Source organism: Serratia sp. HRI (genome assembly GCF_010119335.3).
In the GTDB taxonomy this organism is placed as follows: domain Bacteria; phylum Pseudomonadota; class Gammaproteobacteria; order Enterobacterales; family Enterobacteriaceae; genus Serratia; species Serratia nevei.
Genome location: NZ_CP083690.1, coordinates 4809821 through 4924329 on the forward strand (window position 1 = coordinate 4809821; position 114509 = coordinate 4924329).

At 59.0% G+C, this 114509-nt stretch carries 111 protein-coding genes (1 of these 111 cut by a window edge); 41 read left to right on the top strand and 70 right to left on the bottom strand.

The features are described from left to right. A protein-coding gene (locus GF111_RS23000) for a hybrid non-ribosomal peptide synthetase/type I polyketide synthase (protein WP_047730428.1) crosses the window boundary here: on the top strand, positions 1 to 5750 show its end. 10297 nt of this gene lie to the left of the window's left edge; only the last 5750 of its 16047 coding nucleotides appear in the window; the start codon falls outside the window, past its left edge; the stop codon is at positions 5748 to 5750. Positions 5751 to 5896: 146 nt separating this feature from the next. Next, positions 5897 to 6631, top strand: coding sequence for a thioesterase II family protein (locus tag GF111_RS23005; RefSeq protein ID WP_038876729.1), 735 nt, complete (start codon positions 5897 to 5899; stop codon positions 6629 to 6631). A 50-nt stretch (positions 6632 to 6681) separates the two neighbouring features. Here the strand turns inward: GF111_RS23005 and GF111_RS23010 are convergent, their stop codons facing one another. The 4 genes from GF111_RS23010 to GF111_RS23025 form a co-directional block, all read right to left on the bottom strand. Further along, positions 6682 to 7098, bottom strand: a complete 417-nt coding sequence (locus GF111_RS23010; RefSeq protein ID WP_019453017.1) for an RbsD/FucU domain-containing protein — start codon at positions 7096 to 7098, stop codon at positions 6682 to 6684. A gap of 49 nt (positions 7099 to 7147) precedes the next feature. Further along, entirely contained in the window at positions 7148 to 7909 is a 762-nt protein-coding gene (locus GF111_RS23015) for an SDR family NAD(P)-dependent oxidoreductase (protein ID WP_038876732.1), read from the bottom strand. A 29-nt stretch (positions 7910 to 7938) separates the two neighbouring features. Further along, on the bottom strand, positions 7939 to 9174 hold the full coding sequence (locus GF111_RS23020) for an MFS transporter (RefSeq protein ID WP_170310536.1): 1236 nt from the start codon (positions 9172 to 9174) through the stop codon (positions 7939 to 7941). A 271-nt stretch (positions 9175 to 9445) separates the two neighbouring features. Next, positions 9446 to 10483 carry a LacI family DNA-binding transcriptional regulator gene (locus GF111_RS23025; protein ID WP_224217764.1) on the bottom strand — a complete coding sequence of 346 codons (1038 nt, stop codon included), beginning with the start codon at positions 10481 to 10483 and terminating at the stop codon, positions 9446 to 9448. A gap of 295 nt (positions 10484 to 10778) precedes the next feature. On the opposite strand from GF111_RS23025, the gene kynA reads away from it, so the two are divergent. Both kynA and sbmC read left to right on the top strand, forming a co-directional pair. Continuing rightward, a complete protein-coding gene (gene kynA / locus GF111_RS23030) occupies positions 10779 to 11621 on the top strand; it encodes a tryptophan 2,3-dioxygenase (protein WP_038876738.1) in 843 nt (280 codons plus the stop codon). 22 nt (positions 11622 to 11643) lie between these two features. After that, entirely contained in the window at positions 11644 to 12111 is a 468-nt protein-coding gene (sbmC, locus tag GF111_RS23035) for a DNA gyrase inhibitor SbmC (RefSeq protein ID WP_060433398.1), read from the top strand. A gap of 166 nt (positions 12112 to 12277) precedes the next feature. Here sbmC and GF111_RS23040 read toward each other — a convergent pair whose 3' ends face one another. The 36 genes from GF111_RS23040 to GF111_RS23215 all read right to left on the bottom strand — a co-directional run bounded on the left by GF111_RS23040 (position 12278) and on the right by GF111_RS23215 (position 53606). Continuing rightward, on the bottom strand, positions 12278 to 13030 hold the full coding sequence (locus GF111_RS23040; protein WP_053056865.1) for a hypothetical protein: 753 nt from the start codon (positions 13028 to 13030) through the stop codon (positions 12278 to 12280). Between the two features lie 3 nt (positions 13031 to 13033). Further along, on the bottom strand, positions 13034 to 15619 hold the full coding sequence (locus GF111_RS23045; protein WP_224217765.1) for a type VI secretion system Vgr family protein: 2586 nt from the start codon (positions 15617 to 15619) through the stop codon (positions 13034 to 13036). Between the two features lie 143 nt (positions 15620 to 15762). Beyond that, positions 15763 to 17208 (bottom strand): serine/threonine protein kinase, encoded by a 1446-nt coding sequence (locus GF111_RS23050; protein WP_147190996.1) that lies wholly within the window; start codon positions 17206 to 17208, stop codon positions 15763 to 15765. A gap of 49 nt (positions 17209 to 17257) precedes the next feature. Continuing rightward, the gene (gene tssH / locus GF111_RS23055; protein WP_060433392.1) at positions 17258 to 19912 is read right to left on the bottom strand and encodes a type VI secretion system ATPase TssH; all 2655 of its coding nucleotides are present in this window, start codon (positions 19910 to 19912) and stop codon (positions 17258 to 17260) included. Positions 19913 to 19968: 56 nt separating this feature from the next. Further along, positions 19969 to 21039, bottom strand: coding sequence for a type VI secretion system baseplate subunit TssG (gene tssG / locus GF111_RS23060; RefSeq protein WP_055313365.1), 1071 nt, complete (start codon positions 21037 to 21039; stop codon positions 19969 to 19971). Continuing rightward, the gene (gene tssF, locus GF111_RS23065; protein ID WP_110593932.1) at positions 21036 to 22922 is read right to left on the bottom strand and encodes a type VI secretion system baseplate subunit TssF; all 1887 of its coding nucleotides are present in this window, start codon (positions 22920 to 22922) and stop codon (positions 21036 to 21038) included. Before tssF ends, tssG begins: the two co-directional genes overlap by 4 nt. Before the next feature lie 4 nt (positions 22923 to 22926). Beyond that, positions 22927 to 23502, bottom strand: a complete 576-nt coding sequence (locus tag GF111_RS23070; protein WP_038876749.1) for a type VI secretion system baseplate subunit TssE — start codon at positions 23500 to 23502, stop codon at positions 22927 to 22929. A gap of 2 nt (positions 23503 to 23504) precedes the next feature. Next, positions 23505 to 24326, bottom strand: coding sequence for a type VI secretion system accessory protein TagJ (locus GF111_RS23075; RefSeq protein WP_048234375.1), 822 nt, complete (start codon positions 24324 to 24326; stop codon positions 23505 to 23507). A 15-nt stretch (positions 24327 to 24341) separates the two neighbouring features. Beyond that, complete coding sequence (locus GF111_RS23080) at positions 24342 to 25310, bottom strand: type VI secretion system-associated protein (protein ID WP_147190998.1); 969 nt, start codon at positions 25308 to 25310, stop codon at positions 24342 to 24344. A 28-nt stretch (positions 25311 to 25338) separates the two neighbouring features. Continuing rightward, complete coding sequence (locus tag GF111_RS23085; RefSeq protein ID WP_038876757.1) at positions 25339 to 26112, bottom strand: PP2C family serine/threonine-protein phosphatase; 774 nt, start codon at positions 26110 to 26112, stop codon at positions 25339 to 25341. Then, the gene (tagH, locus tag GF111_RS23090) at positions 26112 to 27848 is read right to left on the bottom strand and encodes a type VI secretion system-associated FHA domain protein TagH (protein ID WP_147191000.1); all 1737 of its coding nucleotides are present in this window, start codon (positions 27846 to 27848) and stop codon (positions 26112 to 26114) included. Before tagH ends, GF111_RS23085 begins: the two co-directional genes overlap by 1 nt. Before the next feature lie 405 nt (positions 27849 to 28253). Then, positions 28254 to 29015 carry a DUF4225 domain-containing protein gene (locus GF111_RS23095; protein ID WP_047730439.1) on the bottom strand — a complete coding sequence of 254 codons (762 nt, stop codon included), beginning with the start codon at positions 29013 to 29015 and terminating at the stop codon, positions 28254 to 28256. 61 nt (positions 29016 to 29076) lie between these two features. Further along, positions 29077 to 29430 carry a T6SS amidase immunity protein Tai4 family protein gene (locus tag GF111_RS23100; RefSeq protein ID WP_223294933.1) on the bottom strand — a complete coding sequence of 118 codons (354 nt, stop codon included), beginning with the start codon at positions 29428 to 29430 and terminating at the stop codon, positions 29077 to 29079. A gap of 12 nt (positions 29431 to 29442) precedes the next feature. Further along, entirely contained in the window at positions 29443 to 29901 is a 459-nt protein-coding gene (locus tag GF111_RS23105) for a T6SS amidase immunity protein Tai4 family protein (protein WP_038877327.1), read from the bottom strand. A gap of 158 nt (positions 29902 to 30059) precedes the next feature. After that, on the bottom strand, positions 30060 to 30419 hold the full coding sequence (locus GF111_RS23110) for a T6SS amidase immunity protein Tai4 family protein (protein WP_033643555.1): 360 nt from the start codon (positions 30417 to 30419) through the stop codon (positions 30060 to 30062). After that, complete coding sequence (locus tag GF111_RS23115) at positions 30416 to 30901, bottom strand: type VI secretion system amidase effector protein Tae4 (RefSeq protein ID WP_071605364.1); 486 nt, start codon at positions 30899 to 30901, stop codon at positions 30416 to 30418. Before GF111_RS23115 ends, GF111_RS23110 begins: the two co-directional genes overlap by 4 nt. 58 nt (positions 30902 to 30959) lie before the next feature. Next, positions 30960 to 31442, bottom strand: a complete 483-nt coding sequence (locus tag GF111_RS23120; protein ID WP_038876771.1) for a type VI secretion system tube protein Hcp — start codon at positions 31440 to 31442, stop codon at positions 30960 to 30962. Positions 31443 to 31637: 195 nt separating this feature from the next. Further along, positions 31638 to 32078 carry a T6SS amidase immunity protein Tai4 family protein gene (locus GF111_RS23125; protein ID WP_038876774.1) on the bottom strand — a complete coding sequence of 147 codons (441 nt, stop codon included), beginning with the start codon at positions 32076 to 32078 and terminating at the stop codon, positions 31638 to 31640. After that, a complete protein-coding gene (locus GF111_RS23130; protein ID WP_071605363.1) occupies positions 32075 to 32581 on the bottom strand; it encodes a type VI secretion system amidase effector protein Tae4 in 507 nt (168 codons plus the stop codon). The genes GF111_RS23125 and GF111_RS23130 overlap by 4 nt, the downstream gene beginning before the upstream one ends. 57 nt (positions 32582 to 32638) lie before the next feature. Further along, complete coding sequence (gene tssC, locus GF111_RS23135) at positions 32639 to 34144, bottom strand: type VI secretion system contractile sheath large subunit (RefSeq protein ID WP_047730441.1); 1506 nt, start codon at positions 34142 to 34144, stop codon at positions 32639 to 32641. 3 nt (positions 34145 to 34147) lie between these two features. Beyond that, positions 34148 to 34684, bottom strand: a complete 537-nt coding sequence (gene tssB / locus GF111_RS23140) for a type VI secretion system contractile sheath small subunit (RefSeq protein ID WP_047730442.1) — start codon at positions 34682 to 34684, stop codon at positions 34148 to 34150. 121 nt (positions 34685 to 34805) lie between these two features. Next, a complete protein-coding gene (tssA, locus tag GF111_RS23145) occupies positions 34806 to 35837 on the bottom strand; it encodes a type VI secretion system protein TssA (protein ID WP_038876779.1) in 1032 nt (343 codons plus the stop codon). Between the two features lie 23 nt (positions 35838 to 35860). After that, on the bottom strand, positions 35861 to 36580 hold the full coding sequence (gene tagF / locus GF111_RS23150; protein WP_038876781.1) for a type VI secretion system-associated protein TagF: 720 nt from the start codon (positions 36578 to 36580) through the stop codon (positions 35861 to 35863). 18 nt (positions 36581 to 36598) lie between these two features. Continuing rightward, positions 36599 to 40234: a type VI secretion system membrane subunit TssM gene (gene tssM / locus GF111_RS23155; RefSeq protein WP_110593938.1), complete on the bottom strand. Its 3636-nt coding sequence runs from the start codon at positions 40232 to 40234 to the stop codon at positions 36599 to 36601. Beyond that, complete coding sequence (locus GF111_RS23160) at positions 40234 to 41436, bottom strand: DotU family type VI secretion system protein (RefSeq protein ID WP_049272050.1); 1203 nt, start codon at positions 41434 to 41436, stop codon at positions 40234 to 40236. Before GF111_RS23160 ends, tssM begins: the two co-directional genes overlap by 1 nt. Positions 41437 to 41457: 21 nt before the next feature. Further along, positions 41458 to 42804 carry a type VI secretion system baseplate subunit TssK gene (tssK, locus tag GF111_RS23165; RefSeq protein ID WP_147191058.1) on the bottom strand — a complete coding sequence of 449 codons (1347 nt, stop codon included), beginning with the start codon at positions 42802 to 42804 and terminating at the stop codon, positions 41458 to 41460. A gap of 40 nt (positions 42805 to 42844) precedes the next feature. After that, entirely contained in the window at positions 42845 to 43372 is a 528-nt protein-coding gene (tssJ, locus tag GF111_RS23170; protein ID WP_047730446.1) for a type VI secretion system lipoprotein TssJ, read from the bottom strand. A 29-nt stretch (positions 43373 to 43401) separates the two neighbouring features. Then, on the bottom strand, positions 43402 to 43902 hold the full coding sequence (gene tagV, locus GF111_RS23175; protein WP_038876786.1) for a type VI secretion system accessory protein TagV: 501 nt from the start codon (positions 43900 to 43902) through the stop codon (positions 43402 to 43404). Positions 43903 to 43949: 47 nt separating this feature from the next. After that, a complete protein-coding gene (locus GF111_RS23180) occupies positions 43950 to 44342 on the bottom strand; it encodes a DUF4150 domain-containing protein (protein WP_004934933.1) in 393 nt (130 codons plus the stop codon). Between the two features lie 16 nt (positions 44343 to 44358). Beyond that, positions 44359 to 44994 (bottom strand): DUF3540 domain-containing protein, encoded by a 636-nt coding sequence (locus GF111_RS23185; RefSeq protein WP_147191056.1) that lies wholly within the window; start codon positions 44992 to 44994, stop codon positions 44359 to 44361. Positions 44995 to 45024: 30 nt separating this feature from the next. Next, on the bottom strand, positions 45025 to 46092 hold the full coding sequence (locus GF111_RS23190; protein WP_147191054.1) for a pentapeptide repeat-containing protein: 1068 nt from the start codon (positions 46090 to 46092) through the stop codon (positions 45025 to 45027). After that, positions 46089 to 48635 (bottom strand): DUF2169 domain-containing protein, encoded by a 2547-nt coding sequence (locus GF111_RS23195; protein WP_147191053.1) that lies wholly within the window; start codon positions 48633 to 48635, stop codon positions 46089 to 46091. Before GF111_RS23195 ends, GF111_RS23190 begins: the two co-directional genes overlap by 4 nt. A gap of 175 nt (positions 48636 to 48810) precedes the next feature. After that, on the bottom strand, positions 48811 to 49311 hold the full coding sequence (locus tag GF111_RS23200; RefSeq protein ID WP_038876795.1) for a hypothetical protein: 501 nt from the start codon (positions 49309 to 49311) through the stop codon (positions 48811 to 48813). Between the two features lie 102 nt (positions 49312 to 49413). Beyond that, a complete protein-coding gene (locus GF111_RS23205; RefSeq protein WP_038876796.1) occupies positions 49414 to 49803 on the bottom strand; it encodes a DUF3592 domain-containing protein in 390 nt (129 codons plus the stop codon). Between the two features lie 12 nt (positions 49804 to 49815). Beyond that, positions 49816 to 52161 carry a type VI secretion system Vgr family protein gene (locus GF111_RS23210; protein WP_038876797.1) on the bottom strand — a complete coding sequence of 782 codons (2346 nt, stop codon included), beginning with the start codon at positions 52159 to 52161 and terminating at the stop codon, positions 49816 to 49818. Between the two features lie 512 nt (positions 52162 to 52673). Further along, a complete protein-coding gene (locus GF111_RS23215; RefSeq protein ID WP_055316348.1) occupies positions 52674 to 53606 on the bottom strand; it encodes a LysR family transcriptional regulator in 933 nt (310 codons plus the stop codon). A gap of 97 nt (positions 53607 to 53703) precedes the next feature. Between GF111_RS23215 and pcp the strand changes: the two genes are divergently transcribed. Further along, positions 53704 to 54351 (top strand): pyroglutamyl-peptidase I, encoded by a 648-nt coding sequence (pcp, locus tag GF111_RS23220; RefSeq protein ID WP_038876799.1) that lies wholly within the window; start codon positions 53704 to 53706, stop codon positions 54349 to 54351. 34 nt (positions 54352 to 54385) lie between these two features. On the opposite strand, the gene GF111_RS23225 is transcribed toward pcp, so the two are convergent. The 3 genes from GF111_RS23225 to ydgT all read right to left on the bottom strand — a co-directional run bounded on the left by GF111_RS23225 (position 54386) and on the right by ydgT (position 56335). Then, positions 54386 to 55417, bottom strand: coding sequence for an NADP-dependent oxidoreductase (locus GF111_RS23225; RefSeq protein ID WP_055313140.1), 1032 nt, complete (start codon positions 55415 to 55417; stop codon positions 54386 to 54388). Between the two features lie 85 nt (positions 55418 to 55502). Continuing rightward, complete coding sequence (gene uspC / locus GF111_RS23230) at positions 55503 to 55922, bottom strand: universal stress protein UspC (protein ID WP_038876801.1); 420 nt, start codon at positions 55920 to 55922, stop codon at positions 55503 to 55505. A 197-nt stretch (positions 55923 to 56119) separates the two neighbouring features. Continuing rightward, on the bottom strand, positions 56120 to 56335 hold the full coding sequence (gene ydgT, locus GF111_RS23235; protein ID WP_038876804.1) for a transcription modulator YdgT: 216 nt from the start codon (positions 56333 to 56335) through the stop codon (positions 56120 to 56122). Between the two features lie 1348 nt (positions 56336 to 57683). On the opposite strand from ydgT, the gene flhD reads away from it, so the two are divergent. The 18 genes from flhD to GF111_RS23325 all read left to right on the top strand — a co-directional run bounded on the left by flhD (position 57684) and on the right by GF111_RS23325 (position 75600). After that, positions 57684 to 58034, top strand: a complete 351-nt coding sequence (gene flhD, locus GF111_RS23240) for a flagellar transcriptional regulator FlhD (protein WP_033643537.1) — start codon at positions 57684 to 57686, stop codon at positions 58032 to 58034. Next, entirely contained in the window at positions 58034 to 58618 is a 585-nt protein-coding gene (gene flhC / locus GF111_RS23245; protein ID WP_019452971.1) for a flagellar transcriptional regulator FlhC, read from the top strand. The genes flhD and flhC overlap by 1 nt, the downstream gene beginning before the upstream one ends. A gap of 145 nt (positions 58619 to 58763) precedes the next feature. Further along, the gene (motA, locus tag GF111_RS23250) at positions 58764 to 59654 is read left to right on the top strand and encodes a flagellar motor stator protein MotA (protein ID WP_047730452.1); all 891 of its coding nucleotides are present in this window, start codon (positions 58764 to 58766) and stop codon (positions 59652 to 59654) included. Beyond that, a complete protein-coding gene (gene motB, locus GF111_RS23255) occupies positions 59651 to 60730 on the top strand; it encodes a flagellar motor protein MotB (protein ID WP_047730453.1) in 1080 nt (359 codons plus the stop codon). The genes motA and motB overlap by 4 nt, the downstream gene beginning before the upstream one ends. Beyond that, on the top strand, positions 60727 to 62748 hold the full coding sequence (gene cheA / locus GF111_RS23260; protein ID WP_060420780.1) for a chemotaxis protein CheA: 2022 nt from the start codon (positions 60727 to 60729) through the stop codon (positions 62746 to 62748). Before motB ends, cheA begins: the two co-directional genes overlap by 4 nt. Before the next feature lie 32 nt (positions 62749 to 62780). Continuing rightward, positions 62781 to 63281 carry a chemotaxis protein CheW gene (cheW, locus tag GF111_RS23265; RefSeq protein ID WP_025303271.1) on the top strand — a complete coding sequence of 167 codons (501 nt, stop codon included), beginning with the start codon at positions 62781 to 62783 and terminating at the stop codon, positions 63279 to 63281. A 195-nt stretch (positions 63282 to 63476) separates the two neighbouring features. Then, a complete protein-coding gene (locus GF111_RS23270) occupies positions 63477 to 65147 on the top strand; it encodes a methyl-accepting chemotaxis protein (RefSeq protein WP_038876813.1) in 1671 nt (556 codons plus the stop codon). 76 nt (positions 65148 to 65223) lie between these two features. Continuing rightward, positions 65224 to 66840, top strand: a complete 1617-nt coding sequence (locus tag GF111_RS23275) for a methyl-accepting chemotaxis protein (protein WP_047730456.1) — start codon at positions 65224 to 65226, stop codon at positions 66838 to 66840. Positions 66841 to 66877: 37 nt separating this feature from the next. Next, positions 66878 to 67750 carry a protein-glutamate O-methyltransferase CheR gene (gene cheR / locus GF111_RS23280; protein ID WP_025159837.1) on the top strand — a complete coding sequence of 291 codons (873 nt, stop codon included), beginning with the start codon at positions 66878 to 66880 and terminating at the stop codon, positions 67748 to 67750. Then, positions 67750 to 68799, top strand: coding sequence for a chemotaxis response regulator protein-glutamate methylesterase (locus GF111_RS23285; RefSeq protein WP_015378262.1), 1050 nt, complete (start codon positions 67750 to 67752; stop codon positions 68797 to 68799). The genes cheR and GF111_RS23285 overlap by 1 nt, the downstream gene beginning before the upstream one ends. A gap of 102 nt (positions 68800 to 68901) precedes the next feature. Beyond that, positions 68902 to 69291 (top strand): chemotaxis response regulator CheY, encoded by a 390-nt coding sequence (cheY, locus tag GF111_RS23290; RefSeq protein WP_004934862.1) that lies wholly within the window; start codon positions 68902 to 68904, stop codon positions 69289 to 69291. 10 nt (positions 69292 to 69301) lie between these two features. Continuing rightward, positions 69302 to 69946: a protein phosphatase CheZ gene (gene cheZ, locus GF111_RS23295; protein ID WP_004934858.1), complete on the top strand. Its 645-nt coding sequence runs from the start codon at positions 69302 to 69304 to the stop codon at positions 69944 to 69946. A 125-nt stretch (positions 69947 to 70071) separates the two neighbouring features. After that, positions 70072 to 70305 (top strand): type II toxin-antitoxin system VapB family antitoxin, encoded by a 234-nt coding sequence (vapB, locus tag GF111_RS23300; RefSeq protein WP_047730457.1) that lies wholly within the window; start codon positions 70072 to 70074, stop codon positions 70303 to 70305. Further along, complete coding sequence (locus tag GF111_RS23305) at positions 70305 to 70703, top strand: type II toxin-antitoxin system VapC family toxin (protein WP_047730458.1); 399 nt, start codon at positions 70305 to 70307, stop codon at positions 70701 to 70703. The genes vapB and GF111_RS23305 overlap by 1 nt, the downstream gene beginning before the upstream one ends. A gap of 126 nt (positions 70704 to 70829) precedes the next feature. Next, a complete protein-coding gene (gene flhB, locus GF111_RS23310; protein WP_047730459.1) occupies positions 70830 to 71981 on the top strand; it encodes a flagellar biosynthesis protein FlhB in 1152 nt (383 codons plus the stop codon). After that, a complete protein-coding gene (gene flhA / locus GF111_RS23315; RefSeq protein WP_038876828.1) occupies positions 71974 to 74052 on the top strand; it encodes a flagellar biosynthesis protein FlhA in 2079 nt (692 codons plus the stop codon). The genes flhB and flhA overlap by 8 nt, the downstream gene beginning before the upstream one ends. After that, positions 74052 to 74456 carry a flagellar protein FlhE gene (locus tag GF111_RS23320; protein ID WP_047730460.1) on the top strand — a complete coding sequence of 135 codons (405 nt, stop codon included), beginning with the start codon at positions 74052 to 74054 and terminating at the stop codon, positions 74454 to 74456. Before flhA ends, GF111_RS23320 begins: the two co-directional genes overlap by 1 nt. A gap of 328 nt (positions 74457 to 74784) precedes the next feature. Continuing rightward, positions 74785 to 75600 carry a 5'-nucleotidase, lipoprotein e(P4) family gene (locus GF111_RS23325; protein ID WP_047730461.1) on the top strand — a complete coding sequence of 272 codons (816 nt, stop codon included), beginning with the start codon at positions 74785 to 74787 and terminating at the stop codon, positions 75598 to 75600. A gap of 245 nt (positions 75601 to 75845) precedes the next feature. Here GF111_RS23325 and GF111_RS23330 read toward each other — a convergent pair whose 3' ends face one another. The 5 genes from GF111_RS23330 to flgA all read right to left on the bottom strand — a co-directional run bounded on the left by GF111_RS23330 (position 75846) and on the right by flgA (position 78315). Next, on the bottom strand, positions 75846 to 76148 hold the full coding sequence (locus tag GF111_RS23330) for a DNA-binding transcriptional regulator (RefSeq protein ID WP_047571545.1): 303 nt from the start codon (positions 76146 to 76148) through the stop codon (positions 75846 to 75848). Next, a complete protein-coding gene (locus tag GF111_RS23335; RefSeq protein ID WP_147190142.1) occupies positions 76141 to 76515 on the bottom strand; it encodes a type II toxin-antitoxin system RelE/ParE family toxin in 375 nt (124 codons plus the stop codon). The genes GF111_RS23330 and GF111_RS23335 overlap by 8 nt, the downstream gene beginning before the upstream one ends. A gap of 230 nt (positions 76516 to 76745) precedes the next feature. Continuing rightward, on the bottom strand, positions 76746 to 77180 hold the full coding sequence (locus GF111_RS23340; RefSeq protein ID WP_038876835.1) for a flagella synthesis protein FlgN: 435 nt from the start codon (positions 77178 to 77180) through the stop codon (positions 76746 to 76748). Between the two features lie 40 nt (positions 77181 to 77220). Then, the gene (gene flgM, locus GF111_RS23345; protein ID WP_038876837.1) at positions 77221 to 77532 is read right to left on the bottom strand and encodes a flagellar biosynthesis anti-sigma factor FlgM; all 312 of its coding nucleotides are present in this window, start codon (positions 77530 to 77532) and stop codon (positions 77221 to 77223) included. Between the two features lie 129 nt (positions 77533 to 77661). Further along, positions 77662 to 78315 (bottom strand): flagellar basal body P-ring formation chaperone FlgA, encoded by a 654-nt coding sequence (flgA, locus tag GF111_RS23350; protein ID WP_055313118.1) that lies wholly within the window; start codon positions 78313 to 78315, stop codon positions 77662 to 77664. A gap of 160 nt (positions 78316 to 78475) precedes the next feature. Between flgA and flgB the strand changes: the two genes are divergently transcribed. The 9 genes from flgB to flgJ all read left to right on the top strand — a co-directional run bounded on the left by flgB (position 78476) and on the right by flgJ (position 85810). Next, positions 78476 to 78889 carry a flagellar basal body rod protein FlgB gene (flgB, locus tag GF111_RS23355; RefSeq protein ID WP_060433352.1) on the top strand — a complete coding sequence of 138 codons (414 nt, stop codon included), beginning with the start codon at positions 78476 to 78478 and terminating at the stop codon, positions 78887 to 78889. A 5-nt stretch (positions 78890 to 78894) separates the two neighbouring features. Next, positions 78895 to 79299, top strand: a complete 405-nt coding sequence (flgC, locus tag GF111_RS23360; protein ID WP_004934826.1) for a flagellar basal body rod protein FlgC — start codon at positions 78895 to 78897, stop codon at positions 79297 to 79299. A 12-nt stretch (positions 79300 to 79311) separates the two neighbouring features. After that, positions 79312 to 79989, top strand: a complete 678-nt coding sequence (flgD, locus tag GF111_RS23365) for a flagellar hook assembly protein FlgD (RefSeq protein ID WP_016927297.1) — start codon at positions 79312 to 79314, stop codon at positions 79987 to 79989. Positions 79990 to 80043: 54 nt separating this feature from the next. After that, positions 80044 to 81267: a flagellar hook protein FlgE gene (gene flgE, locus GF111_RS23370; RefSeq protein ID WP_055316337.1), complete on the top strand. Its 1224-nt coding sequence runs from the start codon at positions 80044 to 80046 to the stop codon at positions 81265 to 81267. Between the two features lie 12 nt (positions 81268 to 81279). Next, a complete protein-coding gene (locus tag GF111_RS23375; protein ID WP_038876842.1) occupies positions 81280 to 82035 on the top strand; it encodes a flagellar basal body rod protein FlgF in 756 nt (251 codons plus the stop codon). A gap of 18 nt (positions 82036 to 82053) precedes the next feature. After that, entirely contained in the window at positions 82054 to 82836 is a 783-nt protein-coding gene (gene flgG / locus GF111_RS23380) for a flagellar basal-body rod protein FlgG (protein WP_004934819.1), read from the top strand. Between the two features lie 82 nt (positions 82837 to 82918). Further along, a complete protein-coding gene (gene flgH, locus GF111_RS23385; protein WP_038876845.1) occupies positions 82919 to 83620 on the top strand; it encodes a flagellar basal body L-ring protein FlgH in 702 nt (233 codons plus the stop codon). Positions 83621 to 83765: 145 nt separating this feature from the next. Beyond that, on the top strand, positions 83766 to 84866 hold the full coding sequence (locus GF111_RS23390) for a flagellar basal body P-ring protein FlgI (protein ID WP_038876847.1): 1101 nt from the start codon (positions 83766 to 83768) through the stop codon (positions 84864 to 84866). Then, positions 84866 to 85810, top strand: coding sequence for a flagellar assembly peptidoglycan hydrolase FlgJ (gene flgJ, locus GF111_RS23395; RefSeq protein WP_038876850.1), 945 nt, complete (start codon positions 84866 to 84868; stop codon positions 85808 to 85810). Before GF111_RS23390 ends, flgJ begins: the two co-directional genes overlap by 1 nt. A gap of 7 nt (positions 85811 to 85817) precedes the next feature. On the opposite strand, the gene GF111_RS23400 is transcribed toward flgJ, so the two are convergent. Beyond that, positions 85818 to 86102: a hypothetical protein gene (locus GF111_RS23400; protein ID WP_038876852.1), complete on the bottom strand. Its 285-nt coding sequence runs from the start codon at positions 86100 to 86102 to the stop codon at positions 85818 to 85820. Here GF111_RS23400 and flgK point away from each other — a divergent pair. Together flgK and flgL are read left to right on the top strand one after the other, a co-directional pair. Next, on the top strand, positions 86095 to 87744 hold the full coding sequence (flgK, locus tag GF111_RS23405; RefSeq protein WP_055313212.1) for a flagellar hook-associated protein FlgK: 1650 nt from the start codon (positions 86095 to 86097) through the stop codon (positions 87742 to 87744). The genes GF111_RS23400 and flgK overlap by 8 nt on opposite strands. Positions 87745 to 87803: 59 nt before the next feature. Next, entirely contained in the window at positions 87804 to 88763 is a 960-nt protein-coding gene (flgL, locus tag GF111_RS23410) for a flagellar hook-associated protein FlgL (protein WP_038876856.1), read from the top strand. A gap of 187 nt (positions 88764 to 88950) precedes the next feature. Here flgL and GF111_RS23415 read toward each other — a convergent pair whose 3' ends face one another. From GF111_RS23415 to fliF, 16 genes are all read right to left on the bottom strand, one after another. Next, positions 88951 to 89277 (bottom strand): hypothetical protein, encoded by a 327-nt coding sequence (locus tag GF111_RS23415; RefSeq protein ID WP_048234359.1) that lies wholly within the window; start codon positions 89275 to 89277, stop codon positions 88951 to 88953. Between the two features lie 14 nt (positions 89278 to 89291). Further along, complete coding sequence (locus GF111_RS23420; RefSeq protein WP_047730467.1) at positions 89292 to 89558, bottom strand: hypothetical protein; 267 nt, start codon at positions 89556 to 89558, stop codon at positions 89292 to 89294. Between the two features lie 358 nt (positions 89559 to 89916). Continuing rightward, on the bottom strand, positions 89917 to 90051 hold the full coding sequence (sra, locus tag GF111_RS23425; protein ID WP_004934807.1) for a stationary-phase-induced ribosome-associated protein: 135 nt from the start codon (positions 90049 to 90051) through the stop codon (positions 89917 to 89919). 355 nt (positions 90052 to 90406) lie between these two features. Further along, positions 90407 to 91189 (bottom strand): flagellar biosynthetic protein FliR, encoded by a 783-nt coding sequence (fliR, locus tag GF111_RS23430; RefSeq protein WP_033632754.1) that lies wholly within the window; start codon positions 91187 to 91189, stop codon positions 90407 to 90409. A 2-nt stretch (positions 91190 to 91191) separates the two neighbouring features. Beyond that, positions 91192 to 91461: a flagellar biosynthesis protein FliQ gene (gene fliQ, locus GF111_RS23435; protein WP_004934803.1), complete on the bottom strand. Its 270-nt coding sequence runs from the start codon at positions 91459 to 91461 to the stop codon at positions 91192 to 91194. Positions 91462 to 91483: 22 nt separating this feature from the next. Next, positions 91484 to 92245, bottom strand: coding sequence for a flagellar type III secretion system pore protein FliP (gene fliP / locus GF111_RS23440; protein ID WP_047730468.1), 762 nt, complete (start codon positions 92243 to 92245; stop codon positions 91484 to 91486). Next, positions 92242 to 92646, bottom strand: a complete 405-nt coding sequence (gene fliO / locus GF111_RS23445; RefSeq protein ID WP_038876866.1) for a flagellar biosynthetic protein FliO — start codon at positions 92644 to 92646, stop codon at positions 92242 to 92244. The genes fliP and fliO overlap by 4 nt, the downstream gene beginning before the upstream one ends. Beyond that, positions 92646 to 93062, bottom strand: coding sequence for a flagellar motor switch protein FliN (gene fliN, locus GF111_RS23450; RefSeq protein WP_038876868.1), 417 nt, complete (start codon positions 93060 to 93062; stop codon positions 92646 to 92648). The genes fliO and fliN overlap by 1 nt, the downstream gene beginning before the upstream one ends. Beyond that, a complete protein-coding gene (gene fliM / locus GF111_RS23455; RefSeq protein ID WP_025303254.1) occupies positions 93055 to 94059 on the bottom strand; it encodes a flagellar motor switch protein FliM in 1005 nt (334 codons plus the stop codon). The genes fliN and fliM overlap by 8 nt, the downstream gene beginning before the upstream one ends. Positions 94060 to 94064: 5 nt before the next feature. Beyond that, complete coding sequence (gene fliL, locus GF111_RS23460; protein WP_004934797.1) at positions 94065 to 94550, bottom strand: flagellar basal body-associated protein FliL; 486 nt, start codon at positions 94548 to 94550, stop codon at positions 94065 to 94067. A gap of 438 nt (positions 94551 to 94988) precedes the next feature. Further along, a complete protein-coding gene (locus tag GF111_RS23465; protein ID WP_147190145.1) occupies positions 94989 to 96221 on the bottom strand; it encodes a flagellar hook-length control protein FliK in 1233 nt (410 codons plus the stop codon). Next, positions 96218 to 96664 (bottom strand): flagellar export protein FliJ, encoded by a 447-nt coding sequence (gene fliJ / locus GF111_RS23470; RefSeq protein ID WP_033647768.1) that lies wholly within the window; start codon positions 96662 to 96664, stop codon positions 96218 to 96220. Before fliJ ends, GF111_RS23465 begins: the two co-directional genes overlap by 4 nt. Positions 96665 to 96685: 21 nt before the next feature. Beyond that, positions 96686 to 98047, bottom strand: a complete 1362-nt coding sequence (gene fliI, locus GF111_RS23475) for a flagellar protein export ATPase FliI (protein ID WP_004934781.1) — start codon at positions 98045 to 98047, stop codon at positions 96686 to 96688. Next, positions 98047 to 98751 carry a flagellar assembly protein FliH gene (fliH, locus tag GF111_RS23480; protein WP_038876881.1) on the bottom strand — a complete coding sequence of 235 codons (705 nt, stop codon included), beginning with the start codon at positions 98749 to 98751 and terminating at the stop codon, positions 98047 to 98049. The genes fliI and fliH overlap by 1 nt, the downstream gene beginning before the upstream one ends. After that, entirely contained in the window at positions 98744 to 99736 is a 993-nt protein-coding gene (gene fliG, locus GF111_RS23485) for a flagellar motor switch protein FliG (protein ID WP_033634975.1), read from the bottom strand. The genes fliH and fliG overlap by 8 nt, the downstream gene beginning before the upstream one ends. Beyond that, complete coding sequence (fliF, locus tag GF111_RS23490) at positions 99733 to 101439, bottom strand: flagellar basal-body MS-ring/collar protein FliF (protein WP_038876884.1); 1707 nt, start codon at positions 101437 to 101439, stop codon at positions 99733 to 99735. The genes fliG and fliF overlap by 4 nt, the downstream gene beginning before the upstream one ends. Before the next feature lie 314 nt (positions 101440 to 101753). Here fliF and fliE point away from each other — a divergent pair, with 314 nt between their 5' ends. Together fliE and GF111_RS23500 are read left to right on the top strand one after the other, a co-directional pair. Beyond that, positions 101754 to 102068: a flagellar hook-basal body complex protein FliE gene (gene fliE / locus GF111_RS23495; protein WP_025159836.1), complete on the top strand. Its 315-nt coding sequence runs from the start codon at positions 101754 to 101756 to the stop codon at positions 102066 to 102068. A gap of 437 nt (positions 102069 to 102505) precedes the next feature. Then, entirely contained in the window at positions 102506 to 104665 is a 2160-nt protein-coding gene (locus GF111_RS23500) for a phage tailspike protein (RefSeq protein ID WP_055313207.1), read from the top strand. Positions 104666 to 104955: 290 nt separating this feature from the next. On the opposite strand, the gene GF111_RS23505 is transcribed toward GF111_RS23500, so the two are convergent. Next, positions 104956 to 105555 carry an FMN-dependent NADH-azoreductase gene (locus GF111_RS23505; protein WP_047730471.1) on the bottom strand — a complete coding sequence of 200 codons (600 nt, stop codon included), beginning with the start codon at positions 105553 to 105555 and terminating at the stop codon, positions 104956 to 104958. A gap of 129 nt (positions 105556 to 105684) precedes the next feature. Here GF111_RS23505 and GF111_RS23510 point away from each other — a divergent pair, with 129 nt between their 5' ends. Then, on the top strand, positions 105685 to 106614 hold the full coding sequence (locus GF111_RS23510) for a LysR family transcriptional regulator (protein ID WP_047730472.1): 930 nt from the start codon (positions 105685 to 105687) through the stop codon (positions 106612 to 106614). A 478-nt stretch (positions 106615 to 107092) separates the two neighbouring features. Here GF111_RS23510 and GF111_RS23515 read toward each other — a convergent pair whose 3' ends face one another. The 4 genes from GF111_RS23515 to fliD form a co-directional block, all read right to left on the bottom strand. Next, positions 107093 to 107953 (bottom strand): helix-turn-helix transcriptional regulator, encoded by an 861-nt coding sequence (locus GF111_RS23515; protein WP_038882061.1) that lies wholly within the window; start codon positions 107951 to 107953, stop codon positions 107093 to 107095. Between the two features lie 308 nt (positions 107954 to 108261). After that, a complete protein-coding gene (gene fliT, locus GF111_RS23520) occupies positions 108262 to 108630 on the bottom strand; it encodes a flagella biosynthesis regulatory protein FliT (RefSeq protein ID WP_038876898.1) in 369 nt (122 codons plus the stop codon). Further along, complete coding sequence (fliS, locus tag GF111_RS23525) at positions 108630 to 109040, bottom strand: flagellar export chaperone FliS (protein WP_047730474.1); 411 nt, start codon at positions 109038 to 109040, stop codon at positions 108630 to 108632. Before fliS ends, fliT begins: the two co-directional genes overlap by 1 nt. Before the next feature lie 26 nt (positions 109041 to 109066). After that, a complete protein-coding gene (gene fliD, locus GF111_RS23530; protein ID WP_134268268.1) occupies positions 109067 to 110467 on the bottom strand; it encodes a flagellar filament capping protein FliD in 1401 nt (466 codons plus the stop codon). Between the two features lie 281 nt (positions 110468 to 110748). Here fliD and GF111_RS23535 point away from each other — a divergent pair, with 281 nt between their 5' ends. From GF111_RS23535 to GF111_RS23550, 4 genes are all read left to right on the top strand, one after another. After that, a complete protein-coding gene (locus tag GF111_RS23535; protein ID WP_055316326.1) occupies positions 110749 to 111864 on the top strand; it encodes a flagellin FliC in 1116 nt (371 codons plus the stop codon). A gap of 182 nt (positions 111865 to 112046) precedes the next feature. Next, entirely contained in the window at positions 112047 to 112769 is a 723-nt protein-coding gene (locus tag GF111_RS23540) for an RNA polymerase sigma factor FliA (RefSeq protein WP_004934752.1), read from the top strand. A gap of 55 nt (positions 112770 to 112824) precedes the next feature. Continuing rightward, entirely contained in the window at positions 112825 to 113334 is a 510-nt protein-coding gene (fliZ, locus tag GF111_RS23545; RefSeq protein WP_025303240.1) for a flagella biosynthesis regulatory protein FliZ, read from the top strand. 125 nt (positions 113335 to 113459) lie between these two features. Beyond that, entirely contained in the window at positions 113460 to 114452 is a 993-nt protein-coding gene (locus GF111_RS23550; RefSeq protein ID WP_025303239.1) for a D-cysteine desulfhydrase, read from the top strand. Positions 114453 to 114509 lie beyond the last annotated feature (57 nt).

Here is a 114509-nt window from a genome sequence, read left to right on the forward strand (position 1 = left end):
GCCACCGCGAACTGCGTCATCAATTCGTCGGTCGCAATGAGCAGAGGGATTATCCATTGGTCGTCAGCGTGGAGGAGGCGCCGGACGTTCTGCTGATTAAGCTGGAATATGCGGCGGAGTACTTTGATGCGGCGATGATGCGGCAAGCGATGGCACTGTTAAAGGACATCGTCGGCCACATGGCGAAAGACGCGAGTACGGAGACGGTGGCGATAGCTCCGGTTTATTGTGAGCCGGAGCAACCCTTGTTGCTTCCTGCGCCGGGGAATGCCGCCACCTTATCGCAGGTGTTGGCGCACTACGCATGCAGCCGGTCAGACGCTCCGGCGCTGAGTGACGGCGAGCGCAGCTGGAACTACGCCCAGCTTGACGCAGAAGTGACGCAACTCGCCAATCTCATCGCCGGCCGCCTTGAGAAGACGCCGCACGCGCCTATTGCCTTGCGGCTGCACAGCAAAGTCTTGACGGTCATGGCCTTGTTGGCGATAGGGCGACTGGGCGCAGCTTATGTGCCGCTGGACAAAGACTATCCGCAGGAGCGTATCGATTTCATTCTGCGTGACAGCCAGGCTATTGCCGTATTGACGATGTCTGGGGATGAAGGGGCCGAGTACGGTATTCCGTCTATTCCCTTGTTCGGCACCGCGGGAGAAGCGCTGTGGCGCAAACAGGCCACGATGCCGATGTTCACACCTGCGGCGGAGAAGACCGCCTACATACTTTACACGTCCGGCACGACGGGTAAACCCAAAGGGGTTAGCGTGGGGCATGGGGCGCTGCTCGCCACATTGCGAGGTTTCTGGCAGCAGTACTTCCAGGGCAGGGAAGCGCTGAAAACGTACAGCATGACCAACCCCGTTTTCGACATTTTCGGTCTTGAATACGGTTTGCCGTTATTGAGCGGCGGCTGCGTTACCTTGGGAACTCACCATGTCACTGCGCTGGATTGCCGTAAGTTCGATTTCATCCAGTCAACGCCCAGCATGCTGGAAATTGTCCTACCGGTATTGCAGGGGGACAAGGAATGTTTACTTCTGGTCGGCGGTGAAAAACTTGAGCCGCATTTGGCGCAGAAGGCCCTGGCTGTTTTCACGGCGCTTGTCAATGTCTACGGTCCGACGGAAACCTGCATTTGGTCAACCGGTAAACATTATCGGCGTGCTGCGACGGATCGCGTTTTAACGATAGGCCGCCCTCTGCCGGGAGAACGTTGTCTGGTGTTGGATCCGGCCGGCAGACCTTTGCCCGTCGGGGCCATCGGCGAGCTCTATATCGGGGGCAGCGGCGTGGCCGAGGGTTATCACAACCAGCCTGAGCTGACCGCCTCACGCTTTGTCTCACTGTCGTTCGCTGAGGGGATATGGTATCGCAGCGGCGATCGCGCGCGCATTTTGCCAAATCGTGAAATAGCATTCCTTGGGCGGCAGGATCAGCAAGTCAAGTTGCACGGCCATCGTATTGAGAAGGGCGAGATTGAGCAGGTTATATTGCAGCACGAGTCGATCTTGCAGGCCACCGTGCAAATATGCCAAGTGGCGGGGGATGGGAACGTCGGTCAGGCGTTGGTTGCCTATTATGTGGCGCAGGGCGAAATTGACGCCGGGCTGTTGAATGAACACGTCGGTCGACACCTGCCGGGCTACATGGTGCCTGCCTATTGGATTGCGTTATCTGCCTTGCCGCTGAACGCTAACGGCAAGCTGGATGTTCGTGCGTTGCCGTCGGTTGACGCCGGTGAAGCATCACCAGCGGCGCAAAGCGAAATCGCTACGCCGCTGGTGAAGCAGTTGCAGGTTATCTGGCAAGAATTGCTCGGTTGCGAGGCGGTGGGCGTCAATACCTCGTTCTTTGAACTGGGTGGGAACTCCATCATGTTGACCCGGCTCTATGGCATGTTACCCGACCAGGTTCAGCAAAAAATCGGTCTGATAGATCTCTTCCGTCTGCCGACCATTGCCCGCATTGCCGCGCATATCGAAGGTCGCCAACATGAAGCGGCGCCGGCACCGACGACTGGACCGATCAATGCCCGGGACGATATCGCCATTGTGGGGATGGCGGGCCGCTTCCCTGGCGCGCAAACGCTGGCGGCATTCTGGCAACGGTTATGCGATGGCGAGGCGTTTATTACGCATTACTCGCGCGAGGCGCTGGCGGCATCGGTTGACCCCGAACTGCTGGATCATCCGCATTATGTTCGCGCCCAGGGGATACTCGACGATATCGATCGCTTTGACGCCGATTTCTTCGGCTGTACGGCTCAGGAAGCGCGTTTGATGGATCCGCAGCAGCGAATTTTCCTGGAATGCGCCTGGCATGCTTTGGAAGATGCGAACTGCGATCCGCAGCGCTTTGCCGGTGATATCGGCGTCTATGCGGCCATCGGCAACAGCAACTACGAAAGAGACGTTGTTCTACCGAACATGCCGCAGGCTGATTTGATCGATCATTACCAGTTGATGATTCATAACCAATCCCACTTCCTGGCGACAAAAACGGCGTACAAGTTGAATTTGACCGGGCCGGCGATGACGATCCAAACGGCTTGTTCATCCTCGCTGGTCGCTGTTCATCAGGCTTGTCGTGCCTTGCAGGTGGGTGACTGTCAGGTCGCATTGGCAGGCGGCATCTCCATTGGCCAATTAGCGCGCGGTGGTTACCTGTACCAGCCAGGGATGATCTTCTCACCTGATGGTCACTGCCGTCCGTTTGATGCGCAAGCGTCGGGAACCATTGAAGGACAAGGGGTAGGTATTGTCGTGCTGAAACCTTTGGCGCAAGCGCTGGCGGACGGTGATGCTGTGTATGCCGTTGTGAAAGGGTCGGCCGTAAATAATGACGGGCGGGATAAAATGGGATTCACTGCGCCAAGCGAGAGCCGTCAACAGGCGGTGATTGCCAAGGCATTGGCCGATGCCGATGTCACGCCGGCGGACATTTCCTATGTCGAAGCGCACGGCACCGGCACGCCATTGGGCGACCCTATTGAAATTGCCGGGTTGAAAGCGGCCTTCGCCGGACAACAGGCGGAACACGCCTGCGCAATAGGCTCGGTGAAAAGTAACCTGGGGCATTTGGATGTCGCGGCAGGCATCGCCGGCTTGATTAAAACGGCGTTGTGCCTGCAGCATCGCACGTTAGTTCCCACGCTACATATGCAGCGTGAGAATCCGGCATTAAAACTGGCTGAGGGGCCGTTTTATGTGAATGTTGAAACCCGCGACTGGGAAAGCGCCTCAGGGCTCCGCACCGCCGGCGTCAGCGCTTTCGGCATTGGCGGCACCAACGCGCACGTTATCCTTCAGCAGGCGCCGAACACGCCGACAACCGCGCCTCGGTCCGCTCAGCGCAATATGCTGTGCGTTTCTGCGGCGGATGACGCAGCTCTCGAACGGATGAGTGGGGCTTTGGCCGATCATTTGGCAATGCATCCTGAGCATTCGATCGAGGCGGTTGGCTATGCCCTGATGGCGCGGCGACACCGCTATGCATGTCAACGCTGGGTATCCGGAGATTCACGGGAAGCGGTCGTCGCGCAGTTGCGCGAGAAGGGTGAAACGATGGCCCGACCTGCGTTCGAGGCGCAGGTGGCCTTTATGTTCCCGGGCCAGGGCGCACAATTCGTCGGCATGACACAGGCGTTATATGAAGCCGAACCGCAATTCCGAGCGGAGGTCGATCGTTGCCTCGCATTGCTCGAGCCGATGATGGGCGGTGAAATAACGCGGGAAGACGTATTGGCGAACGGGGAGAGCGTACACCACACCGCAGTCACTCAAGTGGCGCTGTTTGTGTATGAATATGCGTTGGCGCAGTGGTATCGCTTCCTCGGTGTTGAGCCGACGGTGATGATTGGTCATAGCCTGGGCGAATATGTTGCCGCATGTATCGCCGGCGTATTTTCACTGGAGGATGCGCTCAAGTTGATGCTCAAACGCGGTGCGCTATTGGCGCACACCGCACCGGGGGCGATGCTGGCTATCAAACAGTCGGCGGAGGGCGTAAGCGAACAGGCTGCCGCGTTGGGCGTCGATATCGCCGTCGTTAATGACTCGGGAAGCTGTGTCATTTCCGGCGCGGCGTCGGCAATCGCCTCTTTGCAGGCGAGCTTGATCGCCCAAGGGGTATCTTGCCATCCGGTTAAGGTTTCACACGCGTTCCATTCGCGTTTATTGGAGCCTGTGTTGGCAGAGTTTAAGACCGCGCTGCAAGAAATTGCCTTCAACGAGCCGCAGTTACCGTTTATCTCCAATTTGACCGGCCAGTGGGCAACGGCGGAACAGGTTTGTCAGCCCGAATATTGGGTGCAGCACCTGCGGCATACGGTGCAATATGACGCCGGCCTGCGCACCTTGCTTGAACGCCGTGCCGATGACAACTGGGTATTGCTGGAAGTAGGGCCGCGTCAAATTCTGAGTACGCTGGCGTCGCGCCATCCGGCATTGGGGAATGCGGCCGTTGTCGTTTCTTCACCGCGCAACGCTACGGATGAGCGGCAGGCTGCGCAGATGCTGTGGCGTTCCGTAGGCGTGCTGCATATGTCAGGTGTGGAAATCAACCAGGAGCGTTTCTGGCGGTGCACGGGGCAAGCGTCTTTGCGTCTACCGGCATATCCTTTCGCGCCTCAGCGGCATTGGTTCGGTGTGATGAATTCACCCGCTCATTCGCGGCCGGCCCCGGTTCCGGCGGAGGCAGCCGTGCACCAAGGGGATATGCAACAACGGGTAGCAATGTTGTTCAACGAGGTTCTGGGGTGTGAGTCGGTCGATCCACAACGCGGGTTCTTCGAACTGGGCGGCGACTCGCTGAGCGCATTGCAACTGATTGGCCGCCTGCAAAAAATGACCGGTATACGTCTTGAGCTTATGGCCATGGAACAGCCGAGCGTCGTGCAAATAGCGCAATCGCTGGAGGCTCATGCGACAGCGAAGCCTCAGGGCGAAAGCGGTTTGGTGAGGCTGCGCGACGGTGAGGATGAGGGGATGATACCACTTGTGTTGATCCACCCCATCGGCGGCGACATCTATTTCTACCGGGAGTTGGCTCAATGCTTGGGGAGCAGCAGAACGATTTATGCCATACGTTCGCCTCTGCTCAATGGCTCGGGCGTCTTCGAGAGCATCGAACAATTGGCGGGGGAGTATCTGGCTTTGCTGGAGCCGCATCTTGAGCGAGGCGAATGTTGCCTGGCCGGTTCTTCGTTCGGCGGTATTATCGCGTTTGAAATGGCGCGGCAGTACCAAGAGGGAAAACATGTGTCTCTGCCGGTAGTGATGATTGATTCCCCAGGACAGGGAAATCTGCCTGCGGCCATGACGGATGAACAGATTTTGGACTACCTGCTTTCATTTGGCCTGGTGTCGCTGGATATTGATTGGGATGCCTGGAAGGCGATGACCCAAATGGCGGATAAAATCCATTATTTATCTGAGATCACCAAAGGAACCGCGGCCGAAACGCTCTTTTCCTCGGCGTTCTTACCTCGTTACTTGAGCACCTGGCAACGGCATAACGTGATGATGCAGCGTTACCACCCGCATGCGTTGATGAGTGATGTGCTGTTTTTCTCTCACCGTGAGGTGATTGCAGATTTTCCTGAAAATCAAAGCAAGTTCTGGCATCCCTGGGTGTTGGGCCGCTTCGAGGTGCAGGTAATTCCGGGGAACCACCTGACGATGAACGCGGGAGAAGGCGCGGCAATGATGGCGGAAAAAATGACTTCGTGGTTAGGGCATTGGACGCTGGCTTGATGCCGCAGTGTGTTCGCTATACCTGAGAGGAAATCAGCGGGATAAACTATTCCGCTGATCCCGCTACGGTATTGATTTTGATTACGCCGCTCCCGTTCTCCGCGGTGGCGGATAGCGTCATATTCTTGCAAAGCAGAGGAAGCCGTATGTGGTTTGAGCAAATAAAAAGGGGTACCGGTGGGGATGATGAGCATATTTTATTTTGTTTCCCTTATGCCGCCGGAAATGCCGAGGTATTCGTGCCATTCTCTCACTACGTCAATAGCAATACGTCCGTGTACGCCATGCAACTGCCCGGCAATGGACGCCGCTTTTCAGAGGCGTTGTGCAATGATGTCTGCAAAATTCTGGATGAGGTTGAACGAGAAGCCACGAGCCTGATGTCGGGAAAACAGTACTCATTTCTTGGTCACAGCAATGGCGGATTATTCGCCTTTGAATTGGCGAGTCGTTTTATCGCTCAGGATAAACCGCCAGCGCGAATTTTTATCGCCGCAGAAGCACCGCCGCACATTACGGATTTTAAGCATGATCCGATGCATTCAGATGATGATGAAATGGCCGAAGTATTGCGTCGTTATGGCGGAACTCAACCTGATATTTTGGATGACGTTGATTTCAGAAGCTTATTTTTTCCTATTATACGCAACGAGCTGTCGATTAATTTTCATATGAAACGGGCGTTGAAGGAGAAGACGATCAATTATCCTTTGGTGTTGATTCACGGCAGCTGCGACAGCACTGTTTCCAAGACGGACATGGCGGCTTGGGCGCGCTATACAAGCGCGCATATCGGTCTGCACACCGTTTCGTCGGATCATTTCTTCATCAATCATCAGCCGAAAGAAGTGGCGGATATCGTGAATCAGCAGCTGGCGTAAAGCGCAGGTATGGCGGTTGGGGCACAACCGCCATTAACGCAATGGCGTCATCACACCACCGGCGCCACCGTCAGCAGCAGGTTGGCGAAGCGGCGCTGTTCGCCGGAGGCGATCACCAGCAGCGTCCGATCCGATTTGACCGCGGCGTAAAACGCCTCGCGCGGCAGGTGTTCTACCGGACAATGCGCCGGCAGCAGCTGTCGGTATTCGGCTTCGATGGTGTTGGTGAAGTCCGGCGGGCAGGCCATCAGCGCCGCGCTTTCCACGTTGATGCAGGCCAGCAGTTTTTCCAGGATCGGCGGGGCGGCGAGCGTGCCGGGCGCCAGGTTCAGATAGACCACGGTGGCGTCTTTCGGCGCATGGGTCACGCAGGCGTAGTTGCCGTCGGCGATCAGCACCTGAGTTTTATGCCCGCATTGCGCCAGCGCGGCGAGCAGCGGCGGGTGGGTGATGGCGGATTTAATCATAAAGCGATACCTGAATAGGGGGGCGGCAGCCGCGCCGCCCGCGGCTGAACTACATGCGGTAGATGCCGCCGTTGATGTCGAGGGTGGCACCCGAAATGAAGCCGTCGTATTCCGCCGCCAGGAAGGCGATGGCGCGCGCCACGTCGTCCGGCGTACCTGCGCGGCCCAGCGGAATGGCGCGAACGGTTTCCTCCGCCGATTCTTGGGTGGTGTGGCGATTATGAAAACGGGTGCCGAGGATCAGGCCGGGCGCCACCGCGTTCACCCGGATGCCGTATTCACCCAGCTCCGCTGCCAGCGAGCGCGTCCAGGTGAGCACCGCACCCTTGGTGGCGGAATAGACCAGCGAGCCGGAGTGCCCGCCGGCTCGGCCGGCCTGCGAGGCCAGGTTGACGATGCTGGCGCCGTTTGCCGCCTTCAGGAACGGCAGTGCGCTCTGGGTCACGTTCAGCATGGTGGTCATGTTCACGTCGATCACGGTTTGCCAGAAGGCGCGGTCGATCTCGCCCAGCCATTTGCGCCCGACGATGCCGCCGACGTTATTGACCAGAATGTCGATGCCGCCGAGAAACTCGGCGCCGGCCGAGATGCAGCGCAGCGTTTCGTCGGTATCGATGAGATCGGCGTAGCCGTAAGCGGCCTTTTGCCCCAATGAATGGGCCAGCGCCACCAGCGCTTTGGGGCCGCTTTCGTCGCTGTGATAGTGAAAATAGATGTCGCAACCGGCCTTGAGCAGCCGCTCTGCGGTGGCGCGGCCGATGCCCTGTTCCGCCCCGGTGATAAAGACCTTTTTGCCCGCAAGATCGCCCATAATTGACTCCTTATTGGTTCATTGGTTCGTTAAGCATTGATGACGCCTTCACGCTGTTTCGCGCAGTAGAAAATGCAGATCAACCCGGTGGCCAGCAGGCACGAGGCCAGGAAAAACAGCCCAGGCGCGCTGCTGCCGGTCAGATCGTTCAACACGCCCACCGCATAAGGCGCGACGAAGCCGCCGATATTGCCGATGCAGCTGACCACCGCCAGCCCGGCGGCCGCGGCCGCACCGGTGGAAATGTTGGCGGGCATGGATAAAAACGGCGGTACGGCGGTGTAGATGCCGATGGCGGCGATGCACAGGAACGACAGCGCGACGAGCGGATCGTATTTAAAAAACGTTACCGCCCCCATCAGGCCGATAGCGGCGACCACCATGCTGAGGCCGGCGAACACGCCAAGCTTTTTGGTTTTGCTGGCCCACAGGCTCCACGGGTACACCAGCAGCGCGGCCAGGCCGTAGGGAATGAGCGCCAGCAGGCTAACGCGGAAGATATCGCTGCCGGAAAGGGCGGTAATGATCGACGGCAGCCAGGTGCCGAAGCCATAAATGCCGCACACCATGCCGAAGTTGAGCAGCGCGTAGAGCAGGTATTTCTTGTTTTTAATCCCTTTCAGGAAGTCGCCCAGCGTGATTTTAGAGCCGGATTTGGAGCGGCCGGCGTTGCTCATCAGCCAGGCCTTTTCCTCCACGTTCAGATAGCCGACGTCCTTGGGCGAGTTCTTGATCAGGAACGGGATCAGCAGGCCGATGACGATCGGCGGCAGCCCTTCGAGGATAAACAGCAGTTGCCAGGGAGCGAACCCGAACCAATCATGCTGAATATTGAGAATAAAGCCGGAAATCGGCGAGCCGACGGCGTTGGACAGCGGCTGGACGATGATGAACATACCGAGAATTTTGGTGCGGTATTTTTCCGGGAAGAACACCGTGAAGTAATACACCACCGAGGGAAAGAATCCGGCTTCGCACACGCCCAGCATAAAACGGCAGATATACAGCTCCAGCGGCGTGCGCACAAAGCCGAGCAGGGTCGCGAAGATGCCCCAGGAAATTAATATTCTGGCGAACCAGATGCGCGGGCCGAATTTAATGGTGCCGGCGTTGCTGGGTATTTCAAACAGAAAATACCCGATAAAGAAAATCCCGGAGGCGAAGCCGAAGGCCGAGGCAGTCAGGCCCAGGTTATCTTCCAGCGCTTTGGCGGCGTAGGCCATGTTATTGCGATCGAGAAACGCCAGGAAATACAATAAAATCATGAGGGGGACAATATGCAGCGTCAATTTCCTGATAGCGCTGCGTTCAATATCATGCGGCTTGCTTATTTTCATTTTGATATTTCCAATGTGGTTAATCGGAATAATAGAGGCCCGGCCCATAACCCTGAGCTGAACGTTAAATAACGGCACGACGCTGATTCATTGAGGCGTGGGCATCCCTTAAGCGCGACGGCCTTTTCCTTTGTTTTTGGCTGACACCGATCCGGACGATGCCGCTGCGCATCGCCTGGGGAAGACGCTGTTATTTCAGTTAGCCGGCGGCTTTGACCGAGCGCCGGCTGATGACCGTCGGCGGGAAGAGAAACTCGCCGGGCGGTTGTGCATCATTGTTGATGCGGCCGATCAGGCGCTCGACCATCAGCTGTGCCATCTCCGCCAGCGGCGGCCTGACGGACGTCAGCCCCGGTTCGGCCAGGCCGGCCAGCGCGATATTATCGATGCCGATCACCGAGATGTCTGCGGGCACCTGGACGCCGGCGGCGCGCAATCCCACCATCAGCCCGATACCCAGCGCATCGTTAATCGCCACGATGCCGTCCGGGCGCGGCGTCAGCGCGAGCACGCGCGGCGCCAGCGTCAGCCCCAATTCAAACATTTCCGTGTCGCCGTAGGCGCTGTTGGCTTTGCCTTCGATCACCCGTTGGCGTTCGCTCAGGCTGTGCCCCAGCGCACTCAGAAAACCGTCGATTTTGTGGCTGCGCCCGACGGTCAGCGTCGCTTCGGTGGCGAACACGATGTGTCGGCAGCCGCGTTCGAGCAGGTGCTGAGCGGCCAGGCGCCCGGCGGCGACATTGTCCATCGAGACGCTGTCGAACAGCGGGGTATCGATGGCCGCCCGCGCGGGAAACGGATTGTCGTAGCTGACGATCTTCATGCCCCGCTCGGCGGCCCGGACAAAATGGGTCTGGCGAATGTCGCTCGCCGCCACGATGATGCCGCGCACGCCATGCAGGAACATATCGTCGATAAACGTGGCCTCTTCCTGTTCCTGGCGGTAGGCGTTGCCGAGCAAGACGCGGTAGCGGTGAGCCCGCGCCGCGCCGTCGACCGCATGCGCCAGCGCTGAAAAGCTCGGGTTGACGATCGACGGCAGCAGCAGGCCGATGATCTTGGCCTGCGGTGCGGGCAGCGCCGCCGCCTGGGCCGGCCGATACCCCAGGGTCGCCATCGCCTGTTCGATGCGTTCACGGGTCTGCGCGCTCATCTGGTGGCTGCGGTTATTCAGCAGGTTCGACACGCTGCTGATGGAGACGCCGGCCAACCGCGCGACATCACGAATATTTGCCATTTGCCGATCCCTTGCTGCCTGCCGTTAGCCTGCAATCTATAAGGGAAGCCGGCCGCAGGCAAGCCGCAACCGGGGCGCAGAGCACTTGGGATCGCGCATTTGTGAGAATCGTCAGGCGCAGGGCCGGGTGTTTACTAAACAACAGTGGGGAGACGGCAATGTGTTGACGCAGATGAGTGAGATCTGCGAAGCACCTCTCGTTTATCGCCCTTCGGGGCGGCGGGTTCTGTACTATTGTTTTCTCTTTGCGGCACGTTCCAGGCCGATGGGGCGCTGGGCGCAACGGAGATCACAGATGAACAAACGGGAATTAGAAAGCGCGATTGTCACCGATTTTTCCAAACGCATGAGCTACGGCGACTACCTGTGCCTGGACTCGCTGCTGGACTGCCAGCACCCGCTCTCCAACCCGCCGCATCATGACGAAATGCTGTTCGTGATACAGCACCAAACCTCCGAACTGTGGATGAAGCTGATGCTGCACGAGCTGCGGGCAGCGGTGCGGTTGGTGCAGCAGGACAAACTCAGCCACTGCTTCAAAATCCTTGCGCGCGTCAAACAGATCCAGCGGCTGCTGTTCGAACAGTGGGCGGTGCTGGAAACGCTGACGCCGTCGGAATACGTCGAGTTTCGCGATGTGCTGGGCAGCTCGTCGGGCTTCCAGTCGCACCAGTACCGGTCGATCGAGTTTCTGCTCGGCAACAAGAACGCCGCCATGTTGGCGGTGTTCAGCAACGACGCGGAAAAACACGCCGCGCTGAAGGCGATCCTCGAAGCGCCGAGCCTGTACGACGAATACTTGCTGTACCTGGCGCGCCACGGTTTGCCGATCCCGCAGGAATGCCTCAAGCGCGACTGGACGCAGCCCTACCAGCGCAACCCGGATCTGTTGCCGGCGTTCAAAGTGATCTACGACAACCCGCAGACCTACTGGGAAGCGTATGAAATGGCGGAGAAGCTGGTGGACATCGAAGAGAGTTTCCATCTGTGGCGCTTCCGCCATATGAAAACGGTGGAGCGGATCATCGGCTTTAAGTCAGGCACCGGCGGTTCCAGCGGCGTCAGCTTCCTGAAAAAGGCGTTGGATCTGACCTTTTTCCCCGAGCTGCTGGACGTGCGTACCGAAATCGGCGCCTGAGACAATGTGAGGGGGAAGGGCGATGAGCGTGAGGATTATCGATAAGGCGGCGGAGAAGGTGGTGGGGGTGAGAGTCGTGGGGCCGTATCCGCAGACGATTCCGCAGGGCTCGCAGCAACTGCTGGCCTGGCGTCAGCGCCACGGCGTGCCGTTCGGCAAATGGCTGGTGTTGTACTGGGACGATCCGGCGGAAGTGGCGCCGGAAAAGCTGCGCGCCGACGTGGTGATGAGCGTGGCGGACGATTTCGCGCTGCCGGCGGGCAGCGAGGGCGTTGCCGTGCAGACGCTGCCCGCCGGGCAGTATGCGGTCTACCGCGTACGCATCAGCGATGGCGATTTCGAACGGGTCTGGGGCGAGTTCTACCAGAAGCTGCTGCCGGCCAGCGGCTATCAGCCGGTTGAGGGGGTGAGCTATGAGCACTATCTCAACGACTGCGAGGCCGACGGCTATTTCGACCTCGAGATTTACCAGACGGTGAGGAAGTGGTGAGAGCAGGGTGATGCGAAGAGAGGCTGAATCGATGGGATGTGCCGATTCAGCCTGTGATTGTCATTCCTGTTCGATAAAGGAGCTGCGGAAAGATGGGGGATAATCCCGATGGCGGCATTTACATATCGGCCAAGGCCCATCTTACTGCTTGGAGATTATTCGGTGACTATTTCACCCACTCCCCTTTCTGATTCATTAATATTCTACCATCCTTTATGACTGTCAGGGTGTTATCAATTTTACTGAGCATATAAGTTGTTGATGCGTTTTTAAATTCATAACCAATGATTGGGCATGGGGCTGTATTGCAATCAGCTCGTGTCGCTTTGCCCTGTAAAGTTAAAGCGGCGCCATCTTTTTTACGTTTTCCATAGTAAGTTGCATCATTACAATCGCCTTTACTGGAGCAAATGGTCGTGAGTTTGATAGAGAATGACTGCGTATCAAAATATTCTTTTGTCGCCCTCATCTTTTTTCTTTCGTTGATTGTGGCGAATTGCATGTTTTTGAAGCGTTCAGCCCAATGCTGAATCTCCTTATTCATGGGGGCATCTTTATCAGAAGATTTGTAATTTATGACATCAGAGTCAGGTACAACCCAGGCAGCATAAATTTTCCCATCGGGATTGATGACCAAAGCAGAGGCACTTTCCAGGTAAAGATCCTTCAGCCAGCCTTCAGCAAATAACCCCCCGCCTGGGACTGAATGAGGTTCACCGAAAACATCAAAATTGCTGATGTATTTTTCATAGTCTTGACCCAGTGTGCTTTTGAGACTGTCAGTGACCGCTTTATCGTTAACAAGCCCGCTTACTGTGCTAATTTTGTTATATGGCAACAAGTTTATCGCTGCTGTGGATTCAATGGAGCAGAGTAAAGAAGCAGTAAATAATGCAGGTAATAAGATCTTTTTGAACATAAATCACTCGCTTGATAACTTTAAAAATTCTTCTGCTTCCCGGGCATACCGCTTTTGCAGACCATTACCATAACGGGCCCACCAGTTGTACTGTTTACCACCCTGCGTCGTGATGGTATTCCCATATATTGCTTTATCGTATTCTACCCTGGCTTTAAGTAAATTATCCTGAAAGTTTTCTGATGACATGCTTTCAATTTTGGATATTGCCTCTGGTGTTAAGGTATCAGCCTTAACTATTCGTCCGGATTCCATGGAGTTCAGGATCGCTTGTGCGCCAGATGAACCACGCATATGCGCCAATGAGGTTATTGCCCCTTGTTTTCCTGGATCGGTAAAATTCAGTGCCCCGGCAGACTTCGCCGATGCACTCATTGCTTTGGATACTTCCTCAAACTCTTCAGCGCTGCCTTGGCCATATTGGTTACGAGCCGCGAGGATCTTGTCATAGGCAGTGCCATTCCCTTGTCTGAATCCGTATAACTCACGCCGTCCACCTTGTTCTCCAGCCCCCCCTTCAGAAGCCATGACCGATTCAACAACCCGATTATCAATTCTGCCGGGTTTTGTTGTCGATTGAGCATTCTGCGTGATAGATGGCGGTACTGTCGCCGCCGCCCGAGGGGCGGCGTTAACCGGCTTTCCCGGCGTACCACTCGCCTCAGCGTTCGGGAACAGCTGATCGACGGCGCTCTGGATTGCCGCCTGATGGCCGCCGCCCGGTGCGGCAGTGCGCGCGGCGCCGCCGGGTTGGTTGAGGTCCAGCTGGCCGCCGGTGTTGATCGCTCCGTCCCCTTTCACCGTGATATTGAAACTGGTGCCGGTGATGTTGATTTGGCCGTTCGCCAGCAGCTCGATCACGCTTTCGCCGCACTCCAGCCGCAGCGATTCGCCGGAGCCGAGGGTAAAGGCGTTAACCACGGCGTCGCTGCGGGTTTTGCCGGTCAGCGCGGAGGCATCGCCTTTGACGCCGGTAGCCTGATTGAGCACCACCCGTTTGATCTGGTTACCGCCCACCAGATGCGTGTGGTCGTTAGCGATGGTGTGGCTTTCATCGTTTTTCACCTGGGTGTCCATGTTGCGCTCCGCCTGGATCCACACCTGCTCGGCGCCGGCCTTGTCTTCGAAACGCAGGGCGTTGGCGTTGTCGGCGGTGCCGTCCTTGGAACGGCTCATAAAGCCCATCTGGGTGGCGGCGGCAGGCAGCGCCCACGGCGGCATGCTGGCTTCGTTATAAACGCGCCCGGTGACGATCGGCCGATCCGGATCGCCGTTGATAAAGTCCACCACCACTTCGTCGTTGACGCGCGGGATCTGCACGCCGCCGTAGCCTTGGCCGGCCCAGGCGCTGGAGACGCGCACCCAGCAGGAGCTGCCGTCGTCCTTCGGCCCGAAGCGGTCCCAGTGGAATTTCACCTTGATGCGGCCGTATTTGTCGGTCCAAATTGATTCGCCAGCCGGGCCGACCACCCGGGCGGTCTGCGGCCCGTGGGTTTTCGGCCAGGTGGCCTGCTGCGGCGGGTGCCAGGGCACGTCCGCCGGCAGCACGATGAAATCGATACGGTGTTCGCTGTTTTGATCGTCGCCGCTGGCATAGCGGTTCTCTTTCAGATGGTAGTTGGCCTGCAGCGTCAGGTACTCGCGATTGTCGTCGGCGTGCGGGGCGTTATACAGCGTAAAGGTGCTGCCGGGGGCGATGCCCAGCGCGGTGGCGGTGCCCCGGATCTGCTGATGCTCGGCCTGCCAGGCTTCCTGGCGCACGCGGGCGTAGAACTCCCCCTGCTGATGCTCGGTGTAGCGGCCCGGCCAGTCGTAGACGTCAATCTGCCCCGGCGTCGGCGAGACCGGGTTTTGCCGCGCCTGGAACAGCCAGGCGTTCGGCTTGCGGAAATCGTAGTCGTCCAGGCTGTAGATGCCCGGCGTGACGCGATCGGACAACGTCCACTGGCTGATGCCTTCCTTGCTGGTGCTGCCGCCGGATGGCGTCAGGTGGTAGGGGATCATCTCGTAGCCGGGATAGGGCTGATGATGGTGGGGCGCATCCCCGAGCACCAGCGTGTGTTTGCCCATCTCGTGTTTGAAATAGTAATAGATGCCCTCCAGCTCCATCAGGCGGCTGATGAAGTTGAAGCTGCTTTCGTTGTACTGCACGCAGTAGCCCCACAGGCGATAGTCGCCGGTCAGCTGATCTTCCAACTGCACGTTGTGCTCCGCCAGCAGAGTCTTGACGATCTGCGGCACCGTCTGTTCCTGGAAGATGCGGAAGTTGCGGTCCTTGGTCATCGGCCACAGATCCGGCTGCACGTGCAGGCTATACACCGCGTAACGGGTGCCGCCGATCTCTTCGCTGCTGACGGCGATGGCGGTGATCTTGCCGTTCAGGTAGCGTGGGGCGCTGAGAAAGCCCTGAGTCGGGATCTCCAGCGTCAGCGGTTGGCCGAGCAGCGCTTTGCGATCGAGCCGCGCGTCGGTGCTCAGCAATTCAATAGAGAAGTCGAAAGGGGTGGAAAGCGCTTCGATGCCGTCCAGTGAGCGGAACAACAGTTGCTCCTGGCCCAGCGGCGTGTGCGCAATAATGCGATCCAACATGAGAACATCCTCTGTGATTGACGTCGTGTTCTGCTTACCCCAGCGTTGCAGCGGCCTTGCCGCGCGGCCAATGAGGGTGGGCAGCGGTGCGTCAGTCTCATGAAATAGGGGAAACCCCGCAGCGGCGGGGATTCAGAACGGAATTAACCGGCGGTGGCCGGATTGACCAGCCAGGTGCCGGCGGTGTCGATGCTGAGTTGCTGCCGGCGGAGCCGATCGTTGTGGCGGATCTCCAGCTGATAACGGCCCGGCGCCAGATTCAGGCTGGCGAAGCCGTTTTCGCCCGGCGTTACCTGCTGCGGCTTGCCGTCGAGGCTGACCTGTTCGCCCGGCTGCAGTTTGAAGTACACCAGCGCCACCGGCTGCGGTGGCGGCGCCGCCTTTTCTGGTTCCACCGGCGCAGATGGCGCGGTTTGCGGCGCGCTCGGCTGCTCCGTCAGGGTTTTCTGCGCCGGTGACGCCTCGGTATTTTGCGCTACGGCCCGGGCATCGTCCTTGCCGCCGCTCAGCCAGGCGACGGCGCCAATCACCAGCAGCGCCGCGACGCCGGCGCCGGCTATCATCGGCCGCGAGAATTGGGTGCTGCGCGCGGTAACGGCGCCGGCGGCCGCGGCCGCGGCTGCCGGGTTGGCGGCCACCAGCAGGTTCTCCGGCGCGGCGGCCGGGGTGCTGACGATTTCGTTTTCATCGGCGATCGGCAGATGCAACAGCTCGGCCATTTCATCGATGGTCTGCGGGCGGTCTTCCGGCTTCAGCGCCAGCGCGCGGTCGACGGTGCGCAGCAGCTCCGGCGAGTAGCCGGCGGGGCGGCGCTCGGCCAGCGGTTGATAGCTGTCTTCGATGCTGCGCACCACGCTCACCGGCGGCGGCGAACCGACGATCAGCGTATGCAGCACGGCGCCCAGCGCGTAGATATCGGTCCAGGGTCCCTGCTCGCCGTCGCTGTTCTCGGTGTACTGCTCGATCGGCGCGAAGCCTGGCTTCAGCATGATCTCCGTTTCGTCAGACAGGTTACCGATCTCTTTGCGCGCCGACCCGAAGTCCAGCAGCACCGGCAGCTGGCTCTCCTGGATCTGGATGTTATCCAGCGAGATGTCGCGGTGCAGGTAGCCTTCCTGATGGATGGTGTTGATGGCGCTGAACAGCGGCGGCAGCAGCCGACGGATCCACGCCTCGTCGATCATCTCCGGCTGCTGCGCCTGCAGGTTCTTCAGCGTGGTGCCGCTGTAAAACTGGGTGCCCATGTAGGCGGTGCCGTTCTCTTCCCAGAAGCGCAGCACGTGCAGCAGGCCGGGGTGCGAGAAGCGGGCCAGCAGGCGCGCCTCCTGAATAAAGCTGTTCAGCCCGGCCTGGAAGGTTTTGCCGAAACGCTCGCCGCGCAGCCCGATGCTGAGATCGTCGTTGCGTTTCGCCAGCGAGGTCGGCATGTATTCTTTGATGGCGATGGTGCGTTCCAGTTGGTGATCGTAGGCGCGATAGACGATGCCGAAGCCGCCTTCGCCGATCGCTTCCTGGATCTCGAATTCGTTGAACCGATAGCCGCTCGGCAGGCTGTTCGAATTCGGTTTGGTTATCCCGGTTCCCGACATAGTGATGACTCTCTGTGTTCAAAGGGCCGCCGTCTCGGCGGCCGCGGCGTTATGCCTGAAATTGACAAATGAATTCGTGGTTCTGCAGCGCGATATGCAGCTGGCGATAGCGCTGGTCGTTGGCGCTGCCGGTCAGCAGGGTGTGGCTGATCTGCGGCAGCAGGGTGTTGGTCAGGATGGCGTCGACCATGCGGCCGCCGGACTCTACCTCGGTGCAGCGGCTGACGATCTGCTCGATGACCGCGTCGTCGAAGGTGCAGACGATCTCGTGATTCTCCGCCAGGCGACGCTGGATGCGGCCCAGCTGCAGGCGCACGATGTTGCCCAGCGTGGCATCGGTCAGCGGGTAATACGGCACCACCAGCAGGCGGCCGAGCAAGGCGGCCGGGAACACCGACAGCAGCGGCTGGCGCAGCGCGCCGCTCAGCGCTGCCGGCTCCGGCAGCAGCTCCGGATCGCTGCACAGCCCGGCGATCAGATCGGTGCCGACGTTGGAGGTCAGAATGATGATGGTGTTGCGGAAATCGATATGGCGGCCTTCGCCGTCCTCCATCCAGCCCTTGTCGAACACCTGGAAGAAGATTTCATGCACGTCCGGGTGCGCCTTCTCGATTTCGTCCAGCAGCACCACGCTGTATGGGCGGCGGCGCACCGCCTCGGTTAGCACGCCGCCTTCGCCGTAGCCGACATAGCCGGGGGGCGCGCCTTTCAGCGTCGAAACGGTGTGCGACTCCTGGAATTCGCTCATGTTGATGGTGATGACGTTCTGCTCGCCGCCGTACAGAGTTTCCGCCAGCGCCAGCGCGGTTTCGGTCTTGCCGACGCCGGATGGCCCGGCCAGCAGGAACACCCCGACCGGCTTGTTCGGATCGTCCAGCCGCGCCCGTGAGGTGCGCACCCGGCGGGCGATCAGATCCAGCGCATGGCGTTGGCCGATCACGCGCTGGTTCAGGGTGTCGGAGAGTTGCAGCACCGCTTCAATCTCGTTTTTCACCATGCGGCCCAGCGGGATGCCGGTCCAGTCGGCCACTACCGCCGCCACGATGTTGGCGTCGACAGCGGCGAAGATCAGCGGCGCTTCGCCCTGCAGCGCGCTCAGCTGCTGCTGCAGTTCGCCCAACTGGGCGCGCAGCGCGTCCGCGTCAGGGCCCGCCTGCGTCTCTTCTTCAGTAGACTCTTCTTCCTGCCGGTGCAGCTGGGCGCGCAGTGTGATGATCTCTTGGATCAGCGCCAGCTCCTGCTGCCAGCGGTCGGTCAACTGTTCCAACTCCTGGTGCAGCGCGGTCAGCTGGGCTTCAATCTCCTGCGGGCGCAGGGGATCGCCGATGCCCACTTTGGTCTCGCGGCGGGCGATATCTAACTCTATCTGCAGCGCATCGATGCGATGGCGGCAGTCTTCGACCTGGGCAGGCTCGGCGTGTTGGCTGACCGCCACGCGCGCGCAGGCGGTATCCAGCAGCGCCACCGCCTTGTCCGGCAGCTGGCGGGCTGGAATATAGCGATGCGACAGCCGCACCGCGGCGTCTACCGCTTCATCCAGCAGCAGCACGCGGTGGTGTTGCTCCAGCGGGCTGACGGTGCTGCGCAGCATCAGCAGCGCCTTGTCTTCGCTCGGCTCGTGTACCTGCACCACCTGGAAACGGCGGGTGAGCGCCGGATCCTTCTCGATGTATTTCTTGTATTCCGACCAGGTGGTGGCGCCGAGGGTGCGCAGCTGGCCGCGCGCCAGCGCCGGTTTCAGCAGGTTGGCGGCATCGCCGGTGCCCTGGGCGCCGCCGGCGCCGATGAGCGTGTGAATCTCGTCGATAAACAGGATGATCGGCGTCGGGCTGGACTGCACTTCGTCGATCACCGCCTGCAGCCGTTTTTCAAACTCGCCTTTAACGCCGGCGCCGGCCTGCAGCATGCCGATGTCCAGCAGGCACAGCTTCACGTCGCGCAGCTGCGGCGGCACGTCGCCGGCCACGATGCGCAGCGCCAGGCCTTCCACCACCGCGGTTTTCCCGACGCCGGCCTCGCCGGTCAGCAGCGGGTTGTTCTGGCGGCGGCGCATCAGGATATCGATGATTTGCCGGATCTCTTCGTCGCGGCCGGCCACCGGATCTATCTCGCCGTTGCGCGCTTTGGCGGTCAGGTCCTGGGCATACTGCGCCAGCACGCTTTCACCGCTGCGCGGCGCGCCGGATATGTTCTCGGCGCTGCTTTCCGCCGGCGCATCCTGGGCGTTTTCCGCCGAGTGAGCGGTGATGGCGGCGAACTGCTCCATCAACAGATCGGCGTTGATGCGCTCGAACTGCGGGGAAATGGCCTTCAGCAGATGGCGCAGACTGTAGGTTTTCAGGATGCCGAGCAGCAGGTGGCCGCCGCGGATGCGCGCCGCGCCGAATTTCAATGAGCCATAGACCCAGGCGCGTTCTACCGCGCTGTCGATGTGCTCGGACAGATCGGAGATGGCGCTGGCGCCGCGCGGCAGGCGATCGAGCGCCTCGACGATGTCGCGCGCCAGCTGCCCCTCGTCCAGCGCGAAGTGGCGGACGATCTGCTGCAGATCGCCGTCCGGCGATTGCATCAGCTGATGTAGCCAGTGCGCCAGTTCGACGTAGGGGTTACCGCGCAGCTTGCAAAACGCCGTCGCACTTTCCAGAGAGGTGAATAACAGGCTATCCAGTTTGCCAAATAATACCGAGCGGCTGATTTCAGACATGGTTTTCCTCAGGTCTCAGAGTGGCCTGGCGCCGCAGGGCGCCGGCCGAAATAGGGTCAGAACGGATTTTCCAGCGGTTCAGGGCTGAAGATCAGGTCGTCGAGATCGCGTTGCCGCCGATCGTCGGCCAACCAGCTGCTCAGGCCCAATCGTTGCGCGCCGCCGAGCTGGAGGCCGTGCGCCTGTTCCTTCGCCAGGATCAGACGGACTTCCCAGACGAACTCGATGCCCAGGTATTGGCGCACCCAGTCGCGCAGCTGCCGGCACAGGTCGGCGCCGGGCAGGAAGCGGTCATAGTCCCGCTGCGGCATCGGCCCCAGCTCGATGCGGAATTTGTGCTGAATATCGCGCACCGCGATGCCGAGAAAGGCCGACTCGCCGAGCCGTGGCGCACCGCGCCCGGCCTTGAGCCGAGCTTGCTCGCGCGGCTCCACCCGCAGCCAGTGCGGCACGTTTTCGACGATGCGCACCGGCACCTTGAAATACTGCTGCAAAATCTTGCTCAGGCCTTCCGGATCGCGGCTGTGGCGAATCAGATGACCGGCCATAAAATGTTTGGCGTGGGCGTTGATGCTGTCGCGTTCCTGCTGCGCCGGCTGGCCGATGCCGATCAGGCTCGACAGGTATTCGTCGAAGCGCCGGTTGTCCGGGCGATCCAGCGACACCGTCGGCTGCGCGTCGGCCCAGGCGCGGTAAAACAGCAGCGTCAGCCGGTGATGGAACAGGTTGGTGAACGCCAGCAGGGTGGTGTCCTGATGGTGGTACACCCGTTCGCGCACGTATTCGGTCAGGTGCAGCGGCAGCGGTCCGTTGGGGCCGAACAGGCCGAAGCTGAAGATCGAGACGTCGTGCAGCGGGCTGTTGGCGCGCGGCGCCACCTGCGCCAGCGTGGAGGGCGCGAATGACAGCGACGGCTCCTGGCCCAGGCGCAGCATCTCGTGACGCGGCAGCGGCGCGCGCCCCAGCAGGTAGGGTTGGCCGCCCTGGGCGTCGATACGGCGCAGCAGCTGAAACAGATCGTGCTTGTAAGGCGCGCCGCGCAGCCGCGGCCAGAAGTCGTCCGGCAGGCGATACAGCGCGTTGATCTGCGGCGGCGCCAGTTCGGTGGCAATCATCTCCGCGTTCATATCAGCGTCCTTTTGCCCATGCGCGCCTGCCAGTGGGCGATTTCGCCGCGCTGCTGGCTGGAGAGCGTCATCTCGGTGAAGGTGTTCATCGCCACCAGGCGCGAGAACAGGCGCTCCAGCACGCTGCCGAGCAGATAGGGGCTGTTGCCGGAGAACGCCTGCTCATCGACCGTCAGATCGATGGCGATGCCGCGTGCGAACACGATGGGGCCCGGCTCCGGCACTCGCCGATAGACCGGCCGCAGGTTGCAGTGGCGCACGCCCTGAATTTGTTTGGCGATCGCCGGTTCGCTCAGGTTGCCGTACAGCCCCATCAGCTGGCGCAGGCTGGCGGCGCCCTGTTCCGGATCGCCGTCCATCATGCTGAGGTAGTTCAGCTGTAGCTGGCTGATCAGCCGCCAGGTGATCATGCCTTCGGCCAGCGCCGGGCGCGGCGGGGTGGGGCCTTTGCGCAGCGAGACCTGCTTGATCGGGATCGAGTCGGGCATCACGAAGTTGCCCTGATCCTGTTGCAGCAGCATCAACGGCAGGTCGCGGCTGGTGCACAGCACGTCGGCGGTGAGGTATTTCAGATCGCTGTGCCACGGCGATTGCCGCTCGTCCACCAGCGACACGAACACTTCCGAACCGGCATAGCCGGTGCGGGTGCCGTAGCGGCGGGCGTGCTCCGACAGCGTACGCTGTTCGCGCCGCAGCGAGAAGTAGGCGCCATAGTTGCCGTCGTCCGCGCTCAGGGTGCTGTAAAACGGCCGAAACTCTTGCTCGTAGCGTTTTTCGCTGGCGCTGCCGCCGAGCCGCTGCACCGAGAACACTTCGTAATCCAGCGGCCGGATATTGTCGACCACCAGATGGTATTCGTGGTTTTTTTCGTTGATCGCGATGCGTTCGGCGATCTTCGGAAACAGGTTGATCACTGGCGTGCAGTGCAGCGCCAAATGGGCGGCGTCGACCACCCGTTCCAGCGCGGCGTCGTGCCGATCCAGCAGCACCACGATCTCGAACTGGCGCAGCGCCTTTTTCCCTTCGCGCACGCTCTGCAGCAGCGGGCGCAGGCCGTTGACGCTGAAGAACTGGAAGCGCGCCGGGAAGGCGAAGTACTCCTGCAGCAGCCGGTAGCCTTCGAAGTTGCGCAGGTCGTTGGGCAGCAGCGCCTGATCGGCGGCGAAGCCCTCCTGCCGCAGCCCATCCAGCGCCAGCGCGCGCCGCTGCGGCTGCGGCTCCACCGTTTGGCAGACAAGCCCGACGCTGTGCTGCATCAGCAGTTCCAGCAGCTGCTGCGCCTGCATGTCCGGCCCGGCCAGGTAAAACATCAGCTGATCCAGCTGCAGGTTGTTGAGCGTCACGCTTTCGTAGCACTCGAGACGAATGCGCAGCGCGCTGACACAGCCGCTGTGCTGCAGCCCCAGCGAGGCCAGCGGAATATCGGCCGGAATGCCGCCCAGCTCGACGCCGGCGATGCGCACCGGCTGCAGCGTGACGTCATGGGCGGTGGTGTAGCTGCAGGTGATGCCGCTTTTCTTCAGCGTCTGGCTGTCCATCATGGTGCCGCGCGGCACCACGAAGCCGTTGCTGATGTCGCCTTTGCTGCTGTCCGGCTGCAGCTCGGCGATCGCCATCGACGGCGTCGGCGACAGGTAATTGGGGTAGATGATCTCCAACAAGCGCTGAGAAAAGCGCGGGAACTCGGCGTCCATTTTCAGCTGCACGCGCGAGGTGAGGAAGGCGAAGCCCTCCATCAGGCGCTCGATATAGGGATCCGCCACGTCGATGCCGCGCATGCCGAGACGGCCCGCGACCTTCGGGTATTGTTCGGCGAACTCGGCGCCCATCTCACGCAGATAGGCCAGCTCGCGGTTGTAATAGTCTAAAAGTTTACTGTCCATCGCCTTACCCTATGTCTTTCAGATCGAAGTGGCCGTTTTCCAGATCCACGTCGGTACGGAACAGAAACTCCAGCGGATAGGGCACGCACCACAGGCGGCCCTTGATTTCGATCGACAGCACGTTGTGCAGCTCCAGCGAGCCGGTGTCCGAGATGCAGCGCACCTGCAGCCCCTCGGGCAAAATGCGCGGTTCGAAATGGAGAATGGACTCGGTCAGCGCGCGCTGAATGTCGAGCCATTCGATGTCCGACATGCGCTTGCCCGCCAGCGAGGCGATGCCGTAATTAAGGGTGGAGCGCCGCACCTGCGGAAAGTCGCCGAGATCCAGATTGGATTCGCTGTTGACGCAGTTGAACAGCCACTGCAGATCGCGCAGCACCCGGCGGCGCAGCTCGCTGTGCGACACCAGGTTGCGCACCTGTGCTTCCTGCTTTTTCTGCGGTTCGTCGTCGGTCAGCATGTCGAGCAGCACCGGCTGCATTTTGTCGCGCGACGTCAGGCGCTCGCTGTCCTGACGATAGCGATAGCCCTGGCGGCGCAGATCGCCGCCGTCGTAGTGGGGGGGGCGCTTATCGTTCATGTTCAGGCGCTCGCGTCGAAGCTCAGCTGCCGCAGGCTGTGCAGCGGGAATTCGTCGCTTTCGCTGAGCCAGGTCTTCAGGCCCAGCCCCGCATAGTGGGTGCCGTCGCCCAGCGGTTGCCATTCGGTGCGTTTGCCGAGCAGCAGCGCGTCGTCGCTGCCTTCGGCCAGCGGATAACGGGCGGGCAGTTGGCACACCTGTTCGCGGCCGTCGGTGAGGCGCACCAGCGCGTGGCTCCACACCAGATCGATGGCGCTCTGCGGCGCCTGGAACTGGATCGTGGCGATGTCGGCAAACGGCAGCCAGTAGTAAACGCCGTTCAGCGCCAGCTCGCACACCGGCCCGAGGCGGCCGTCACCGTCGGTCAGCCAGTCGAAACTCAGCTGCCGTTCTTGGTCGCCTTCGGCCAGCGTTAACCGCCCGGCGCCGGCCGGGGCGGCCTCCAGCGCTTCGTCACGCAGCGCCTGGGCCTGTTCGGCCGCGCCTTGCGCATCCTGATGCAGCGCCTGCACCATCAGTTTCAGCCAGGGCTGATCCTGCCGCAGCAGCGCCGGCGCGGCCGTGCCGGCGAACACCGCCTGGCGTTGCAGCTCGGCGTTGACCGACTGCATCAGCAGCAGCGTGGTCGGTTGGGCGATCGGTTTCAGCGCCTGCCAGGATTTCAGCTGCGCGTTGGCGCGCGTCCAGTTGCCGCTCAGGCACAGCAGTTGCACCAGCGCGGCGCGCAGGTCGGCATCCGCCGGTTTTCCCTTGATCTCGTTTTCGACGGCGGTGATGGCCGCGGCGATCGAGTGGCCTTGCAGCATGCTTGCTAATGATTTCACAGGCTTTCCTTATAATCAGTGAGTGGCGCCGTTAACCGACAGGTAGCTGCCGCTGGCGGGATCGACCCGGTCTGCGGCCAGCTTTTCCACCAGCTTGAAGGTCAGCGGAGCGGGGGCGCTCAGCAGCGGTTGCCAGGCGGTTTGCGCCTGCTGCAGGCGCTGTTCGACCTTGTTCTCGTCGGCGGCATCGACGCGCGGCATTTCAACGATCGCTTCGCCGTTGAATGCCCAGGCGTGCAACTGCGGTTCGAAGCTCAGCAGCAGGAAGCTGCCCGGCGCCTGCGGGTTACCGCCCAGAACCAGCCGTTGGGCGTTGGCGCTGACGACGGTCAGTGCGCGATCGCCGCCGTTGATCTGCGCCAGCGGATAGCCCTGCAGGAACCACAATGTCGGCGAGAGGGTTTGGCCACCCTGTTGCAGCGTGACCGCGCCGCTGCCCTGCAGCCAGCCGTCCTCGCCGCAGCGCAGCGCGTCGCCGGCGGGAATGAACAGCGCGCCGCCGTTGGCGTCGTCATGCCAGAAGGTGCGGAAGTGGCAGCCCTGCGGCAGGTTGAAACGCTGAGGCGGCGCGGTGTCCGCCTGCGGAGAGATCACGGCTACCGCAGCAGGGATCGCCGGCTGCTCGACGGCCTCCTGTTTGACCACCGGTTTCCAGCCGTGCGCTTTGGCGGCTTCGCCGCTGGCCAGCTTTTCACCGCGCTTGTCGGTCAGCGTCCAGGGCAGGTGGCCGGCTTTCGGGCACTGTTTTTCCAACAGATTGCCGACGCGCGGCAGAAAGTCGTTCAGCACCGCCGGATCTTGGCTTTGCGCCGCGACGATGCGCAGCGGGATGCTCTTGCCGCACCAGCTTTCGGGATTGCTGTTTTTGACGTCATCGATAAACACTTCCAGCTTCTGGCTGGGGGAGTAAACCAGGCGATAGTTCATCGCCTGCGCGGTCGGTACCGCCATCAGGGCGACGAGCCCCGGCATCCAATATTTCATAGTGAACCTTGCTGTGAATGTGCGCTGCTCAGTCGCGGCTCAGAAACCGTTCCGCATCCGCCAGCGAATGCAGCAGGGTGGTTTCCTGCGGTGAGCCAATCCAGACGGCGATAGCGCTGTAGTTATCGCTGTTATTGTTTTTCTTCCATGCCTGCTGCATCAGGGCGATCCACTCGCTGGGGGAGTTGACCATGTGCAGCGACTGTTCCAGTTCGGCCTGGCTGAAGCTGTGCCAGAAGCCGTCGGTGCACAGCAGGAAAACGTCGCCGTCTTCCAGCTGCAGCACGTCGCTGTAGGTGGCGTCGCGCTCTTCGTTCAGCCCCAGCGCGAAATACAGCAGGTTGCTGTTGATGCCGTTGGTCTGATAGCCGGCGTCCTGCATCTGCTGGATCAGGCTGTGGTCGGTGGTGACGGCATGCAGGTAGCCGCGGCGGAACAGGTACAGGCGGCTGTCACCGGCGTGCGCCCAGTAGGCCAGCTGGTAATCGCGATCGATAAACAGGCTGACCAGCGTGGTGCCCATCTTGCTGTATTCGTCCGATTGCCGCTGTTGCTGGTGGATGGCGGCGTTGGCGCGCGTAATGTGCTGGCGAATGCTTTGGGCGTTCAGGTGCTTTTCGCCGTCGAAGTTATGCAAAATGGTGTCGCGCGCCAGTTTGGCGGCGATATCGCCGCCCGGAAAGCCGGCGATGCCGTCGCACACCACGAAGCAGGCGGCGCGGTTGCCGAGCACCTCGCCGGTCTGATCCTGGTTGGAGGCGCGGCCGCCCTGGTTGGAGGTAGAGGCTATGGTGATATTCATTACGCGTCCGGTTTGGTCTGTGAGTCTTTGTATTGATTCACTTCAACGTCATAGGCGTGCAGGAAGGCTTCGCCGAACAGGGTGTGGAAATCGTCCTCGATCTCGCCGGAGGTTTGCTGATAGTTCTTCACGAAGTAGTCCCACAGCGCAGCCTTGCGGTTGGCGGGCAGCGACAGACGCGGCGCCACGCCTTCCTTGCGCGCTTCCTCTTCGAGGCGCTCCGGGTTGAACGACTGCAGCATGGCGGCGATGATGGCGCGGATGCCGGCGATCATCCCCAGCTGGTGCGCCTGCAGGTCGATCAGCGCGTCACGCACCGCCTGCTCCGGCGGCATAAAGCCCGGCATCTGGCTGCCGAACATCTGCATCAGCACCGTTTTGCCCGAAGGCAGCAGTTTGAACGGATTGTTGGCCTCGTCGAGGATCATGGTCATCTCGGCTTTCACGCCGCGCTTGAGGATCGAGCGGGATGAAAGCAGGGCGACGGTGCCCTGCGAGAACAGGCTCAGCAGGCGGCCGGCCTGGCGGATTTGCCGTTCGTCGAAGTGCGGCTGCGGCTGCAGATCGTCGAGGCCGATACCTTGCAACAGCGCCGTCAGCAGCGGCCCCTCTAAGGTGTCGCCATTCGGCGCGGCGGCGTGCTGCCGTTGAGCGGACTGGTAGGCGACCGGATCGATGCCCAGGCGGTTGCCCTGGCGCGGGCGCGGCGGCTGTGCAGGCGGTTCCTGCTGGCAGAACTGCGGCGCAGGTTGGGGTTGCGGCTCAGGCGTCTGCACGGGTGGCGGCGTCGGCTGTGGGCGGGGCGCTTGCGGTTGTGCGGCGATCGGTGGCGGAGACGGCGGTGCGAGCGGCTGTACCGGCTCGTCCGGCTGAGCCAGCGGCACGGCGCCGCCCATCAGCAGCCCCAGCGGATCGTTGCTGTTTAACGCTTCGGGCGACGCGGGAGCGGATGAACCGCCGAACAGCGCCAGCGGATCCAGCTCTTGCTCCGGTTGCTGCGCATTCTGAGCCGGGGTTGCCGGCCGCGCTGGCGCAGCCTGTTCCGCCAGCAGCGCGCTGGGAGTGGTATCGGCCAGGATGTGTTCGCGCTCAAAGGTGGTGTCGGTGTTGAACAGCGCCGCCGGATCGGTTTGCTGCTGCTGCAGCTGGCGCAGATCGACATCGCCCGCCAGCTGCGCCAGCGGATCGACCGGGTTCAGCTCGCGAGCGGGGGTGTCCAGCAGCGGGTGGTTGCCTGGATTGGCGACCGGCGGCGGCGTGACGGCGGCCGGCGCATTCGGCGTAAATTCTTCCACCAGGCTGTCCCAGATTTCGTTGGGGATGGGCGCGGCGGATTTTTCTTTGGCGGCGGCTGCAGGGGCCGCAGCAGCGGCAACGGCGGCGGCCTTGGCCACCGGTTGAGCCTGTGGCGCGGCGTGCTGCTGCAGCGCGCTGACTTCAATCTGGTAATCGTCGATGCCGAGCACGTCGCCGTCCTGCAGTTCAACCTGGCGGCCACGTTCCAGCGGAATGTCGTTCAGCAGCACGCGGGTGACGTTGCCGCGGTTGGTGATGCGGCATTCGCCGTCAGCGGAAATATGCACGATCGCCTGCAGGCGGGAAATGGCGCGCTCTTCGTCCGGCAGCACCAGGTTGTTGTCCACGCTGCGGCCGATGGTGCCGCCCGGCGGCAGAAAATCGCAACTGCTCTGCGGCGGAACCTGGCCGCTTTTATTTTTTACAATGGAAAATCGCATAAGGCATTCCTGCTGATGGGGATTGTAGACTGCTTTGGGCGTATGTTGATTTAGTCATCTAATCTGATGGCTAACTTCTATTCTTTTCTTTTTTGTAATAGGTGTTTTTTGGTAGTTGAGTTAAGTAGATAAAGGTGAATATCAAACTGCCGTAGTGTATAGAGTCATAGTTATCGTTGCCTAGTGGGTAGAAGAGATTAAGAAAATCATTCCCGTATGCAAAGGTTGAGAGCTGTATGACACCCATGAAAACCACAATGAGACAGTTGAAAACAAAGAATGGATAATTGTGTTTGCGAGCCGATAATTTTTTTAAGTAATATAAAGCCACTAAAGTGATGAGTGACAATGAGAAATAGGAAAGTAAGAATCCATATGAGTAAGTTGATAGCGTGACGTCTGGAGTCATTTTCTTTGGTTGTCCTTTATGAGTTCGTACATCCCGCTTCCGGTTGTTAAATCTGATATAACCTCAATCGTCAAACCTGTTCGGCCCATCTCTTGCCAACCACGAATGAAGTCGCTATTGATATACCTATATAATCTCCAGGCATCTGGTTTTAATGTTTTCCTGATTATTCCATATCCAGATAGGCTAAGGTCTACAGTGCCATAAATTGTATCCGCAGTATCCTGACTATATCCTAGTGCTTTTGCAGTATATCGATAGGCATTTCTTACACTGCCTGATTTATCTTTTCGGAAAAGTAAATAGTAACCGTTCTCATAAATATTGTTCGTGCCTTGAGCAATCAGCGGTAAGCCAAAACTGCCACACGCCATACCGAGAGTCGCTGCACAAGTACCGACTCCGGCGAATATTTGTGTTCCGCCACCGACAAAACCTATCTGCTTCAAAATAAGGTTGGTGGTGTTGTTACTCTTCTTTTTTTCTATTGATATATAGAGCGTGTTTCTTCCTGCGTCGATAGCAAAGGCTTGGCGTTTAAGATGATTGGTCTCGTCTTCAATGTCCCTGATTGCCCCAGCGTAGGATGTGCAGTGTATACTGATATCCCTTTTTGCAAACTGAATAAGTTGGTCTATTTCCAGTGAGAAATTAGCTCTGGATTCGTTAGTGTATAGATACTGTCGTGAAAACGTTCTTGATAGTTTTTTGAGTTCATCGATAGATCTATCCAGATCTGCTTTTGTTTTGTATTGCATAAGGATTCCTTTCCTATTCTTTATACCAACATTTACCCTGTGAAGGGATACGGATTTACTCTCAGTTATCGCCTTTCCCTTGGTATTTCTTGATGATGGCTTGCAGCTCTTGGCTGTGTACAAGATCGATGCACTTGGCCATCGTCATCGGCTCCCCAGACATGCTGTCATAGGGCTTTGCCAGAAATTCTTTTGCCAGCGCCCTGACGGCGGTATGCGCTTCCAGAGAATAATCGCCGAACTCCATGTAACCCCGAGCGGCGGCCGCGGCATCGTTTTTGACTTCTTTTGCGGAGTACCCCTCGGCGATACAAACGCTAAGCGCGTAGTTTCTGAGGTACTCGGCAGGGGAATAGTCAATTTTTGTCACTGCATTAGCGTTCAACGTTGCGGCGATGGCCACAGTGAGTGAGATTTTTTGCACTGATTATTTCCGAGGATGATTTTCATTTACTCTATCCAGATTGTCTTTCACCCAATTATCATTAGGATGCTGTACATAGTCTTTCGCAAGTTTGTCAAGATCTTCACTATGGTACATATCCATGCACTTCATTAAGTCTAAGCGGCTTTTTCCGTCCTGAGCAATGTAATTCTTTTGCAAGTACTGTTTTGTCAGCGCAATGATAGGGGATTCTTCATCACGAATTGCATAGTATGACCAAGCATCGATTCCATTCGATGAGGCAATTGCATCTTTGCTGGCTTCAGGTGATGTCTTATAAGCGACTGAAATGCAGTAGGTTAGAGCGATATCTTTATAGTTTTGCAAATAGTTTCTGTATGCTGCCTGCGGTGGCCACTTTTCAATCGGTTCTTCTTGATTTTTCTGTGCTATAGCACAAGTGGCATATAGACAAAAAAAGGAGATAAGGATTTTTTTCATCTCAACACTCCAAATCCGTATGGTTTGTGCAGAGTAATACATAACCAGCGCATGAGTATCTCAATGCTTGATGGCTAATACCCAGTGAAAATAATTAATAAAACTCTAATTTGCTTAAATTGATGGTTTTATAAAATTGCAACTTACAATATTAATTATTAATTAGAGTAACGTTCGAAGATGGCTTTAGCCTCACTGGAACTCTGCAGCGAAAGGCAATCTAAAGTATGATAACTTCCTTTAACTGAGCCTTGACTATTTTTATTTGCGTACTGTTCAGCCAGTTTTTCGCCTTGTTCGAATGCATCCATGGGGAGTTTACTGAATTCTAAATAGGCGGAAGCGGAACGGAAGGCATCTTGCTTGGTTTTTTCTGAGTCAGTAGACTTCCCAATACAGCGGCTAATCAGCCAATTTTCATAAATTTCGCTTTGAGGTAAGTTTTCTATTTTTATATCTTCCGCCAGCAACATAGGAGAAACGAGAAGAAGAGCAAGGGCGATGTGGGTAGTCTTCATTTTAATATCCAAAGTGATGCGACTTCAGGAACAAAAGATCCATTCTCAGGATCCCCCATGAAATGACAAGAGTCAGAGCAAATGTCACCGTTCCATAATGTGACATGTCCTCTGGCATTTCGCCAGCCATTTCCTTGTATAACCATTATCCCTTTTTTACCTGAAAATTTAGCTGGGGTAGGGGATTTCACCGTGATATCAGGCTTGCCGAAGTTCTTTTCTAAAAAGAGAATCATATCGTTAACACGATAAAGATACCATTTTTTATCTTTACCAGACACAGTCGCATAACCGGAGTTAGAGGGAATTGGTATGCCTGTATAGTTGAGTACATAACTCATTCGTATAGGACAAGCATTTTCAAAAATACCGTTTTCAATATTGCTTTCTACTTTTCCACCAATCAATGCACCCACTTTTTTTACATTGACATTGACTTCAGAAAAACGAATCCATGCGGGCCCAAATAGAGGTTTTTTCATCCTGACTCTCCATTGTATCCATGTTATGAACCCCCGGCCGTAGCCGGGGGCATGCAGATTAAGCTTCGCGGTTTTCCTTGATGTTCCAACCTGCGCTGCTTTCGGCGCCTTTGCCGCCTTTGTCGCTCTGCTCCCAGTATTGCTGTTTCACTTTCGCCGCCTGGAAGGAATAGGTGACGCCCACGGTGTCTTCGCCGCCTGCGCCTGTGTACTGCACGGCGGTGACCAGCACGTCTTCCAGGGTGATTTTTGCGTATTCAACCTGGCTACCGCCCGCCTTACAAACCGACAGCTCAATCTTGGTCAGGTGTTTGCCGCTTGAGCAGTGTTTCAGCAAGGCCGGGGTTGACTTGTCGATCAGCGCGTTGACGTGCAGATCGTTGAAGCACACTTTGCCGGCGCCACCGCCGCCGCCAACGCCCATATTGCCCGGTTGAGAAGCGCCCCAGGAGAAAGAAGTAATGTCGGTCCAGCCTTTGTGATTCGAATCTTTGGATTCGCCGCTGGCACCTTCAACTTTCAGGAACATATCAATAGCCATAGTTTCTTCACTCTTTATTAAGGGTTAACAGTAGTATTAACGTTACGTTGAAAAACTCAGGTAATAGCAGCAGGAATTGCAAGTGTGGTAATGCATTACCAATTTATATCCTTGTGCCATGCACCTTCTTAAATACCGAAAACTATCGGTACGGGTTACCGAGCCACTATTAAGTGCTAATGGCTCAATGCTTAATTATTTCGCGTTATCTTGATTCCACGTGCGATCTGGATTGCCTGCAATGAGCTGTCGGGAAAGCTTGTCCAATTCCGGACTATGGTACAACCGCAGGCAGTTTAAGGTGACACCTTGACTCTTGCCTTTGGTTTCACTGTGAAACTCATTGACTCTGGATTTATATTTGCCGATGAGAGCATTGATTTTCTCATCACCTGATTCGATATCGAATGGCATCCATTCTCTCATCGCATTCGCCGTTCTGGCTGCATCAAGAGAGAACGCTTTATCCGAATCGGAGACCTGTGCCAGGCAGCGTGACAATGCCAGTTCTTTTACGACCTGGTGATAAGGCATCTGTTTGATAAATGCCACCGGATCTTGAATGTCCTTGGCGAGCGATGACTGCGAGAGCCCCAACAAGGTAGTTGCCAATCCGATTGTGATTAACTTGTTCATGGCAACTCCCAAAAATTGGCTCGCGGAGTAGAGTAATTGGTTCCGGGCTCATTGAAATAGCAATGATCTGAACAACTGTTTCCGTTCCAGAAAGTGGCGTGCCCGCCCGCATTTCCCCAACCTGATACTTCAAAAAGTATTAATCCTTTTTTGTTGGCCAGTTGCGTAACAGGTAATTGAGGGTAATTAACAATCATGTCAGGTTTTCCCCACGTTTTAGTCAGGTAGGGAATCAAATCCCGCACGCGGAAAAAGTACCATTTTTTATCTGCGCCTGAGACGGTTAACTGACCTATTCTGGGAACTGGATGGCCTGTGTAATTGAGCACGTAACTCATCCTTACAGCACAGCTGTTTTCCCAGCCACCTGATTCGGCGGGTATCTCAAAGTTTCGTTTTACGGCACCGCCAATCGTATTTTTAACTTTTCCCAGAGGATCGTTTGGGTCATAAATATTTTTAGCCGCAGTCCAGGCAGCCAGAAAACGGGGTCTTGTTCCCATGATTTACCTCCATGTTTTATTTATCAGGCCGCGCGATCGCGGCCTGACTCCAGTCCATCAGGACGCGTCGTTTTGCTTCAGCGAAGGCAGCTTCGACACCAGGCGCAGGGAGACGGTCAGGCCTTCCAGCTGGTAGTGCGGGCGCAGGAAGAACTTGGCGCTGTAGTAGCCCGGGTTGTCTTCGATCTCTTCCACCTGCACTTCCGCCGCGGCCAGCGGTTTGCGCGACTTGGTTTCCTGCGATGAGTTGGCCGGATCGCCGTCCACGTAGTTCATGATCCAGTCGTTCAGCCAGCGCTCCATATCGTCGCGCTCGCGGAAGGAGCCAATTTTGTCGCGCACGATGCACTTCAGGTAGTGCGCGAAGCGGCAGCAGGCGAACAGGTATGGCAGGCGCGCGGACAGCTGGGCGTTGGCGGAGGCGTCGGCGTCGTAGTATTCCGCCGGCTTCTGCAGCGATTGCGCGCCGATAAAGGCGGCGAAGTCGGAGTTTTTGCGGTGCACCAGCGGCATAAAGCCGTTTTTGGCCAGCTCGGCTTCGCGGCGATCGCTGATGGCGATCTCGGTCGGGCACTTCATGTCCACGCCGCCGTCGTCGCTCGGGAAGGTGTGGCACGGCAGGTTTTCCACCGCGCCGCCTGATTCCACCCCGCGAATGGCGGTGCACCAGCCGAACTCTTTGAACGAACGGTTGATGTTGGCGGCCATGGCGTAGGCGGCGTTGGTCCAGGTGTAGTTGCCATGGGTCGCGCCGTCGGTTTCTTCTTCGAAGTCAAACTCGTCCACCGGGTTGGTGCGGATGCCGTACGGCAGGCGCGCCAGGAAGCGCGGCATCACCAGGCCCAGGTAGCGTGCGTCTTCCGACTCGCGCAGGCTGCGCCAGGCGGCGTACTCGGTGTTCTGGAAAATCTTGGTCAGATCGCGTGGGTTGGACAGCTCCTGCCAGGACTCCATCTGCATCACGCTCGGCGCGGTGCCGGCGATGAACGGGCAGTGCGAGGCGGCGCCGATCTTGGCCATTTCGCCCAGCAGCTCCACGTCCTGCGGGCTGTGATCGAAGTAGTAGTCGCCCACCAGGCAGCCGAACGGCTCGCCGCCGAACTGGCCATACTCTTCTTCGTAGATTTTCTTGAAGATCGGGCTCTGGTCCCAGCCGACGCCTTTATAGCGCTTCAGCGTGCGGCCCAGCTCCTGTTTGGAAATGCTCATAAAGCGGATCTTCAGCATCTCGTCGGTTTCGGAGTTGTTGACCAGATAATGCAGGCCGTGCCAGGCGCCTTCCAGCTTCTGGAAGTCGTCGTGGTGAATGATCTGGTTGATCTGCTGCGACAGCTTTTCGTCGATTTCCGCGATCAGCGCCTGGATAGTGCGGTAGGCGTCGGAAGAGACGGTGACGGTGTTTTCCAGCGCCTGTTGCGCCAGGGTTTTCACCGCGTTCTCGACCGCTTCTTTGGCCTGATCGGTCTTCGGCCGGAACTCTTTGTTCAACAGCGCGCTGAATTCATCGCTGGAAAAAGTCTCGGTAGTCTGCAACGCATTTTGTTGCTGAGGCGAGTTGCTCATCGATTAATCCTCACGCTCGTTGTTGTCGTCGTTAACCGCCGGCTTCGGCGCGTCGGTCAGGGATTGCAGCAGCGCCGGGTTTTGCAGGATCTTGGAGATCAGCTCTTCGGCGCCGTTCTTGCCGTCCATATAAGACAGCAGGTTGGAAAGCTGGGTGCGGGCGTCCAGCAGATTGCCCAGCGAGTCGACCTTGCGGGCGATAGCGGCAGGGGAGAAGTCTTCCATGCTTTCGAAGGTCAGATCGATGTTCAGCTTGCCTTCGCCGGTCAGGGTGTTATCGACCTGATAAGCGACGCGCGGCTTCAGCGATTTCATGCGCTCGTCGAAGTTGTCGACATCGATCTCCATGAACTTGCGTTCTTCCACGCTGGCTTGCGGATCGACCGCTTTCCCCACCAGATCTGCCATCACGCCCATCACGAACGGCAGCTGGATTTTGCGCTCTGCGCCATAAATTTCGACATCGTATTCAATCTGTACGCGCGGCGCGCGGTTGCGGGCGATGAATTTCTGCCCGCTGCGGGATTTCGAGTTTGACATGATTTACTCCATCTAATGGCGATTGGGAACGCGCCTCGTCCGGCTGGGAGAGTCAGGTTCTGATTCGGGTCTGCGCCGGGGCAGACGGTATCGGATGCGTCAAGAGAACAAAGGTCGGCGGCTAGCTGTTCTCCTCGTGGTCGGGGCGACCGAGAATGGTCTCCAGTTGGTTAAGCCCATCGGGCGCCAAATCGCGGACGATTTGCATAAAGTCCAGCGTAATCAGCCGCTGGACCCGATCGATCATCAGCGGCGCCGGGTGGCTCGGCTCATGAAGACGAAAATAGTTTTTCACCTTGTCCAGCATCAGCTGGGCGTCGTCGCGCGACTGGATCTGCGCGCTGCGCCAGTTGAGCGGTGCCGTGGCGTTTTGCATCGCAGCCGGTTGTTGCAGGGCGGCGGTTTCCGGCGGGGCGTCGGGTTCGGCGGCGGCCGGGGCATCGCTCTGGCCGGCGAGCGCCACCAGGGAAAATACCTTGGTCAGCGCGCCCATTTCCGGCAGGGCGCTTTCCCCCAGATGGCGGGTCACTTCACTGCGAATGGCGCCCAGGGTATTGGCAATGTGCGTCACCAGTGCGCCTTCGGGGCGGCCCTGCTGCGCCAGCTCATCCTGCAGCCGTGCGCGGCCGCCGGGAAAGTTGGGGCACTCTTGCTTGCTGCCGTCGAGCAGGGCGCCGGCATCGCGCAGCGAGATTTCACCGGCGGCGCTTTTCAGCAGCGGCGCGGTGCGCACGCTGGCGGCCAGCGCGGCTTTGTCGCCAAGGTCGGCCAGCGCATTGATGCGAAACAGCGGGTCGGCTTCGCCGTCGAACTCCAATGCCGGTTGCAGAGCATCCCAGTAACGGAGTATCGACTGGTGGATCAGCGTCAGCCCGTCGGCGTAGCCCGGCAACCCGCGCAGCTGGGTCCAGGCGCGGGTGAGATACAGCATGACGCGCAGGTCTTTGGTGCGCGCCAGCAGCGAGGTCGCGAGGCGTTCGACCTGAACCCAATCCGGCGCTTCTTCCGGAATGATGGTGCTGCCGAACTGCTGTTCGGCTTTGCCGGTGGCGGCGCGCGCCATGGCCAGAAAGTCGGCGTCGTATTCCAGGTTGTCGCCGCAGGGATTGTCCGCGTCAACCGGGGCCAGCAGGGTATCGGTGTCGATAGCCATAGAATTTCCTTCAACGAACGATGTTAATCAAACATTTGCGGGTACTGGCCGCCGCGGCCGGGGCGTGCCCAGCCGTTGGGCTCGAACAGCAGTGAAAACAGCTGCACGGTGAGGTTGCCGCTGTGTACGTGAGTGTAGAGCGGGTGTCCGTCGGCCTGATTGGTCCACCAGAAGCTGGTGTACTGCGCCGGGTCGAAACAGTCGGCGGCCTGTTGCCAGCCGAGACCCGGCACGTCCGGATGCTGAAAACCGATAATCGACAATATCTCGGAATCCGCTTCCGCCGGCGGGCTGGGCAGCGCCGGGATTGCCTGCAGCGTGCGGTCGATCTGTTCGGCGGAGAAGCCGTTGCGCACGCCGTTCAGCAGGGTATGGCCGAGCTGCTGGTACCAGCTCGCCGCCATGTTCAGCTGTTGCGGGCGCCATTCTTGCAGGCTGAACAGGCGCAGCGCGCAGATCGGGTAGCGCCGCCCGACGCGATCGCGCGCCGGCAACAGGCAGCCCATCTGCACGTACGGGCTGCCGAGCGTGGCGGGGATCACGAAGTTCCACACCGGTGCGTTGCTGAACGGGTGGCCGTTTGGCCCCTGCGCATCGCGCTGCAAATTCACCAGCCCGTTATGGAACCAGTGGGCCCAGTTGTTGACCACCGGATCGGGCAGGCGGCGCTGCAGAAAATCGCCGGCGGAAGGAAGTTTGCCGTACCAGCCGAGGCTCGTCGGGGCGCTTGAATCAGTGCTCATGATCATGTCCTTTCGGGGCTACGGGCACGAGAAGGCCGGCAGTTGGAACGGATTGCGGATGCTGTTGGGCGTGAACTCCAGCGTGACGCGATGGCCGTCGAGGTTGAACGTCGCCTGGCGGCCGAGGCCGCCGGTGCCCGAGGATTGCGCCATGTCCACCAGGCGGTTCAGCGCCCATGGCCCGCTGGTCACCAGGCTGGCGGTGGTGCCGTTGGCCAGCGCCAGCTGCAAATGCACCTGGTTGGTATTGCGGGTGCCCGGCCAGCTGACCACCAGCGGCACCTGTGGACCATGGCTGTATTTGAACAGTTGGCCGTCGATATCCAGCGTCAGGTTGAGGATATCGTTATCCATCCGTACCGGCCGCACGGTCACGCGGTACGAGGGCGTCGCGGTACCGTTGGCGAAGAAGGCGTCGCGGATGCGCTGCGCCTGCTGGAACGAACGCAGGATGCCTTCGCCGCCGGGCAGCGTCTTGCCGTCCACGCCGGGGGTAAAGCGCCAGTTGGCGCGGGTGGTGTCGACCTTGCCCTGCAGATTGTCGCGGAAGAAGCTGTCCATCAGCCCGCTGTTCGGCGCGAACATGCGTGCCAGATCGTCCGGCGTCACGTCCTGGCGCGCCCGGGCCACCAGCGGATAACGGCCGGCGATCGCCTGGCGGCAGAAGCTGCCGACCTCGAAGCTGATACGCTTTTTCACGTTCTCCATCTCTTTACGTTGGGTGTCGCTGCTGGCGCCGATCGCCAGCGACAGCAGCATCTGTTTGAACGGCACCGGCAAACGGCCGGATTCGGCCTGCAGACGCGGGATGATGTCGCTCGGCGGCGCCGACATGCCGCTGTTGGCCGCGCCCTGTACCGCCGTCAGATAGCTGTACAGCTCATCGACCTGCTTCAGCACGCTGTCGAAAGGGATCGCCTTATTGCCTTCGCCCTGGCTTTGCGCCAGCTCCAGCAGCGGCGCGAAGTGCGCCATCACCAGCTGTTCCGGCTGGGCCGACACGTCGCCGTCGGCGCTGGCCGGCCGGTTGGTGAACAACGCCTCCAGCGTGCGGTTGGCGTTTTGGTTCAGCCTGTCTTCGGTTTTGGCCAGCAGCGAGCGGGAATCGGCGTCGCTTTTCTCGTCGCGCAGGGTGACGTTTTTGCTGACGTTGACCAGCAGATTGCGCATCGGCGACGGGTTGCCGGACAGCAGGCGCGCGCTGCTGATGCGCTGGGTCAGGTTGCCGATGTTGGCCAGTTGGATATCGCCCAGCAGCTCATCCCAGGCGCTGATAAAGTCCTGCATGTACAGCTGGCGGATGGTTTTGGTCAGATCGGCGCTTTTCTGCTCCGGCGTCGGGCTGTTCAACACCCAGACGTCTTCTTTGCGCAGCGTGTCGGTCACCGGGTCGATGTTGTCACTGAACGCTTTCCAGTACCCTTGTGAGGTGAACAGGCCCGGCACACCGTCGGTGACCGGTTTGCCGCTTTTGCGGCTGAACGCCAGCTCGGTTTGCGGGCCGGCCAAATCGACCAGGCTGACCGGCTTGATGTCGGTCTGTTTCAGCAGCAGACGTTTGAGGCGGCCATAGACGCGCTGCGACAGCGGCGCCCGATTGATGGCGGCCTGCGCCTGCGCCACCCACTGTTCGTCTTTGGCGTAAGGCGAGGCCTGGATCTGCGTATCCAGCAGCTGGCTCAGGTGCCATTCGATCTGCTGCAGCTGTTTCTGCGTGCTGCCCTGCGGCAGGTTGCGCTGCAGGTTGAGCATCACCCAGGCGCGCAGGAATTTGCCGTCGTACTGCTTTGGCAGATACAGCATCTGATAGGCCTTCAGCGCTTCGTAGCTGAAGTCCGCATCGCCGTGGTTGTCGTTGCGCAGCGTGGTGGCGATCTGTTGCGCCACCTGCGGCAGCAGCAGCTCTTTCAGCGCTTTTTGGTACAGCGCATTGCCGGCGTCGCCCACCTGATCGCCGCGGAACAGCCCCATGCGGTAGGTGAACGGCGGATCGTCCGGCGAAAAGTTCTGGCTGTCCGGCAGGTGCAGCAGGCTATTGAGGAACGGCAGCAGCGAGAACATGTCGCCGTTACCCAACTGCGTCAGGTTTTGCCCCTGGCGCTCGACGCCGGGCACCTTGGCGGCCACTTCCGCCAGATAGGCCTTGTTGTTGCCGTAGCTGGTGAACCAGAGCATCGCCAGCACTGCCAGGATCACCGCCAGCGCGATGTAACCCGCCCAGTGCAGGGCGCGATTGCGGTATTCCCACCAGCGGTTGCTGCCCGCCAGCCCGGACTCCTGGAAGACCACCGATTCCAGCGTCTCTTTCAGGAAGAAGCTTTGGCCTTTGGCCGCCGGGATCGGCGCTTCCTGGCCCACGCTGTCCCAGGCCGCGTTGGCCTGCGCCCCTGAGTTTGCCGTTGGCAGCTGCAGGTAGCGGTTCAGCTCGCCCATCACCCGGTCGAACGGCAGACCTTCCTGCGTGCCGCTGGTGAAATAGATACCGCGCGGGGTAAAGCGGGTTTCAAAACTGGAGGTGGCGAACACCTGTTCCAGGTATTGGCCCAGCAGCGGGCGCAGCGCGGCGAACTCCTGCGGGAACAGGTAACTTTCGGCGCGCTGGCGCGCGTCGTGTTCCATCAGCAGCGTATCCGGCAGCGCCGCGTCCAGGCGCTGTTGCAGCAGGGCGTATTGTTGTTCGAAAGCGGCGTTCAGATTGAAGTCCGGCTGCCGCGAGCGTTCGTAAGGGAAGGTGAATCCCCAGATCTGGTCGCGCTGCGCTTTGTCGAAGCTGCCGAAATAGGCCATAAAGCCGTTGAGCAGGTCGGTTTTGGTCACCAGCACATAGACCGGGAAGTGAATGCCCAGCTGTTCGTGCAGTTCGATCAGGCGTTTGCGCAGCGCGCTGGCCTGGGCGGCGCGCGCTTCGGCGCTGTCGCTCAACAGATCGGCGACGCTGATGGTGACCATCACGCCGTTGATCGGCTGGCGGGTGCGGTATTTTTTCAGCAGCGCGACGAAGCTTTGCCATTCGCCGGCATCTTCTTCGCGCTGGCTTTCCTGGGTGGTATAGCGGCCGGCGGTGTCGAGCAGCACGGCGTCGTTGGTAAACCACCAGTCGCAGTTGCGGGTGCCGCCCACGCCGCGCAGCGCGGTTTTGCCGAAGCGATCCGCCAGCGGGAAGTGCAGGCCGGAATTGACCAGCGCGGTGGTCTTGCCGGCGCCGGGCGCGCCGATGATCACATACCACGGCAGCTGGTACAGGTATTGGCGGCTAAAGCGGGTCATCCAGCGGTGCTTGCCGCCCTCCTGGCCCGGTGCGAAGCGCGCCTTCTTCAGCAGCTGCGCCGCTTCGTCGAAGCGCTGCGCCAGCTGTTCGTCTTGTTTAATCTCGGGCTTGCCGTCTTCCGCCGGTACTGCTTCGGCGGCGCGCAGGTTGCTTAGCAAACGGCTGTTGAACCAGGCGCTGTAAAGGCGCGGGATCAGGCGGCACAGGAACCAGATCAGGTAGATAACGCCGATGGCGATCTGGCGGTTGAGTTCCGGCTCCAGCGGGCGATAGTCGCCGATGGCCACCAGCGGGCCGATCATCCAGATGATGAACGCCAGCGCGGTGATGCCGACAAAGCCCCACAGCAGGCGGCTGGTGATGATGGAGAATAACGTACTGAGCATTACTTTCCGGTTCCTTGCGGCAAGCCGTTGATTTCCGCCTGGGTATTTTCCGGGGCGACCAACAGCGTAATTTCTACCCGGCGGTTCAACGCGCGGTTCACTTTGTTATCGTTCGGCGCGACGGGGTTGCTTTCGCCGCGGCCCTCGGCCTTGACCCGCTGCGGGTTGGCGAGGTGCTTTTGCAAGCGGGCGCTGACCGCTTCGGCGCGCGCCAGCGACAGCTCCCAGTTGGAGGCGAAACGGGCGCTGCGGATCGGCACGTTGTCGCTGTAGCCGGTGACCAGGATCTTGCCGCTGACGCCGTTCATGGCGGCGGCGATGCGGTCGATGACCGGAATATAGTTGGCGCGCACCGTGGTGGCGGCGGAGTCGAACAGCCCGTCGCCTTTGAGGATCACCACGCTTTGCTGCGCTTCGTCGCGCACCACCACCAGCCCTTCGGCGATCTCTTTGCGCAGGAAGCTTTTCAGGCTCAGCGTCGGCGGCGCGGCCGGTGCCGGGTTACCGATCGCCACCTGCGGCAGATTGGTTTGGTAAATTGCCGCCAGCACCGGGCTGGTGTTGTCGCCCAGCCGCCAGTTGAGGGCGATGAACAGCAGCGAAGCCAGGAAGCCGGTCAACGCCACGCAGGCCCACAGCGGCACCAGCGGGCGCCACAGCTTCTGCTGCACCGGCAGATCCAGCGCATGAGGCGACAGCGGCGGGGCATAGCCGCCGCGCACCGACCGGATCAGCTGCAGCAGGCGCTGCTTCATGGTTTCCAGCTGCGATCGGCCGTTTTCCATCACTCGGTAGCGGCCTTCAAAGCCCAGCAACAGGCAATAATTGATCAGCTCCAGCAGGTTGATGTGCTCGCGCGGGCTTTGCGACAGCTTGGCCAGCAGCTGGAAAAACTTCTCGCCGCCCCAGGTTTCGTTATGGAAAGTCACCAGCAGCCCGCTGCCGGACCACACGCTGTTGCTGCCCCACGGGGTTAGCGCCGCCGCTTCATCCAGCGCGGTGCACAGGCAATAACGCGCGCCGATGATCACTTCGTACGGCAGGTTGGCGCGTTGGCCGCGGATCTCGAAGCGGCGCATTTCGTCGATCAGCTGTTGGCGCAGCTGCGCCGGGTTGGCGTGCGTGGCCGACTGGCGGATCTGCGAAATGGCGTTCAGCAGCGGGTTGGCGGCGTCCACCAGCGGATTGGCCGCCGGCGCCATGCTATTTTCCTGAGTCATAGGTTACCGGTCCGTATGGCTGCGAATCGCCCAAAATTCCATGTCCAGCCCCGGGAATTCGCCGGCCAGGTGCAGGGCGAAGGCGCTGGATTTTTCCATCTGTTTCCACAGGTCGCCGCCTTTTTCCAGCTCGAAGTAGGTGTAGCCGGCGTGATAGGGGATCTGGCGCGGCGCGGCGGGCATGGTGCGCAAACCGATGCCCGGCAGCTGCAGCTGCACCAAATCGCGGATGCGCGTGACCGGTGCGATCTTCATCTGCGCCGGGAAATGGGTCAGCAACACCTCGGCGGCCACGTCGGCGCGCACCGCCAGCACGAAGCCGAAATCGCGCATCATTTTGGCGTCCTGTACGGTGGCGACGTTCAGCCCGTGGGAGCGTTCGACCAGCGTCAGCTGAATGGCGTTGTCTTCCAGCACCACCGACAGCCCCTGACGCAGCAACAGCATCAGCTTGCCGAAGCACAGCGCCAGGTTGTCGTGGTCATACACCGGCAGGCGGCCTTCCGGGGTGCGCTGCGCCGAGAAGCTGGCGAGCTCGGTGGCGAACTGCAGCCAATCGGCGAACAGGCGCTCCGGGTGCAGATGGTCGAGGTGGTAGGCGTGGCTCACCTGGCCAAGATGGCGGTTGATCAGCTGCAGCAGCATGAAATCGACCATTTCGGAACTGCCGCCGCGGCCCGGCTGCAGCAGGCGCTGGCTCATCTGCTGGCTGCGCTGTTGCAGCAGGCCCTGCAGATCGTTGATGAAGGTTTTCAGTACCGGGTTGCCCTGGCAGTTCAGCATCGGCGGGATCTGTGCGGTATCGAGGCGCAGGCTGTTGTCGCCGCGTTTTTCCAGCACGCGGGTCACGCTGAGCGCGGTCCATTCGGCGTTGAGTTCGCTCTCCAGCATCAGCCGTAGGCGCAGGCGGCCGAACTGCAGCGCCGCGCTGCCCACCGAGACGGCGTTGAGATCGTCGACTTCGTTCTCGTAAGCCAGATAGCGCGCCAGCGCCTCCGGACTTTCCTGAAAGATCACGTCTTCACGCCCCGCACGATAGGTCGGCAGGGCCAGCACCACGTTTTCACCGGTCTTGTTTTCGGCGATGGTCAGCGGTGCGGGTGCCTGCCGGGCGCCGGCGAAGCGAAACGGCGTGCCGTCCGGCATGATGCCGCTGGCGGCGTTGAGCGCAATCTTGCCCTGGCGCAGCAGCGTTTGGTCCAGATCCAGGGTGAGGAACCCCCAGAAACAGCCGCTGTGGGCCTGGCCCCAGTTGCGTATATAGCCTTCGAGATAGTTTTCCGCCTGCTGGAAATGGTGAGGGCGCAAAAACATTCCCTCAGTCCAGACAACCTTATGAGCATCTTTCATCATCACACCTATAGTTACTTCGCTTCAGCGCAGCGGTAGGTCAGTCGACCTTTTTTACGGGGCGCAGGCCATTCACGCCCGCGACGATATGCGCTTCCAGCTCATCCGGCGAGAATTGCCATACCTTGTAGAAATTGGTTTCGGTGGGTTCCGGCAGCGGCAGTGAAATGCGCCAGGTCTTGCCGTCCAGATTTTGATACTCGGCGATCACGCCGATGTAGCGCGCATCCAACGCGCTTTGCCCGCCGAGCTTTTTGCCGGTCTGGCCTGGCGTCAGGAAGAACTGATCGCTGTCCAGCAGGCTGTTGCCGAGCACGCTTTTGGCGTCGTTTTGCAGACTGAAGAAGTCGGCATCCATAAATTCCGCATCCGAACGCAGCAGCAGCACGCGGATTTTGATCGGCGCCGGTTGCGCGCCGGCGGCGTTGACCTGGCGATCGGCATCGAACACCAGGCTGTAACGCGACGGCACGTTTTTGGCGGAAGACATGCAGCCGCCGAGCGCCAACGCGCCCAGCAGCAGAAACAGCATCCCGCACCAGCGGGAAGTGATAGGGGTCGTCATCATGGGAATCTCGTCGCCCGCAGGCGTGCTGACTACTGGAGGATCCAGGTAGCTGAACCGGCGTTTTTACACGCCTTGCTGTCGCCGCCGACTTTGACGCAGTCCTGTTTGGCGGCGCGTGCGCGGCGCGGCAGATCTTTGCGCAGCGTCGATTTGTAGCGCGTTTCCGGTACGCCGGCGTTGGCCTGGATATACCCCACCAGATCGCCGCCGCGGATAGCGGAGATCGCCAGCCAGCTGTTTTCCACTTCGCCCAGCGCGTAGAACGCGGCGGCGTTGTCCAGGCTGCCGACGGCGGTGCCGGTATAATTCGGGCTGCTCATGATGCTGGCGGCGTACAGGCTGCGGTACTCCTCACCGATCGGCTTGAACTGCTTCGGCGCGCTCACCGCGGCGCGGTGCTGCAGCGTGACGCCGTTGACTTCACTGCTGACGATAGCGTCGTTATTGAGCGCCGGCGGCGGTGGCGGCGGGGTGGAACAACCGGCAAGCGTCAGGGCGGTCAACAGCGTCAGGGTAATCCGTGTTTTCACAATGTCCTCTTTTCTTGATTGAATGGCTGTGTAATAAGGCGCCGTCATCAGGGCGCAAGCAGCAACACTTTTAATTGGCTCGGCACAATGCGCATGCCGAGCGCGTTGGTGGAATTCTGCAGGCTGAGGCTGGTCAGCCGGGTGGCCGGGGTGCCTTTGAGCAATACGGTAAAGGCGCCGGTCAGGTGGCGGGACGGCCCCATCACCGTCCCGGAGGCGACGCCGGTGGCCACGCCGGGGTTGTCGCCGTTGGTCAGCGGCGTCACCGTTGCCATGTTGTGCGCCGGGGTGCCGACGAACAGAATGTTGAACGCGTTCGGGATGGCGGTCGGCGCCAGGGCGATATCCGGGTAGGGCACGGGCACCGGCGCCGGGCTTGGCGTCAGACAGACGTCGGGAAACGCCAGGTCCACGCCGATCATTTGGCTGTTGGCAAACATAAAAGGCCTCCGCAGGTTATCCGACGTGGATTTGTTCCGAATCCAGCTTGGTGATGTCTTTTGAGGTAATGAGCGTGTTACGGGCATGAATGCGGGCGTAATCTTCCGCCTGATAATCCAGCTGCCCGGCGCGCACGTGCTCGGTTTGGCGCACTTTGCGGAACAGCGAATGGCTGATCTGGCTGACCGAATGCCACAGCGACTCGCAGCGCTTGCCGACCAGGCGACTGATGCTGACAAAGGCCGACAGCTCCTCGCCGCTGTATTTCATCTTGTCGACGTGGCAGTCGCCGCTGTTGGCCTGCAGCGTCATGGCGTCGCCGCTCAGCTTTAGCGCCTGCGCGCTGTGCAGCGACAGCGAACCGCTCGGCGTTTCAATTTGCAGATCGCCTGTGACGCAGAGCCGCGCCGCGCTTTGCGGTTCCGCACGTTCGAGAACGGCGATCGCCCACAGCTGGTGGCCGCAGCCGGCGACCAGCACGCTATCGCCGAGGGCCGGCGTCAGCAGGCAGCTCGCCGCCCGGCGGCAGTGCCAGCCGCGGCCATCGCACTCCACCACCAGGCTGCCGTCCGGCAACAGGTTGACGACCTGGCCGGCGGCCTGCTGGGGCGGTGTGATGTTGACGGCGCGAGTTGTGTTGGCAACGCTCATGGTGATCCCCTCGTGAAGTGGTCAATGCATTCAGATTCGGCTCTGGCGCTGTGCGCTCCAGGTTTCGGCGGCGTACAGCTCTTCGTCGCGCTCGAGAATCCCGCTGCGATCGCCCCAGCGCGTTTGCTGCTGGTGGGCACGATGCATGCGGGTGCGCATAAAGCGCGCGCGCCGGAAATCGGCGGTGCTGAGATCGGCATAACAGAAATCGGCGTAGGTCAGGTCGCTGTCGCTGAAATCACAGCGTGCCGCGCGGCTGCGTTGGAACACGCATTGATACAGGCGCGCCTGGCTGAAGTTGGCGGCATCCAGCGTCGCTTCGCTGAAGATCGCCTGATCGAACTGCCCGCTGCGGCACTGCGCGTGGGTCAGATTGGCCTCCAGCCACAGCGACTGCTGCGCTTGCACGCCCGTCAGGTTGGCGCGCCGCAGCGAAGCGCCCTTGAAGTTGCTTTGACGCAGCGTCGCCTGGCTGAAATCGACGTCGTCCAGTTGGTTATCGGTAAACTGGCAGGCGACGAGGCGCTGCCCGGCGTAACTTTTGCCGCGATGGTCACATTCGAAAAACGTGACGCGGTCGAAATCTACCCCTTCAACCCCTGTTTCACAGAGGTTTAATCGAAAGAACGTGACAAGGGATAACCGCGCATGATTCAACGTGGCGCCGTCGAGCGGGCTTTCGTAAAAGGTGGTGCGATCGTGCTGAGTGGCGGAAAAGTTCGCGCCGGCCAATTGGCATGACATCCAGTGGCTTTGATTGAGCGACAGCCGGCTGAAGTCGCTCTGTTCAAGCCGGCAGTTGTTGAACATCGTCAATTCGATATGGCTCTCGCAGAAGCGGCCGCCCGACATGGCGCACTGATGGAAGGCCGTTTGCTTCAGGTTCGCTCGTGCAAATTGCGCGTGGTCGAGCCGGCAATCGCTGAAGACGCTGTCGCGCAGATCGCAATCGGAGAAGTTCACGCCGCTCAGGTTCAACTCGTTGAACATGCCGCCGGCCAAATCCATACCGGCGAATGACAGGCCGTGCAAATCCTCACCGGCAATCAGCTCGCCGCGTTTCACGCGCTGGCGTATCTGCTCAGGTTTTGAGGTCATACTTCCTTCCCGTTATGGCGAGGCAATGTTTTCACCCTGGCGGTATAGGCACCGTCGAGCCGGGTCGCCCGATCCACCTGCGACTGCGACAAATCGGCCCGGAACAGATTGGTGCCCTGCAGGTCGGCGCCTGACAGCACGCATTTTTGCAGGATCGCCGCGATGAAATTGGCGTCGCGCAGGTTGGCCTGGGACAAATCGCTGCGAATGAACAGGCTGCCGCTGCCGTTGGCCTGACGGAAATCGGCCTCGTTCAGCTGGGTTTCCGACAGGTCACAATTATCGAGGCGCGCACGGCTGAAATTAGCCCGCTGCAACGGCATTTGGCGCAAATTGCACTGGTTCAGCGTCGCGTCGCTGAAATCCGCCTGCGGCAACAGCGTCTTCGCTGCGAAGGCGCAGGCGGTGAGGCGTGCGGCGCGGAAGCTGAGGCTTTGCGTCTCGGTATCAACCCAGGCGCAGCTCTCCAGCCGCGCCCGATCGAAGTTCACCGCCAGCAGCCGGCATTTGATGAAGCTGACTTTGTCGAGCCGGGCGTGGCTGAATATCAGCTGCTCCAGCTGCAGTTCCATCAACGTAATGTTGGCCAGCGTGGCGCGGTTGAAGTCACACTGCCCGAGCAAGGTTTCGTATCCCAGCAAATCGCGTAATGACGCCATCGTGAAATCGCAGCGTTGAAACAAGGTTTGTTGAATGTTGGTTTCGTGCAGCTGCGCGCCGCCGAAATCCGTCGCTTCGCATTTCGCCAGGGCCAAAGAGGCGTGGCTCAGATCCGCCTGCTGCAAGACGGCGCCGCTGAGATCGGCGCGCGCCAACATCGCCTCGCGAAGGTCACAGCCCACCAACCGGGTTTGGCGCAGATTGGCGTTTTCCAGCAACGTGCCGCGCAAGATGGCATGGCTGAGGTCCATGCCGGACAGATCGGCGCCGGTGAGGTCCAGGCCGCTGAGATCTTTATCGCGCTGCATCGCAGCGGTGACGCGTTGGCGAATGATCTGCGCCAGATCGCCGCTTAAACGCAACGCCGGGTTTTGCGCCTGTGCCGACATTAAATACATCTGGTGCAGCGCGCGCTCGCTTTCCCCCAGCTGCTTGTCGCTAAACGCATCGGGGCGTTGACGCGCCTGTTGAAACAGCTGGTCGCGCTGCTGTTGGTAGCTTTCCGCGCCGGAAAGGTCGGCGGGGCCTGGGCCGTCAATATCAATGCCGTTTGCCTGCGCGCCATCAAGGATTTCACGGTAATGCGCTTCAGCGCGCTGTTCCATGCCGTCGACAAACTCGGCCAGCTGATCCAAAGAGGGCATCGGTTCCGCTGGCGGTGCGGGAAACATGTCGTCGATGTCTCGGCCTTCGCGCTGCAGACGTTGGCGGTGTTGTTCGCGTTGGTGATGTTCGTAGGCGGCGATGTTTTCCACCATCGGGCTTTGCAGCGTCGGCGTTTCCGTATCCAGCCAGGGGCCGATACAGCACTCCGGCAGCAAATCTTTTTCACGAAAAGCGTGCAGAGCGCCATGCTCTTTATCAAGCCGCTGATCGAGCACCTGCCGATAATGAGCGACGCTGCGGCTTTTACCCTCAATTTCCAGCGCCGGTATGAGCTGCATGACGTCTGCGGCATCGTCTTCATTGATGGGAAGGCTGCCTTGGTAGATCAACAGCATTTGTTCTCGATGGGGAAAGAACCACACGGTGGTGTGGCGCATCGTGATTTCCCCGAAATGCGCTTCGCCGCCGCGCAGCCGGTTGATGAAGCAGCGTGCGCGCCACGGCGGTAAATGCCCTTGCTGCATCGGCTCCGACGGATGCATGTTCCATATCCGGTAGGCGGCCTGGGGCGGCAGAGTGTCGCGCTGGGGAAACTGCTGATCGCTGTCTGCCATGTTGAACAGGCGCCAGTCGATGTCGTTGGCGAAGCCGGGAAAGCCGTTTTTCAACCAGTCGGCGTCGTAGTTTTTACCGATGCGGGAGAAGCGACGCGGCCAGGTGATATCCAACGCGTCAAAACTTGCCGGTTGCGCGCTATGCCGAGGCGACGTAAGGCGCTCCTGCAGCGGTTCGACATTGGGTAGGCGATGGATACGGCCTTGCGGAAATGTTTCCGGAGTGGCGCCGATGCCGTGTGGATTATCGGCGAACTGGGTGCCGCCGTAAGCCCGGCGCCAGTCCAGACGCATTTCTGCAAAAGGAAGGGGAGTGGAAGGACGATCGTTGATCCAATGGCGATCGCCGAAAACCACCAGCGTTTTCTCCAGCGAATCCAGCTGGATCTTCACGGCGCAGGCGGTTTTGTCTTGCTGATGGTGGGTGTAGGCGTTGCCGGTGGCGAGAAACTCCGCACAGGCTTTCGGGATAGCCAGGTCGAGCACGCCGCCGCTCAACGTGAGCTCTTCGGCAGCCAGCTGCCACAGCTCCGGTTCGGGGCGCAGGCGCGGGGAAGCCCCCATATCGGCCAAGGCCAAAACGGAAACGCCCAGATGATTTTGCCCTTGCCAAGAGAAGGGGCGATGAAGCGCGCTGAGGCGCAGAGGTTTTACGACTTTCATTGTGTGTGTGTAAAGCTTCCTGTGGATATCAGCCGGCAGCCAGGCTGCTTGCTCAAAAACAATCCGTTTTTCGGTTTAATAGATATCAGGCTATGTCACAACAGATGAAGAAAACGATGCGGCGTTCAGTGCCGAACGTTAATGCGGGGAGCGAGCCCCGCTTCGAAATGGATGATCAAGAGGACAGCGCGCTGTCTTTCCCGTTTATTCCGCGAACCAGCAGCACGGTAGCCACGGACAACGCCGCGGCGATCGTCTTGGCGATAAATTGGCCGGCGCTTTCCAGGTGATAGGGCGCAAAAAAGCCGATGTCGGCGGTGCCCAGAATCAACAGCGCGGCCAGCGCTGCAAAACAGCCCAGCTCTATCGCCAGTGCCAGTCTGCCGGGTGCCGCCGCACCCAGGTAACTCATCAAAAAACCGGGCAAGACCAGGAACCCGATCAGTTCTGCGGGCGCATTCACCGCAGACATCACTTGTTGGTTGTATTTCAGGAGCGCCAGCATCAGCGCGACAAAGATCAGCAGCCGCACAGGTAACGCCTCTGCCCGGCTTGCCGACAAAAAGATTTTGCCGATCGCGGCGAGCAAGACGCAGCCAACCAGGATGCCAAAGAAGGTAAACAGGATTTGTCCCCAAAGGCTGTCCTGCGTCGAAAAGGCAATAAACGCACCCATCGTGACACTTCCTTATACAAGGTGATTTAGCGAACTGATGGACGACAAGTCGCTTTCAGCACGTAGAAACCGGAACGCGTCGATTGAAAGGTATATTTTCGCTCAAAGCCGGGAAAGCTCTTCGATCACCGCTTTCTTGGGGTTCTTCGGGTCGTACTTTATCGCGGTGAAATGACCCGGCTGATATCGCGGCAGATCCACGACGCTGATCGGGCCTTTCGCCACCGCCGTATGGTTCTTTCCGTCTTGGGCGATGTACTTGATCTCGACTTCACAGACCGGTCGGTTGCCGTCCCAGAGATTGGTCTGGCGAATGCTGACGATTTGCCCGGAGGCGGAAACGCCGTTTTCCATCACGCTGAGAGAAGAACCGATATGTTTGAAATAGCCCCAGATATCGACCGTGATGAATTTGAAAAAACCCACCAGGCTGAGGATAGGGGCCAATAAAATCAAACCGATGACGGTGAAGATATTTTTGGCTTTTGACATGGGCATCCCTACTTATAAAAAGATCGCCAGCGCCTTGCTGCTCAATCGCAAAGAACCGTTGGTTATTAAGGCCCCAAGCTGCGTGAACGTCATGGGATCGTTGCTTAGCTTGAAATTGGTTTTGCTGATCGAAAGCGGGTTATGGGAAACATCGAACATCGTATGCTTGACGCTCAGCCCCGTTAAGGCAAGGTTGGCGCCTATCGCGGTCCACTTATAGCCATGGCAGTTGTCTTTCCAGGTGGGCGCCGAAATAGACACGCCGTCCTCGCTGGTAATGTTGATGGTTTTTGCCGTGATGGTGAGCGAACCGCTAATGGTCGTTTGCTGATCGTTTTTGTAGGTTTCTTTGACATTCCCCGTGATGTCGGTGGTCTGGCCGCCAGCCTCCACCGTCAGCGTTTGACCGCCTGCGGTGACCGTAGTGGTTTGCCCGCCGGCGGTGATGGTGGTGTGCTGGCCGCCGGCGGTGATGTTGACCGTCTGCCCCTTGTTGATGGTGCTGGTCTGTTGCCCCTCGGTAATGTCGAGGGTCTGATTGCCTTTCACCGTCACATGTTGCGTCTGCGTGATGTCTTGCGTCTGCGCGCCGTCAAGCTTGAAGGACTGATTGCCGGTGATGTCGATCTTATCACCGCCGTCGATAATCGTCAGGTCGCGGCCGCCTTTGATGTTCACCGTCTGGTGAGCGTTCAGGTTGGCGGTTTCGAGCCCATTGACGGTGGTGGTGCGTTTTGCTTTGTACAGGAATGTGGCGTCGCCGGTGACGGTGTCGTCTTGCAGGCGGCCGATGGTGGTGGTGCGACTGCCGTCAATATTGACGTTCTTGTCGTTTTCCACCGTCATGTTCATGTTGCGTTCGGCGTGCATGTCGAAAGATTCGTTGCCGGGCGCGTCTTCCAGGAACAGGAAGCTGGCGTTGTCGGTGCCGCCGCCTTTGCTGCGGCTCATAAAGCCCATTTTGGTGGCGTCGCCGGGCAGATCCCACGGTGGCATGCTGTCTTCGTTGTAAACGCGGCCGGTGATGATCGGGCGATCCGGATCGCCGTTGATAAAGTCGACCACCACTTCCTCACCCACGCGCGGGATCTGGATCCCGCCGTATTTCCAGCCGGCCCAGGCGCTGGAGACGCGCACCCAGCACGAGCTGGTTTCATTGCCGTTGCCGTGGCGATCCCAACGGAACTTGAGTTTCACCCGGCCATATTTATCGGTCCAGATGCTTTCGCCTTCCGGGCCAACCACTTCGGCGGTTTGCGGGCCATGGGTTTTCGGCCAGGGCGTGGTGCGCGCGGGGCGCCAGTTGATGCCCGCCGGAACGACCTGAAATTCGGTACGTTGCTCGCCGGCGTCGTTATCATTGCTGGCGTAGCTGTTTTCCTGCATGAAGTAATGCGCGCTGACGACCAGGTAGGCCTGGTTGTCTTCCGTGCGCGGCGCCTGAGTCAGTTGGAAACGGTAGCCGGGGGCAATGCCCTGCGAACTGCCTTCGCCGCTCATCTGTTCATGCTGCGCTTCGAACTCCTGCTGGCGAACCTTGACGTAAAACTGGCCGTGGGCGTGATCGGTATAACGCCCGGGCCAGTCGAACACCTCGGCTTTGTCCTGCGCGAACGAGGCGGGATTCTGCCGGGCCTCCAGCAACCGCGCGCGCGGTTTGCGAAAATCGTAGTCGTCCAGACTATACAGGCTGGGCGTAATGGCGTCCGAGACGCTCCAGCTGTTGATGCTGTCTTTATTTTCCACCAGGCCGCCTTCTGCGAGCTGATAGGGAATGCTGGCGTAGCCGGCGAGTTCCTGATGTGCCGACGGCGCGTCAGCCAGCACCAACGTATGGCCGTCTTGCTGGTGCGTGAAATAGTAATAGATGCCTTCGTGTTCCATCAGGCGGCTGATGAAGTCGAAATCGCTCTCCTGGTACTGCACGCAGTATCCCCAGATGCGGTAGTCGTAGCTCAGGCGATTATCGATTTTCACCTGATACTGCCCCAGCACCTGAGTCAGGATGTCGGGAACGGTCTTTTCCTGGTAGATGCGAAAGTCGCGGTTTTGCGTCAGATACCACAGCGTGGGGCGCAGCACGGCGCGGTAGATATAGTAACGGTTGCCGCCGGCTTCTCGTCCGGAGAGCGTCATGCGCGTGATATTGCCGTTGAGATAACGCGGCGCCAACGGATTGCCCCGCAGCTCCAGCGTGATTTTTTGTCCCAGCAGTGCTTTCAGATCGAGCCGATTGTCGGGGCTGAGCAGCTCGACGTCGAATTCGAACAGCCCGGCCAGTTTTTCCTCACCGGAAAGGCTTCGGAACAACAGCTGATGGGAGGGCAAAGGCGTGTGCGCAATGATAAGGCGATCCATACTATTCCCCGGTTTAGGCATAGCTACCGCACGAGAATTGGCGCGCGATCCCGATGGCGTATCTGTCACGAATTGAGACAGGAACTGACGAAATATTTAACAAAGTTTACACAAAGGCACGATTTGTGCAGTCTACAATAGAGCTCTGCATTTGCAAAATAGCCTTTTGGATCAATGCTCAATTCGTTAACTTGCTCACGATCTTGTTTTTTATTATCTAAAACATATAGATGCGAGCAGATTGTTTTTTATATCAAATTATTGGGAAATTGGTAATACCAAAAAGTAAATGTGTAACACTTAAACCAAAGTGTTTATAAAACAACTCTTTTTTTTCGTAAAAAAAGTCACTGACTGTTTTTTATCCTTACCATTTGCCAGTTAAAGATGATCAAATATATAAATTTGTTGAATGTGAATTCGGATGATTCCTATTTGGTGGGCGAAAAAAGGCCCAGCGACGGGGCCTGAGGTGCGGGTTTGAACGGTTGAAAATGCAGCGAGTGCCGGCGTTAAGCCGGGCAGAAATCGAGGGGAATTTGGCCGATCAGTTCGCAGAGCCAGATTAAGGCCGGGTCGCGTTGCGCCTGCCGGCCGGCGATCAGTTCAATGGGAAAAGGGGCGATGGCCAACTCGTCGGGCAGCGGGAGAAAACGTACGCGTTGCGGATCGGAAAAGCGCCGAGCCACGCTGGCGGCCAGGGTGGCGATCAGATCGCTGTCGGCGACCACGGCCGGCAGAGCGACAATATGCGAAAAGGTTACGGCGACGCGCCGCCGGCCGCCGATTTCCGCCAGGCGACGGTCGACCAATCCTCTGGCAGAGCCGTCGTCGGCCGGTGCGTACAGCCCATGCGGCAGGCTGAGATAGCGCGCCAGATCCCAGCGGTCATCCGCCAGCTGTGGGTGCGAACGGCTGGCGATGCACACCAGGTGCTCTTCAAACAACGTGCGCACATAGTGGCTTTCCGTACCTGAAAGATGCCCTCCCAGCGCGATGTCCACCTCGCCACGATCCAGCTGCCGGTAAATATTGTGACGGTCCAGACGCGAAACGCGAATATCGATGCCGGGCGCTGTCTGACGCAACCGACTGATGATGGCGGGCAGCAGCAAGATATCGGCATAGTCGCCGGCCGCCAGCGTAAAGCGCCGTTGCCCGGCGGTGGCCGGATCGAAACGGGCAGGGGGTGCCAACGCCAGGTGGATCTGTTCAAGTACCTGCCGTATCTGCGGCATAAGCTGATGGGCACGCGGCGTGGGCGCCATGCCGCCGCCGCTGCGAACAAACAGCGGATCGTTCAGCAGCGTGCGCAGCCGCGCCAAGGCATTGCTGACGGAGGGCTGGGCGCGGTTGAGACGCCGGCCTGCGGCGGTCACGTTGCGCGTCTGATACAACGCCTCGAACACCACCAGCAGGTTGAGATCGACGTTGGCTAAATTCATTTTATGAATACTCTATATACAGATAATCCATTTCCAGAATCATACTGCGTTCTCTAGGCTGGTAGCACACGAATTTGGCCTTCAGTCAGGAGAAATGATGAACAAAGTCTTGGTTACCGGCATTGAGCCGTTCGATGGTGACGCGGTGAACCCTTCCTGGCAGGTTGCGCAGGCATTGGCCGGTGAGCAGATCGCCGGCGCGGAGATCGCGGTGCTCGAGCTGCCCTGCGTATTGGGCCAGGCCAACCTGCAGTTGATCGCTGCGATCGAGGCATTGCAGCCGCTGGCGGTGATTTGTCTGGGGCTGGCCGGGGGCCGCGCCGAGATATCGCTGGAACGGGTGGCCATCAATCTGATCGATGCCCGCATTCCCGACAATGCCGGTAAGCAGCCGATCGACGTACCGGTAGTCGCCGGCGGGCCGGCGGGCTATTTCAGTACGCTGCCCGTCAAGGCCGCGGTGCAGCAGCTGCGCCGGCAGGGGATCCCGGCGGGGGTGTCCTATACGGCAGGCACTTATAACTGCAACCATATCTTTTACGGTCTGCGGCACTATCTGGAGACGCAGCACGCGAGGGTCAGGGGGGGATTCGTGCATATTCCGTACAGCCACACGCTGGCGGCGGCGCATCCGGGTAAGCCGAGTATGGCGCTGGCGACGATGGTGGAAGCGGTACGCACTATCGTGCAGGTGACGCTGACGGTAGAGGAGGATGCGCGATTCGGCGACGGTGCCGTGCATTAAAAGCAGGGCGTGGTGTACCACGCCCTGTTACCGGTTACTCGTCGGCGACGCGGATCACCAGCTTGCCGAAGTTCTTGCCCTGCAGCAGACCGATAAACGCCTGCGGCGCCTGTTCCAGCCCGTCGACGATGTCCTCGCGGAACTTGATTTTCCCCTGCTCGACCCAACTGCTCATCTGTTGCAGGAACTCATCAAAGCGAGAGCCGTAGTCGTCGAAGATGATAAAGCCTTGCATACGAATGCGTTTACGCAGGATCAGCCCCTCCAGCAGCGGCAAACGGTCCGGCCCGGCGGGTAATCCGGTGGCATTGTAATGGGCGATGATGCCGCAGACCGGAATGCGGGCTTTGGCGTTCAACAGCGGCAACACGGCGTCGAACACCGCACCGCCGACGTTTTCATAATAGATGTCGATGCCCTGCGGGCAGGCAGCGGCCAATTGCTCGGCAAAGTCGGGCGCGCGGTGATCGATGCAGGCGTCGAAACCCAATTCTTCCACCACATAGCGGCACTTTTCCGCTCCGCCGGCAACGCCGACAACGCGGCAGCCTTTCAGCTTCCCGATTTGGCCGACCACCGAACCGACTGCCCCGCTGGCGGCGGCCACCACCAGCGTTTCACCCGCCTGCGGTTGGCCGATATCGAGCAATCCCATGTAAGCGGTAAACCCCGGCATGCCCAGCACGCCCAGCAGGCGGGAAGGGCGCGGCAGGTGTGGGCCGAGGTTGCGCAGGCCGCTGCCGTCGGACAGGGCATAATCCTGCCAGCCGTCATAGCCCAGCACCCAATCGCCGACGTTGAAGTCGGGATGCTGTGAGACCGCCACGCGCGAGACCGTGCCGCCCACCATCACCTGACCGATCTCAACCGGCGGTGCATAAGAAGGGGCATCGCTCATGCGCCCGCGCATATAAGGATCCAGCGACAGATAGACGGTACGCAACAACAGCTGTCCCGCGCCGGGCTGCGGCACGGGGACAGTGTCGAGACGGAAGTTCGCCGCCGTCGGTTCGCCGTGGGGGCGCGAGGCCAGCAGGAAGCGGCGGTTCTGTTTAGAAGGGGACATCGAAAGCTCCTTTGCATTGCGACAAACAAGGTTCGTTAAGCCTAGTTCAGGGGCGGCAAGGCAACGTTACCGAATGTGCTTAGCCTTAGAGCGGGACGATCAGTACGTCAATATGGCTGATATTGATGAAGCGGGCGGCGGAACAGGAGACTTTGTTCATCATACCGTCGCGATGATTGCCGCACAGCAGCAGGTCGAACGGCCTGCTGCGGCTGGCGTATTCCAGGCTGTCACCCAGTTCGCCGTGCACGATCAGCATATCGGCAATTGGGTAACCGGCACGTTGACGCAGCTCTTCCATAAACAGCCGGGTTTCCTCCTCCATCAGCGTGCGTAAATCGCCCAGCATCGGCCCTGCGAAATTGTTGTACATTTCCGGGTTGGCGAGGGTGCTTAACAGGGTGATGTTGCCGGCGTGGGGGCGGACGATAGAGACGGCCTTTTCCACCAGGCGGTGGCTGTCAGGCGCGACGGCGACGGTGACCAGAACGTTTTGATACCCCATATCCCACTCCTTGTTGTCTACGCCGTGTTTCAGGCTGCCGCGTCGGTGGCCTTAGAGAACATGCTGCGCTCGGATAAAGGGTAGAACCTGATGGGCGTAATAAATGTGTTTCGCATCACGCGCGGCAATAAAAGCTGCGTTTGCCCGGTTATATAGCAATAAAAGATAAAACCGTTGCCGCACGTAATTTCGCTGAATTAAAGCACCTGCGCCCACAGCGTTTTCGGCACTTTGCCCAGATCGAACAATTTACCGGCAACCAGCTCGGCGCGACGGTGGTCGGCGGCGCGATACATGTTGCTAATTTCTGTATCATTTTCAATGGAGTAGTTCAGTTTGTCGTACACCTTTTCCAGGCTGTCCAAAGAGGAGCATTTACGGAATGTCAGCAAATATTCGAGCGTATCGGTCATGATTAAAATATAGCCTGTTAATAGTTAAAGCCGGGTGAATAACACATCAGCGGCTCACGGCGACGCCGCCGAGGCAGTGATGTACGACCTGACAAAAATCATTTCAAGTAGATAAATTGCACTGGGTAATAATGAGGCGTCGCCTGCGGCGGCGCTTCGATAAATCATAATATGCAAGTGCGCCATCAGCAATCTCATCCTGCTGATAAATGAAGAAATAGGGAAAGTCTCAGGGCGAGGCTGCGCGGATGACGGCAGAAGCGCCGCTGTTCCTGCTGCGCGCCAGTTCGCGCTGTCGCTTTCGCGGCGTTTTTTTCACCCGCCCTAAGAGGCGCAACGGCATTACGCGGTGTTTGTCATTGCCGCCTGCGTTGAGGCTTTGCCTCTCTGACGCTGAAGATTGGGGAGAGTAAAACAAAACTGCGTTTTATTTTATCGCAATGAAAGGATGGAAACGGGGGCGGGTTAATAATCTATTCACCTGCGGAATAATTATAACGGTGACAGAAAAGAAATAAAAAAGCATTAAAGTTTTAGGGTGTGCTGCCGATATGCCGTTTTAGGGGTGATTTAACGTAAAAAGACCATTCTTTCGCCGTGCTGATACGGAAACATATCGTTACGTCTGTTTGCTTGTTCACTACGCTAGCGAATCATTGATAAGGCTTAATCACCTGATGTTGAAAATTAGAACAGCCTCAAGCAGGGGGCTTAAGTCAAATCTGATAGCTAATAACCTTATAGTTTACAGAGGTTATTTTTCAGCTTGGATATTTTTTAGCGGTTTAACTGGTTATTTATGCTGAGTTTGTCGGCTACATGCAGATTTTTGTTCTGTTATTTTGGTTTGGTGATGCTTTTGTTCGAATTGATCTAAAAAAGATAATTTTTTGGCTGATAAACATTGTTTTTAAGACGTTTTTTTACCTGTGTCTGTTTTGTGAGCAAAATAGTGGTCAATAAATGGGCGTATTTGAGGGTATTTAGCTTAAATATTTTTTATTTTTGTGATCTATGTCACATTGTATTTAAAATTGCCTCTCACTTACATTGTGTGTGCTAATGGTTCGGGGGTAGAGTTGCGCTGCTTTAGGAATAATCTTATTAAATTTGTAAAAATAGTTTCATGGTGACTAAACACTATCGAAGCAGAATGCTGTACATCCATACACGTTGGTTTACGCTCGTAGCAAATACTGAACAGTGGTCGAATTTAGCGATTGGCGAAAATTATAGCAGTCGTTTTTGAGAGATTAATTTGCCAACTTTGGGAAACAACCCAGGTCACGGGCGATAAAATTTATCACCCAGCGTATGTTTTTAAACATAGTCTGTCGGGATGGGGAATATGGGTACGTCTGAATTACTTAAGCATATTTATGACATCAATTTGTCATATTTACTTTTAGCACAGCGTTTGATCAACGATGAAAAAGCGTCCGCAATGTTCCGCCTTGGTATCGATGAAACCATGGCCGACGCGTTGGCGCAGCTGACTTTACCGCAAATGGTCAAACTGGCCGAGACCAACCAGCTGGTTTGCCACTTCCGCTTTAACGATCACCAGACCATCGAACGCCTGACCAAAGAGTCGCGCGTCGACGATCTGCAACAAATCCATACCGGCATTTTGCTATCAAGCCATTTACTGCAAGAGCTATCGAGTAAAGACGCTAGCCCGACGAAGAAAAGAGCCTGATGATGGTTGAGAAAAGTATTGTTCAAGAAGCCAAGGACATTCAGCTCGCCATGGAGCTGATTTCACTGGGAGCCCGTTTGCAGATGCTGGAGAGCGAAACCCAGCTCAGCCGCGGGCGCTTGATTAAACTTTATAAGGAGTTGCGCGGTAGCCCGCCGCCAAAAGGGATGTTGCCGTTCTCAACCGACTGGTTTATGACCTGGGAACAGAATATTCACTCGTCGATGTTTTACAACGCCTACCTGTTTCTGATGAAAAGCGGGCAGTGCAGCGGGGTGGAAGCGGTGATTAAAGCCTATCGCCTCTATCTGGAGCAGTGCCCCCAGCAGGCCGGCGATGCGCCGCTGCTGGCGCTGACCCGTGCCTGGACGCTGGTGCGTTTCGTCGATAGCGGCATGCTGCAGCTTTCCGCCTGCAGCTGCTGTGGCGGCGCATTTATCACCCACGCGCACCAGCCGCTGAACGGTTTCATCTGCAGTTTATGCCAACCCCCATCCCGCGCCGTAAAAAGACGTAAACTTTCGCCGCAACTGGCCGATATTATTCCTCAACTGCTGGACGAGCAGGTCAAACGCGCCATTTGAGCCGCCACATTGCCGGCTCTCGGCAATGAATACCGACGTGTGATACGCAGGGGCGGCATGCCGCCCCCAGACACGCAGCCTGGTCTGTCGCGCCAGGGCGCGTTTGCCCCACCTTCCATCCACATTGTTAATTTAAGGAATGCGTGTGCTAGTTATTTTGGGTTATCTCGTGGTATTGGGTGCGGTGTTTGGCGGCTACCTGATCGTGGGCGGTCATCTCGGTGCGTTATATCAACCTGCGGAGTTTCTGATTATCGGCGGGGCGGGGGTCGGCGCTTTCATCGTCGGCAACAACGGCAAGGCGATCAAGGCTACGCTGCGCGCGCTGCCGCGGCTGATGCGTCGTTCCAAATACAACAAAGATCTGTACATGGATCTGATGGCGCTGTTGTTCCGCCTGCTGGCCAAATCGCGTCAGCAAGGCATGCTGTCGCTCGAGTTCGACATCGATAATCCGCAAGAAAGTGAAATTTTCTCTAATTATCCGCGCATCCTTGCCGATAACACCCTGGTGGAGTTCATTACCGACTATTTACGGCTGATGGTGAGCGGCAATATGAATGCGTTCGAGATCGAAGCGCTGATGGACGAAGAGATCGAAACCTACGAGCAGGAAAGTGAAGTGCCCGCCGGCAGCCTGGCGATGGTGGGCGACTCCTTGCCGGCGTTCGGTATCGTCGCGGCGGTGATGGGGGTGGTGCACGCCCTGGCTTCGGCCGATCGGCCGGCTGCGGAACTGGGCGCGCTGATCGCTAACGCCATGGTCGGTACTTTCCTCGGCATTTTGCTGGCCTACGGCTTTATCTCGCCGCTGGCCACGTTGCTGCGCCAGAAGAGCGCCGAAAACGTCAAGATGATGCAGTGCATCAAGGTCACGCTGCTGTCGAGCCTGAACGGTTACGCGCCGCAGATCGCCGTCGAGTTTGGCCGCAAAACGCTGTATACCACCGAACGTCCTTCTTTCGTTGAGCTGGAAGAACACGTGCGCCGCGTGAAAGCGCCGGTGCAGCAGGCGACGGAAGAAGAAGAAGCATGAAACAGAATCATCCGGTCGTTCTGGTCAGAAAGCGCAAGTCGCATCATGCCGCCCATCATGGCGGCTCCTGGAAGATCGCGTATGCCGACTTTATGACGGCGATGATGGCGTTCTTCCTGGTGATGTGGCTGCTGGCGATCGCCAGCCCGCAGGAGCTGACGCAAATCGCCGAATATTTCCGCACGCCGCTCAAGGTCGCCCTGACCAGCGGCGACAAGAGCAGTTCCGAAAGCAGCCCGATCCCGGGCGGCGGCGACGATCCTACCCAGCAGCACGGCCTGGTGAGAAAGCAGGTCGACTCGCCGGACTCGCGCGCCGAAGAGCTGCGCCTGAACAAGCTGCGCGAAAAGCTGGACGAATTGATTGAGTCCGACCCGCGCCTGAAGGCGCTGCGTCCGCATCTGTTGATCAACATGATGGACGAAGGGCTGCGCATCCAGATTATCGATAGTCAGAACCGGCCGATGTTCAAAACCGGCAGCGCGCAGGTCGAGAGCTACATGCGCGATATTCTGCGGGCGATAGCGCCGATCCTTAACGACCTGCCGAACAAGATCAGCCTGTCCGGCCACACCGATGATATCCCTTACGCCACCGGCGAGCGCGGCTACAGCAACTGGGAACTGTCGGCCGATCGCGCCAACGCCTCCCGGCGCGAGCTGATCGCCGGCGGCCTGGCGGAAGGCAAGGTGCTGCGGGTGGTAGGCATGGCGGCCACCATGAGCCTGAAACAGCACGGTGCCGATGACGCGATTAACCGTCGCATCACCGTGCTGGTGCTGAATAAGCAAACGCAAGAAGGCATCGAACACGAAAATGCCGAAAGCAACGCGATGGATATCGCCCAGCCGGATAGCCTGAAGCAGCTGGCGCCGTCGGCGACTGCGCCGGCCAGCCAAACGCCGGAACCCCAGGCGGTAACGCCGACCGATCAAGCGACGCCGCCGGCGGCGGCGGACCCTGTTGCTCAATCGCAGGCATCCCCGGCGATAGCCCCGGCCGGCCAAGCGCCGGAACAACCGGCGGCCGCACCCGCACCGACTAACCGCGACTCACAGCCAGAGGTGACCCCGTGAGCATGGACATTAGCGATTTTTATCAGACCTTCTTTGATGAAGCGGACGAGTTGCTGGCCGACATGGAGCAACACCTGCTGGAGCTGGATCCGCTGGCCCCCGATATCGAGCCGTTAAACGCCATCTTCCGCGCGGCGCACTCGATCAAGGGGGGTGCGGCGACCTTTGGCTTTTCGGTGCTGCAGGAAACGACCCACCTGCTGGAGAACCTGCTGGACGGTGCAAGACGCCAGGAAATGAGCCTGAGCACCGAGATTATCAACCTGTTTCTGGAAACCAAAGACATTATGCAGGAGCAACTGGACGCCTATAAAACCTCGCAACAGCCTGATGCCGAAAGCTTTGAATACATTTGCCAGGCGCTGCGCCAGCTGGCGTTGGAGGCGCAACAGCAGCAGGAGGCGCCTGCGGCTCAACCGGCCGTTCAGCAGCCTGTCGTGAAGCCGGCGGCTGCGCCGGCGGCGATCGAAGGCGGCATGCGCATCAGCCTGAACGGGCTGAAAGCCAGTGAAATCCCCTTGATGTTGGAAGAGCTGGGCAACCTCGGCGAGGTTAAAGACCCTCATCAGACGGAACACAGTCTGGACGTGACGTTGCTCACCTCCGCCAGCGAAGACGACATCAGCGCCGTGCTGTGCTTCGTGCTGGAGCCGGAACAAATCAGCTTCTCGACGCCGACGCAGAGCGAACCGGCCGTTGCAGAAGCGAGCTTACCGGCAGCGGTCGCCGCGCCGGAACCTGCGCCTGCGCCGGTCGCGAACGCCGCGCCGCCTGCCGCCAAACCGGCCGCCGCTCCGGCGGAAGCGCCGAAAGCGCGCGCCAAGGCGAGCGAGTCCACCAGCATTCGCGTGGCGGTGGAAAAGGTGGATCAGCTGATCAACCTGGTGGGCGAGCTGGTGATCACCCAGTCGATGCTGGCGCAGCGCTCCGGCACGCTCGATCCGGTGAACCACGGCGACCTGCTGAACAGCATGAGTCAGCTGGAGCGTAACGCGCGCGATCTGCAGGAGTCGGTGATGTCGATCCGCATGATGCCGATGGAATATGTCTTCAGCCGCTATCCGCGCCTGGTGCGCGATCTGGCCGGCAAGCTGAACAAGCAGGTGGAGCTGACGCTGCAGGGCAGTTCCACCGAACTGGACAAGAGCCTGATCGAACGCATTATCGATCCGTTGACGCACCTGGTGCGCAACAGCCTCGATCACGGTATCGAAGAGCCGGCCACCCGCATCGCCGCCGGCAAGTCGGCGGTCGGCAATCTGGTGCTGTCGGCCGAACACCAGGGCGGCAACATCTGTATTGAGGTTATCGACGACGGCGCGGGCCTGAACCGCGAAAAAATTCTCGCCAAGGCCGCGTCGCAAGGGCTGGCGGTGAGCGACAGCATGAGCGATGAAGAGGTCGGCATGCTGATCTTTGCACCGGGCTTCTCCACCGCCGAGCAGGTGACCGACGTTTCCGGCCGCGGCGTCGGCATGGACGTGGTGAAACGGAATATTCAGGAAATGGGCGGCCACGTCGAGATCCGTTCGCAGGCCGGTAAAGGCACCACCATCCGCATCCTGCTGCCGCTGACGCTGGCGATCCTCGACGGCATGTCGGTTAAGGTGAACGACGAAGTCTTTATCCTGCCGCTGAACGCGGTGATGGAATCGCTGCAGCCGCAGGCGGAAGATCTGCATCCGCTGGCCGGGGGCGAACGCGTGCTGCAGGTGCGCGGCGAATATCTGCCGCTGGTGGAGCTGTATCGGGTATTTGAAGTGGAAGGCGCCAAAACCGATGCCACGCAGGGCATCGTCGTTATCCTGCAAAGCGCCGGTCGCCGCTATGCGTTGCTGGTGGATCAACTGATTGGCCAACATCAGGTGGTGGTGAAGAATCTGGAAAGCAACTACCGCAAAGTGCCGGGCATCTCCGCCGCGACCATTTTGGGCGACGGCAGCGTAGCATTGATCGTCGATGTCTCGGCGTTGCAAACCTTGAACCGTGAAAAGCGTCTGACGGACGCCGCCGCATAATAATGAGTTTATTGATTTAAAAGGTGAATGATATGGCAGGATTGGCAGCCGTCAGCAAATTGGCTGGCGAAACGGTAGGGCAAGAGTTTCTGATTTTTACCCTGGGCAACGAGGAGTACGGCATCGATATCCTCAAGGTGCAGGAAATTCGCGGCTACGATCAGGTGACCCGTATCGCCAACACGCCGGCGTTCATCAAGGGCGTCACTAACCTGCGCGGCGTGATCGTCCCGATCATCGATCTGCGGGTGAAATTCTCGCAGCAAAGCGTGTCTTACGATGAAAACACCGTGGTGATCGTGCTGAACTTTGGCCAGCGCGTGGTGGGCATCGTGGTCGACGGCGTTTCCGACGTGCTGTCGCTGACCGCCGAGCAGATCCGCCCGGCGCCGGAGTTCGCGGTAACGCTGGCGACCGAATATCTCACCGGTCTCGGTTCGCTGGGCGAGCGCATGCTGATCCTGGTGGATATCGAAAAGCTGCTGAGCAGCGAAGAGATGTCGCTGGTCGACAGCGTGGCAAAAAGCGTCTGATTCATGACCCCAGGGGGCAGGGCGCTGCCCCCTTCATCCATCACTCTTCCTGACCTGTCGCGACGCCGCCGACCGAGCCCGGAACCCCCACTAAAAATAGTTACTTTCCCGCATAAAGTTTTGCCGCACGGCGCCGATAACTCTCACATTCAACGTCATCAGAGCCTGTCTGCGCGGGCTTCAACAAGGGAAATCATGTTAAATCGTATGAAGGTGGTCACCAGCCTGTTGCTGGTGTTGGTGCTGTTTGGCGCCTTGCAGTTGATTTCGGGCGGACTCTTTTTCTCCTCGCTGAAAAGCGATAAGGAAAACTTTACCGTCCTGCAAACTATCCGCCAGCAGCAGCTGCAGCTGAGTGAAAGCCGCGTTGACCTGCTGCAGGCGCGCAACTCCCTGAACCGTGCCGGTATTCGCTACATGATGGATACCAATAAGATCGGCAGCGGCGCCACCATTGATGAACTGCTGGGCAAAGCGAAAGAAGAGCTGGCCGAGGCGGAAAGACACTATGCCGCTTACGAAAAAATCCCTCAGGATCCGCGTCAGGATCCCCAGTCGGCAGAGCGCGTTAAGCAACAGTACGACATTCTGTACGGTGCGCTCTCCGAACTGATCCAACTGCTGGGCGAAGGCAAGATTAACGCCTTCTTCGATCAGCCTACGCAGAGCTACCAGGACAACTTTGAGCAGAGCTACAACGTTTATCTGGAGCAAAACGGCAAGCTGTATCAAATCGCGGTTGACGGCAGCAACAGCTCCTACAACTCGGCCATTTGGACGCTGATCGTGGTTCTGGTGGTGGTGCTGGCGGTGATCGTACTGGCCTGGACCGGCATCCATCATATCCTGGTGCGCCCGCTGAACCGCATGATTGACCACATCAAACAGATCGCCGCCGGCGACCTGACTCAGCAGATCGTCGTGACCAGCCGCAACGAAATGGGCGTGCTGGCGGCCAGCCTGAAACACATGCAAAGCGAGCTGATCGAAACCGTCAGCGGCGTGCGTCAGGGCGCGGACGCCATCTACAGCGGCGCGTCGGAAATTGCCGCGGGCAACAACGATCTCTCCTCCCGCACCGAGCAGCAGGCCGCTTCGCTGGAAGAGACCGCCGCCAGCATGGAACAGCTGACCGCGACGGTGAAACAGAACGCCGAAAACGCCCGTCAGGCTTCACAGCTGGCGCTGAGTGCCTCCGAAACCGCGCAGAAAGGCGGCAAGGTCGTGGCCAACGTGGTGCAGACCATGCACGACATCGCCGGCAGCTCGCAGAAAATCGCCGATATCACCGGCGTGATCGACGGCATCGCCTTCCAGACCAACATCCTGGCGTTGAACGCCGCGGTGGAAGCCGCGCGCGCCGGCGAGCAGGGCCGCGGCTTCGCGGTGGTGGCCGGTGAAGTGCGCAACCTGGCGCAGCGCAGCGCGCAGGCGGCGAAAGAGATCAAAGGCCTGATTGAAGACTCGGTCAGCCGCGTCGATATGGGCTCCGTGCTGGTGGAAAGCGCCGGTGAAACCATGGGCGACATCGTCAACGCCGTCACCCGCGTGACCGACATCATGGGCGAAATCGCGTCGGCTTCTGACGAACAGAGCCGCGGTATCGATCAGGTTGGCCAGGCGGTAGCGGAAATGGACCGCGTGACCCAGCAGAACGCCTCGTTGGTGGAAGAATCCGCCTCGGCGGCGGCGGCGCTGGAAGAACAGGCCAGCATGCTGACCCAGTCGGTGGCGGTATTCCGGCTGAGGTCGGAAGGCCAGGAAGAGTTTAAAGCGCCTGTCACCAGCAAGGCGACGGTAACACCGGTAATCAATCATAAGAAAATGAACGCCAGCGATCTGCAGGATAACTGGGAAACGTTCTGACCGGTATCGGGCCTCTCTCGCAGAGGCCCTTTTCCCTACGTAGGCCGGTCGCCGGCCGGCTGCAAGGAGGTTCACAGTGTTTAACCGAATCCGTATCTCTACCAGCTTGTTCCTGTTGTTGATGACCTTCTGCGTTCTGCAGTTGGCCAGCAGCGGCCTGTCGTATTCCGCGTTTCGCTCCGATAACCACAACCTCGACATCATCACCCTCGGCAGCCAGCAGCGCGATTCGCTCAGCCTGAGCTGGGTGTCGCTGTTGCAGGCGCGCAATACGCTGAACCGCGCCGGCACCCGCGCGGCGCTGAAGCTGCCGCAGGAGCAGGTGAACGAATTGATGAGCAGCGCCCGCAGTTCGCTGCAGAAGGCCGATCTCTATTTCAATCAGTTTATGGCGGTTGAGCGCAGCAGTGAGCAACAGAGTCAGCAGACGGCAACGACCAAGGCCAGCTACGAGCGGCTGCGCGGCGCGCTGCGCGAACTGATCGGCTTCCTGGAGAAGGGGGAGCTGCAGGCATTTATGGATCAGCCGACGCAGAAAACCCAGGACCTGTTCGAAGCCGACTTCGTGCAGTACCTGCAGTTGGTCAACGGCGACATCAGCGAAGCCAGAGACGCCAACCAGTTCTCCTTCACGCTGGCGGGCCTGATGCTGGCGGGGGCGGTCTTGATGCTGATCGTGGTGACCGGCAGCGCCATGTGGTGGTTGCGTACCATGCTGGTGCAGCCGCTGAACCAAATCCGCAGCCACTTTGAACGCATCGCCGCCGGCGATTTGGCGACGCCGATTCAGGTGTATGGCCGCAATGAAATCAGCATGCTGTTCGCCAGCCTGCAACGCACGCAGCAGTCGCTGATCGGCACCGTCGGCGCCGTGCGCGACGGGGCGGAGTCGATTCTGATCGGCCTGCAGGAGATATCTGAAGGCAATAACGATCTCTCTTCCCGCACCGAGCAGCAGGCCGCTTCGCTGGAAGAGACCGCCGCCAGCATGGAACAGCTGACCGCCACGGTGAAACAGAACGCCGACAATGCGCGGCAGGCCTCTCAGCTGGCGCGCGACGCCTCGGCCACCGCGGCCAAGGGCGGCGAACTGGCCGGCGACGTGGTGACCACCATGCACGATATCGCCAACAGTTCGCAGAAAATCGGCGCCATCACCAGCGTGATTGACGGCATCGCTTTCCAGACCAACATTCTGGCGCTCAATGCGGCGGTGGAAGCGGCGCGCGCCGGTGAACAGGGGCGCGGTTTCGCCGTGGTCGCCGGCGAAGTGCGCAACCTGGCGAGCCGCAGCGCGCAGGCGGCGAAAGAGATCAAGGTGCTGATCGACGAATCGGTCAGCCGCGTCAAACACGGCTCGGTGCTGGTGGAAAACTCCGGCGCCACCATGCAGGACATCGTGCGTTCGGTGACCCGCGTGACCGACATCATGGGCGAGATCGCGTCGGCTTCGGATGAACAGAGCCGCGGCATCGAGCAGGTGACGCAGGCGGTGACCCAGATGGACCAGGTCACCCAGCAGAACGCCGCGCTGGTGGAAGAGTCCGCTTCAGCCGCCACCGCGTTGGAAGAGCAGGCCATTACCCTGGCCGACGCGGTCGCGGTATTCCGTCTGGCGGACGATAACTTCGTCGCGCCAGGTAACAGCAACAACGCAGTTTCACCCGTGGTAAAGGAAGCCCAAGATTGTTAAACCGCATAAGCAGCACGTTTTTCCCCGGTGAGGTGGCATGAAACAGGCGCCGTCAACTTCTAACCGGGATACTGCGTCGATGTTGACGCAAATGGTGCAGCGCCTGCCGCTGTCGGACGTGCATTTTCGCCGTATCAGCCAGTTGATTTATCAACGCGCCGGCATTGTGCTGGCGGAGCATAAGCGCGAGATGGTTTACAACCGCCTGGTGCGCCGTTTGCGGCTGTTGGGATTGCACGATTTCGGCGACTACCTGGCGCTGCTGGAAAGCGACCCGAACAGCGCGGAGTGGCAGGCGTTTATCAACGCGCTGACCACCAACCTGACGGCCTTTTTCCGCGAGGCGCATCACTTCCCGATCCTGGCGGAGCACGCGCGCTCGCGGCCGAACGGCTACAGCGTCTGGAGCACCGCAGCCTCGACCGGCGAAGAACCGTATTCGATCGCCATCACGCTGAGCGATGCATTGGGCCAGCGGGCCGGCAGTTGCCAGGTCTGGGCCAGCGACATCGATACGCAGGTGCTGGAAAAAGCGGAGGCGGGCGTTTACCGCCAGGAAGATCTGCGCACCCTGACGCCGACCCAAATGCAGCGCTATTTTCTGCGCGGCACCGGGCCGCATCAGGGGCTGGTGCGCGTGCGGCCGGAGCTGGCGGCGCGGGTGAACTTTCAGCCGCTGAACCTGCTGGCGCCGGAGTGGGCGCTGCCGGGGCAATTCGACGCCATTTTTTGCCGCAACGTCATGATCTATTTCGATAAGGCGACGCAGGAGCGCATCCTGCGCCGCTTCGTTCCCTTGCTTAAGCCGGGGGGGCTGATGTTTGCCGGCCACTCCGAGAATTTCAGCCAGATCAGCCGGGATTTCTACTTGCGTGGGCAGACCGTGTATGGGCTGACCAAGGAGAGGTAATGAGTAAAATCAGAGTGTTATGCGTAGACGATTCGGCATTGATGCGCCAGCTGATGACGGAAATCGTGAACGGCCACGCCGACATGGAGATGGTGGCGACCGCGCCGGATCCGTTGGTGGCGCGCGATCTGATCAAAAAATTTAATCCCCAGGTGCTGACGCTGGACGTCGAGATGCCGCGCATGGACGGGCTGGATTTCCTCGAGAAGCTGATGCGCCTGCGGCCGATGCCGGTGGTGATGGTCTCTTCGCTGACCGGCAAAGGCTCGGAAATCACGCTGCGCGCGCTGGAGCTGGGCGCGGTGGACTTCGTGACCAAACCGCAGCTCGGCATTCGCGAGGGCATGTTGGCCTACAGCGAGCTGATTGCCGAGAAGATTCGCACCGCCGCCAGAGCGCGCCTGCCGCAGCGTTCCAGCAGCCCGGCGCCGGCGATCCTCAGCCATGCGCCGCTGCTGAGCAGTGAAAAACTGATCGCCATCGGCGCTTCCACCGGCGGCACCGAAGCGATCCGCCAGGTGCTGCAGCCGTTGCCGGCAACCAGCCCGGCGCTGCTGATCACCCAGCACATGCCGCCGGGTTTCACCCGTTCGTTCGCCGAGCGGCTGAATAAGCTGTGCCAGATCACGGTGAAAGAAGCGGAGGACGGCGAGCGCGTACTGCCGGGCCACGCCTACATCGCACCGGGGGATCGTCACCTGGAGCTGACGCGCAGCGGCGCCAACTATCAGGTAAAGCTGCATGACGGCCCGGCGGTCAACCGCCATCGCCCCTCGGTCGACGTGCTGTTCCGCTCGGTGGCGCAATATGCCGGCCGCAATGCGGTGGGCGTGATCCTCACCGGGATGGGCAACGACGGAGCGGCGGGGATGCTGGAGATGCACCGCGCCGGGGCCTATACCCTGGCGCAGAACGAGGCGAGCTGCGTGGTGTTCGGCATGCCGCGCGAGGCGATCGCCAGCGGCGGCGTCAGCGAAGTGGTTGAGCTGGACAGGATGAGCCAGCGCATGCTGGCGCAGATCGCCGGCGGCCAGGCATTGCGCATTTGATTTTAGTCCGCAGGGTCTTCCCGGCGGCGATATGACCCAGGTTCGCCGCGCGGCGGCCTGCGGTTTTGCATCATTAAACGGTTAACTTTTTCAGGAGTAACAATGGCAGACAAGAACCTCAGATTTCTGGTTGTGGACGATTTTTCCACCATGCGTCGCATCGTCAGAAATTTGCTCAAAGAGCTGGGCTTCAACAACGTCGAAGAAGCTGAAGACGGCGCGGATGCGCTGAACAAGCTGCGCGCCGGCGGTTTCGACTTCGTGGTGTCCGACTGGAACATGCCGAACATGGACGGGCTGGAGCTGCTGCAAACCATCCGCGCCGATAGCGCGCTGGCCGCGATGCCGGTACTGATGGTGACGGCGGAAGCCAAGAAAGAAAATATCATCGCGGCGGCGCAGGCCGGCGCCAGCGGTTATGTAGTGAAACCTTTTACGGCGGCGACGCTGGAAGAAAAGCTCAACAAGATTTTTGAAAAATTGGGCATGTAAGGAGAGGGCGATGAGAGACATTCCAATGCCTGCCAGCGATGCAGCGACCGCGGGAGAGATCATCTCCCGCATCGGCCAACTGACCCGAATGCTGCGCGACAGCATGCGCGAACTGGGGCTCGATCAGGCGATCGCCCAGGCGGCAGAGGCGATCCCGGATGCGCGCGACCGTCTTGACTATGTCGTAACCATGACGGCGCAGGCGGCGGAACGGGCGTTGAACTGCGTGGAGGCGGCGCAACCGCGCCAGGCGGAGCTGGAATCCGGGGCGAACGCGTTGAAAGGGCGCTGGGACGAGTGGTTCGCCAACCCCATCGAACTGGACGACGCGCGTTCTCTGGTTAACGACACGCGCCAGTATCTGGATCAGGTACCGGGCCATACGGCCTTCACCAATGCCCAGCTGCTGGAAATCATGATGGCGCAGGATTTCCAGGATCTGACCGGTCAGGTGATCAAGCGCATGATGGACGTGGTGCAGGAGATCGAAAAGCAGCTGCTGATGGTGCTGATGGAAAACATGCCGGAGCAGCCGGTGAAGGAAAAGCGGCCGAACGACAGCCTGCTGAACGGCCCGCAGCTCGACCAGAACGGCGTCGGCGTGATCGCCAACCAGGCACAGGTCGACGATCTGCTCGACAGTCTCGGTTTCTGAGGCTTTTCGGGGCGCGCGACGGCGCGCCCCGAAAGTTGCGCGGTGTCCCGCAAAGATTAATGTATATGGCATTGCTATATACATCATGGCGGTTATAATTTGTACTCCAGTTAAAGGAGGTCGCCATGGCGTTAGGTTCTGTCTTTACCAATAATCGGACACAGGCTGTACGCCTGCCTGCAGAGGTGCGTTTCCCTGATACCGTTTCTAAAGTGACCGTCCGCGTAGTGGGCAAAGAGCGCATTCTTGCCCCCCTGGAGAATACCTGGGACAGCTTCTTCTGTGCGGAAAATGAGGTGAGCGATGATTTCCTCAATGAACGTGCCGGACAGCACCAACGCGAGCGGGAAGATTTTTGATGTTCAGCCATATGCTGGACACCAACATTGTTATCTATGTCATTAAGCGCCGGCCGCTGGAAGTGCTGGAGGTATTCAATCGCTATGCAGGTAAAATGGTCATTTCGTCGATTACCTATGGCGAATTGGTTCACGGGGTGGAGAACAGCGCTCGCCCAGCGGTGAACGCCAGAGTCGTTGAGGATTTTGTCTCCCGATTGGACATTCTCGATTACAGCGCCAAAGCGGCATCGCACTACGGCAACATCCGGGCTGTGCTGGAACGCCAGGGAACGCCTATTGGCGTAAACGATCTACATATCGCCGGGCATGCGCGCAGCGAAGGATTGATCCTGGTGACCAATAATCGACGCGAATTTGAGCGCGTTGAGGGTTTGCGGCTGGAAAATTGGTTGTAACGTCTCCCTGATGGTCTCATCCCCTAAATAACCCGCCTTTTCCCCCGTTGTTCCGTCAATGACATCGCCAATTTTTTGGCATGCTGACCGCCATTCTTTACCCTCTCGACACAGGAACGGCGTTTCGTGGCTGAAGACAGCGATCTGGAAAAAAGCGAGGCCCCCACGCCCCACAGGCTGGAGAAGGCGCGTGAAGACGGCCAGATTCCGCGTTCCCGCGAACTGACCTCGGTACTGATGCTGCTCTCGGGCCTCGCGATCATCCTGATGTCCGGCAGCAACATGGCGCAACAGCTGGCGGCGATGCTCACGCAGGGGTTGAACTTCGACCATGGCATGGTCAGCAACGATAAACAGATGCTGCGCCAGCTGGGCATGTTGCTGCGCCAGGCCGTGCTGGCGCTGTTGCCAATCATGGCGGGGCTGGTGCTGGTGGCGCTCGCCGCGCCGATGTTGTTGGGGGGCATTCTGTTCAGCGGCAAGTCGATCAAATTCGATTTGAAGCGGCTGAACCCGTTGTCCGGGTTGAAGCGCATCTTTTCCAGCCAGGTGCTGGCCGAACTGCTGAAAGGGATCCTGAAAGCGACGCTGGTCGGCTGGGTGACCGGCCTCTATCTGTGGCACAACTGGGCGGCAATGCTGCATCTGATGACCCAGCAGCCGCTCGACGCGTTGGGCAATGCGCTGCAGATGATTCTGTTCTGCGGTTTTCTGGTGGTACTGGGGTTGACGCCGATGGTGGCGTTCGACGTGTTCTACCAGCTGTGGAGCCACTTCAAAAAGCTGAAGATGACCAAGCAGGATATTCGCGACGAATTCAAAGACCAGGAAGGGGACCCGCACGTTAAGGGACGTATTCGTCAGCAGCAGCGGGCGATCGCCCGGCGCCGCATGATGGCCGATGTGCCCAAGGCGGACGTGATCGTCACCAACCCGACGCACTACGCCGTCGCGTTGCAATACAACGACAAAAAAATGAGTGCGCCGAAAGTGCTGGCCAAGGGGGCGGGCGAAATCGCCTTGCGCATTCGCGAACTCGGTGCGGAGCACCGCATCCCGATGCTGGAAGCGCCGCCGCTGGCGCGTGCGCTGTATCGACACAGCGAGATTGGACAACATATTCCGGCCACCCTGTATGCCGCGGTCGCCGAAGTGCTGGCCTGGGTGTACCAACTGCGCCGCTGGCGGCGCGAGGGCGGCCTGATCCCGAAAAAACCTGAACGTTTACCGGTGCCGGAAGCACTGGATTTTGCAAGAGAGAGTGACTCTGATGGCTAATTTGGCCTCCCTGCTTCGTTTGCCGGGCAATTTTAAAGATACGCAGTGGCAGGTGTTGGCCGGCCCGGTGTTGATCCTGCTGATCCTGTCGATGATGGTGCTGCCGTTGCCGGCGTTTATCCTCGACCTGCTGTTTACCTTCAACATCGCGCTGTCGATCATGGTGCTGCTGGTGGCGATGTTCACCCAGCGCACGCTCGAATTCGCCGCCTTCCCGACCATTCTGCTGTTCTCCACGCTGCTGCGTTTGTCGCTCAACGTCGCGTCCACGCGCATCATCCTGCTGGAAGGGCACACCGGTTCCGCCGCGGCCGGCCGCGTGGTGGAGGCCTTCGGGCACTTCCTGGTGGGGGGCAACTTCGCCATCGGTATCGTGGTGTTCATCATCCTGGTATTGATCAACTTCATGGTCATCACCAAGGGGGCCGGGCGTATCGCCGAAGTGGGCGCGCGTTTCGTCCTGGACGGCATGCCGGGTAAACAGATGGCGATCGACGCCGATCTGAACGCCGGGTTGATCGGCGAGGACGAAGCGAAGAAACGCCGCGCCGAAGTCACCCAGGAGGCCGATTTCTACGGCTCAATGGACGGTGCCAGTAAATTCGTGCGCGGCGACGCCATCGCCGGCCTGATGATCATGGTGCTGAACGTGGTCGGCGGCCTGTTGGTCGGCGTGGTGCAACACGGCATGGAGCTGGGGGCGGCAGCGGAAAGCTATACGCTGCTGACCATCGGCGACGGCCTGGTGGCGCAGATCCCGGCGTTGGTGATCTCTACCGCCGCCGGCGTTATCGTCACTCGCGTCGCGACCGATCAGGACGTCGGCGAGCAGATGGTGGGCCAGCTGTTCAACAATCCGCGCGTGATGCTGCTGAGCGCCGGGGTACTGGGGCTGTTGGGCCTGGTGCCGGGCATGCCGAACCTGGTGTTCCTGCTGTTTACCGCCGCTTTGCTGGGCCTGGCCTGGTGGCTGCGCGGCCGTGAACAACAGGCACCGAAAGCGGTGGAGGCGCCGGTGATGCCGGACAACCCGCAGGCCGCCGAAGCCAGCTGGGCCGACGTGCAGTTGGAGGATCCGCTGGGGATGGAGGTGGGTTACCGGCTGATTCCGATGGTCGATTTTCAACAAAACGGTGAGCTGCTGGGGCGTATCCGCGGTATTCGCAAGAAATTCGCGCAGGACATGGGGTATTTGCCGCCGGTGGTACACATTCGCGACAACCTGGAACTGCCGCCTGCCAGCTACCGCATCCTGATGAAAGGCGTCGAGATCGGCAGCGGTGAAGCGCAGCCGGGCCGCTGGCTGGCGATCAACCCCGGCAATGCCGTGGGCGAGCTGGCGGGAGACAAAACCGTCGATCCGGCTTTTGGGCTCGAGGCGGTGTGGATCGACAGCGCATTGCGCGAGCAGGCGCAGATCCAGGGCTTTACCGTGGTGGAAGCCAGCACCGTGGTGGCGACACACCTCAATCACCTGATCGGCCAGTTCGCCAGCGAGCTGTTTGGCCGCCAGGAAACCCAACAGTTGCTGGATCGCGTGTCGCAGGAGATGCCGAAACTGACCGAAGACTTCGTGCCGGGCGTGGTATCACTGACCACGCTGCACAAGGTGCTGCAAAACCTGCTGGCCGAGCGTGTTTCTATCCGCGATATGCGCACCATCGTCGAAACGCTGGCGGAGCATGCTCCGGCGCAAAGCGATCCTTATGAGCTGACCACCGTGGTGCGGGTAGCGCTGGGCAGGGCGATCACGCAGCAGTGGTTCCCGGGCAACGGCGAGATTCAGGTCATCGGTTTGGATACCCAACTGGAGCGCCTGTTGTTGCAGGCGTTGCAGGGCGGTGGCGGTCTGGAGCCGGGGCTGGCCGATCGCCTGCTGGATCAGGCGCGCCAGGCGCTGCAGCGGCAAGAGATGCTCAGCGCGCCGCCGGTGCTGCTGGTCAACCATGCGCTGCGGGCCTTGCTGGCGCGTTTCCTGCGCCGCAGTCTGCCGCAGATCGTGGTGTTGTCCAACCTCGAAATCAACGACGATCGCCAGATTCGCATGACGTCGACCATTGGAGCCGCCTGATGAAACGCTGTCTGTTCGTGTTGTGTTTGCTGGCGCCGTTAACCGCCGGTGCGGTGTCCGGCTCTTGGGTGGCCGAAGGGGGGGGCGTGACGTTGGAACAGGGCGGCATGCGCGATGAGTCCGCCGGTTTGCGGCCGCCGAACGCGTTGCCGGATGCCAATGCGCGCATCACCCGCGTCAGTTGGCGCTACCGTTTGCTGGGGCCGGAGCCGGTGGGGCTGCAGGCCCAGCTCTGCACGGTAAACCGCTGCATTCCGCTCGGCGGTGGCAGCGGCAGCAGCAACGGTCTGCAGGGCGAACCGGCCAATGCGGAATTGCGCTTTGTCTATTACGTGCAGTCGCAAGGCGGGTTGAATCCGCCGCTGCGCGTGATTGGCAATCAGGTGATCGTCAATTACGAATAGATCGCCGCCCGGTTCGGCGGGGTAGTTTGGCGCCGGCCGGCGTTATGCTTAAGCGATAAAATGAGCCTGGAAATTCAAGACTCACGGCCGCCTTTGTCGCGCGGCACAATCTGGAGCCTGTTTGTGTGACAACAGTCATAATCCTATTTTTATACGTTGTTTCTCTCTTTGTTTTATTGTAATTTACGCTTAATCTTCAAATTTATGAAGATTAGATGTGCGTGAAGCGCGTTAATTTACCCGTCCCTCAGTAAATTATGCGCAATGTATCAACTATATAAATAACCCTCGCCGTACTCTCATAAAATTAAACTTATATGGAGTATCTATGAAAATTTTAAAATCATATATGCCATTATTACTTTTATGCGTGGCTTTCACCGCTTCGTCAAATAATCACTGCGATCCTTCCCGGACTGAACTGCCCGCGAGTTGCCTCACGGAACAATTCGCCATGTCGGTATTGTGGTATCAGAATGCGGCAGAGGCACGGGCGGCTTTTTATCAAGGGTATCAGTTGGGCAAGCTCCGACTTGAGCAGGAATTAAAGAACAAATCGGAGAAGCCGCGTGCCGTCGTGCTGGATCTTGATGAGACCGTGCTGGATGACAGCCCGCACCAGGCCTGGTTGATAAAGAACCAGTCGTTTTTGCTTGACGGTTGGGATGAATGGGTCGACATGGCAGCGGCGGAAGCTGTGCCCGGCGCTATCGATTTCCTGAGGTTTGCCGATGAAAACGGCGTTACCATTTTCTACCTGAGTGACAGAAAGCAGTCGCAGATTGACGTGACGCTAAAAAATTTACGCCGCATTAATTTGCCTCAGGCGAAAAAAGAAAATCTGTTGTTAAAAACACCGGAGATGCAGGGTAAACAGAGTCGTCGCGACGCGTTGGAAAGCCAGTATGACGTCGTGCTGTATTTTGGCGACAATCTGGCTGACTTTATTGATTCAAAAGGTAAAAGCCAGGCTGAAAGGAATAAAATGATGGAGGATGTGCAGCAAGAATTTGGCAAGCGTTTTATTATCTTCCCGAATCCGATGTATGGCGATTGGTATGGCGGCATTATCGATGGGCAGTTTAAAGCGAAAAACAAAGAGCTTTATAAGCTGCGAGCGTCTAAATTGACGCCGTTTAAGTAACAAAAACAGGTAAGGTAAATATAAGCTACGGGCATTTATGGTATGAATATTAAATACCCTGAAGCGTTTTATTCAATAGGCCGATTCGCTGGCTCTCGATATGAAGCAATTAATAGAATCGATAATATACATCGGATAGTTCCTTGTTGTATCGAGGGCTGTTTAATGTGTTCTGATTTCAACATCGATTGTCTGGCCGACGGCTGCCGACCTCATCCGATGAGCGAAGTGGCGGGAGGGGCGGCTCAGGCCAGGATCGCCAGGCCGTTGCGTTCCACCAACGTCAATAGCTTCATCGCGGCGGAGTTCGGTTGCGCTTCGCCGCGCTCCCATTTCTGTACCGCCTTTTTGCTGACGTTGAGATATAGCGCAAACACCGGCTGACTGACGTTTTCGCGTTCGCGCAATGCGCGGATCTCGGCCGGCCCGAACTGTTTCACCGGCCGCAGGCACAGCATGTCGAAGGTGCGCATGGTCACGTCGTCGACGAAACCGGCGCGGTGCAGGCCCTGAACTTCCTGGTGGATCTCGGCAAGAATTTTACTCATCGCTTAGCCTCCGTAATTCCTTGTTGTTGGCCAGCTGGTAAAGTCTGAATGGCGAATAATCCAGATACAGCGCAGCCAGATGTTTCAATCCTTGTAACTCGTCCGTACTGATGTTTTCTCTCTCGCTTTTGGCAAAGCCGCGCATAAAAAACAGGCGTTCTTCATCGCGAAAAACGATCGGTACCCGATAGCCGCCCCGTTTGCCCGCACCAGTCCGAGCGATGCGCTTTTTGTATATGCAACCGCCAAGACTGGCGTCGTACAACTGATTTTGCATCTCTCGCGCCACTTTCACTATCGTGGCGTCGCTGATGCGTTCGCGCGCGGCAAAACCCAGAAAGGTTTTGGTGAGATAAATATCGGCCATTCGCTCTTCCTGCGAATCTATACCCGTTAAGGGTATATTTCAAGTGGTTTAAAAATAACCACAGGGTGACAAGCGGCCAAAGGGAAAGAAACAGCCAAATTCACGGCATGCGCAGCCTGGCGCATAGCGTTAAGGGAATTCAGAAAGCGGTAAGAAGAAAATGCGAGAGGTTGCGCATAACCGGGGAAACCCGCGCCCGGCGGTGCGTTCACCGGGCGAAATGAGTCAGGTCAGACGCCGATTTTTCTGCCGAGCAGGCTGCCGGCGTGCGACTGGCCGTCCGGGCCATACAGCGATTTGTTGTTCTTACTGAGGATCGCCAGCGCCTGAGCGTTATGGTCGATCTGCTGATTGAGCAGCAGGCCATTGTGCTGATTCTTTTCGCGTAGCGTTTGGCTCAGCAGTTGAACGCGCTGCCAGCGATCGGCCAAGGGCGCATGGTTGGCGTAGGGGGCGCGTTGCCCGCAGGCTTTTTCCTCCCCCAGGCGTTGTTGCTCGAGGTAGGCGACCGTCGCCAGCAGTTGGCTTTTGGCATCGGTTACACGCTGCAACGCCACGCCGGGCAACTGGCCAGAACACAGCAAGTCGTGCTCTTCCTCCAGCACGCCATTGAGCGCCTGCAGCGTTTCCAACAGTTTATCCAGCAGTTGTGCCAGGTTTTCCATAGTGATGACTTATCCTTTACCGCTACTCGCCGCCGCGCCGTCAGTCGCGCCCGGCGTTCCATTGAATGTCGCTCTGCGCGTCTTGCAGCAGCGCGTCGGCGATTTTGCCGGCGTCCATCTTCAGTTCGCCGTTGCGGATCGCCTGCTTGATGGCCTCGACCCGGCCCATATCGATATCCTGGGTGCCCGGCTGCATCAGGCGCGCCTGCGCCTCGCTCAGTTTGACCTGCGTGCCGCTGACGGCCGTTTCGGCCACGGCGGCCTTACGCGGTTGAAGCGGGTTGTCGGCCGGGGTTTCACGCGGTTGCACAGTGGAAACCGGCTGTAACCGCTGGGTGCGATCGATACTCATGGTCCATCTCCGTTTACGCCGTGACCGCTCGGGGGCGACGACGCTGCAATGAAAGTTTTGCGGCCCTGGTGGCCAATAAAATGCTGCTTGATTTGTCTTATCGGCAAGGTTTGCGGAACCTTTACTTTTTTATAACGTAATGCGAATCGCGCCGTCGTCTCCGACCACGCCGCTGACGATCTGCCCGGACGCCATGCGCACGCGCACGCTGTCTTCGGCGGCGGCGTTGTTCATCGCCTTGCCCGCACCGCTGATGTTGAACCCTTCGCCCTGCGCGGTGACCTGTACCGGTTGCCCGGCTTTGATAATCCAGGCGCGGCGCAGCATGGCGAGGGTCAGCGGTTGGCCGGGGCTGATGTTGCGCAGGCTGACGGCGCCTAACGCTTTGCTCGCCTCGGTCAGCGCGCGCGGCGGCAGGGTATCGAGCCGGCCTTCCTTCAGCGTCAGATCCGCTGCGGTCAATCGGCTGCCGGCGCTGATGCCGCGCGCCGAAACCAGATAGCGGCCGAACACCTGCACCTGCGTCTGGATAAAACGCCGCTCCTGGCCACAGCGTGCCGAAATGCTGACGTTGCCGCCGATCCGCGCGTTGGGCGGCAGCGACAGCTGGGGCAGTTCGCAGGCGGGCCATTGGGCCGGCGGCGTGCGCACCCGCACTTTCACCTGTACCGGCTCGCCGGTGAACTTGCCTTTGATGAAGCTATCGATTTGCGTCGCCAGATCGTCGGCGCGCGCGTTCAGACTGCACAGCAGGCCGATAAGCAGCAGCATTTTACCTTTCATCGTCATCTTCTCAAGCTTCATCGGGATACGCGTAAGTGTACCCGCAGCGCGCGCAGGCTAAGCAGATAAATAGCGCCCCATTTTGCGTCTATTCCCGCGATAGGGTGGTGCTGGGGGCGTTTATCCTGTCGACTCCAAATTCTAACCTCGCGGAGGGAGCATGCTCGACAAACTGGACGCGGCTCTGCGCTTTGGCCAAGAGGCGCTGAACTTGCGCGCCCAGCGGCAGGAAATTCTGGCCGCCAACATCGCCAACGCAGACACACCGGGTTATCAGGCGCGGGATATCGATTTCGCCAGCCAATTGAACAAAGTGCTGGAACAAGGGCGCGTCAACGGCAACGGCATGTCGCTGAACCTGACGGCGGCGCGCCACATCCCGGCGCAAACCCTGCAGCCGTCGCAGCTCGACCTGTTGTACCGGGTACCGGACCAGCCGTCGATGGACGGCAACACGGTGGACATGGATCGCGAACGCACCAACTTTGCCGATAACAGCCTGAAATATCAGACCGACCTGACGCTGCTCAACGGGCAGATCAAAGGGATGATGTCCGTGCTGCAACAAGGATAAGGCGCATGTCTTTACTGAATATTTTTGATATCTCCGGCTCGGCGTTATCGGCGCAATCCCAGCGCATGAACGTCAGCGCCAGCAACATGGCCAACGCCGACAGCGTGACCGGCCCGGACGGCGAGCCTTACCGCGCCAAGCAGGTGGTGTTCCAGGTCGCGGCGGCGCCCGGGCAGCCGACCGGCGGCGTGCGCGTTGCCCAGGTGGTGGACGATCCGGCGCCCGAGCGTCTGGTGTACCAGCCGGGCAACCCGCTGGCGGACGCCAAGGGCTACGTGCGCATGCCGAACGTCGACGTAGTGGGGGAAATGGTCAATACCATCTCCGCTTCCCGCAGCTACCAGGCCAACGTCGAGGTGCTCAACACCACCAAGTCGATGATGATGAAAACCCTGACGCTGGGTCAGTAACCGGAGGTTCCCATGGCTATTGCCGCAACCACTAACGAGTCGTTGGACAACACCGTCATCGGTAACAACAGCAAAAATACCAACAGCCAGGATCTGCACAACAGCTTCCTGACGCTGCTGGTGGCGCAGTTGAAAAACCAGGATCCGACCAATCCGATGCAGAACAACGAGCTGACCTCGCAGCTGGCGCAGATCAACACCGTTCAGGGCATCGAAAAACTCAACACCACGCTGGGCTCGATCTCCGGCCAGATCAACAGCAACCAGTCGCTGCAGGCGACGGCGCTGATCGGTCACGGCGTGATGGTGCCGGGCAACAACATTCTGGTCGGCAGCAAGGATGGCAAGGTCAGCACCACGCCGTTTGGCGTGGAACTGGAGCGCGCCGCCGATCAGGTGACCGCCACCATCACCAACGCCAGCGGGCAGGTGGTGCGCACCATCGAAATCGGCGGCCTGACCGCCGGCGTACACGCCTTCACCTGGGACGGTTCGCTGGATGACGGCTCCACCGCGCCAGACGGCGCCTACAAAGTGGCGATTAATGCCAAAGGCAACGGTGAACAGTTGGTGGCGCGTAGCCTGCACTTCGGGCTGGTGAACGGCGTGATCCGCGACGGCAACGGCGCCAAGCTGGATCTCGGCCTGGCGGGCAACGCCACCCTGGAAGACGTGCGACAGATCTTATAACCCTAAGCATCAGGCTCAATCGGACGATAGCCTGACCACTATTCGGAGAATAACATGGCCTTTTCTCAGGCAGTCAGCGGCTTGAACGCGGCAGCAACCAACCTGGACGTGATCGGTAACAACATCGCCAACTCCGCGACCGCGGGCTTCAAATCCGGCAGCGTGTCCTTCGCCGACATGTTCGCCGGTTCGCAGGTTGGGCTGGGCGTTAAAGTGTCCGGCATCACCCAGAACTTTAAGGGCGGCACCACCACCGGCACCAGCCGTGCGCTGGATGTGGCCATCAACGGCAACGGCTTCTTCCGCATGCAGGATAAAGACGGCGGCATCTTCTATACCCGTAACGGCCAGTTCAAGCTGGACGAGAACCGCAACCTGACCAACATGCAGGGCCTGCAGCTGACCGGTTATCCGGCGGCCGGTTCCCCGCCGACCATCCAGCAGGGTGCCAACCCGGTGCCGCTGAGCATTCCTGAAGGCATGATGAACGCCAAGGCGTCTACCTCCGGTGAGATGGTCGCCAACCTGAAGTCCACCCATAAAGTGCCGGAGAACAAGACGTTCGATCCGACCAAACAGGACAGCTACAACTACGTCAACACCATCACCGCCTACGACTCGCTGGGTAATGCGCACAACATCAACGCCTACTTCGTGAAGACGGAAGACAACAAGTGGCAGGTCTATACCCAGGACGGCAGCGCAGCGCCAGTGAACGCCGGCACCATGGAGTTCAGCACCAGCGGCAACCTGGTGAAAACCACCAGCACCAACGGCGCGCCGGGCGAGTTCAACATGGTGATCCCGATGACCGCCAAAGACGGTGCACCGGCGCAAAACTTCACCCTGAGCTTCGCCGGCAGCATGCAGCAGAACGTGGGCAGCGACTCGGTGAGCAAAGTGGCGCAGGACGGCTATGCCGCCGGTGAATACACCAACTTCCAAATCAACAACGACGGTACCGTCGTGGGCATCTACTCCAACCAGCAGACCCAGGTGCTGGGCCAGATCGTCATGGCCAACTTCTCCAACCCGGAAGGGCTGGCGTCGCAGGGCGATAACGTGTGGCAGGAAACCGGTGCGTCCGGCCAGCCGCGCGTTGGTCTGTCGGGTGGCGGCGGCTTCGGTAAGCTGACCAGCGGCGCGCTGGAGTCTTCCAACGTCGATCTGAGCCAGGAGCTGGTGAACATGATCGTCGCACAGCGTAACTACCAGTCCAACGCCCAGACCATCAAGACGCAGGACTCCATCCTGCAGACGCTGGTTAGCCTGCGCTAATAGGGCCGAGTCATGGATCACGCGATTTATACCGCGATGGGCGCGGCGCGCCAAACGCTGGAACAGCAGTCCATCACCGCCAACAACCTGGCCAATGCGTCGACGCCGGGCTTTCGCGCCCAGCTCGCCGCGTTGCGCGCGGTACCGGTCGACGGGCCGAGTATGGCGACGCGCACCTTGGTGACCGCGTCGACGCCGGGCGCCGACATGAGCCAGGGGGCGCTGAACTACACGTCGCGTCCGCTGGACGTGGCGCTGCAGCAGGACGGTTTTCTGGCGGTGAGCCTGCCGGGTGGGGGGGAAGCCTATACCCGCAACGGCAACATTCAGATCTCCTCCACCGGGCAGTTGACGGTGCAGGGGCTGCCGGTGATGGGCGACGGCGGCCCGATCGAGGTGCCGCCGTCGGCGGAGATCACCATCGCGGCCGACGGCACCATTTCGGCGCTGAACGCCGGCGATCCGCCGAACACCATCGCGCAGATCGGCCGCCTGAAGCTGGTGAAAGCCGATGCGCGCGAAGTGATGCGCGGTGACGACGGGCTGTTCCGCCTGACGCCGGAAACCCAACAGCAGCGCGGCAATCAGTTGCAAAACGATCCGCAGGTGCGGGTGATGCCGGGCGTGCTGGAAGGCAGCAACGTCAAGCCGGTGGAAACCATGGTCGACATGATCGCCAACGCCCGCCGCTTTGAAATGCAAATGAAGGTCATCCACAGCGTGGATGAAAACGAACAGCGTGCCAACTCACTGCTCTCAATGAGTTAAGCAGCAAGGAAATAACCGATGATTCCATCCTTATGGATTGCCAAAACCGGTCTGGACGCGCAGCAGACCAACATGGACGTGATCGCCAACAACCTGGCGAACGTCAGCACCAACGGCTTCAAACGCCAGCGGGCGGTATTTGAAGACCTGCTGTATCAGACCATGCGTCAGCCGGGGGCGCAGTCCTCCGAGCAGACCACGCTGCCCTCCGGCCTGCAGATCGGGACCGGCGTGCGTCCGGTGGCGACCGAGCGTCTGCATAGCCAGGGCAACCTGTCGCAGACCAACAACAGTAAAGACGTCGCCATCAAGGGGCAGGGTTTCTTCCAGGTGATGCTGCCGGACGGCACTCAGGCCTATACCCGCGACGGGTCGTTCCAGATCGATCAGAACGGCCAGCTGGTGACCTCCAGCGGTTTCCAGGTGCAGCCGGCGATCACCATTCCGGCTAACGCGCTGTCCATCACCGTCGGCCGCGACGGCATCGTCAGCGTCACCCAGCAGGGCCAAACCGCCGCCCAGCAGGTAGGCCAACTGACGCTGACCACGTTCGTCAACGACAGCGGTCTGGAGAGCGTGGGCGAGAACCTGTATCAGGAAACCGAAAGCTCGGGCGCGCCGAACGAGAGCACCCCGGGGCTGAACGGTGCCGGTTTGCTGTATCAGGGTTACGTGGAAACCTCCAACGTCAACGTGGCGGAAGAGCTGGTCAACATGATTCAGACTCAGCGCGCTTACGAGATCAACAGCAAAGCGGTCTCGACTTCCGATCAGATGCTGCAAAAGCTGACGCAACTGTAATCTGTCATTGACGGGCCGGCTTGCCGCGCCCGTCATTCTCTTTCGTGAAACAAAGGCGATACCCGTGGTAACCACATATTCGATGGCAATCCTGCCGCGGCAGGGACAACGCTGGCTGGCGGGAATGGTGATGCTGACGCTGAGCGGCTGCGCCTACATCCCGCACAAACCGCTGGTGGACGGCGCGACCACGGCGCAGCCCGCGCCGGCCAGCGCGCCGATGCCGAACGGCTCGATCTTCCAGACGGTGCAGCCGATGAACTACGGCTACCAGCCGTTGTTCGAGGACCGCCGTCCGCGCAACGTCGGCGACACCCTGACCATCGTGCTGCAGGAAAACGTCAGCGCCAGCAAAAGCTCCTCCGCCAACGCCAGCCGCAAAGGCGCCAGCAAGTTCGGCGTCGCCACCTCGCCGCGTTACCTCGACGGCCTGTTGGGCAATGCGCGCGCCGATATGGACATTTCCGGCGACAGCACCTTCGGCGGCAAGGGCGGCGCCAACGCCAACAACACCTTCAACGGCACCATTACGGTGACGGTCAACCAGGTGCTGGCCAACGGCAACCTGCACGTGGTAGGGGAAAAACAGATCGCCATCAACCAAGGCACGGAATTCATCCGCTTCTCCGGCGTCGTCAATCCGCGCACCATCAGCGGCAACAACTCGGTGACTTCGACGCAGGTGGCGGACGCACGTATCGAATACGTCGGCAATGGCTATATCAACGAAGCGCAGACCATGGGCTGGCTGCAGCGCTTCTTCTTAAATGTTTCACCGTTTTGAGTACAGGCTATTTTACTTGCCATTTTGAGGTTGGGCAGTGCTCGGAAACGTCACGTACTGCGTGTACGCTCCGTTTCCTGCGCGCTGTCCGCCCTCAAACTGCCTGCGACAATAACGCCTTTTGGCTAAGGCGAATGAGGTTCTAATGACAAAAAAAATCCTGATGGCTTTGCTGATCGGAACGATGAGTCTGCCGGCGGCGGCGGAGCGCATCCGCGATCTGGTGACGGTGCAGGGCGTGCGAGACAACGCCCTGATCGGCTACGGCCTGGTGGTGGGGCTGGACGGCTCCGGCGACCAGACCATGCAGACGCCGTTTACCACCCAAAGCCTGAGCAACATGCTGTCGCAGCTGGGCATCACCGTGCCGCCGGGCACCAACATGCAGCTGAAAAACGTGGCGGCGGTGATGGTGACCGCCAAACTGCCGCCGTTCTCGCGCGCCGGGCAGAACATCGACGTGGTGGTTTCTTCGATGGGCAACGCCAAGAGCCTGCGTGGCGGCACCCTGCTGATGACGCCGCTCAAAGGCGTGGATAACCAGGTTTATGCGCTGGCGCAGGGTAACGTGCTGGTCGGCGGCGCGGGCGCGGCGGCCGGCGGCAGCAGCGTGCAGGTCAACCAGCTGGCGGGCGGGCGCATCAGCAACGGCGCCACCATCGAGCGCGAGCTGCCGACCACCTTCGGCAGCGGCGGCGTTCTCAACCTGCAGCTGAACGACGAAGATTTCACGCTGGCGCAGCAGATCAGCGACGCCATCAACCGCCAACGCGGCGGCGGCACCGCGACGCCGCTCGACGCCCGCACGATCCAGGTGCTGGTGCCGCAGGGCAACAGCTCTCAGGTGCGCTTCCTGGCGGAGATTCAAAACATCACCGTCAACGTCGGGGCGATGGATGCCAAAGTGATCATCAACTCGCGCACGGGGTCGGTGGTGATGAACCGCGATGTGATCCTCGACTCTTGCGCCGTCGCCCAGGGCAACCTGTCGGTGGTGGTCGATCGGCAGAACACCGTCAGCCAACCGACGACGCCGTTCGGTGGCGGCCAGACGGTGGTGACGCCAAACACCCAGATCTCGGTGCAACAGCAGGGCGGATCGCTGCAGAAGGTGAACGCCAGCGCCAACCTGAACAACGTGATCCGCGCGCTGAACGCGCTGGGCGCCACGCCGATCGATCTGATGTCGATCCTGCAGGCGATGCAGAGCGCCGGCTGCCTGCGCGCCAAGCTGGAAATCATCTGATGGCCGGCGATCTGATGGCGATGTCGGGCGCGGCCTATGACGCCCAGGCGCTGAATGGCCTGAAGCGCGATGCGGCGGCCGACCCGCAGGGCAACCTCAAGCAGGTGGCCCAGCAGGTGGAAGGCATGTTCGTGCAGATGATGCTGAAAAGCATGCGTTCCGCCTTGCCGCAGGACGGGGTATTGAGCAGCGATCAAACGCGGCTCTATACCTCGATGTACGACCAGCAAATCGCCCAGCAGATGTCGCAAAAAGGGCTGGGGCTGGCCGACATGATGGTCAAGCAGATGAGCAACGCCAACACGGTGCCGAGCGAAACGGCGGGCCTGTCGCCGATGGCGCTGGACAACGAGGTGCTGCAAACGCTGCCGAACCAGGCGCTGGAGCAGATGGTGCGCCGCGCGATGCCGAAAGCCCCGCCGGCCGCCGCGCCGCTGTCGCTCAACAACGGCAACTTCGTCGCTCGCCTGTCGATACCGGCGAAGGTCGCCAGCCAGCAGAGCGGCATTCCGCATCAGCTGATCGTCGCGCAGGCGGCGCTGGAGTCCGGCTGGGGGCAGCGCGAGATCCCGACCTCGGACGGCACGCCGAGCTACAACCTGTTCGGCATCAAGGCCGGCGGCAGCTGGAACGGGCCGGTGACGGAGATCACCACCACCGAGTTCGAACAGGGTGCGGCGAAGAAGGTGAAGGCGAAGTTCCGCGTCTACGGCTCGTACGTCGAGGCGATCGCCGATTACGTCAAGCTGCTGACCAACAACCCGCGCTATGCCGACGTGGCCGCCGCGCGCAGCCCGGAGCAGGCGGCACATGCGCTGCAGCGCGCCGGCTACGCCACCGATCCGCAGTACGCCAGCAAACTGGTCAGCGTGATTCAGCAGATGAAGAGCGCGGGGGAACAGGCGGTCAAAGCTTACACCCACGATCTGAAAGATTTGTTCTAAATCCCCGTCAGGCTTGACGCCGCAGCGGCGTTGACTGCACAAGCTCGCCCCGGTCACTTGGCTTAACCAGGCTCCCGGGGACGCCCTTGCTTGTCGCCTTGCTGCGACGCCAATTATTGAGGGGATAGGCGGTAATGAAGGCTGGCTGGATGCTGACCGCATTGCCGCTTTTTTTCCTCAAGTTCTTCTCATTTTTGCCGATAACCGAGACAGGCTGAGCGAACAGGCTCAGCAGCTCAATTAGAACCCTGTGGGCCACCGGCGCCGCAGCATAAGGAATCCCGATGTCCAATAGCTTAATCAATACCGCGATGAGCGGGCTGAATGCGGCTCAGGTGGCGCTCAGTACCGTCAGCAACAACATCTCCAACTACAACGTGGCGGGCTATAACCGCCAGACCGCGATCCTGGCGCAGAACGGCGGCATGGCCACCATGAGCGGTTTTATCGGCAACGGCGTGACCGTCACCAGCGTCAACCGCGAGTACAACCAGTTCATCACCAACCAGCTGCGCGGCGCGCAAAGCGCCTTCGGGGCGCAAAACGCCTATTACGAGAAGATTTCGCAGATAGACAACCTGCTGGCGAGCAAAACCAACCCGCTGTCGACCAACATGCAGGATTTCTTCACCAACCTGCAGAACCTGGTGAGCAACGCCGGTGACGACGCCGCGCGCCAGACGGTGTTGGGCAAGGCCAACGGCCTGGTGAACCAGTTCAATAACACCGACAAATTCCTGCGCGACATGGACAACGGCGTCAATCAGCAGATCAGCGATACGGCGCAGCAGATCAACAGCTACGGCCAACAGATCGCCAAGCTGAACGACGAGATCACCCGTTTGCGCGGCAGCGCCGGCGGCGAGCCGAATGCGTTGCTGGATCAGCGCGATCAGCTGGTTACCGAGTTGAATCAGCTGGTGGGCGTGCAGGTCACGCAACAGGACGGCGACGCCTATACCGTTTCCTTCGCCAACGGTTTGACCCTGGTGCAGGGCAGCAATACGTATCAGGTGGAAGCCGTGCCTTCCAGCAGCGATCCTTCCCGCCTGACCATTGGTTATAACCGCGGCAATGGCGCCAGCGAAGTGCCGGAAGGCCAGATCACCAGCGGCACGCTGAGCGGTGTGCTGAAATTCCGCAGCGAGACGCTGGACGGCGTGCGCAATCAGCTGGGCCAGTTGGCGCTGGCGATGGCGGACAGCTTTAACCAGCAGCATCGCGCCGGTTTCGACCTGAACGGCGATGCAGGCGGCGACTTCTTCAGCTTTAGCGGTGGCCGGGTGGTGGATAACACCCGCAACACCGGCGACGCGTCGCTGTCGGTCGCCTACACCGACACCGGCAAGGTGAAGGCCAACGATTATCGCGTCGAGTTCGACGGCAGCAACTGGCAGGTCAGCCGCCTGCCGGACAACGTGAAAGTCAACGCCACGCCGGGCACCAGCGCGGACGGCAAACCGACGCTGAACTTCGATGGGCTGGAAGTGAGCATCGACGGCAATGCGCAGGCTAAAGACAGCTTCACCGTGAAGCCGGTCAGCGACGTGGCGGGCAACCTGAAAGTGGCCATCACCGATTCGTCCAAGATCGCCGCCGCCGGTAAAGACGACAGCGGCCGCGGCGATAACGAAAACGCCAAGAAGCTGCTGGATCTGCAGACCAAAAACCTGGTGGACGGCAAGGCGACCCTGAGCGGCGCTTACGCCGGCATCGTCAGCGGCGTCGGTAACCAGACCGCTGCCGCCAAGGCGATCGCCACTTCGCAGGCCAAGATCGTCACGCAGCTGGGCGAGCAACAGCAGTCGATGTCCGGCGTTAACCTTGACGAAGAGTACGGCGAGCTGCTGCGTTTCCAGCAGTACTACATGGCCAACGCGCAGGTGATTCAGACCGCCAGCTCGCTGTTCGATGCGCTGCTGAAAATTCGTTGATTTCATTGTTAACCGGCGCCGATAACGGCGCCGGTCGCTCAGAGTAAGGAACCCACAGCATGCGCATGAGTACCGGCATGATGTACCAACAAAACATGAACGGCATCACGGGCAACCAGTCGCTGTTCATGAAGGCCGCCGAGCAGCTTTCCTCCGGCAAGCGAGTGATCAACCCGTCCGACGATCCGTTGGCGGCGTCGCGCGCGGTGATGTTGTCGCAGTCGCAGGCGGAAAACAGCCAATACACGCTGGCGCGTACTTTCGCTCGCCAAAGCGTCTCGATGGAAGAAACGGTATTGGCCGGCGCGACGTCCACCATCGCGGACATGAAAGCGCTGATCGTCAACGCCGGCGGCACGGAAAGCGATAACGACCGCCAGTCGTTGGCCACCCAACTGCAGGGGCTGAAAGATCAGCTGCTGAACCAGGCCAACAGCACCGACGGCAACGGCCGCTATATGTTCGGCGGATACGTGAACGACAAGGCGCCGTTTGTCGACAACGGCGGCACCGTCAGCTATCAGGGCGGCGACAAGACGGTTCAGCAGAAGGTGGACGCCAACCGCACCATGACCATCGGCCATACCGGCAACGCGGTGTTCATGTCGTTGACCAGCAACCCGAAGCCTGAGCCTGACGGCAGCGCGCCGGTCAGCAACGTGTTCGAGAGTATCGATATCGCGCTGAACGCGCTGAAAACACCGCTGCAGGGCGCCGATGAGGCCACCAAGCAGCAGGTGAACGATGCGCTGGCGAAAGCCAACCGCGGCCTGGACAACTCCTACAACAACGTGCTGAGCGTGCGCGCCGAGCTGGGCAGCCAGCTGCAGGAAATGGATCAGTTGGACAGCATCGGTAAAGAGCGCGACATGACCAATCAGGTCCAGATGAGCGCGTTGACGGACGCCGATCTGGCTGAGTCTATCTCGTCTTACTTTATGCAGCAGGCGGCGCTGCAGGCGTCGTATAAAACCTTCAGCGATATGCAGGGCATGTCGCTGTTCCAGATGAATCGTTAAGAGCAAGACCCCGTTGCCTGACCGCGACGGGTTTCCCTTTAGTGCGCTTAGAAAACGCCTTCTCCGCCCCGCGGGGAGGGAGGCTTCTTGAAACCGGGCGCACTCGTTTGGCGCGTCGCTCGTTCTCCCACTACTGACTGAGTGACGCGCCTTTTTTTGTCTGCGTGTTCCCCATTCACCTTAAGCCTTAGCGGAAAGGCACGCCGCGATCGTTGCCGGACCCTTTAGTGCATTGACTGCCTATGTTGACGAAGGCTGAGGCCGCCGCAGTGCCAATCGCACTGCCGTTACGGCTGGCCAGGGCGCCGGCCATGGCAATGGCACCGGTAACCACCGAGCCGGTACAAGGATCCTGAAATAGCCCATAGCCTTTAGCCGCCCAATTAGGCTGGAAGCCGTTCGCCTGCGCGCCGTAGGAGCTTCGGCCATAGTCGCGATCTCGGTCGCCGCCGTTATTGCCGTCGCCGGCACCGCCCATCCGTTGCATTTCTTCTCTGGCCAGTTCTCTCAACATAGGTCGATCTCCTGTTAACGCGACTTGGCGTTATTTTTAGGGTTGTTGTTTTCGATTTGAGGCTTGCGGCTCTCATTGAACAGCCACCGTATTGGCGTATAGAGGCACTCGGCCAACTTCAATGAGCCAAATAAAGTAAACGGGATGATGACGAAACTATCGACGCCAGGCGGAAGAATAAATAACCCCCAGGAAAAGCCCAGCGTATTTAAAATAGTGCTCATGATCAAAAGGGCGATGCCGCTGATGAATAAATCACTCAGCTGGAATTTTATCTTCATATTTACACCGGTTATATTTGGGCGAGACTTGCAGTGTGCTGTCTGCAAGGTTTCTTCCAATATAACGCTGGGGGAATAAGGTGGGAAATCGATTTTTCTTGTCAGTGAATAAATAAGAGATGTGAGTAAAGCAAATTATTAATGCATTATCTTTAAATTTAGCGTGTCAGCGAGGGCGACGTGCTGCATTATTTCATTCCTGACAATGAAATGCACAGGATGTCGACATGACTTGCCGACGGGTGATCAATGCCGGTTACGGCAGGAGCCGGGTTGCCGTCCCGGTGCTGCGTCGAATGGCGCAGCAGAGGCCGGATACGGGCGCAACCCGGAATGTTTTGCTAAAAACCGTACGGGATTATTTCTTTTTCTTCACCACTTTCCATTTTTCACCAGCGGCCGTTTCGCTGATGGCAACTTTAAATTTGTTGCTCTTCCAGTGGGCCATGCCGAATAACCGGCGTGCTTTGCGGTTGCTTTTCGCTTTAATCATGATCTCGCTCCTGTGGTTAGCAAAGGTCGATGCTGCGCCCTGCAGCCGGCAGGCTGCCGGACGCATTTATTCAGGGTGTAAGTTATCTGCCGCGCATTTAACAATGCGTGGCTGTGTTATTCTTATTTTTTACTCGAGATAAACGTACTTTATCGCTGCAAAAAATAAGGGGTGAAAGGCGATATTTTTTGTTGCCGGGTCTATTCTAGGTCAGGGTTTTATTTATTCAAGCCACCGGAGACATTTGAACCTTAATCCGGATAAAAGACGTTTCTCAGGCTTTTGTCCCAAGAAAGCGTTTTTATTGCCATTTTGTCTCAGGCGAAAACGGGGGAGGAAGGGGGTGAGCAGGGGCTTAGAAGGTCATGCCGCCGATCACCGCTGCCAGCCGATCGAAGATTTCACCGAACAGATGCTCGCAGAACGGGGCCAACATCGGCATCATCATGCCCAGCGTCATGATGCCGAAGGTCATGGTGACCGGGAAGCCGATCACGAAGACCGACAGCTGCGGCGTCATGCGGTTGAGCAAGCCGAGCGCCATGTTCAGCGTCAACAGCAGGCAGATCAGCGGCAGCGCCAGCATCATGCCGTTGATGAAGATCAGCGAGCCGACTTGGGTCAGCACCAGGAAGCCGTTGCCGTTCAGCGGCTGCGTCTGGATAGGCAGGGTGTGGAAGCTGTCCGCCAGCAGCGAAATCAGCCACAGATGGCCGTCGAAGCTGAGGAACAGCAGCATCGCCAGCAGGTTGAGCAGGCGCGCCAGCACCGGCATGTTCGGGCCGCCGCTGGGATCGAAGAAGGTGGCGAACGACAGGCCCATCTGCATGCCGATCACTTCCCCCGCCAGGCGCACCGCCGCGAAGGCGAACTGCATGGTCAATCCCAGCGCCACGCCGATCAGAATCTGTTGAATCGCCAGCCACAGGCCGGCGGCGGAGAAGATCGGGATATTGCTGGCGGGCAGCGTCGGCGCGATCAGGATGACGATCAGCCCGCCAAGGCCGATTTTGACCTTTTTGCTGATTTGCTTTTCGCTGAATATCGGCGCGGTGCTTATCAGTGCCAGAATGCGCAGCAGCGGCCAAAAATAGTGGCTGAGCCAGACGGTGAGCTGGGCGCTGTCGAAGGTGAGCACGGTTAGCCGATCAGGGTGGGCAGGTTGCTGAACAGGGTGCGCATGTAGTCCAGCAGCAGGTTCAACATCCAGGGGCCGGCGATGATGATGGTGGCCACCACCGCCAGAATTTTGGGGATGAACGACAGCGTCATTTCGTTGATCTGGGTGGCGGCCTGCAGCAGGCTGACCACCAGGCCGCTGATCAGCGCCGCCAGCAGCAGCGGCGCGGCCAGCGCCAGCGCCACTTTCATCGCCTCGGTGCCGAGCGCCATAACCGATTCAGGTGTCATCTCGCGTTCTCCGATCGGGGGGTTACGAATAGAAACTCTGCGCCAGCGAGCCGAGCAGCAGCTGCCAGCCATCGACCAGCACGAACAGCATCAGCTTGAACGGCAGCGAGATGGTGGCCGGCGGTACCATCATCATCCCCAGCGCCATCAGCACGCTGGCGACCACCAGGTCGATAATCAGGAACGGAATGAACACCGTAAAGCCGATCTGGAAGGCGGTTTTCAGTTCGCTGGTGACGTAGGCGGGCAGCAGGATGCGCATCGGCACCGCCTCCGGGCCGGCCAGCGGCGGCTGATTGGCCAGCCTGGCGTACAGCGCGAGATCGGTTTCGCGCGTTTGGCGCAGCATGAATTCGCGCAGCGGCTGTGCGCCTTTATCCAGCGCGACCTCCAGCCCGATCTTGTCCTGGCTGAACGGCAGGTAGGCGTCCTGATAGACCTTGTCGAACACCGGCGACATGATGAAGAAGGTCAGGAACAATGCCAGCCCCAGCATCACCTGATTCGGCGGCGCCGACGGGGTGCCCAGCGCGTTGCGCAGCAGCCCGAGCACGATGATGATGCGGGTAAAGCTGGTCATCATCAGCAGCATGGCGGGCAGGAAGGTCAGCGAGGTCAACAGCACCAGCGTCTGCACCGGCAGCGACCAGCTTTGGCCGCCGTTGGCCAGCGGCTGACTGATCAGCCCCGGCAGTTGCGCCAAAGCCGCCGGGCTGATGAACAGCAGGGCGGCAGGGAACCAAACCGCCGGACGGCGGACGAGGGTATGAAGAGTCGAGGTCATGCCGATTTTTCCGGGCGTTTCAGAACTTTTTGCATCAGTTGGCGGAAGTCCGCCGGCGTCGCCGCATCGGCCGCACCCTCGTCTTTCGGCGGGGCGGGCAGGGTGTGCAGCGGGGTGATCTGCTGGGCGGTGACGCCCAATACCAGCAAGGTATCGTCGACTTCCACCACCACCACGCGCTCGCGCTGCCCGACCTGGCAACTGGCGCGCAGGTTGAGCAGCTTGTTGTTGCGCGCCTGCGGGGCGAAGCCCAGCCGGCGGAACAGCCAACCGGCCAGCAGGATCAGCAGCAGAATGCCGCCGAGCGCGCTGCTGACCTGCATCAACACCGAACCGGCCGGCAAGGCCGGCGCGGCGGGTGGTTGAGTACTTTGGACGGTAACGGGCGCCGCGACGGTCATCAGCGGCTCAGTCGACGCATGCGTTCGGACGGGGTGATGATGTCGGTGATGCGCACGCCGAACTTGTCGGCCACCACCACCACTTCACCTTGTGCGATCAGGTAACCGTTGATCAGGATGTCCAGCGGCTCGCCGGCCAGGCCGTCCAGCGCCACCACCGAGCCTTGCGACAGGCGCAGCAGCTCTTTGATGGTCATCTTGGTGCGCCCCAGTTCCACGGTCAGCTTGACCGGAATATCCAGGATCAGGTCGATATCCTGCAGGCTGCCGAGCGCATCCTGAGCTTCCAGCGACTTGAACACCCCTTCGGTGCTTGCGCCGGATTTCTCTGTCGACTGTTGCTCGTTAAACGCATCAGCCCACAGATCGTCTACGGATTCCTTTCCTTCGCCAGACGGTTGCTTAGGATCACTCATTGGGCTGTTCCTCACTCAGAGCATTCAAAATAGGGTTAATCAAATGTTCAACACGCAGGGCATATTGCCCGTTCAACGTGCCGTATTGGCTGGTCAGAACCGGTACGCCGTCCACATGGGCGATCAGGCGTTCCGGCTTGTCTATCGGTAATACATCGCCCGGCTGCAGCTTCAGGACTTTCGACAGCCGCATCGGGATATCGACGAAGTTGGCGATCAGCTCCAGTTCGGAGTGTTGCACCTGCTTCACCAGGGTTTCGCGCCAGTGGCTGTCTTCCTGCCGCGAATTTTCCAGCGGCGGGTTGGTCAACAGCTCGCGCAGCGGTTCGATCATCGCGAACGGAATGCAGATGTTGAACTCGCCGGTCAGCGCGCCGATCTCCACCTGGAACGGCGTGGTGACCACGATGTCGTTCGGCGAGGTGGTGATGTTGGTGAACTTCACCTGCATTTCGGCGCGCACGTACTCTACGTCGATCTTGTAGATGGCGCTCCAGGCGTCGCCGTAGGCGTCCAGCGCCAGGCGCAGCATGCGCTTGATCACCCGCTGTTCGGTCGGGGTGAACTCGCGGCCTTCGACCTTGGTCGGGAAGCGGCCGTCGCCGCCGAACAGGTTATCGACGGCGATGAACACCAGGCTCGGCGCGAACACGAACAGGGCGGTGCCGCGCAGCGGGTTCAGATGCACCAGGTTCAGGTTGGTCGGCACCGGCAGGTTGCGGGCGAACTCGTGATACGGCTGGATTTTGATCGGGCCGACGGTAATGTCCGGGCTGCGGCGCAGCAGGTTGAACAACCCCATGCGGAACTGCCGGGCAAAACGTTCGTTGATGATTTCCAGCGCGTGCAGACGCTCGCGCACCACGCGGCGCTGGGTGTTCGGATCGTAAGGCTTGACCTCGCTCTCTTTGCCGACTATCGCTTCGGGTTCATCACCCGCGCTGTCGCCGTTGAGCAAGGCGTCGATCTCTGCCTGTGAAAGAATGCTATCGCCCATAGTGATTACCGCAGTATGAAGGCGGTGAACAGCACGTCGCTGACCACCTGCTTCGGTTGTCCCTTAACCAGCGGCGGGCTGAGCACGTCCTTAATCTGCGCCACCAACTGTTGCTTCCCTTGTTCATTGGCCAGCTGGCTCGCTTCCTGACGGGAGAGCAGCATCAGCAGACGGCTGCGCACTTCCGGCAGAAAATCGTTCAGCTGGCGGCGGGTACTTTCGTCCGGCAGACGCAGCGTGAGGCCGATGTACAGCACGCGATCCGGGTTGTTGTCCGGCGTCACCAGGTTGACGGTAAAGGTGTCGAGCGGCATGAACACCGGCGCGGCCGGCGGTTGCTGTTTGGCGGCGGCCGGTTCGGCACCGTTTTTATGCTGTTGCAGCAGCCACCAGCTGTAGCCCGCGGCGCCACAGGCGACGACGCTGATCAAGACCAGCAGGATGACCAGAAGGGGGCGTTTCGGTGCTGCCGGAAGGGAGTTCTGAGACATAGCGAAATCTAATTCCTGTTGTTATACCCGTCGTCTTTCAAGCCGCAGCGTTGTTGGCTGCACGCACTTACCCCAGTCACTTACTTGAGTAAGCTCCTGGGGACTCATGCGCTGGCCGCCTAGCTGCAGCTTGAAATCCATAGGGCATATATACTTGATATTTCAAGCTGCAACCGAGTATCTCGCGGATATCGGGTACATAGCGCGTATAAAAGCCGCACGCACGACATAATTTACCCAAAATAATTGGGGCTGCATCGCGGCGGCAAATTTGTAAGTCCCCAGGAGCATAGGTAACTATGTGACTGGGGCGCGCAAATGCAGCCAACAAAGATGCAGCTTCAAGTATGACGGGTAAAGGTATTATCGCGTCTATTGCGGCGTGCAATAGCCTGAATAGACGCGCAAATGGGTGCCAGCTTGGGCGTTTGCGGCGGCTTAGGCGAAAATATCGACGCCGTTGACCGCGCTGGCCATACGCTGCAGCGCCGCCGGTGCGCTGACGCCCTCGGCGGCTGCACCGTCACCGCCATGATGTTCAGCATAGCTGGAACGCCCCTGGCCGTTGGAAGCCTGCTGTTGCGCCTGCTGCTGCCATTGCGGGGTGGACTCGCCGCCCACGCTGCTCTGCCCCAGGTTGATACCGCTCTCCGCCAGCGCGTGCCGCAGCTGCGGCATCGCCGCTTCCACCGCCGCACGCACCTGGCCGTGAGCGGAGGCGATGTGCAGCTGCGCCTGCTGATCGTCCAGTTTCAGCGTGATCTGCAGGGCGCCCAGTTCCTGCGGGTGCAGGCGCAGCTCGGCGCTTTGCTGGCCGTTGCGGTGGAACATCAGCACCTGTTGGTTCAACGCCTGCTGCCACTCCGGGCTGCCCAGCTGCGCGTTGAGCTGCGGCGCAGGCGGTGCGGTCACCAGTGCGCTGGCAGGAGCGGCCGTTTGCGTTGGGCTGGCGGCGGCCAGGGCGACGGCGTGGTTGAGCGTCGGTGGCTGCTGCGCATCGCTCGCCGGCAGCGGTTGTGCGGTGCTTGCACGTTCGCCGTTGGTCGGTTGCGGGAGCGCCGCCTTGGCATTATCGCCGTCGGTAGCCGACGTTTTCGCCCCTGTCAGCGACGGAGCGGGGGATGCCGATGAACGCGCGGCGGTTTTATCACCGGCCGCCGCGATGTTCAGCAGGCCATTGCCGGGCTGCAGCGCAGTCGCTTCGTCAGCGCTATCCACCGGCAGCGAGCGTTGGCCTTCGGCCGGTTGCGCCTGGGCGACGATCGCGGCCGGCAGCATGGCGTACAGCGCCTGCAGCGTTGCGGCATCCAGCTCTTTGGCGGCGGCGATCGGCGGCTGCGCCGGTTTGTCGCCGGCGGTGGGCGCTTCGCCCTCGGCGCCCTCAGCTGAAAGCGCGTCGGCTGAGACGGTCTGGCCCGGCAGCAGGCCGCCGCGCTCGCCGAAGGTGGCCAGCAGTTGATTGAGCTGGTTGCGGCTCAGGGCCGGGGCGCGTTCTTCGTCCGCGCTCAGCGCGACCGGCGGCTGTTTGCCGTCGGCGGCGGGCGCGAAACGAGCGCCGAGCAGCTGGGCGAAAGCGGACGACAGCTGGCTCTCATCCAGCGCCGACGTCAGTTCGGCCAGGCCGCCGGCGTCGCCGGGTAAGGCCAGGCCGGGCAGGGCGTTCAGATTCATGGGTTGATATTCCTTTGTGCACTGCGTTGAGCGAACTCATCCATCAGTTTTTGATCCCGTTTGTTCTCCTGCTGCTGCTCCGCCGTCAGAGCGCGGGTATGCAGGGTCTCGAAAGCGTTCAGCCGCTGTTGTTTGTCTTGCCATTGCTTCACCGCATGATCCACTTTCTGCCCCCACTGCAGCAGCTGCTGGCGGTGTTGGTCGATGGCCTGTTCCAGCGTGCCGATAAACTGCTGGTAGTTTTGCCAGCGTGAGCTGTCCATGCCGTCGCAGAGCGTATGATTCAGCTTCTGGCGGTATTCGTCCTGATAGTTGAGCAGCATCGACAGCTGCTGCTCTGCCGCCTGCTGCGCCTGCCGTACCTGACCCAGCTGTTGTGCGGCCTGTTCCACCGCATCCTGCGCCAGATCTCGCAGGGTAATCAGGGGAGATTGTGATTTCATCGCTGTGCGCCTCTGGTGACGTTAAACAATCAACTGCTGCAGCTGTTGACAGGCTTCATCATAGCCGCTGCGTTCAAAGATGCCCTGTTGCAGGTAAGCTTCCATCTGCGGATACAGCGTCATCGCCTTGTCCAGCAACGGATCGCTGCCCGCCGCGTAGGCGCCGACGCTGATCAGATCGCGGTTGCGCTGATAGCTGGCCAGCATCTGTTTGAAGGTGCGCACCCGGCGGTAATGCTCTTCGTCGATCAGCGACGTCATGGCGCGGCTGATTGACGCTTCGATGTCGATCGCCGGGTAGTGACCGGCTTCCGCCAGGCGCCGGGACAGCACCACGTGGCCATCGAGAATTGCGCGCGCCGAGTCGGCGATCGGGTCTTGCTGATCGTCCCCTTCGGTCAACACGGTGTAGAAGGCGGTGATGGAACCGCCGCCGCTGATGCCGTTGCCCGCGCGTTCCACCAGCGCAGGCAGCTTGGCGAAGACCGAAGGCGGATAGCCTTTGGTCGCCGGCGGCTCGCCGATGGCCAGGGCGATCTCACGCTGCGCCATGGCGTAGCGGGTGAGGGAATCCATGATCAGCAACACATGCTGCCCGCGATCGCGGAAATCTTCGGCGATGCGGGTGGCGTAGGCCGCCCCCTGCATGCGCAGCAGCGGCGACACGTCCGCCGGCGCGGCGATCACCACCGAGCGCGCCCGGCCTTCGGCGCCGAGAATGTTCTCGATAAAGTCTTTGACCTCGCGGCCACGCTCGCCGATCAGGCCAACGACGATCACATCCGCCTGGGTATAACGGGCCATCATGCCGAGCAGCACGCTCTTGCCGACGCCGGAGCCGGCGAACAGGCCCATACGCTGGCCGCGGCCGACGGTCAGCAGTCCGTTGATGGTGCGCACCCCCACGTCCAGCACCTGCTCGATCGGCGTGCGCTGCAAGGGGTTGAACGGCGCAGTGATCAGCGGCGCGCGGTAACCGGTTTCCGGTGAAGGCAGGCCGTCGAGCGGTTTGGCGCTGCCGTCCAGCACCCGCCCCAACAGCGCCGGGCCGAGCGGCAGCTGTTTGCCGGCGCTTTGGCCTTCCGGCGCGATGCGGGCGTAAACCCGCGCGCCCGGCACGATGCCTTCCACTTCTTCCAGCGGCATCAGGAATAGCCGCTGGCCGTTGAAGCCGACCACTTCGCTTTCCACTTCCTGCACCTCACCGGCGTCGTGCCGTTCGATGAGGCAGGTCGCGCCGAGCGGCAGCTGCAGGCCGGTGGCCTCCAGCACCAGCCCGGTAGCGCGGGTCAGGCGACCGTAGCGGCGCACCGTCGGCGCGCGCGCGATGCGTTTTTCCAGCGTATCCAGAGAGCTCAGCCAGCGGCCGAGACGCGCGGTCATCAGACTTCTCCCGGTGCCGCCAGGCGGCACAGTTCATGCCAGCGCGTCGCCAGGCTGGCGTCGAGATCGCCTTCCTCGGCGCTGACCTTGCAGCCGCCCGGGTGCAGCTCGCCGTCCGCCAGCAGGCGCCAGCCGTGCAGGCTGAGGGTGACCCCCAGCTGCTGCTCGACGCGCGGGTAGTCGTCCGGGTGCACCCGCAGCTGCGGCTTGCCGTTGAACATCGGTTCCTGTTGGATCAGCTGTTGGATCTGCGCCAGCAGGGCAGTGCCGTCGCACACCGGCGGCTGGCCCAGCACCTGTTTGGCGGCGGTCAGTGCCAGCTGCATCAGCCGCGAAGCGATCACGCTGTCGAGCGCGTCCAGCGTGTGCTGGAATTCGGTGACCAGCTGCTGCCAGTGGGCGGTCAGCGGCTGCTGCTGCTGTTGCGCTTCCAGCAGCCCTTGCTGGCGGCCTTCCTCCAGTCCGGACTGAAAACCGGCCTCATAGCCTTTTTGCTGGCCGTCGGCATAGCCCAACTGCTGGCCCTGTTGCTCCGCCTGCAGGCGCAGCGTCGCCAACTGCTGCTGCAATTCGGCCTGTGCGTCCGGCGACGGATCGTCAAGCTCGAGATCCGGCAACTGCGGCAGTTCGACAGCCGGTTTCTGTTCGCCCAGGTCGTTGAGCGACCAGGGCTGCCAGGGCAGGGTGTTAATGCGATCAGACATAGGTGTCCTCGCCGCCGCCGATGATCATTTCGCCGCTTTCCGCCAGGCGTCTTACCACCAGCAGGATGGCTTTCTGCTCGTTCTCCACCTGCGACATGCGCACCGGCCCACGGTTGGCCAGATCGTCGCGCAGGATGTCGGCAGCGCGTTGCGACATGTTCTTGAGGAACTTCTCGCGCAGCGGCTGCTCGGCGCCTTTCAACGCAATCAGCAGCGACTCGCCTTCCACTTCCTGCAGCAGGCGTTGGATACTGCGATCGTCGACCTCCACCAGGTTTTCGAACAGGAACATCTCGTCGATGATCTTCTGCGCCAGCTCGCCGTCGTATTCGCGCATCGCGTCGATGACCGCTTCTTCCTGCTGGGTTTTCATCAGGTTGATGATCTCGGCGGCGGTGCGCACCCCGCCCATTTTGCTGCGCTTGAGGTTCTGGCCGTCGAGCAGATTGTTCAGCACTTCGGTCAACTCCGCCAACGCCGCCGGCTGTACGCCGCCGAAGGTGGCGATACGCAGCATCACGTCGTTGCGCAGGCGTTCGTCGAACAGGGCCAGGATATCTGCCGCCTGGCCGCGTTTGAGGTGCACCAGAATGGTGGCGATGATCTGCGGGTGTTCGTCGCGGATCAGATCGGCAGCGCTCTGCGGCTCCATAAAGTTGAGCGTTTCCATGCCGGTGGTGGTCTCGCGCGATTCGAGAATGTCTTCCAGCAGGCTGGCGGCGCGCTCTTCGCCCAGCGCTTTGACCAGCACCGAACGCAGGTAGTCGCTGGCGTTGACGCTCAGCGCCGCGTATTGCTCGGCGTCGTCTTCAAACTCGGTCAGTATTTCGCCGAGCTGTTTGTGCGAAACCTGGCTCATGCCGGCCATGGTGCCGCTCAGCAGCTGTACTTCGCGCGAGGAGAGGTGTTTGAACACCTCCGCCGCGCGATCTTCACCCAGCGTCATCAGCAGGATGGCGCTTTTGTCGGTTCCGGTCAGGCTCATATCTCGTTACTCATCCATTGGCGGATTACCAGAGCGACCACGCGTGGGTCTTTGTCAGCCAGATCGCGGATCCGCTGGCTCTGGACTTCTGCGCTGACGCGCTGCTGCGATTTACGACGCTGCGCCAGCTCCTCGTTGCTCGGTTTGCTGCTGTCGACCGGTTTGGCGGCAGGGGCGTTGGCGGCGGCGGCGGCGGCCTGTTGCGCCGCCTGGCGCTGTTGCAGCTGCGGCCGCACCAGTTTGCGCCACAGCAGCCAGGCCACCAGCAGCACCAGCAGATAGCGGCCCGCGTCGAGCAGACGATCGATAAACGACTGGCTTTGCCAGAACGGCAGTTCGCCACCGGTCACCTGACTGTCGGTAAACGGCGTGTTGACCACGTTCAGGGTATCGCCACGGCTGCTGGAGTAACCCATCGCTTCACGCACCAGCGCTTCGATCTGCGCCAGCTGCTCTTTGCTCATCGGCTGCGGTTTGCCGTCTTTATCGGTGCCCAGATAGTTGACGACCACGGCGACCGACAAACGCTGCACGGTGCCGGCTTTTTGCTGGGTATGGCGAATGGTGCGGTCGAGCTCGTAGTTGGTGGTCGCGTCGCGACGGGTATTTTGCGGTACGCCGCTGGCCGCCGCGCTGCGGGTGGTCGCGGCGTTTTGCGCGGTGGCGTTGGCGTTGGCATTGTTGCCTGGCGCGATGGCCGGCTTGGCGGTTTCAATCGGCGCCGTGGCCGGCGCGCTCGGCTGATTGGACAGTGCGCCCGGCACGCCGCCTACCTGTGGCCCGCCGATCTGCTCGCTCAGGCTGGTTTGCTGAGAGCGGATAGCGGCTTTGTCAGGCTGTTGGTTAGGTTGGTACTGTTCATCGGTTTGTTCGCGAGTGGCGAAGTCGATCTGCGCCGTGACCTGCGCACGCACGTTGGCGCTGCCGACCACCGGGGCGAGGATCGCTTCGATGCGGCGCTGGAAGCCGTTTTCCACTTCGTTGGCGTATTTCAGCTGCGAGGCGTTGAGATCGCGCCCGGTGCCGTCGGACTGCGTCAGCAGACGGCCAGCCTGATCGACCACGGTCACGTTGCCCGGCGGCAGGCCGGCGACGCTGCTCGACACCATATAAACGATGGCGTTGATCTGGCCATCGTCCAGCGCACGGCCGGGTTGCAGGGTCAGCGTTACCGACGCGGAAGGGGATTTTTGTTCGCGCACGAACAGCGAAGGTTTAGGCAGCGCCAGGTGAACGCGGGCGTTTTGCACCGGCCCCAGCGATTCGATAGTGCGCGACAGCTCGCCCTCGAGGGCACGCTGATAGTTGATCTGCTCGCTGAACTGGCTGATGCCGAATTTTTCCTGATCCAGCAGTTCGAAGCCGACGGCGCCGCCTTTCGGCAGCCCTTGCTGCGCCAGGCGCAGGCGGGTTTCATGCACCTTTTCCGCCGGGATCAGCAGCGCTGCGCCATTTTCGGCAAAGCGGTAAGGGATATTCATCTGCGTCAGCTGGGTGACGATGGCGCCACCGTCGCGGTCGTTCAGATTGCTGTACAGCACGCGGTAGTCGGGACTTTTTACCCACAACAGCAGCGCGACGACGATCGCGATCGCGGCGGAAGCGGCGACCAGCAACGGAATTTTCGGGTTGGCGCGCAGACGATTCCAGATGGCCTGCAGGCCGTTGTCGCGGCTTTCGCCGGCGGTTATCGAAGCACTCATTTTAGGTCTCGTCCTTCAATGGCGCTCACGATCCCGTACGGGCCGCTGAGCAGCTCCCTGCCAGGCTGATGAACGGTATGGTTAGCGTTGTGTGACAAAACAGACTCCCTGATACACATATCTTCTAAATAGCGGCGCTCCCATTTCTGGGCAGGCCATTATTCGCCTTGTCAGACGATTCTGATTGCCCGATAAGCCGGGTTTTTTGCAGTTAATTAGCCGCTTTAGGTCTGAAAACGCTGTGCTAGGGTGTGCATCATTGGAGAAGTGCAGGGTGAAACGTCACCCGGCGAGACGAGATGATTGAGGATCAGATGGCGATTCAGGGCATTGAAGGGGTACTGCAGCAGATGCAGACCATGGCGGTTCAGGCCGGCAAAATGGGGCAGAATGCGGCGCCACAGGGCGTCAGCTTCGCCAGCGAACTGACCGCGGCGCTCGGCAAGATCAGCGAGACCCAGCAAACGGCGCGCAAGCAGGCGCAGGATTTCGAACTGGGCGTGCCGGGCATCAGCCTGAACGATGTGATGGTCGATCTGCAGAAATCGTCGGTCTCTTTGCAGCTGGGCGTGCAGGTGCGCAACAAGCTGGTGGCGGCCTACCAAGATATTATGAATATGCCGGTGTGATGAAAACTTTATGCATAAGATAAAATGTTCGACAGCATATCCTATGCATATATTTCACTTTGCTGGTTTTATTTACTATTCACTTGTTTTTAGAACGAAACCCCTATGGCTGGCGTGTAATTCTTCGTATTTTATGGGGGGAGGGGTAAACATGGTGCTCTGACGATTGATGTGGTCTGCGCTTGCATAATTGTAACGGGTATTGTTAATTAGAGGCTATTTTCCCAACATAGGCATTTGTTGTTTTCTTTCTTTTCTAATTGCATTGAAAAATAAACTTAATCACTCAGTAATCAACTGAATAAAGCGTAAGGGGTTTTAGTCAAGATTACTCACAATTTTTAGCATTAATTCGATAAAAACTCTCCCCGTTTACTCTAATTTAAATAGGAAAATATGCTATTTTGTATCTTAGCGTGTTTAACTTGGAGTAACTCATGGATCGCAGAAGCGTAGTCAAAGGTCTGGTCTCCTTTTTTTTCGGTGGCGCGCTCACCTCGCCGGCTTGGGCAAAAGACAACGGACTTCTGTTGCCTAACATAGCTTCACTGAGTGTGATCCCTCCTCGATTGCTCACGCTCGTAAGCTCATTCAAAGGCAGTGCGAATGGCCAAATGTATATAGGCAGAGCTGATACCGATCCTCTTGTGTCGGCAAACCAGATTCCTGTGTATCTGGAACGGGAAGATGGCTCCCGTATGCTTGTTTCACAGCCTATATTGCTCGATGAAAGTAGTGCTCCTCGCATCAACAATGAAGGGGGGAGGCTTGTTACGCTGGAAAGCTATGCCTTGGCTGTGCATGATCGTGAGGGGGGGCAGCAGTTTTATATTCCCGATGTCCGTCAATATGAGCCTTATATTGCTAACTTATATATTGATGGGAAGTTGTCAGAGCTATCTTCCTCTACTGGGGCCGATTTTATTGGGTATAAAAATGTCACCGTAGGTGAAGAGTTGGACTCATTAGGCTTTATAAAAAGCACTGCCGATATTTACTATGCTACATTTTTTGAGACAAACACGAATGCGGTTAATTTAGTTACGTCTCACGATGGTCTTAACTGGAGTGATCCCACTCAATTGAGTGATGGTAAAAAATCAATTGCAGGGCGTGATCCATCAATTTGTTTTTTCAAAAATAATTGGTTTGTCGCTGTAACGGAAAATTTGGTTGAAAATTATGACATGCTCGTATACACCAGTAAAGACTTAATAAATTGGAAGCGTGTCAATGTCAAACTTAATGGAAATGAAGCTATTTGTAGCCGGAAAAAAGCCTGGGGCAAAGGAACAAGAGGTGCAGATAAATTATGGGCTCCAGAACTCATTGTTGAGAGTGATGAGCTTTATGTTATTATTAGTATTTACTTAGGCTATGATCAATCGTCTTCACCAACGGCCAAATCGAATTACTTTGGTACATATATTGCTAAATGCACGGATATAAATGAGATGCGGTTCTCTGAACCATCACGCATCGATTATCATGAATCTGATGGAAGCATTAATAAATATAGTCGTATCGATGCCGATATTGTCAAAGATATTGAAAATAAAAAATATTTACTTGCGGCAAAAAGAGAAAACTATGGTGTGATTGATGTTTTTCACAGCACGTCATTTTTAGGACCATATGAATATGTCAGCACGGTAAGTATGTCAGCCGGTGGTGCGGAAATCGAATATCTTATGCGCTCTGGCATAGAGGCTCCTTGTTTGTTTCAGCTAAAAACAGGCGAGTGGGCAATGATATTTGATCCGAATGATACTTTCGATGGGATAACTTATATAACGTCGCGGGATGGTTTTTTTTCCTTCAGTAAGCCACAAAAATTGCGTTTACCAAAATTTAGACATGGCACTATAAAGTCAGGGAGGTATGAGGGCTTGACGGCGAAAGGTGTTCAGGACCTTTATAGATGCAAAACGGCAACTTCAGCGGCAATAAGCTCCCAAGTTATTCCGAACAATTTCATTCGAATTAAAGAAAACTGCTCTATTATCCCTCAGTCAGATACTGTCTACTGGGCTAATGCATCATATAAGGTGACGTTGATTGCACCAAATCGTGGTGATTGCCCACGTAGCTTTTACTTTTGTGTGCGCAGCTCGGACCGTTCTGTGGTGCTAAGCCTCAACGGTGCCATCGTTGGTGGCTCGTATGACCTCGGTTGGGGGATCTCAAATGAGCGAATTATTGAGTTTTTTTATGACGGTCTAGATAATAAGTATCGCTGCGAGATGCTCGAGGTTAAGTCTTATAATGGGAGCCATTTATCTGCGTCTGCAGGAGGGAATGCTATTAACGCAAAGAGTACCGGCTGGATTCCTCAACATGGAATGACTTACACTGTTTCTACGTCTGACGGAACATGTGTTATACATGCGTTGCCCAATATGCCGGTAGGAACATATTTTAATGTTGTGATTCAAAGTGCAGAAGATACATTTATAGGTTTGATTATCAAAGCAGGGAATGGGAAAAACAATCTGGGTTTAACAGCTGATTTCTCTTATCGTGGTGGACCTGAGCAATACGATGGTAGAATCATTCGTATAGAAAAAGGCTCTGAGCTTTGGTTTGTTACAAAGTAACAGTTCGTGTCGACGCGTAATGCGTAGTGGTTGTTAATGTCAATTGATATGCATTACCACATGATGAATATATTAGTCTAAAATTAACTTATCTGTATGTAAGCGGGAGTGTGGAGACAGCGCTCTCCGTGAAACCGATCATAATTATGCTAGATTATTAGCCAGCATAGTTAAAAGTACCACACTTACTGGCATATTATTAATCATTAAACCAAAGCGGCAATAATTTGCAAAAGTGAGTGTCAGCTCAGATAGCTGACTGAGGGACAAGACTTTCCTCACTTCATTAATCAGTATACCAATTCCGCAATCCGTTCGTGAGCGTTCGCCAGTCCCTGCGCGAGGCCATGCGGTTTCATATCCAGCCCTTCGGCATAGATAAACTGCACGTCGCCGATCCCCATCAGCCCCAGCACCGACCGCAGGTAGGGCGTCACGGCGTCGGTCGGCTGGCCGGCGTGTACGCCGCCGCGTGAACTGAATACCAGCGCATTGACGCCCTCGACTAACCCGACCGGATAGGTGGCGGTATAGTTGAACGTTACCCGGGCGCGGGCCACCAGATCGAACCAGTTTTTCAGCTGGGTCGGTACGTTGAGGTTGTACATTGGCGCCCCGATCAGCAGCAGATCGCTCCCTTTCAGTTCGGCAATCAGCCGATCGGACAGCGCCACCGCCGCTTGGGCGCGTGGGCTGGTGTTTTCCGCGCCGCGCAGCGCACTGAACAGCTCGCCGTCCAATACCGGCAGATCCAACGCCGTCAGGTCGTGCTCGACGATCTTATCTTCGTGTCCTTTGGCCCGACGTTCCGCCAGATAGCGGTCAATCAGGTTATTGGTCTGCGAGTCATTTCCCATAATGCTGGATTTGAGCACCAGTATTTTTTTCATGTGGTTGTCCTCTGACGGTCATCTGTGGTTTTCACCGGTAATTCCGGAATGACTGCAGGTTATCATTGCTTGCTGTTCACCAGTGGTGATAGGTTTTCACTTAATTGATTCCAATTTGGAAACTATAAAATGAAAAGCGATCTCAGCGCGCTGCCGGCTTTTGTCGCCGTGGCGGAAGGCGGCAGTTTTGCCGCCGCCGCAGAAAAACTGCATCTGACGCGCTCCGCGGTCAGCAAAATCGTGTCGCGGCTGGAGGCGCGGCTCGGCGTGATGTTGTTTATGCGCACTACGCGCAGCCTGAGCCTGACGGATGAAGGGGCACTGTACTACGAGCACTGCCGGCAGGCGTTGGCGAACATACAGGCGGCGGAAAATCAGCTGGACAGCGGCAAGATGCAGGTCAGCGGCCGGCTCAGGGTCTCGGTGCCGGTGTTGTTCGGCCACCTGTGCATCGCCCCCTTGCTGACGGCGCTGGCGAATGAGCATCCGTTGCTGACGCTGGAAATCTCGTTCAGCGACCGCAGGATCGATCTGGTCGACGAAGGGGTCGATCTGGCGGTACGCATCGGCGAGCTGGCGGACAGCGGCAGTCTGGTTGCCCGGCGCCTGGGGGAACACGGCATGCTCCTGTGTGCTTCGCCCGACTACCTGCGGCGCAGCGGTGAGCCGATCACGATGGACGCGTTAAGCCGCCATCAGGCGGTGGGGTATCTGCACGCGGGCGCGGTGTTGCCCTGGCAACTTCGCGGCGAAAACGGCGAGCTGCAGCCGTTCAGGCCACCGGCCAAGATGATGATGGATGACATGCAGGGGATCGTCGATGCCGTTTCCGCCGGTGCCGGTATTGCCTGGCTGCCGGAGTGGCTGGTACGCGATCGGCTGGCGGCGGGGACGTTGGTGGAGATCATGCGCGGTGAGTCCAGCCTCAGTTTTCCGGTGAATGTGGTATGGCCCTATATGCCTTACCAGCCGCTCAAGGTGAGACTGGCGGTGGACAAACTGGTGGCGGAGCTGCCGGGGAAATTGGCGCTTGCGGCGCCGTCGGTATCACAACGCTAAGGGCCGGAGCCGCAACCGACAGGAAATGGGCGCTAATGTACCGAATAGAGGGACGAAAACGGTGCTGTCAGGCTTATTGAATGCCCTGATGACCCTTTATTATGGCCTGATTAGTAGGGTTATTATTCGAGGTAGGTCAATGAGCACGAAAAGCGAATCCAGATGGCGTCTGATCAGTATTTTAATGCTGACGGTACTCGTCGTATTAATTGGCATTCTGGTTAAACTGGACTGAAGTCTGACCAGGCGATAAAAGCCTGGCCATTTTATTGTGCGGCAAGTAAGCGCATCATGTCTTCTTCATACAGCAATGCTAAAAGCCACAGCCCCAACAACATTATTGCCAGAGAAAATAATCGCTTTTCATTACGCATCGTTTAATTTGCTCTTCGGCGGTTCGACGTTGCGTAGCCTATCTCAGCGTTGTGACAACTGTTAGGGACCTGTGCCAAATAAAGCCATTTTGTTGCGCGTTTATTTATGTTTCTCCGGCGGCTATTGCTTCGGCCCCCAGGGGGCCAGGTTCCATAATCCTTTGGTGGCCGCGAATGGCGGTCGGCGCAAAGCCGAAGCGCTTGCGAAAACGTTCGGCGAAACGCGACGCGCTTTCATAGCCGACATGTTGTGCGATGGCGGATATCGGCCAGTCGGTGGATTGCAGCAGGGCCAGCGCACTGCTCATGCGCACGTCGATCATCAGGTTGCGCAACGCGGTATTTTCCATCGACAGTTTGCGGCGCAGCATCACTTCACTCATCGACAGGCTCTCCGCGACTTTGGCCGCGGTCCAAATGCTGTGCGGATCGGTTGCCAGGCAGCGGCGCACGCGCTGCGTCAGGTCTTTGGCTTCGTTGTGGATGAAGCGAATGCCGAACTGGGCCAGCCACAGCAGAATTTCCAGCATTTTGTGCCGCACGATGATGGTGGGAAAACGCTGCCGGAGCGCCAGCGCCAGGCTGGTGGTCTCAAAGCTGTGCTTCAGGGCGCAGGGTAGATTGCGCAGCGCCAGGACGGCATCGAACGGCATCGGCGCCGGCGTTTCCTCGGCCGGAGGCTGAAAAGTGAGCAGCAGAGGGTCGCAGGTCAGCAACTGACAGCTGAACACGCCCTCTTCGGAGGGGCCGTTAATAATATCCACCGTTTGCCCCCCGTCGATAATCAACAGCTCGCCGGGATGAGCCACCACTTCGTGTTGTTGCCAGCGTACGCGCTTATGGCCTTGTTGTATCAGATACAGATGTGGTTGCTCAAAATAAACTGAAGGGAATAATAATTCAGTATGCTGAACGATGTGCGCTGAGGCACCAATTCCTGGACAGAGATTAATTGTACGTTCCATCGATATTCATTTCGCAGCCATTATCTGGGAATATCTTTACGCTTTGATCCGCGTTGGAGCAACATTTTTCCATGGGCTGTGAAACACAGCGGCGTGTTTTATCTATCAAAAATCAATTTCCTGCTGAACAGAAAACGTCCGTGTCGGGATGATGCTTATCCATTAAAGTGAGAGCCAGGCTCGAAGTGCGCATTTTACCAATTACCCATAAACTGAATAATTCAAATGCCATAGATTAATATCCTAACGTAACCCGAGAGTAATAGCGCATGGTGCTATTTAATCCATTTTCGTCAGTATTGTCGATCTTATCGGACCTGTGGTTCCCCCAGCAACAGCGCGCGGTCATGAAACTGGCCGTAGGTATTGTTGACCACGTTCTGGCGCGTGGACTGCTCGATCAGCGTTTTCAGCTCATCCATGCGCTGCTGTAACAGACGCTTGAGCTCGGTTTCGTTGTCGAGGATCTGTTGCAGCTTATTGCGCAGCATCTCCTGCAAGGCCATAGACGGGCCGGCTTGCCCGGTAAAGGCGGCGGTTTTTTCCACCGCCGTCACGTAGGCGAATTCGAGTTCGACGAGCTCTTCCCAGCGCCCGGTTTGCGCCAGCGCGATCATCTGGCTGCTCAGGCTGTAAATTTGTTGATAAGCGGCTAACAGCTGCTGTTGACGTTCCATTACACGGCGTCCTGCGAAGGTTGGTAGTTGGGGCCGATCTGGCGCCATGCGTCGGCGATGTTCTCCAGCAGTTTGACCACTTCGGTGATCGCCGCCTCGTCGTTATGCAGGTTGGCCTGCATTAACCGACGCTTCATGTAGTCGTACAACGCCGCCAGGTTTTCGGCGATCTCGCCGCCCTGCTGAGGGTCCAGGCCGCCTTTCAGGCCGTTGTCGATGATGTTGATGGCTTTGGACAGCGCCAGGCCTTTGCCGGCGATATCGCCCTGGTTCATCAGGATGCGTGCGCGAAGCAGGGCGCTGAGCGCCCCGTCGAACAACATCACGATTAACTGGTGCGGGCTGGCGCTCATGGCGCCGCTTTCCAGACTGACCTGTGCATAGGCCTGAGTGCCGCTACGGTTATACATGCTGTTTTCTTTGCCTTGTTAAAGGGTTATTTGAACTGTTGAGCCAAATAGTTACTGGTGCCGTTCATTTTCGACATCATGGTATCCAGCTGAACGAACTGTTGTTTATAACGATCGATGGTGTTTTGAATGCTGGCCGTGACCGTGGTGATCTGGCTGTTCAGGCGATCGAGGTTAGTGTTGATGCTTTTGGTCGAGTTCTCGATGATGCCGCCGGATTTGATGTAGCTCTGGATCTCGTTGTGGATCTCGGTGGCCATGCCGGTGTCTTTGCCGTTACCGACGAAGAAGTTGCTGACCTGATCCGGCTTTTCATCCATCGCTTTCTTCAGCTTGGCGCTGTCGATTTCCAGCTTGCCGGTTTTGGTGTTGGTAGAGATGCCGAGGTTGCCCAGACCTTTTAATTCCGGATTGTCTTGGGCGGCGCTCAGCGCGCTTTTGATCGACGACTGAATGCCGCGCAGGGTGTTGTCGCCCAGCAGCGGGCCGTTGGTTGGGTTTGGCGCTTCGCCGGTTTTCACCGGGGTGAACTTGGACAACGCGTTGAAGGTGTCCAGCAGCGAGTTATAGCTGTCGACCCACTCTTTGATCTTGTCGGTGGTGCCGGCGGTGTTGGTGCTGATCACCAGGTGTTGCGGTTCATTGGTTTTGGTTTTGGTTTTCAGATCGATGGTGACGCCCTGCAGGGCATCGCTGATCGAGTTGGTGCTGCGTTTGATGGCCGTGCCGTTCACCATCAGCTCCGCGTCCTGCGGCGCGACCGTCTGCTTCATGGCGGTGGTGGTGCCGCGGGTGGCGGTGTAGTTCAGGATATCGCCCAGTTTGTCGTCGTTGTCGACCTGGAGGGAAATCTTGTTGTTTTCACCAGTGGTGGAGGAACTGATCGCCAGCTGATAGTCGTTGTCGCCGACGCGCATGATGCTGGCGGTGACGCCGGCCTTGGCGCCGTTGATGGCGTCGCGCAGCTCAACCAGCGAGGTTTGATCGTCGCTCAGCGGGATTTTGGTGGCTTTCGGCGGGTTGCCGGCGGTGATGGTCAGGGAGCGGTCGGTGGCGCCTTTGGTGCCTAACTTGGCGCCCTGGTCGCTGACTTTCGCCTGAGTGGTCAGGGTTTCTGCCTGCGCTAGGTTCTTCACTTCCACCACATAGTTGCCCGGCACCGCCTTGGCGTTGGTGGTGATCTTGAAGGCGTCGTGTTCGGTGGCGGTGGTGGCCTTGAAGAAGTCCTCTTTCGCCATCTCTTTGCTGAGGTTGTCGAACTTTTCCAACGCGCCCTTCAGCGTGCCGTAACCGGTCAACTGGGCTTTATAGCTGGATTGTTTGGTGGTGTAAGGGGTCAGGCGCTGTTGTTCCGCTTTGGTCAGCTTATCCAGCAAGCCGTTGAGGTCGAGTCCTGAGCCGAGACCTAATGAACTGATCGTTGCCATGAGTAATTCTCCTTGATTATGACTTTATTCGCTTTACGCGTTATCGGCCCAGTGATGAAAAAGTTTACCGAAAAAAACAAAAAACCGATGGCGCAATAGAAGAGGGAAAAACCGCGTTATTTCCGCCATTGCCGCCGGCGCAAAAAATTTTAAAAAATTGCTAAAGGTTGTTAGGGGAGGGCCGATACCTGAGGGGACGGTGGTTGACGCCGTGGGCAAACAAGCCCGAACCTTTTAACTGTGTTGCGAAGAACGCAACTGACTCGTAAGGAAAGCAAACAATGGCACAAGTAATCAACACTAACAGCCTGTCTCTGATGGCGCAGAACAACCTGAACAAATCTCAGTCTTCTTTGGGCTCTGCGATTGAGCGTCTGTCTTCCGGTCTGCGTATCAACAGCGCGAAAGACGATGCTGCGGGTCAGGCGATCTCCAACCGTTTCACCGCGAACATCAAGGGCCTGACTCAGGCTTCTCGCAACGCCAACGACGGTATCTCCCTGGCGCAGACCACTGAAGGCGCACTGAACGAAGTTAACGACAACCTGCAGAACATTCGTCGTCTGACCGTACAGGCGCAGAACGGTTCCAACTCTTCCAGCGATCTGAAATCCATCCAGGACGAAATCACTCAGCGTCTGTCTGAAATCAACCGTATCTCCGAGCAGACCGATTTCAACGGCGTGAAAGTGCTGAGCAGCGATCAGAAACTGACCATTCAGGTTGGCGCTAACGACGGCGAAACCATCGATATCGACCTGAAAAAAATCGACGCTAAGCAACTGGGTCTGGATACCTTCAACGTGACCGACAAAGGCAACAAAGTTGGTTCTCAGATCGTTGATGGCTCAACCATCAAGTACGATAACGCTGGCACTACCGTTGACGCTACTGTTGTTGCCCCAACCGGTTTAGCTGCCAACGAAAAATTTGTATCTGGTACCGATAAAGACGGAAAGGCTCTGTACATGATTGAGTCTACCGGCACTGACGGTAAGAAGTCTTATACCGAAGCTAAGGCTACATTTACCGCTGCAGTTGCTGGTGACCCAACTGCAACACCTCCAACTGCAGACGTTCCAGCAAAAGTTACCTTCGCTAAGGGGGGCGCAGCTGTAAACATGCCTGATCCACTGGCTACCCTGGACAAAGCGCTGTCTCAGGTTGACTCCCTGCGTTCTTCCCTGGGTGCGGTACAGAACCGTTTCGATTCTGTTATCAAGAACCTGAACAGCACCGTGAACAACCTGTCCGCTTCTCAGTCCCGTATCCAGGATGCTGATTACGCGACCGAAGTGTCCAACATGAGCCGTGCCAACATCCTGCAACAGGCTGGCACCTCTGTTCTGGCACAGGCTAACCAGTCTACTCAGAACGTGCTGTCCCTGCTGCGTTAATCGTCTCTCCCGATTAACTGTCGCAAAGAAACCCCGCTTCGGCGGGGTTTTTTTATGCTCGCGCACCGCGCGGTTATTACATGGCGCAAATAAAGCCCGTTTTGTGCGACTGTTCAGCCGATTGGCATTTCGCCCCCTACGCATAATAGCGCTGACTCTCTTATCCGCAGGTTTAAGACATAGTGAGCGATCTGTATACCGCCGAAGGCGTGATGGACAAAAATTCTCTCTGGCTGCGCTACGTCCCGTTAGTGCGCCACGAGGCGTTGCGCCTGCAGGTCAGGTTGCCCGCCAGCGTGGAGCTTGACGACTTGCTGCAGGCCGGGGGAATCGGGTTATTGAACGCCGTTGAGCGTTATGACGCCCTACAGGGAACCGCCTTTACCACCTATGCGGTGCAACGCATTCGCGGCGCGATGCTCGACGAACTGCGCAGCCGCGACTGGGTGCCGCGCAGCGTGCGGCGCCATGCGCGCGAGGTCGCGCAGGTGATGCGGCAACTGGAACAGCGTTATGGCCGTCCGGCGAGCGAGACGGAAGTGGCGCAGACGCTGAATATCTCGCTGGATGAGTACCGTCAAATTCTGTTGGACACCAATAACAGCCAGCTTTTCTCCTACGACGAATGGCGCGAGGAGCATGGCGAGAACGCGGAACCGATGCTGGAAGGGCATGAAGAGGCCAACCCGCTGCATCACCTGTTGGAAGGCAGCCTGCGCCAGCGGGTGATCGACGCCATCGAGGCGTTGCCGGAGCGCGAAAAAATGGTGCTGACGCTGTATTACCAGGAAGAGTTGAATCTCAAAGAGATCGGCGCCGTGCTGGACGTCGGGGAATCCCGCGTCAGCCAATTGCACAGTCAGGCGATCAAACGGCTGCGCGCGCGGCTGGCGAACGATACCTGACGGCGGCCCACCGCCCCTCAACTCGATGACTCATGCGACAATCGGACTGCCCTTTATGCCAGGAATACTGTTGAAGAAACGGCCGCTTAGCCGTTACCTGAAAGACTACAAGCACAGCCAGACCCATTGCTCCCAGTGCGGCAAACTGTTGGACCGCATGGCGCTGGTGTTTCGCGGCAAGATTATCAATAAAGAAGCCATCGCGCGCATGGATCAGCCGATCGACGATGCGGTCTGGCAAAACGTGCAGCACGAGCTGACCGCGCTGTGCCGCTTCTGCAGCGAGATCTCCTGCAACAGCCACCCCAGCTATTTCGACATCATGGCGTTCAAACAGTATCTGTTCGAGCAGACCGAGATGAGCCACAGCACCATCCGTGAGTATGTGGTGCGGCTGCGCCGGCTGGACGAAATGCTGGTGGCGCGCAACTACCCGGCGGACAAGTTCGCCAGCAGCGCCAGCCATCAGCGCATCATCGACGATCTGCCTACCGCGGCGCACAACAACTACCGCATTGCGCTGCGCAAATACGATCAGTATCTCGCCTGGCAGCGCAGTTACTGAGACTTTTCCCCGGCCGTTGGGCCGGGGCCTGCTGTTTCCCCCGTGATAAAGGATGATTATTCAGTTCACATCTGATAAATCTATCGCTTATCTGATGTCGATATTCGATTCCCTGGGGGGAAGTAGTGAACCTGCAACAACAACTGGCGCAATTCCCGCGTCTGGATCTGGTTGGCACCGCCACACCGCTGGAAAAGCTGTCCCGCCTCTCCGATTACCTCGGCCGCGAAATCTACCTTAAACGTGACGATGTCACTCCTATGGCCATGGGCGGCAACAAGCTGAGAAAGCTTGAGTTTTTGGCCGCCGACGCGCTGCGTCAAGGTGCCGATACGCTGGTCACCGCCGGCGCCATTCAATCCAACCACGTGCGCCAGACGGCGGCGGTGGCGGCGAAACTGGGCCTGCACTGCGTCGCGCTGCTGGAAAACCCTATCGATACCCGCGCGGAAAACTACCTGACCAACGGCAACCGCCTGTTGCTCGGCCTGTTCAACGCCGAGGTGGTGATGTGCGAAGCGCTGCACGATCCGCAGCAGCAGCTGGCGGAACTGGCGACGCGCCTTGAGGCGCAGGGCTTTCGCCCTTACGTGGTGCCGGTGGGCGGCTCCAATGCCCTGGGCGCGCTGGGATACGTGCAGTGCGCATTGGAAATCGCCGAGCAGAGCCAACGCAGCAACGTGGCGTTCAGTTCGGTGGTGGTGGCGTCCGGCAGCGCCGGCACCCACGCCGGGCTGGCGGTGGGGCTGCAGCAGCTGCTGCCGGAAACCGAACTGATCGGCGTGACCGTCTCGCGCACCGTGATCGATCAGCTGCCGAAGGTGGAGCAGATCCAGAAAGCTCTGGCCTGTTCGCTGAATATCGACGAACTGGCGCCGATCGCGCTGTGGGACGATTACTTCGCGCCGCAGTACGGCATGCCGAACGAAGAGGGCATGGCGGCGGTGCAGCTGCTGGCGCAGCAAGAGGGCGTATTGCTGGATCCGGTGTACACCGGCAAAGCGATGGCCGGTTTGATCGACGGCATTGCCCAGCGGCGCTTCCGCGATGAAGGCCCTATTCTGTTCGTTCACACCGGCGGCGCGCCGGCGCTGTTCGCCTACCATCCGCAGGTGTAAACACCGCTTGTTATTCCATTTTGAACTATATTTATAAAGTTATATTCCTTTATGCGG

Bases quoted from the DNA above. Each gene is read 5' to 3' on its own strand.
- GF111_RS23005 (WP_038876729.1), top strand. From the start codon at position 5,897: ATGTGGTTTGAGCAAATAAAAAGGGGTACCGGTGGGGATGATGAGCAT.
- GF111_RS23010 (WP_019453017.1), bottom strand. From the start codon at position 7,098: ATGATTAAATCCGCCATCACCCACCCGCCGCTGCTCGCCGCGCTGGCG.
- GF111_RS23015 (WP_038876732.1), bottom strand. From the start codon at position 7,909: ATGGGCGATCTTGCGGGCAAAAAGGTCTTTATCACCGGGGCGGAACAG.
- GF111_RS23020 (WP_170310536.1), bottom strand. From the start codon at position 9,174: ATGATTTTATTGTATTTCCTGGCGTTTCTCGATCGCAATAACATGGCC.
- GF111_RS23025 (WP_224217764.1), bottom strand. From the start codon at position 10,483: ATGGCAAATATTCGTGATGTCGCGCGGTTGGCCGGCGTCTCCATCAGC.
- kynA (WP_038876738.1), top strand. From the start codon at position 10,779: ATGAACAAACGGGAATTAGAAAGCGCGATTGTCACCGATTTTTCCAAA.
- sbmC (WP_060433398.1), top strand. From the start codon at position 11,644: ATGAGCGTGAGGATTATCGATAAGGCGGCGGAGAAGGTGGTGGGGGTG.
- GF111_RS23040 (WP_053056865.1), bottom strand. From the start codon at position 13,030: ATGTTCAAAAAGATCTTATTACCTGCATTATTTACTGCTTCTTTACTC.
- GF111_RS23045 (WP_224217765.1), bottom strand. From the start codon at position 15,619: ATGTTGGATCGCATTATTGCGCACACGCCGCTGGGCCAGGAGCAACTG.
- GF111_RS23050 (WP_147190996.1), bottom strand. From the start codon at position 17,208: ATGTCGGGAACCGGGATAACCAAACCGAATTCGAACAGCCTGCCGAGC.
- tssH (WP_060433392.1), bottom strand. From the start codon at position 19,912: ATGTCTGAAATCAGCCGCTCGGTATTATTTGGCAAACTGGATAGCCTG.
- tssG (WP_055313365.1), bottom strand. From the start codon at position 21,039: ATGAACGCGGAGATGATTGCCACCGAACTGGCGCCGCCGCAGATCAAC.
- tssF (WP_110593932.1), bottom strand. From the start codon at position 22,922: ATGGACAGTAAACTTTTAGACTATTACAACCGCGAGCTGGCCTATCTG.
- GF111_RS23070 (WP_038876749.1), bottom strand. From the start codon at position 23,502: ATGAACGATAAGCGCCCCCCCCACTACGACGGCGGCGATCTGCGCCGC.
- GF111_RS23080 (WP_147190998.1), bottom strand. From the start codon at position 25,310: ATGAAATATTGGATGCCGGGGCTCGTCGCCCTGATGGCGGTACCGACC.
- GF111_RS23085 (WP_038876757.1), bottom strand. From the start codon at position 26,112: ATGAATATCACCATAGCCTCTACCTCCAACCAGGGCGGCCGCGCCTCC.
- tagH (WP_147191000.1), bottom strand. From the start codon at position 27,848: ATGCGATTTTCCATTGTAAAAAATAAAAGCGGCCAGGTTCCGCCGCAG.
- GF111_RS23095 (WP_047730439.1), bottom strand. From the start codon at position 29,015: ATGCAATACAAAACAAAAGCAGATCTGGATAGATCTATCGATGAACTC.
- GF111_RS23105 (WP_038877327.1), bottom strand. From the start codon at position 29,901: ATGAAAAAAATCCTTATCTCCTTTTTTTGTCTATATGCCACTTGTGCT.
- GF111_RS23110 (WP_033643555.1), bottom strand. From the start codon at position 30,419: ATGAAGACTACCCACATCGCCCTTGCTCTTCTTCTCGTTTCTCCTATG.
- GF111_RS23115 (WP_071605364.1), bottom strand. From the start codon at position 30,901: ATGAAAAAACCTCTATTTGGGCCCGCATGGATTCGTTTTTCTGAAGTC.
- GF111_RS23120 (WP_038876771.1), bottom strand. From the start codon at position 31,442: ATGGCTATTGATATGTTCCTGAAAGTTGAAGGTGCCAGCGGCGAATCC.
- GF111_RS23125 (WP_038876774.1), bottom strand. From the start codon at position 32,078: ATGAACAAGTTAATCACAATCGGATTGGCAACTACCTTGTTGGGGCTC.
- GF111_RS23130 (WP_071605363.1), bottom strand. From the start codon at position 32,581: ATGGGAACAAGACCCCGTTTTCTGGCTGCCTGGACTGCGGCTAAAAAT.
- tssC (WP_047730441.1), bottom strand. From the start codon at position 34,144: ATGAGCAACTCGCCTCAGCAACAAAATGCGTTGCAGACTACCGAGACT.
- tssB (WP_047730442.1), bottom strand. From the start codon at position 34,684: ATGTCAAACTCGAAATCCCGCAGCGGGCAGAAATTCATCGCCCGCAAC.
- tssA (WP_038876779.1), bottom strand. From the start codon at position 35,837: ATGGCTATCGACACCGATACCCTGCTGGCCCCGGTTGACGCGGACAAT.
- tagF (WP_038876781.1), bottom strand. From the start codon at position 36,580: ATGAGCACTGATTCAAGCGCCCCGACGAGCCTCGGCTGGTACGGCAAA.
- tssM (WP_110593938.1), bottom strand. From the start codon at position 40,234: ATGCTCAGTACGTTATTCTCCATCATCACCAGCCGCCTGCTGTGGGGC.
- GF111_RS23160 (WP_049272050.1), bottom strand. From the start codon at position 41,436: ATGGCGCCGGCGGCCAATCCGCTGGTGGACGCCGCCAACCCGCTGCTG.
- tssK (WP_147191058.1), bottom strand. From the start codon at position 42,804: ATGAAAGATGCTCATAAGGTTGTCTGGACTGAGGGAATGTTTTTGCGC.
- tssJ (WP_047730446.1), bottom strand. From the start codon at position 43,372: ATGATGACGACCCCTATCACTTCCCGCTGGTGCGGGATGCTGTTTCTG.
- GF111_RS23180 (WP_004934933.1), bottom strand. From the start codon at position 44,342: ATGTTTGCCAACAGCCAAATGATCGGCGTGGACCTGGCGTTTCCCGAC.
- GF111_RS23185 (WP_147191056.1), bottom strand. From the start codon at position 44,994: ATGAGCGTTGCCAACACAACTCGCGCCGTCAACATCACACCGCCCCAG.
- GF111_RS23190 (WP_147191054.1), bottom strand. From the start codon at position 46,092: ATGACCTCAAAACCTGAGCAGATACGCCAGCGCGTGAAACGCGGCGAG.
- GF111_RS23195 (WP_147191053.1), bottom strand. From the start codon at position 48,635: ATGAAAGTCGTAAAACCTCTGCGCCTCAGCGCGCTTCATCGCCCCTTC.
- GF111_RS23200 (WP_038876795.1), bottom strand. From the start codon at position 49,311: ATGGGTGCGTTTATTGCCTTTTCGACGCAGGACAGCCTTTGGGGACAA.
- GF111_RS23205 (WP_038876796.1), bottom strand. From the start codon at position 49,803: ATGTCAAAAGCCAAAAATATCTTCACCGTCATCGGTTTGATTTTATTG.
- GF111_RS23210 (WP_038876797.1), bottom strand. From the start codon at position 52,161: ATGGATCGCCTTATCATTGCGCACACGCCTTTGCCCTCCCATCAGCTG.
- GF111_RS23215 (WP_055316348.1), bottom strand. From the start codon at position 53,606: ATGAATTTAGCCAACGTCGATCTCAACCTGCTGGTGGTGTTCGAGGCG.
- pcp (WP_038876799.1), top strand. From the start codon at position 53,704: ATGAACAAAGTCTTGGTTACCGGCATTGAGCCGTTCGATGGTGACGCG.
- GF111_RS23225 (WP_055313140.1), bottom strand. From the start codon at position 55,417: ATGTCCCCTTCTAAACAGAACCGCCGCTTCCTGCTGGCCTCGCGCCCC.
- uspC (WP_038876801.1), bottom strand. From the start codon at position 55,922: ATGGGGTATCAAAACGTTCTGGTCACCGTCGCCGTCGCGCCTGACAGC.
- ydgT (WP_038876804.1), bottom strand. From the start codon at position 56,335: ATGACCGATACGCTCGAATATTTGCTGACATTCCGTAAATGCTCCTCT.
- flhD (WP_033643537.1), top strand. From the start codon at position 57,684: ATGGGTACGTCTGAATTACTTAAGCATATTTATGACATCAATTTGTCA.
- flhC (WP_019452971.1), top strand. From the start codon at position 58,034: ATGATGGTTGAGAAAAGTATTGTTCAAGAAGCCAAGGACATTCAGCTC.
- motB (WP_047730453.1), top strand. From the start codon at position 59,651: ATGAAACAGAATCATCCGGTCGTTCTGGTCAGAAAGCGCAAGTCGCAT.
- cheW (WP_025303271.1), top strand. From the start codon at position 62,781: ATGGCAGGATTGGCAGCCGTCAGCAAATTGGCTGGCGAAACGGTAGGG.
- GF111_RS23270 (WP_038876813.1), top strand. From the start codon at position 63,477: ATGTTAAATCGTATGAAGGTGGTCACCAGCCTGTTGCTGGTGTTGGTG.
- cheR (WP_025159837.1), top strand. From the start codon at position 66,878: ATGAAACAGGCGCCGTCAACTTCTAACCGGGATACTGCGTCGATGTTG.
- GF111_RS23285 (WP_015378262.1), top strand. From the start codon at position 67,750: ATGAGTAAAATCAGAGTGTTATGCGTAGACGATTCGGCATTGATGCGC.
- cheY (WP_004934862.1), top strand. From the start codon at position 68,902: ATGGCAGACAAGAACCTCAGATTTCTGGTTGTGGACGATTTTTCCACC.
- cheZ (WP_004934858.1), top strand. From the start codon at position 69,302: ATGAGAGACATTCCAATGCCTGCCAGCGATGCAGCGACCGCGGGAGAG.
- vapB (WP_047730457.1), top strand. From the start codon at position 70,072: ATGGCGTTAGGTTCTGTCTTTACCAATAATCGGACACAGGCTGTACGC.
- GF111_RS23305 (WP_047730458.1), top strand. From the start codon at position 70,305: ATGTTCAGCCATATGCTGGACACCAACATTGTTATCTATGTCATTAAG.
- flhA (WP_038876828.1), top strand. From the start codon at position 71,974: ATGGCTAATTTGGCCTCCCTGCTTCGTTTGCCGGGCAATTTTAAAGAT.
- GF111_RS23320 (WP_047730460.1), top strand. From the start codon at position 74,052: ATGAAACGCTGTCTGTTCGTGTTGTGTTTGCTGGCGCCGTTAACCGCC.
- GF111_RS23325 (WP_047730461.1), top strand. From the start codon at position 74,785: ATGAAAATTTTAAAATCATATATGCCATTATTACTTTTATGCGTGGCT.
- GF111_RS23330 (WP_047571545.1), bottom strand. From the start codon at position 76,148: ATGAGTAAAATTCTTGCCGAGATCCACCAGGAAGTTCAGGGCCTGCAC.
- GF111_RS23335 (WP_147190142.1), bottom strand. From the start codon at position 76,515: ATGGCCGATATTTATCTCACCAAAACCTTTCTGGGTTTTGCCGCGCGC.
- GF111_RS23340 (WP_038876835.1), bottom strand. From the start codon at position 77,180: ATGGAAAACCTGGCACAACTGCTGGATAAACTGTTGGAAACGCTGCAG.
- flgM (WP_038876837.1), bottom strand. From the start codon at position 77,532: ATGAGTATCGATCGCACCCAGCGGTTACAGCCGGTTTCCACTGTGCAA.
- flgA (WP_055313118.1), bottom strand. From the start codon at position 78,315: ATGAAAGGTAAAATGCTGCTGCTTATCGGCCTGCTGTGCAGTCTGAAC.
- flgB (WP_060433352.1), top strand. From the start codon at position 78,476: ATGCTCGACAAACTGGACGCGGCTCTGCGCTTTGGCCAAGAGGCGCTG.
- flgC (WP_004934826.1), top strand. From the start codon at position 78,895: ATGTCTTTACTGAATATTTTTGATATCTCCGGCTCGGCGTTATCGGCG.
- flgD (WP_016927297.1), top strand. From the start codon at position 79,312: ATGGCTATTGCCGCAACCACTAACGAGTCGTTGGACAACACCGTCATC.
- flgE (WP_055316337.1), top strand. From the start codon at position 80,044: ATGGCCTTTTCTCAGGCAGTCAGCGGCTTGAACGCGGCAGCAACCAAC.
- GF111_RS23375 (WP_038876842.1), top strand. From the start codon at position 81,280: ATGGATCACGCGATTTATACCGCGATGGGCGCGGCGCGCCAAACGCTG.
- flgG (WP_004934819.1), top strand. From the start codon at position 82,054: ATGATTCCATCCTTATGGATTGCCAAAACCGGTCTGGACGCGCAGCAG.
- flgH (WP_038876845.1), top strand. From the start codon at position 82,919: ATGGCAATCCTGCCGCGGCAGGGACAACGCTGGCTGGCGGGAATGGTG.
- GF111_RS23390 (WP_038876847.1), top strand. From the start codon at position 83,766: ATGACAAAAAAAATCCTGATGGCTTTGCTGATCGGAACGATGAGTCTG.
- flgJ (WP_038876850.1), top strand. From the start codon at position 84,866: ATGGCCGGCGATCTGATGGCGATGTCGGGCGCGGCCTATGACGCCCAG.
- flgK (WP_055313212.1), top strand. From the start codon at position 86,095: ATGTCCAATAGCTTAATCAATACCGCGATGAGCGGGCTGAATGCGGCT.
- flgL (WP_038876856.1), top strand. From the start codon at position 87,804: ATGCGCATGAGTACCGGCATGATGTACCAACAAAACATGAACGGCATC.
- GF111_RS23415 (WP_048234359.1), bottom strand. From the start codon at position 89,277: ATGTTGAGAGAACTGGCCAGAGAAGAAATGCAACGGATGGGCGGTGCC.
- GF111_RS23420 (WP_047730467.1), bottom strand. From the start codon at position 89,558: ATGAAGATAAAATTCCAGCTGAGTGATTTATTCATCAGCGGCATCGCC.
- sra (WP_004934807.1), bottom strand. From the start codon at position 90,051: ATGATTAAAGCGAAAAGCAACCGCAAAGCACGCCGGTTATTCGGCATG.
- fliQ (WP_004934803.1), bottom strand. From the start codon at position 91,461: ATGACACCTGAATCGGTTATGGCGCTCGGCACCGAGGCGATGAAAGTG.
- fliP (WP_047730468.1), bottom strand. From the start codon at position 92,245: ATGACCTCGACTCTTCATACCCTCGTCCGCCGTCCGGCGGTTTGGTTC.
- fliO (WP_038876866.1), bottom strand. From the start codon at position 92,646: ATGACCGTCGCGGCGCCCGTTACCGTCCAAAGTACTCAACCACCCGCC.
- fliN (WP_038876868.1), bottom strand. From the start codon at position 93,062: ATGAGTGATCCTAAGCAACCGTCTGGCGAAGGAAAGGAATCCGTAGAC.
- fliM (WP_025303254.1), bottom strand. From the start codon at position 94,059: ATGGGCGATAGCATTCTTTCACAGGCAGAGATCGACGCCTTGCTCAAC.
- fliL (WP_004934797.1), bottom strand. From the start codon at position 94,550: ATGTCTCAGAACTCCCTTCCGGCAGCACCGAAACGCCCCCTTCTGGTC.
- GF111_RS23465 (WP_147190145.1), bottom strand. From the start codon at position 96,221: ATGAATCTGAACGCCCTGCCCGGCCTGGCCTTACCCGGCGACGCCGGC.
- fliJ (WP_033647768.1), bottom strand. From the start codon at position 96,664: ATGAAATCACAATCTCCCCTGATTACCCTGCGAGATCTGGCGCAGGAT.
- fliI (WP_004934781.1), bottom strand. From the start codon at position 98,047: ATGACCGCGCGTCTCGGCCGCTGGCTGAGCTCTCTGGATACGCTGGAA.
- fliH (WP_038876881.1), bottom strand. From the start codon at position 98,751: ATGTCTGATCGCATTAACACCCTGCCCTGGCAGCCCTGGTCGCTCAAC.
- fliG (WP_033634975.1), bottom strand. From the start codon at position 99,736: ATGAGCCTGACCGGAACCGACAAAAGCGCCATCCTGCTGATGACGCTG.
- fliF (WP_038876884.1), bottom strand. From the start codon at position 101,439: ATGAGTGCTTCGATAACCGCCGGCGAAAGCCGCGACAACGGCCTGCAG.
- fliE (WP_025159836.1), top strand. From the start codon at position 101,754: ATGGCGATTCAGGGCATTGAAGGGGTACTGCAGCAGATGCAGACCATG.
- GF111_RS23500 (WP_055313207.1), top strand. From the start codon at position 102,506: ATGGATCGCAGAAGCGTAGTCAAAGGTCTGGTCTCCTTTTTTTTCGGT.
- GF111_RS23505 (WP_047730471.1), bottom strand. From the start codon at position 105,555: ATGAAAAAAATACTGGTGCTCAAATCCAGCATTATGGGAAATGACTCG.
- GF111_RS23510 (WP_047730472.1), top strand. From the start codon at position 105,685: ATGAAAAGCGATCTCAGCGCGCTGCCGGCTTTTGTCGCCGTGGCGGAA.
- GF111_RS23515 (WP_038882061.1), bottom strand. From the start codon at position 107,953: ATGGAACGTACAATTAATCTCTGTCCAGGAATTGGTGCCTCAGCGCAC.
- fliT (WP_038876898.1), bottom strand. From the start codon at position 108,630: ATGGAACGTCAACAGCAGCTGTTAGCCGCTTATCAACAAATTTACAGC.
- fliS (WP_047730474.1), bottom strand. From the start codon at position 109,040: ATGTATAACCGTAGCGGCACTCAGGCCTATGCACAGGTCAGTCTGGAA.
- fliD (WP_134268268.1), bottom strand. From the start codon at position 110,467: ATGGCAACGATCAGTTCATTAGGTCTCGGCTCAGGACTCGACCTCAAC.
- GF111_RS23535 (WP_055316326.1), top strand. From the start codon at position 110,749: ATGGCACAAGTAATCAACACTAACAGCCTGTCTCTGATGGCGCAGAAC.
- fliZ (WP_025303240.1), top strand. From the start codon at position 112,825: ATGCCAGGAATACTGTTGAAGAAACGGCCGCTTAGCCGTTACCTGAAA.